Annotated in this window: 77 protein-coding genes (1 of these 77 running past the window's edge); 62 read left to right on the top strand and 15 right to left on the bottom strand. The window is 61.7% G+C overall.

The features are described from left to right. The first annotated feature begins 178 nt into the window (after positions 1-178). Both DDD64_RS09160 and DDD64_RS01285 read left to right on the top strand, forming a co-directional pair. Positions 179-373 carry a DprA-like winged helix domain-containing protein gene (locus DDD64_RS09160; RefSeq protein ID WP_407706505.1) on the top strand — a complete coding sequence of 65 codons (195 nt, stop codon included), beginning with the start codon at positions 179-181 and terminating at the stop codon, positions 371-373. Positions 374-393: 20 nt separating this feature from the next. Continuing rightward, complete coding sequence (locus DDD64_RS01285) at positions 394-1329, top strand: tyrosine recombinase XerC (RefSeq protein ID WP_126134671.1); 936 nt, start codon at positions 394-396, stop codon at positions 1327-1329. Between the two features lie 18 nt (positions 1330-1347). Here DDD64_RS01285 and DDD64_RS01280 read toward each other — a convergent pair whose 3' ends face one another. From DDD64_RS01280 to DDD64_RS01260, 5 genes are all read right to left on the bottom strand, one after another. Then, complete coding sequence (locus DDD64_RS01280; RefSeq protein ID WP_126134670.1) at positions 1348-1980, bottom strand: M23 family metallopeptidase; 633 nt, start codon at positions 1978-1980, stop codon at positions 1348-1350. Between the two features lie 237 nt (positions 1981-2217). After that, positions 2218-3312, bottom strand: coding sequence for a ribosome small subunit-dependent GTPase A (rsgA, locus tag DDD64_RS01275; protein ID WP_126134669.1), 1095 nt, complete (start codon positions 3310-3312; stop codon positions 2218-2220). After that, entirely contained in the window at positions 3309-4061 is a 753-nt protein-coding gene (locus tag DDD64_RS01270) for an ABC transporter permease (RefSeq protein WP_126134681.1), read from the bottom strand. Before DDD64_RS01270 ends, rsgA begins: the two co-directional genes overlap by 4 nt. Continuing rightward, positions 4061-4789: an ABC transporter permease gene (locus DDD64_RS01265; RefSeq protein WP_126134668.1), complete on the bottom strand. Its 729-nt coding sequence runs from the start codon at positions 4787-4789 to the stop codon at positions 4061-4063. The genes DDD64_RS01270 and DDD64_RS01265 overlap by 1 nt, the downstream gene beginning before the upstream one ends. A gap of 14 nt (positions 4790-4803) precedes the next feature. Continuing rightward, positions 4804-5766: an ABC transporter ATP-binding protein gene (locus DDD64_RS01260; protein WP_241227327.1), complete on the bottom strand. Its 963-nt coding sequence runs from the start codon at positions 5764-5766 to the stop codon at positions 4804-4806. A 630-nt stretch (positions 5767-6396) separates the two neighbouring features. Here DDD64_RS01260 and rpsB point away from each other — a divergent pair. The 3 genes from rpsB (at position 6397) to DDD64_RS01245 (ending at position 9251) form a co-directional block, all read left to right on the top strand. Continuing rightward, positions 6397-7266, top strand: coding sequence for a 30S ribosomal protein S2 (rpsB, locus tag DDD64_RS01255; protein ID WP_126134667.1), 870 nt, complete (start codon positions 6397-6399; stop codon positions 7264-7266). A 29-nt stretch (positions 7267-7295) separates the two neighbouring features. Next, positions 7296-8144: a translation elongation factor Ts gene (gene tsf, locus DDD64_RS01250; RefSeq protein ID WP_016442485.1), complete on the top strand. Its 849-nt coding sequence runs from the start codon at positions 7296-7298 to the stop codon at positions 8142-8144. A 225-nt stretch (positions 8145-8369) separates the two neighbouring features. Next, positions 8370-9251: a formate/nitrite transporter family protein gene (locus tag DDD64_RS01245; protein WP_016442488.1), complete on the top strand. Its 882-nt coding sequence runs from the start codon at positions 8370-8372 to the stop codon at positions 9249-9251. A 99-nt stretch (positions 9252-9350) separates the two neighbouring features. Here DDD64_RS01245 and DDD64_RS01240 read toward each other — a convergent pair whose 3' ends face one another. Then, positions 9351-10445, bottom strand: coding sequence for a YeiH family protein (locus DDD64_RS01240; protein ID WP_126134666.1), 1095 nt, complete (start codon positions 10443-10445; stop codon positions 9351-9353). 64 nt (positions 10446-10509) lie between these two features. On the opposite strand from DDD64_RS01240, the gene pyrH reads away from it, so the two are divergent. The 6 genes from pyrH to DDD64_RS01210 all read left to right on the top strand — a co-directional run bounded on the left by pyrH (position 10510) and on the right by DDD64_RS01210 (position 16331). After that, positions 10510-11259 (top strand): UMP kinase, encoded by a 750-nt coding sequence (gene pyrH / locus DDD64_RS01235; RefSeq protein ID WP_126134665.1) that lies wholly within the window; start codon positions 10510-10512, stop codon positions 11257-11259. 102 nt (positions 11260-11361) lie between these two features. After that, complete coding sequence (gene frr, locus DDD64_RS01230; RefSeq protein WP_026428541.1) at positions 11362-11919, top strand: ribosome recycling factor; 558 nt, start codon at positions 11362-11364, stop codon at positions 11917-11919. Next, a complete protein-coding gene (locus DDD64_RS01225) occupies positions 11919-12797 on the top strand; it encodes a phosphatidate cytidylyltransferase (RefSeq protein WP_126134664.1) in 879 nt (292 codons plus the stop codon). The genes frr and DDD64_RS01225 overlap by 1 nt, the downstream gene beginning before the upstream one ends. A gap of 142 nt (positions 12798-12939) precedes the next feature. Continuing rightward, positions 12940-13479: a DivIVA domain-containing protein gene (locus tag DDD64_RS01220; RefSeq protein WP_126134663.1), complete on the top strand. Its 540-nt coding sequence runs from the start codon at positions 12940-12942 to the stop codon at positions 13477-13479. Positions 13480-13497: 18 nt separating this feature from the next. Then, a complete protein-coding gene (locus DDD64_RS01215; RefSeq protein ID WP_126134662.1) occupies positions 13498-14361 on the top strand; it encodes a GNAT family N-acetyltransferase in 864 nt (287 codons plus the stop codon). Between the two features lie 143 nt (positions 14362-14504). Next, complete coding sequence (locus DDD64_RS01210) at positions 14505-16331, top strand: proline--tRNA ligase (protein ID WP_164545868.1); 1827 nt, start codon at positions 14505-14507, stop codon at positions 16329-16331. 123 nt (positions 16332-16454) lie between these two features. On the opposite strand, the gene DDD64_RS01205 is transcribed toward DDD64_RS01210, so the two are convergent. Beyond that, positions 16455-17615: a hypothetical protein gene (locus DDD64_RS01205; RefSeq protein WP_126134660.1), complete on the bottom strand. Its 1161-nt coding sequence runs from the start codon at positions 17613-17615 to the stop codon at positions 16455-16457. 120 nt (positions 17616-17735) lie between these two features. Here DDD64_RS01205 and DDD64_RS01200 point away from each other — a divergent pair, with 120 nt between their 5' ends. From DDD64_RS01200 to truB, 6 genes are all read left to right on the top strand, one after another. Next, positions 17736-18287: a ribosome maturation factor RimP gene (locus DDD64_RS01200; RefSeq protein WP_126134659.1), complete on the top strand. Its 552-nt coding sequence runs from the start codon at positions 17736-17738 to the stop codon at positions 18285-18287. Positions 18288-18301: 14 nt separating this feature from the next. Beyond that, complete coding sequence (nusA, locus tag DDD64_RS01195) at positions 18302-19378, top strand: transcription termination factor NusA (protein ID WP_241227329.1); 1077 nt, start codon at positions 18302-18304, stop codon at positions 19376-19378. 49 nt (positions 19379-19427) lie between these two features. Beyond that, a complete protein-coding gene (locus DDD64_RS09155; protein ID WP_126134657.1) occupies positions 19428-19685 on the top strand; it encodes a YlxR family protein in 258 nt (85 codons plus the stop codon). 127 nt (positions 19686-19812) lie between these two features. After that, positions 19813-22884: a translation initiation factor IF-2 gene (gene infB, locus DDD64_RS01185; protein WP_126134656.1), complete on the top strand. Its 3072-nt coding sequence runs from the start codon at positions 19813-19815 to the stop codon at positions 22882-22884. A 98-nt stretch (positions 22885-22982) separates the two neighbouring features. Then, positions 22983-23516 carry a 30S ribosome-binding factor RbfA gene (rbfA, locus tag DDD64_RS01180; RefSeq protein ID WP_126134655.1) on the top strand — a complete coding sequence of 178 codons (534 nt, stop codon included), beginning with the start codon at positions 22983-22985 and terminating at the stop codon, positions 23514-23516. Further along, positions 23494-24594, top strand: coding sequence for a tRNA pseudouridine(55) synthase TruB (gene truB, locus DDD64_RS01175; RefSeq protein WP_241227328.1), 1101 nt, complete (start codon positions 23494-23496; stop codon positions 24592-24594). The genes rbfA and truB overlap by 23 nt, the downstream gene beginning before the upstream one ends. 76 nt (positions 24595-24670) lie before the next feature. Here truB and DDD64_RS01170 read toward each other — a convergent pair whose 3' ends face one another. Both DDD64_RS01170 and DDD64_RS01165 read right to left on the bottom strand, forming a co-directional pair. Then, positions 24671-25570 (bottom strand): DUF4862 family protein, encoded by a 900-nt coding sequence (locus DDD64_RS01170; RefSeq protein WP_126134653.1) that lies wholly within the window; start codon positions 25568-25570, stop codon positions 24671-24673. A gap of 23 nt (positions 25571-25593) precedes the next feature. Beyond that, on the bottom strand, positions 25594-26547 hold the full coding sequence (locus DDD64_RS01165; RefSeq protein WP_126134652.1) for a carbohydrate kinase family protein: 954 nt from the start codon (positions 26545-26547) through the stop codon (positions 25594-25596). 241 nt (positions 26548-26788) lie between these two features. Here DDD64_RS01165 and DDD64_RS01160 point away from each other — a divergent pair, with 241 nt between their 5' ends. The 5 genes from DDD64_RS01160 to DDD64_RS01140 all read left to right on the top strand — a co-directional run bounded on the left by DDD64_RS01160 (position 26789) and on the right by DDD64_RS01140 (position 32801). Next, positions 26789-27778 carry a bifunctional riboflavin kinase/FAD synthetase gene (locus DDD64_RS01160; protein WP_126134651.1) on the top strand — a complete coding sequence of 330 codons (990 nt, stop codon included), beginning with the start codon at positions 26789-26791 and terminating at the stop codon, positions 27776-27778. 62 nt (positions 27779-27840) lie between these two features. Then, positions 27841-28221 (top strand): phage holin family protein, encoded by a 381-nt coding sequence (locus DDD64_RS01155; protein WP_126134650.1) that lies wholly within the window; start codon positions 27841-27843, stop codon positions 28219-28221. Positions 28222-28420: 199 nt separating this feature from the next. Next, complete coding sequence (rpsO, locus tag DDD64_RS01150; protein ID WP_016442511.1) at positions 28421-28690, top strand: 30S ribosomal protein S15; 270 nt, start codon at positions 28421-28423, stop codon at positions 28688-28690. A 275-nt stretch (positions 28691-28965) separates the two neighbouring features. Then, entirely contained in the window at positions 28966-31395 is a 2430-nt protein-coding gene (locus tag DDD64_RS01145; RefSeq protein WP_126134649.1) for a polyribonucleotide nucleotidyltransferase, read from the top strand. A gap of 92 nt (positions 31396-31487) precedes the next feature. Continuing rightward, positions 31488-32801 (top strand): M16 family metallopeptidase, encoded by a 1314-nt coding sequence (locus DDD64_RS01140; RefSeq protein WP_126134648.1) that lies wholly within the window; start codon positions 31488-31490, stop codon positions 32799-32801. Here DDD64_RS01140 and DDD64_RS01135 read toward each other — a convergent pair. Further along, the gene (locus tag DDD64_RS01135) at positions 32798-34780 is read right to left on the bottom strand and encodes an ABC-ATPase domain-containing protein (RefSeq protein WP_126134647.1); all 1983 of its coding nucleotides are present in this window, start codon (positions 34778-34780) and stop codon (positions 32798-32800) included. The genes DDD64_RS01140 and DDD64_RS01135 overlap by 4 nt on opposite strands. 37 nt (positions 34781-34817) lie before the next feature. Between DDD64_RS01135 and dapB the strand changes: the two genes are divergently transcribed. The 11 genes from dapB (at position 34818) to miaA (ending at position 46367) form a co-directional block, all read left to right on the top strand. After that, positions 34818-35564: a 4-hydroxy-tetrahydrodipicolinate reductase gene (dapB, locus tag DDD64_RS01130; RefSeq protein WP_126134646.1), complete on the top strand. Its 747-nt coding sequence runs from the start codon at positions 34818-34820 to the stop codon at positions 35562-35564. A 9-nt stretch (positions 35565-35573) separates the two neighbouring features. Continuing rightward, the gene (gene dapA, locus DDD64_RS01125; protein WP_126134645.1) at positions 35574-36482 is read left to right on the top strand and encodes a 4-hydroxy-tetrahydrodipicolinate synthase; all 909 of its coding nucleotides are present in this window, start codon (positions 35574-35576) and stop codon (positions 36480-36482) included. Between the two features lie 137 nt (positions 36483-36619). After that, positions 36620-38296 carry a ribonuclease J gene (locus DDD64_RS01120; protein ID WP_126134644.1) on the top strand — a complete coding sequence of 559 codons (1677 nt, stop codon included), beginning with the start codon at positions 36620-36622 and terminating at the stop codon, positions 38294-38296. 61 nt (positions 38297-38357) lie between these two features. Continuing rightward, entirely contained in the window at positions 38358-41207 is a 2850-nt protein-coding gene (locus DDD64_RS01115; protein WP_126134643.1) for an FtsK/SpoIIIE family DNA translocase, read from the top strand. 9 nt (positions 41208-41216) lie between these two features. Beyond that, positions 41217-41828, top strand: a complete 612-nt coding sequence (gene pgsA, locus DDD64_RS01110) for a CDP-diacylglycerol--glycerol-3-phosphate 3-phosphatidyltransferase (protein WP_126134642.1) — start codon at positions 41217-41219, stop codon at positions 41826-41828. After that, entirely contained in the window at positions 41825-42367 is a 543-nt protein-coding gene (locus tag DDD64_RS01105; protein ID WP_241227326.1) for a CinA family protein, read from the top strand. The genes pgsA and DDD64_RS01105 overlap by 4 nt, the downstream gene beginning before the upstream one ends. A gap of 156 nt (positions 42368-42523) precedes the next feature. Continuing rightward, positions 42524-42904 (top strand): helix-turn-helix domain-containing protein, encoded by a 381-nt coding sequence (locus tag DDD64_RS01100; RefSeq protein WP_026428564.1) that lies wholly within the window; start codon positions 42524-42526, stop codon positions 42902-42904. A gap of 185 nt (positions 42905-43089) precedes the next feature. Next, a complete protein-coding gene (locus tag DDD64_RS01095; protein ID WP_164545864.1) occupies positions 43090-43326 on the top strand; it encodes a DUF3046 domain-containing protein in 237 nt (78 codons plus the stop codon). A 290-nt stretch (positions 43327-43616) separates the two neighbouring features. Further along, on the top strand, positions 43617-44789 hold the full coding sequence (gene recA / locus DDD64_RS01090) for a recombinase RecA (RefSeq protein WP_164545863.1): 1173 nt from the start codon (positions 43617-43619) through the stop codon (positions 44787-44789). Between the two features lie 127 nt (positions 44790-44916). Next, positions 44917-45459, top strand: a complete 543-nt coding sequence (locus tag DDD64_RS01085) for a regulatory protein RecX (protein WP_126134640.1) — start codon at positions 44917-44919, stop codon at positions 45457-45459. Further along, positions 45456-46367, top strand: a complete 912-nt coding sequence (gene miaA, locus DDD64_RS01080) for a tRNA (adenosine(37)-N6)-dimethylallyltransferase MiaA (protein WP_126134639.1) — start codon at positions 45456-45458, stop codon at positions 46365-46367. Before DDD64_RS01085 ends, miaA begins: the two co-directional genes overlap by 4 nt. Before the next feature lie 63 nt (positions 46368-46430). Here the strand turns inward: miaA and DDD64_RS01075 are convergent, their stop codons facing one another. Then, positions 46431-47033 (bottom strand): class I SAM-dependent methyltransferase, encoded by a 603-nt coding sequence (locus DDD64_RS01075; protein ID WP_126134638.1) that lies wholly within the window; start codon positions 47031-47033, stop codon positions 46431-46433. A gap of 107 nt (positions 47034-47140) precedes the next feature. Between DDD64_RS01075 and hflX the strand changes: the two genes are divergently transcribed. Together hflX and DDD64_RS01065 are read left to right on the top strand one after the other, a co-directional pair. Further along, positions 47141-48670 carry a GTPase HflX gene (gene hflX / locus DDD64_RS01070; protein WP_126134637.1) on the top strand — a complete coding sequence of 510 codons (1530 nt, stop codon included), beginning with the start codon at positions 47141-47143 and terminating at the stop codon, positions 48668-48670. After that, positions 48667-50607, top strand: a complete 1941-nt coding sequence (locus tag DDD64_RS01065) for an ATP-dependent DNA helicase (RefSeq protein WP_126134636.1) — start codon at positions 48667-48669, stop codon at positions 50605-50607. The genes hflX and DDD64_RS01065 overlap by 4 nt, the downstream gene beginning before the upstream one ends. A gap of 120 nt (positions 50608-50727) precedes the next feature. On the opposite strand, the gene lexA is transcribed toward DDD64_RS01065, so the two are convergent. Beyond that, a complete protein-coding gene (gene lexA / locus DDD64_RS01060; RefSeq protein ID WP_126134635.1) occupies positions 50728-51435 on the bottom strand; it encodes a transcriptional repressor LexA in 708 nt (235 codons plus the stop codon). Positions 51436-51618: 183 nt separating this feature from the next. On the opposite strand from lexA, the gene DDD64_RS01055 reads away from it, so the two are divergent. After that, positions 51619-52302 (top strand): LysM peptidoglycan-binding domain-containing protein, encoded by a 684-nt coding sequence (locus DDD64_RS01055; protein WP_164545862.1) that lies wholly within the window; start codon positions 51619-51621, stop codon positions 52300-52302. Between the two features lie 92 nt (positions 52303-52394). Continuing rightward, complete coding sequence (nrdR, locus tag DDD64_RS01050) at positions 52395-52898, top strand: transcriptional regulator NrdR (protein WP_206435359.1); 504 nt, start codon at positions 52395-52397, stop codon at positions 52896-52898. Positions 52899-53018: 120 nt separating this feature from the next. Here the strand turns inward: nrdR and DDD64_RS01045 are convergent, their stop codons facing one another. Then, positions 53019-55178, bottom strand: a complete 2160-nt coding sequence (locus DDD64_RS01045; protein ID WP_126134633.1) for an AMP-binding protein — start codon at positions 55176-55178, stop codon at positions 53019-53021. A gap of 237 nt (positions 55179-55415) precedes the next feature. Next, positions 55416-57689, bottom strand: a complete 2274-nt coding sequence (locus DDD64_RS01040) for a HelD family protein (protein ID WP_126134632.1) — start codon at positions 57687-57689, stop codon at positions 55416-55418. Positions 57690-57956: 267 nt separating this feature from the next. On the opposite strand from DDD64_RS01040, the gene DDD64_RS01035 reads away from it, so the two are divergent. Further along, on the top strand, positions 57957-59090 hold the full coding sequence (locus DDD64_RS01035) for a PAC2 family protein (protein WP_164545861.1): 1134 nt from the start codon (positions 57957-57959) through the stop codon (positions 59088-59090). On the opposite strand, the gene DDD64_RS01030 is transcribed toward DDD64_RS01035, so the two are convergent. After that, positions 59087-59920 (bottom strand): spermidine synthase, encoded by an 834-nt coding sequence (locus DDD64_RS01030; RefSeq protein ID WP_320755697.1) that lies wholly within the window; start codon positions 59918-59920, stop codon positions 59087-59089. The genes DDD64_RS01035 and DDD64_RS01030 overlap by 4 nt on opposite strands. 83 nt (positions 59921-60003) lie before the next feature. On the opposite strand from DDD64_RS01030, the gene DDD64_RS01025 reads away from it, so the two are divergent. The 24 genes from DDD64_RS01025 to DDD64_RS00910 all read left to right on the top strand — a co-directional run. Further along, positions 60004-61356, top strand: a complete 1353-nt coding sequence (locus DDD64_RS01025) for a DNA polymerase IV (protein ID WP_126134630.1) — start codon at positions 60004-60006, stop codon at positions 61354-61356. 69 nt (positions 61357-61425) lie between these two features. After that, complete coding sequence (locus DDD64_RS01020) at positions 61426-61833, top strand: DUF3040 domain-containing protein (RefSeq protein WP_126134629.1); 408 nt, start codon at positions 61426-61428, stop codon at positions 61831-61833. Positions 61834-62177: 344 nt separating this feature from the next. After that, positions 62178-62609 (top strand): division/cell wall cluster transcriptional repressor MraZ, encoded by a 432-nt coding sequence (gene mraZ / locus DDD64_RS01015; RefSeq protein ID WP_126134628.1) that lies wholly within the window; start codon positions 62178-62180, stop codon positions 62607-62609. A 112-nt stretch (positions 62610-62721) separates the two neighbouring features. After that, positions 62722-63708, top strand: a complete 987-nt coding sequence (rsmH, locus tag DDD64_RS01010) for a 16S rRNA (cytosine(1402)-N(4))-methyltransferase RsmH (protein WP_126134627.1) — start codon at positions 62722-62724, stop codon at positions 63706-63708. Beyond that, a complete protein-coding gene (ftsL, locus tag DDD64_RS09240; RefSeq protein WP_016442540.1) occupies positions 63705-64094 on the top strand; it encodes a cell division protein FtsL in 390 nt (129 codons plus the stop codon). The genes rsmH and ftsL overlap by 4 nt, the downstream gene beginning before the upstream one ends. A gap of 16 nt (positions 64095-64110) precedes the next feature. Then, complete coding sequence (locus DDD64_RS01000; protein WP_126134626.1) at positions 64111-65964, top strand: peptidoglycan D,D-transpeptidase FtsI family protein; 1854 nt, start codon at positions 64111-64113, stop codon at positions 65962-65964. Then, positions 65964-67568 (top strand): UDP-N-acetylmuramoyl-L-alanyl-D-glutamate--2,6-diaminopimelate ligase, encoded by a 1605-nt coding sequence (locus DDD64_RS00995; protein ID WP_126134625.1) that lies wholly within the window; start codon positions 65964-65966, stop codon positions 67566-67568. The genes DDD64_RS01000 and DDD64_RS00995 overlap by 1 nt, the downstream gene beginning before the upstream one ends. Before the next feature lie 5 nt (positions 67569-67573). Next, positions 67574-69061 (top strand): UDP-N-acetylmuramoyl-tripeptide--D-alanyl-D-alanine ligase, encoded by a 1488-nt coding sequence (locus DDD64_RS00990; protein ID WP_241227324.1) that lies wholly within the window; start codon positions 67574-67576, stop codon positions 69059-69061. Next, complete coding sequence (mraY, locus tag DDD64_RS00985) at positions 69061-70146, top strand: phospho-N-acetylmuramoyl-pentapeptide-transferase (RefSeq protein ID WP_126134623.1); 1086 nt, start codon at positions 69061-69063, stop codon at positions 70144-70146. Before DDD64_RS00990 ends, mraY begins: the two co-directional genes overlap by 1 nt. Continuing rightward, the gene (gene murD, locus DDD64_RS00980; RefSeq protein WP_126134622.1) at positions 70143-71735 is read left to right on the top strand and encodes a UDP-N-acetylmuramoyl-L-alanine--D-glutamate ligase; all 1593 of its coding nucleotides are present in this window, start codon (positions 70143-70145) and stop codon (positions 71733-71735) included. Before mraY ends, murD begins: the two co-directional genes overlap by 4 nt. Next, positions 71728-72966: an FtsW/RodA/SpoVE family cell cycle protein gene (locus tag DDD64_RS00975; protein ID WP_126134621.1), complete on the top strand. Its 1239-nt coding sequence runs from the start codon at positions 71728-71730 to the stop codon at positions 72964-72966. Before murD ends, DDD64_RS00975 begins: the two co-directional genes overlap by 8 nt. Continuing rightward, entirely contained in the window at positions 72963-74054 is a 1092-nt protein-coding gene (gene murG / locus DDD64_RS00970; RefSeq protein ID WP_126134620.1) for an undecaprenyldiphospho-muramoylpentapeptide beta-N-acetylglucosaminyltransferase, read from the top strand. Before DDD64_RS00975 ends, murG begins: the two co-directional genes overlap by 4 nt. After that, on the top strand, positions 74051-75406 hold the full coding sequence (murC, locus tag DDD64_RS00965) for a UDP-N-acetylmuramate--L-alanine ligase (protein WP_126134619.1): 1356 nt from the start codon (positions 74051-74053) through the stop codon (positions 75404-75406). The genes murG and murC overlap by 4 nt, the downstream gene beginning before the upstream one ends. Beyond that, entirely contained in the window at positions 75403-76293 is an 891-nt protein-coding gene (locus DDD64_RS00960; RefSeq protein WP_126134618.1) for a cell division protein FtsQ/DivIB, read from the top strand. Before murC ends, DDD64_RS00960 begins: the two co-directional genes overlap by 4 nt. Before the next feature lie 229 nt (positions 76294-76522). Continuing rightward, positions 76523-77734 carry a cell division protein FtsZ gene (gene ftsZ / locus DDD64_RS00955; RefSeq protein WP_126134617.1) on the top strand — a complete coding sequence of 404 codons (1212 nt, stop codon included), beginning with the start codon at positions 76523-76525 and terminating at the stop codon, positions 77732-77734. 105 nt (positions 77735-77839) lie between these two features. Continuing rightward, entirely contained in the window at positions 77840-78661 is an 822-nt protein-coding gene (locus DDD64_RS00950) for a purine nucleoside phosphorylase YfiH/LACC1 family protein (RefSeq protein WP_126134616.1), read from the top strand. Between the two features lie 40 nt (positions 78662-78701). Beyond that, on the top strand, positions 78702-79109 hold the full coding sequence (locus tag DDD64_RS00945) for a cell division protein SepF (protein ID WP_241227323.1): 408 nt from the start codon (positions 78702-78704) through the stop codon (positions 79107-79109). Beyond that, positions 79109-79402 carry a YggT family protein gene (locus tag DDD64_RS00940; RefSeq protein ID WP_126134614.1) on the top strand — a complete coding sequence of 98 codons (294 nt, stop codon included), beginning with the start codon at positions 79109-79111 and terminating at the stop codon, positions 79400-79402. Before DDD64_RS00945 ends, DDD64_RS00940 begins: the two co-directional genes overlap by 1 nt. A gap of 96 nt (positions 79403-79498) precedes the next feature. After that, positions 79499-80080, top strand: a complete 582-nt coding sequence (locus tag DDD64_RS00935; RefSeq protein ID WP_016442554.1) for a DivIVA domain-containing protein — start codon at positions 79499-79501, stop codon at positions 80078-80080. Positions 80081-80085: 5 nt separating this feature from the next. Then, complete coding sequence (locus tag DDD64_RS00930; RefSeq protein WP_126134613.1) at positions 80086-80688, top strand: signal peptidase II; 603 nt, start codon at positions 80086-80088, stop codon at positions 80686-80688. Position 80689: 1 nt separating this feature from the next. Then, positions 80690-81610: an RluA family pseudouridine synthase gene (locus DDD64_RS00925; protein ID WP_126134612.1), complete on the top strand. Its 921-nt coding sequence runs from the start codon at positions 80690-80692 to the stop codon at positions 81608-81610. Then, positions 81607-82062 carry a GNAT family N-acetyltransferase gene (locus DDD64_RS00920; protein ID WP_126134611.1) on the top strand — a complete coding sequence of 152 codons (456 nt, stop codon included), beginning with the start codon at positions 81607-81609 and terminating at the stop codon, positions 82060-82062. The genes DDD64_RS00925 and DDD64_RS00920 overlap by 4 nt, the downstream gene beginning before the upstream one ends. 10 nt (positions 82063-82072) lie before the next feature. Further along, positions 82073-85603, top strand: a complete 3531-nt coding sequence (dnaE, locus tag DDD64_RS00915; protein WP_126134610.1) for a DNA polymerase III subunit alpha — start codon at positions 82073-82075, stop codon at positions 85601-85603. 23 nt (positions 85604-85626) lie between these two features. Continuing rightward, positions 85627-86170, top strand: the 5' portion of a protein-coding gene (locus DDD64_RS00910) for a metal ABC transporter substrate-binding protein (RefSeq protein WP_241227322.1). It continues 431 nt past the right edge of the window; 544 of the gene's 975 nt are visible here — the first part of the coding sequence; it begins with the start codon at positions 85627-85629; its stop codon lies off the right edge, out of view.

Below are 86170 nucleotides of genomic sequence, written 5' to 3'. Positions count from 1 at the left end.
CCTTACCGCCACACCATTCACGTGGGTAGCTGACGTGGATAGCCTCCTGGAGAAAATAGCACGCGCGAGAACAGTCTTAGAACAAACCCCCACCCCATAACCGGAAACCTAAATCGCGGACGGTGCACTAGGGTTCGGGCTCGCCATCACCGATCCGCTTGCCGGGGATCCGCGCGCGGTGCGGGTGCGTGATGCGCTACCGGCTCGCAATTATCAGCCGCTAGATAAAATAGCGCAGACCGCGGGAATGGGATTTGCTGAGGTGATGGCGGCCCTCGGAAAACTTGAGGTAGCCGGAATCGCGGAGAGCCGGGGCGGGAAATGGCGCCTAACGCCCCAGGCTCGGGAGGCAAGCCGGCAACGGGCGACCTGAGGCTCGCATAAACTGGAAGTATGCGAGTAGCAGATATTGTGGACCGTTATGAGCGAGAATTGCGGCTGCGCCGCGGATACTCCGAGCATACGATTCGCGCTTATGTGCATGAAGTGGTCTCACTTCTCGCTTTCCTTCACGAGCTATCCACCAGGGACGAGACTTCGGATAAAGATTTATCCCAGCAAGATATTGACCTCGAACACTTGGACTTAGCTGATTTACGGGCATGGCTGGCCCATTCGCGCGAACACGGTAGTGCCTTGGCCTCGATGGCACGACAATCCGCGGCAATACGTACTTTTAGTTCCTGGGCATACCGGTGTGGCTATACCGCCTCAGATCCGGCAGCCAGGCTGAAATCACCCCGGGTCACCAATGAGCTACCGCATGTCCTCAATGAACACCAAGCCCAGCAGTTGCTCAACAACGCCAAAAGCCATGCGGTTGAGAGTGGGAATGCTCTCGCCTACCGGGACTGGGCGGCCCTTGAGCTCATGTATGCGGCAGGTTTGCGCGTGAGCGAAGTGTGTTCCCTGGATATTGACCAGGTTCGCCCTGATTTAACGGTGCGCGTTATCGGAAAAGGAAATAAGGAACGCGTGGTCCCGTACGGAGTGCCGGCTATGCGGGCCGTGCAGGAATATCTGCCCGCGCGCGCCTCTCTTATGAAAGAACCGACCCGGGCTCTCTTTTTAGGGGCTCAAGGTAGGCGCCTCAATCCGCGTTCATTGCGCGACGTTGTGCATCGGGCCGCCAGCCGAGCGGGAGTACCCGATATTACCCCGCACGATTTACGCCATTCCGCAGCTACGCATCTTCTCAACGGTGGCTCGGATTTGCGCAGCGTCCAAGAGATCCTGGGCCACTCATCCCTGCAAACCACGCAGCGCTACACCCACGTCAGCGCCGACAGGCTCCGGGCTGCATTCCTCCAAGCCCATCCGCGGGCCTAAAGAAGCGTTGCAGGAGCGTCACGGATAAAGGCGGATCTCACGCCGGTAGAGGAGCGAGAGCGGGTCAATATAGGTTTTCCCGCGCCGCGCACCCCAGTGCAAAACATCCCCGGGGAAGCGTCCGCCATCCTCATGCCCGGCCAGCAATGTCCCAATAACCGTCCCGGCGCTCACGGTTTCTCCTCGCTGCACCTGTGGCTCCACGGGTTCGTACGTGGTGCGCAGACCATTGGCGTGTTCGATAGAAATTACTGGCCGATCCGCAAGCATCCCGGCATACACCACGGTGCCCGTGCCGGCAGCAAGAACAGGGCTGCCCGCTGGAAGCTCCACATCGACACCGCGATGCCCGGGCAACCAATTGTGCTTCGGTGGGTCAAAGGGGCGAGTGACTACAGGCTTGCTACCGGTAGGGGAGCGGAAGCCGGTGTTGCGGGGCTGTGCGGCCGTTGTATGCGTTGCATTCCGGGCATCTACCATAAGTGCGGACGCCGACGGTGCCTCTGGCTTGCTTTCTGTTGTCGAGGCCGCGGCCTGCGCGGGGGTGTTTTCCGACGACGGCGCCACCGGGCCAGATGCCGATTCTGAAATGACGCTCGCCACCAGGGTGAGAGCCGCGCCGGCAGCGGCCAGGCAACGTGCCACGATCATGCGCCCCGCATGGGAGCGGGAGCGCGCTGTGGCCCGGGCACCAGGAGCCGTGCCCGGGCCACAGCGCGCACCGGGGAATCGTGTCGCAAAAATCCTGAGAGTCTTCATAGGGCTGAGCATGCCGTGGAGAAGGCTCGCACTCCAGTGGGCACCCGCCGGCTGTGGATAGTCCATGCGTCTCCGCAACCTGTGGAAGACTCTAGCTCTATTCTGGAACTAGCCTGGGTTTTTGCGCTGTTATCCGCGGTTTTTACCCTTGAGACGCATCGTTTCGCGCCGCCCGCGGGTATTCTCTTTCGAGGCGTGCCGATCCTGGCTCCGTGCCGTTCGTGCGTCGCTGCGGGAACGTAGCCGCTCTGCCTCCGCCATCATGCGTAGATAGCGATTTAAACGGTCCGCGTTCAAAGCCCCGTGCGCGCAGGCCTCACGCACCGCACACCCCGGCTCACGCCCGTGGCTACAATTCGCGAAATGGCACGAGGCAGCCAAGACGCTAATATCCGCGAAGGTATCCTCAATGGCCTCCGTGTCCATCGTGGCTCCCAAAGCGCGCACCCCGGGAGTATCGATGACCGCGAAGTGTTCTCCACAGACCAACTGGCGTCCGGTGGTCGTGTGCCGACCCTTATGGTCACCCTCGCGCACCGCTCCCACCGCCCGGGTAGCTCCGAGCAAAGTATTGGTGAGGGTGGATTTCCCCGCGCCGGAGCGCCCCACCACCACGACCGTACCGGAGAGGAGCTCGACCAGCCGAGCTACGTCCGCAGCGGAGCGTGCATCAAGCGCGAGGACTTCTTCGCATCCCTCACCCAGCTCCTGGAGATCTGCCGGGTTCGCCAGATCCGCCTTCGTGAGCACCAGCCAGGGGCATGCCCCGCTCGCGTGGGCCAGGGCCACGAAACGTTCGATACGCCCGCGACTAGCTGCTGGCACCACGGGTTCCACAATGAGAACCACATCAATATTCGCGCAGATAGGTTGCTCGAGAGCGGCACGGCCCACCGACGGGCGGGTGAGATACGTACGGCGCGGCAAAATGTCGAGAATATGCCCGGCATCATCCACGCCCACCCAGTCACCCACCACCGGCGGCCAAGATTCACTATCCCGGCAGTGTCCCGGAACATCAAGGTCAATGCGCACCAATGCCCCGTTCGAGGGACCATTCGCGGGGGAGCCCAGCACATCAGTTTTATCAACGAAGAGCACTTCGACGGCGCCGCGATGTACCGCGGCGATCCGCCCGCCGTGCACGCAGGTGCCGCCACCAAGGTTCATTTCCGCGACTTTTAGGTAGGCCGCCCAACGTTCATCAAAGCCCAGAAAACTCATACAACATCCCTTCGCATACCCGAACGCAGCCGAGCCACCGCATGGCGGGTCGCGATCACACCGACTCCGGCCCAGAGCAGGGCAACGGCAATATCACGGGTTACCAACCAGCCGGCCGGCGCCGCGATACTCGCGATGATTCCTGAGAGGGGCACAGCATTCGCCAACGAGGCCAGCACGGGCGGATAGTAATCAAGGGGCACAATAACTCCGGTGAAAACAGGCAAGAACGTGGCGAGTAACGTCGCACCTAGATACGGGTCAGGAAGATCCACTCCGATCCCGGCCGCTGCCACTCCGAGCAGCACCCCGCATACCAAGGCAGCCACCGCTAAGAGCGCTACTCGTCCCAGGAGTGCCGCATCTTTGTCCGGGGAGAGGAGGAAGACGGCGCCGATGGCCGCACTACCGGTGGATACTACCAGGACGCATGGGACGGTAGCCACCGCCACCCAGTACACCACATCGAAACGCCGGCGCAGGTGAACCTCCTGGAATATCCCTAGCGCCCGGTCGGTTGCCACCGCGCTGACCACCCCGGAGGCCACCGACGTGGCCAAAGCAACCAGCGCCGCGGCATAGCCGGTGCGCACCAGATCCGGGGTCCCCACGTCATTGCCGAGCACCACATCAAAAAGCACGTCGAGGAGCGGAAGAACCAGGAGAGTGGTCGCCGCCGTCCCCACCGTTGCAAAGGTCACCGAGGAAGCCCAGGAGACCCGAATAATCGAGCGATAGCGCGTCAGCATCACATCATCTCCAAGGTCCCGGAGCGGGTAGCACGGCGCAGCGCCGCGCGCCCCGCCACTCCCGCCACCGTCAGCCACACGCCCAATACGACCACCCAGACAGCTACGTCACTCCCGGTAATATCCTCTCCGAAGAGCAGGGAGGTGGGCATTGAGAGGGGTACGAAGAGGGAAAGATAGGCCAGCCACGCAGGTGGCGCCGTCGTCGTAAAAAGAATTCCGGAAGCTAAAAACATCGGAACCAGGAGCAGACCTTCGTAACTAATCGCGTTCGGGGTGAGCACGAAAAGCGCGGCGATCACGAATGAAACGCTCAGGCACCCCATCCACAACAGTAGAATCCCGCATGCAAAGCCCCAGGACGGTGCGGTGAAGGTGACCGAGATGGAGCACAGGGCCCACGTCACCCAGGCCACCGGGAATGCTGCCAGTCCGAAGGAACCGGCCGAAGCTACTACCGCAGCAATGCTCCGTAGTGCCCCAATCGGCGCGCTCACCAAGTAGACGAGGGTACCTTTATACCTCTCAAAACCAATAATTCCAGCCGCGCAGGTTGCCGTGGTCCACATGCCGATAATCGCGGCACGCACCCACCCTTGCGTCGCGCTCATATTTCCGAAAGCTCGGAAACCGAGGAATTGCACCAGTGCGGTGGCGAGCGTCGCCGTCACCATAAGCTGGATGAAATAGGGAACGGATACAAATTGGCGCACGTGAAAAGCGCTCATACGTAGTTGCCGCATCACCGTGCCAACCCATCTGCCAGCGCGAGATACGTTTCCTCCAGCGAGGCCGGACGCGTAACCAGATCCTCCGGCTCGTACCCGAGAAGCGCCACCAGGCGTTCGGCTTGCGCACCGGAGCGCACATCCCAGTAGATCGTGACCGCCCAATTGCCCGCGCGCGGACGGCGAATAATCACCGCTCCGGGGAATTCCGCTTCGAGGCCCGCGAAAATATCCGCTTTGCGTGCACCCAGCGTGAACGTCGTGGTTGCGCCCACCCCGGCATATTCCGCGATATCTCGGACGGTGCCCCGCACCGCGATTTTGCCCGCGCCAATGACGGTGATGGTATCCGCCAGTTCTTCGACCTCCGGTATGGAATGCGAGGTGAGGAGCACCGCAGTGCCGTTACTGGCAACGTCGCGGATAATATCGCGCACCGTGAGCGCGACGTCGGGGTCCAGCCCCGTGGTCGGTTCATCAAGAAGGAGCAGCGGCGGCGCACCCAATAAGGCGCGCGCCAGGTGGAGGCGCTGGCGCATCCCGCGCGAAAACTGCCCCACCTTAACCCCGGCGGAGTCAGTGAGCTTAACGCGTTCAAGAACATCAGCGACGACGCCGCGCCGCTGCCCGCTCCCTACCCCCTGCAGGTCAGCAAAATACAGGAGATTATCGCGTGCCGTAGCCCGGGGATAAAACCCGAGGTCCCCGCCTAGCACCAGGCCCAGGCGCGAGCGCGCCTTTTCAGGATGGCGCACCGCGTCGATCCCCGCGATCCGTACCTGCCCCGACGTGGGAGCCAGCAGAGTCGCGCACATCCGCACCGTTGTGGTTTTCCCGGCCCCGTTCGGACCGAGCAAGGCATGCACCTGGCCCGCTTCGATCACCAGGGACACATCATCAACTGCAACAAATTTTTCTTTCCCGAACACGCGCCGCACATGGGTGACGTCGAGGACGGGAATATGAGGATCTATCAAAATCCTTATCCTTATCAATCCAATTGCCGTATTCAGGGCAGCATGAACCCTTATCGCACGCACCATTTAGGAAAGTACACAGGTGTACTCACCCGGGGCCTGAGAAAATAGGTATACGCTCCGGGCGCGCATCATCGCTAAGTGCGTGCGAGAATACGGCTTTCTCGCATTTTTATATAAAGAAGGTTTCCTTGATGCGATAGGTATTGAATTCAAGGACGCGCATAGGGCAGGTTGCTCCTAGGATCTAGTGTTAGTAACTATGTGGATTATCCTATAGTCATGCGGAAAAGCTGCACAGCCGCAACCATATGTTGAGATGGAGCGTGCGCGCTAGCCTCAGCCTCGGGTGCACATTCGCCTAGCCGCAAGATTCCCGCGAAAATCACACCCGCTCGCCGTTCGCAGTTTTTCTTGGTGGGGTAATATGTACAGGCGGCCGGTTATCCCCGGTCGTAATACGCGTGCCCGCATAAGAGGGTCGCGGATCGGTCCCGATGCGGGCTACCCGGTGGGTGGCGCATATTGGGAACCGCGGTTCGTGGGCACCAGGGTGCGGCGGCAATTCCGCCGTCGTGCAAGAACCGATACCGCGCCATTGTCATAATGGCGCCTGAGAAAGGACGCCGCATGGCTGTCGTCACCATGAGCCAGCTGCTGGAAGCTGGTGTGCACTTCGGGCATCAGACCCGCCGTTGGAACCCGAAGATGAAGCGTTACATCCTCACGGATCGTAACTCGATTTACATTATTGACCTGCGCAAGACGGTCGCCGATATCGACCGCACGTACGATTTCGTGAAGGAAACCGTGGCGCACGGCGGAAATATCCTCTTTGTGGGCACCAAGAAGCAGGCGCAGGAAGCCGTGAAGGAACAGGCCGAACGCACCGGGATGCCCTACGTGAACGAACGTTGGCTGGGCGGCATGCTCACCAACTTCCAGACCGTTGCCAAGCGTATTGAGCGCCTCAAGGAACTCGAGCAGATGGACTTTGAGGACGTGGCCGGCTCGGGCCTGACCAAGAAGGAACTCCTCATGCTCTCCCGTGAAAAGGACAAGCTGGAGAAGACCCTCGGCGGCCTGCGCGATATGCACCGCCTGCCCTCCGCCGTGTGGGTTGTGGATACCAACAAGGAACACCTCGCGGTGTCCGAAGCCAACAAGCTCAACATTCCGGTGGTTGCCATCCTGGACACCAATTGCGATCCGGATGAAGTTGCCTACCCGATTCCGGGTAACGACGACGCCATCGGTGCCGTTGGGCTGCTTACCCGCGTCATCGGTGATGCGGTAGCCGAAGGCCTCCTGGCTCGCGGCGCTGGCAAGAACGCTACCGAAGATGCGATGCCCGAGTGGGAGCGTGAAGTTCTCGCGGCTGGGGAAGCTACCGAAGAAGCCGCTCCCGCCGCGGAAGCTGCAGCCGCTCCGGCTGAAGCCGAGGCCGAAGCGACCGAATCCGAAGAAAACAAGTCCGAAGAAGCTGACGCCCAGGCCTAAGCCTGAGCGCTACAAGTGAGGAGTGAAGCATGGCTAATTACACAGCCGCCGATGTGAAGGCGCTGCGTGACAAGACCGGCGCCGGCATGATGGACGCCAAGAAGGCTCTCGACGAAGCCCAGGGGGATTCCGCCAAGGCTGAGGAGATCCTGCGCGTCAAGGGCATGAAGTCCGCCGCTAAGCGTTCGGACCGCACCGCTGCGAACGGCCTGGTGGCTTCGCACGTGTCCGATACCGCGGCCGGCCAGCGTGGCATTCTCGTGGAGATCAACGCGGAAACCGATTTCGTGGCCAAGAATGAGAAGTTCATTGGCATGGCCGATGAGATCCTCACGGCTGCCGTGGATTCCGGCGCCGATAGCGTGGAAGCGCTGCTCGCCGCCAAGCTAGGCGATGGCACCGTTGCGGATCGCATCACCGCCATGACCGCCGTCATCGGTGAAAAGATGGAAGTTTCCCACGTTGAAGTCCTCGAGGGCGAGCACGTGGAAGCTTATATGCACCGCACCAACCCTGACCTGCCCCCGCAGGTGGGTGTGCTGGTTGCCACCGATGCCAAGGCTGCCGAAGTTGCGCATGACATCGCGGTGCATATCGCCGCGCTGGATCCGAAGTACCTCTCCATCGAGGATGTTCCGGCTGACGTGGTGGAAACCGAGAAGCGCATCGCCACCGAAACCACCATCGCTGAAGGCAAGCCGGAAAAGGCCGTGCCGAAGATCGTGGAAGGCCGCATGCACGGCTTCTACAAGCAGGTCGTTCTCGAAGAGCAGGGCTACGCCCGCGAGCCGAAGACCCCGGTCAAGACCATCGTGTCCCAGACCGGCGGTAAGGTGACCGGTTTCAAGCGTCTGCGCGTCGGTTCGCACGCTGAGTAAGTTTTTGCACGCGCCGGGACGTAGTTTCCGGCTGCCGGGAGCCTAGCTTTCGGTTGTGAGAACACTAAACGCCGGAGGGCGGGATGTACGTGAGTGCGTCCCGCCCTCTGGCGTATTGAGCGGTGCTGTTTCGGGCACCGGACCTATCTGCTTCTAAATATCTATAGCTCCCACCGGGCACTTTCACATAAGATGAGGGGCGCTGAACTGACAAAGGAGTAAGAGGTGAGCATAACCATTCCCGATCCGCACACCCTCGCGGTTGAGAACGCCCGCGCGGCATACAAGAAAACTAAGAAACCGCTGACGCGATCCTTCGTGATGGCACTCTCGGGCGGCGCCTTTATAGGCATGGGCTACATTTTCTACATCACGTCGCAACAGGGCCTGGCCGACGGGCCGCTCGGCCCGGCGAAAGTCCTGGGGGGCCTGTGCTTCTCGGTCGGTCTCATCCTGGTGGTACTGACCGGCTCGGACCTCTTCACCTCAACCACGATGACGGTCATGCCGCTCTACCACAAGAGGGTGCGGCCGCGGCGGTTCTTCGCGCACTGGGGCACCTCCCTAGCTGGCAATTTAGTTGGTGCGCTGTTTTTGGCGTTGCTCGTCTTCGGCGCGGGTCAGGCACTCTCTAACGGGGGAGCCTGGGGCGAGGTTGCCCTCCATACCGCGGCGGGCAAGGCCGCGCATTCTATCCCAGAGGCATTCCTCCTGGGCGTGCTCGCGAATATCGCGGTGTGCGCCGGTGTGTGGATTGCGCAATCGGGGCGTTCCACGGCGGATAAGATCCTCGCCTGTCTATGCCCCATCCCACTCTTCGTTGCCGCTGGATTCGAGCACTCGGTGGCCAATATGTTCCTACTTCCGCTCGGCCTTATGTGCAAGTACTGGGGTGGGGATGCGTTCTGGAACTCCGAAGCGGTGCTCGCCTCTGGTCACGGTCTCGCCGACTACGCCGCCTTCACGCCGGGCGCCGTCGCCCTCAATATCGGTGTGGTGATTCTCGGCAATATTGTGGGGGGCGGTTTCATCCTCGCCACGTACTTCTGGGTTGCGTATCTGCGTGACGACGACGCAGCTGACGTTTACGACGCGCCGCTGAAGTAATCCACGCCGATATCGGCTAGCTTGCCCGCATACGGGGCATACACGAAGCGGGGGCTCCCACGTCAGGAAAGCCCCCGCTTCATGTATGTTAGGCCGTTGCTACACCACAAAAACGGCCACGCACGCCAATCCGATCCCCACAATCACGAGGGTGAGAAGGAACCCAAAGAGGACGGTGCGTGCCCCCGTATGCATAATCGTTTTGAGATGAACGCCGGCACCCATGGCGCCCATTGCGGCGATAAGGAGCCAGTTGGCGACGTCGTTACCAAGAATCTGCAAGACACTGGCTGCCCATGCCTGGTTCTCCAGGACGGAGGCGATACCTACCGCGATAAGGAAGCCAAGCACGAACAGTGGGATAAGCGGTGCGGAGCTACGCGTATGGCCGTGCGTATCGAGCGCCGCACCGTCCAGCCCCGCGGCGCGGGCCTCACGTTGCTTAGCGGCGCGCTCCAGCAGCCCCACCACGGCAATCACCGCGGCCAGGCATACCACGCGCCCAAGCTTGGCGGCAGTAGCGGTATCGGCCACGCCACCGTAAATATTTGCGGCGGCCACCACCTGGCCAACTTCGTGAATAGTGGCGCCCATCCATACAGCCGCCTGATTGGCGCTCAAGTCCAGCAGGTGGGCGAGCCAGGGGAGTGCCACGAGGGTGAGAGTGCCGAAAAGCGTCACGCAGGCAATAGCGGTCGCCGCGGCGGTATCGCGTTCGTCTTCGTTACGCACTCGCACCACGGCGGAAGTTCCCGCCACCGCGGAGGCCCCGCAAATGGAGGTGCCCACGGCGGTGAGAATAGCCGAGGCGTGCGGGACTCGCAGGACTTTACTCAAGGGTACAGAAATGAGCATCGTTGCGGTCACACAGGTGATGATGGTGATGAGGGTACCCCAGCCCAGCCCCAGGATTGCGGGAATGGATAGGCGCAGCCCCAGGAGCACCACCCCGGTGCGTAGCACCCGTTTGGAGGTGAAGGTGAGACCGCGGTTAGCCGAACGCGGGATAAGTCCCAGGTTGCGCACCAGCATGCCCAATACGATGGCGAAGAGCATGGCGGAAAGCAGGGGCATCAGCTTACTCAGGCCCCAGGATGCTACCGCGATAACAGCGGCAAGCAGCACGCCCGGCGTGAGGGCGCGCAGTGACGCCACCCATGTGGCAGCGTCAGAAGAAATATTTTCATTAGACACCCGGATATTATGCCTGAGTCCGCGCTGGTATGGTTAAGCCCGATGAACTGAGCGACGGGAGGCAATGGTGACACTACTGGAACATGACGCGAGCTCGGATGGAGTCCGCCGAGTTCTTCTTAAATTATCAGGAGAAACTTTTGGGGCGGGTAGTGTCGGGGTTGATGCCGCGGTGCTCCAGCGTGTCGCCGGTGAAATTGCCGAAGCGGCGGCTTCGGGAATCGAAGTAGCCATCGTTGTAGGGGGAGGAAACTTCTTCCGCGGAGCTGAATTGCAGCAATCTGGAATGGATCGAGCCAGGGCGGACTATATGGGGATGCTCGGCACCGTTATGAACGCGATCGCGCTCCAGGATTTCATCGAGCAGGCCGGCACTCAGTGTCGCGTGCAAACTGCAATCCAGATGACGCAGATTGCTGAACCGTATATTCCCTTGCGCGCCATCCGCCACCTTCAGAAGGGGCGGGTGGTTATTTTCGGTGCCGGGGCCGGCATGCCCTACTTCTCTACCGATACTGTTTCCGCGCAGCGTGCCCTCGAGCTGCGCTGCGATGAGCTCCTCATGGGAAAGAACGGGGTGGATGGAGTCTATACCGCCGATCCGCGCACCCATCCGGAAGCGGAAAAGCTCACCGCCATCAGCTACGATACGGTGCTTTCCCATAATCTCCAGGTGGCCGACGGTGCGGCCTTTGCTCTGGCGCGGAATAACTCCCTGCCGATGCGGGTTTTCGGTATGACCGAGCCGGGGAATGTCACCGCCGCGCTGCGCGGTGAGAATATTGGAACGGTGGTCTCCGCCCAGGGCGCATAGCCCCGCTAAGCCGGTAAGATATGTCACATCGGGCGTGTGGCGGCGGTGGCGTCGTCGTACCACGTAGCTACGCGCCGTGAACGAAACTGCGAAGGAAAAAACATGATTGAAGAAGCTTTGCGCGAAGCCCGCGAAAAGATGGGCAAAACTATTGAAGCAACCAGCGAAGAATTTTCGCATATCCGCTCCGGGCGGGCCAGCGCCGGGATGTTTAACCCGATTCTGGTGGATTACTACGGAACGCTTACGCCGCTCCAGCAGCTGGCTACCATCACCATTCCCGAACCGCGCACCGTTATGATCACGCCTTTCGATCCGGGTGCCAAGCAAGGGATCGACAAGGCGCTGCGCGAATCGGACCTGGGTGTCAATCCCTCCGATGACGGCAATGTGCTGCGCGTGAACCTCCCGGCTCTAACCGAGGAACGCCGCAAGGATTACGTCAAGTTGGCTCGCACGCGCGCTGAAGATGGGCGCGTGTCCATCCGGGCCGTGCGTCGGAAGGCGAAGGATACCCTCGAAGCTATCCAAAAAGATGGCGAGGCCGGGGAAGACGAAGTCAAGCGCGCTGAAGACGAGCTGGAAAAGCTGACCAAGAGCTTCGTGGAGCAGATCGATAAGCTCCTCGAAGGCAAGGAAAAGGACCTGCTCGAAATCTAATGTCGCGCACCTCGTTGCGGAGCCTGCTCGCTCCGCGTCCCCCGCAACCGCCGCGCCCCACCTCCTCGCGGGCCGGCCGTAACCTCAAAGCCGCCGTCCCCACCGCGCTCATCCTGCTGGCGCTGGTGGCTCTCAGTGTCCTCTGGCGTATTGAGCTCTTTGTGGTGCTCGTGGTGGTGGCGCTTAGCTTTGCCGTATGGGAGGCCGCGGGCGCGTTCCTCGCGCGTCAGATCCGACTGCCGCTCACGATGCTGCTGGCCGGAAATATCGCGATCCTGGCGCTGGCCTGGTGGCGCGGACTCGGCGCCGCCATGCTGGCTTTCGGGGCGACGGTGGTCGCCTGCGCCCTGTGGTTGGGGTTGCGCGACCGGGGGCGTGCGCAGGTGAGCGACGCCGCCTGCGCGGTTTTCGTCTCCCTGTGGATTAGCGTGCTGGGGAGTTTTGCGGTGGCACTGTGCCAGCTGGATTCCCCGGCGTGGATGGTCGCAGCGCTCATCCTCCTGCCCGTTGCCAATGACACCGGGGGCTGGGCTGCCGGGGTGCTTTTTGGGCGTCATCCGCTCGCCCCGCGAATCTCCCCGAAGAAAACCTGGGAAGGGCTGGCCGGATCAATCCTCGCCTGCCTGGTGGTGGCATTGCTGCTCGCCACGGGGGTCCTCGGGCACGGCGTATGGTGGGCCTTCGGTATCGGGATGGCAGCGGTGGTGTGCTGCACCGCCGGTGACCTGCTTGAGTCACGCCTCAAACGCTGGCTCGGCGTTAAAGATATGGGCGCAATTTTCCCCGGGCACGGCGGCATGCTTGATCGCATTGATTCCATCTTGTTGTGGGCGCCGTTCTGCTACCTCTTCTTCGCGGCGGCGCAAGGGGTGTTCTGATACTAGCTCGGTGCGGTGCACGGCTGCGCTGTGAGCGAGAGCGGCGTGTGGCGGGCGCATATGGCAAAATGAGTGCGGCACATTAAGAGGGAAGGTCGGCAGGTCGGCACCGTGGTGCTGGCATAGACAAGTGAGGTGAGTTGTGAGCACGTTTAAACGAGTGGGTCCGCTCACGCGCGGATACAATACCGAGCAGGTCGATGATTTCCTCGCCCGTGCAAAAGACGCATATTCGCGAGGAACTGGCGATATGGACGAAACGGACGTGCGGCGCGCCGGTTTTTCCCGCCAGCGTGGCGGATATGATCCGGCTCGGGTAGATGCCGCGCTCGACCGCCTCGAAGCTGCCTTTATTCACCTCAAGCGTGCGAATACTATCGGGGCGCGCGGGGAACAGGCATGGCTCAACCTCGCTTACCAGGACGCTAAAAGCCTTTATCCGCGCCTGCTACGCCCGGCTGGGCAGCGTTTTGCTGACGCTGAAGGTTGGGGATACCGCAAATCGGATGTTGATGAACTTCTCGACCGTCTTGCCCGGTATTTCGATGGTGAAGAAACCGTCACCTCAGAAGTGGTGCGTGATGCCATTTTCCCGGAATCGCGCGGAAAAAACGCTTATGACGAAGCCGTCGTTGACGTGTTCCTCGAGCGGGCTGTCAGCGTCTTGCTTGCGGTGGAGTAGCGGAGTAAATACACCGCGATGAAACGCTCCATTTGGCCGCATCGAGCTGCATCCTCGCTGCGCCGTCTCACGGGTGCGGATAAATCCCGCGCCCTGGAATTTTTAGCTCGCGACCCGGTCAATTCCGTGCTCGCCCGCGTCAATGTGGAACGCATGGGCGTGGGGACATCCTCGGCGCTGGCGGCGATGCACCGTCGCGATATTGAAGCTCTAGCCTGGGACGGCGGCAATATTATCCCCTTGGGATTTTCCCCGGCGGGCCTGCGCGAACTAGGCGACGATATTCTTTCCCGGCATCGGGTGGCCTGTTCCATCCTTGGGCCAGCCGATCAGGTTCTCGGACTGTGGGAGCACCTGGAGCGCTCCTGGAGTCCCGCTCGTGAGGTTCGAGCACGCCAATATTCCCTCGCCCTTACCCACGCTTCCCCGGTGGCGCCCGATCCGCAGGTACGGCCGGCCGAGCCCTGGGAATTCGGTGCTGTTTTTCCCGCGGCGGTAGCTATGTTCACCGAGGAAGTCGGATACGACCCGACTGTTTATGGGCCGAGCTACGGGCGGCGAGTCCGTGATCTTATCCGCTCCGGTCACACTTTCGTGCGTATGGGAATAGATCCCGCCAACGGAGCCCCACGAGTGGAATTCAAGGCTGATATCGGTGCCTTGGCCGGGGGAGTGGCGCAGATCCAAGGTGTATGGACCGCCCCTGATCTACGGGGTCGCGGGATAGCAACCCGGGCGATGGCCAGCGTCGTTGACCAGGTGCGCGCCCGCTATGCGCCCACCGTCTCCCTCTACGTCAATGACTACAATACCGCCGCGGTTAGGCTCTACCAGCATGTTGGTTTCAGCCGCGCGGGGGAGTGGGCGACGGTTCTCCTCTAACTCCGGGGCATCGTCTGGCACCGGTGCTCTCGCTCCGTGCGGCGCCGTCCTCCGTTCGGGCCCCGTTCCCCCGTCCGCCCCAGTACTGCGCCCCGGTGCCGCGCCGTTCCCGGCAAGCGGGTAGAATGGCGGGCGTGCTGAGAATGTCTAGTCTTTTTGTGCGCACCTTGCGCGAAGACCCGGCCGACGCCGAGGTCGCCAGTCATAAACTCCTAGTCCGCGGCGGGTATGTGCGGCGCGTGGCCCCAGGTATTTACACCTGGTTGCCGCTCGGCTTGCGGGTGCTGCGGAAAGTGGAGCGGGTTGTCCGGGAAGAAATGGATGCGTCCGGGGCTCAGGAAGTACTTTTCCCGGCCCTTCTCCCGCGCGAACCTTACGAGGCAACGAACCGCTGGAGCGAATACGGCCCCACCCTCTTCAAGCTGGCGGATCGCAAGGGTAACGACATGTTGCTTGCCCCCACGCACGAGGAAATGTTCACGCTTCTCGTGAAGGATCTTTATTCTTCCTACAAGGATCTGCCCCTCACGCTCTACCAGATCCAAACGAAGTACCGCGATGAGGCCCGCCCGCGTGCCGGCGTGATTCGCGGGCGTGAATTCGTCATGAAAGATGCCTATTCCTTCGATATGGACGAGGCGGGTCTGGACGCTTCCTACAATACGATGCGCGCGGCCTACCAGCGTATTTTCGAGCGCTTGGGTCTGCCTTATGCCATTGTCTCCGCGATGTCCGGGGCAATGGGCGGCTCGCGTTCGGAAGAGTTCCTGTTCCCCACCGCGATTGGGGAGGATACTTTTGTCCGGTCCGTGGGTGGTTACGCTGCGAATACCGAAGCGGTTACGACGCCGCTGCTTCCCGAGCAGGACTTCTCTGACGTTCCGGCACCCGAGCTGGTGGATACCCCCGGGGCGAAAACCATCGCTGACCTGGTTGAGATGGCAAATCAGGTGCATCCGCGTTCGGACCGCCCCTGGAACGCCGCAGATACGCTCAAGTCGGTAATCGTGACCCTCACCCATCCCGATGGGGAGAAAGAAGTGGTGGTCATCGCCCTTCCCGGGGACCGCGAAGTTGATATGAAGCGCGTGGAAGCCAGCTTGGCGCCGGCCGAGGTGGAGCTTGCTGCTCCTGAGGATATGGAGAAGTACCCGGGAATCGTGCCGGGTTATACCGGCCCCGGTGCGGTTGGCCCGCAGGCCCGCGGTGGCGCCGTTGCTGACAATTCCGGCGACGGAGCTGACGGTGCTGGCGACGGCGCAACGGTGCCGGTGGCGCGCCTCCTCCTTGACCCCCATGTGGCGCGCGGCTCGCGCTGGATCGCCGGCGGCAACGCGGTGGATAAGCATATTTTCAACCTGGTCTACGGACGTGATTTCGAGGCCGATGGCACCATCGAGGCCGCGGAAGTACGTGCCGGCGACGAAGCCCCGGACGGTTCGGGCCCGCTCGATATCGCGCGCGGTATCGAAATTGGCCATATTTTCCAGCTGGGGCGCAAATACGCCGAGGCTCTCGGTCTAACGGTGCTCGACGAAAACGGTAAAACTCGCGTGGTCACCATGGGCTCTTACGGGGTGGGTGTGTCCCGTGTCCTTGCTGCTATTGCCGAGCAGTACCACGATGAGAAGGGCCTGGTCTGGCCGGTGGGTGTCGCGCCCGCGCAGGTGCATATCCTTGCCACTGGTAAGGACGACGCCGTCTTCTCTGCCGCGGAGGACTTAGCCACGCAGTTGACCGCCGCGGGTATCGAAGTCCTCTTCGATGACCGCCGTAAGGTGAGCGCCGGAGTGAAATTCGCTGATTACGAGCTCCTGGGCATGCCCTACGCGGTGGTGGTTGGCCGGGGTCTGGCCAATGGAACGGTGGAAGTACGCACCCGCGGCACCGGGGAATCCGAAGACGTGGCGGTGGCGGATGCTGCCTCGCGTGTACAGGAGATCCTAGCTGCTGCCCAAGCGGGCGAGTAACGGTTTTCGACCCTGGGCACATCGTGCTCGGATCTGAAAATTTATAACCACAAAATGCGCTTCCAGCTACATAAATATGTATGTTCTGGAAGCGCATTTTGGGGTTAATAGACAAAAGTGGGTCTAATACCGGCGTGATGAAAGCCCGGGGAGTGCGTTGCTGCCCAGGCCCTGGCTAGTGGTGCCGCTGGCACCTATAGCACCGCCCGCACCGGTGCCGCCGTCAGCGTCATTCACTGCAATCGCAAAGTTGAGAGCCGCTGTGGCCGGTGCTCCGCTATGCCACAGCGCACCGATCAAAGTTGCGTACGCGGCGGATGTAAGTTCCTCATCGGCAACAGTCGGGAGGGGAACGCTGGCAGCGCGAGTATCCGGGGTACCGGCGCGCAGTAGGGCTTCCTCTAGATCAGCAATGCGCGCGATGCGTTCCATACGTTCGGCATGCCCCTCCATGCCACGCCGTGCCGCATCAACTTCATACCATTGGCGGGCTGTATTCGCGGCCGTGAGAAGTTTCTCGTCGCCGCCAGCCGGTGCCAGCTGGGCGACATCGTAGCCGGCGCCACCTTGCGCCGAAGTACCAAGGGGAGCCGGGGCCGGTAAGCCAGCAGCCTCTGCCACCAGCTGAGCATCCCAGGTTGCCCGCAACGCAATTGCTAAATAGAGCGCACGCTCCCCGGCTGTTTCCTCGGACATCTCCTCGCGAGCATCGGCGCCTTTTGTTGCGCCGCCTACCGCACCGTCTGCCACGTCAGTTACTGCACCATTTGCCGCACCGACGGCCGCGCCTTTTACGGGAGTTTCCGCTTCGGGCAGTAGTGTATCCGCCGCTGTCACCGCCGCGGAGCTGATCGTGGATAACTCAGCGAGTACCTCAACGGCATCTGGAGCGAGGGGAGAAGGCTCGGGGGAATTTGTATGCCCGGCCGGGGCTCCGCTCGGCCAGGCCTGCCATACCCCGCCCAGCTGGTTTTCCCACACGTTCGCGTGCTCGGCAACATCCTGGTATACCTGCGCGGCGTAGCCCCCCGTTTCGCCGGCTAAGTCAGCGGCAGCCGCGGAGCACCGCTGGGATGCCACGGCAAGACTTTGGCGCAGTTCTTGCGTCGTCGTCATAGGTGCGGGGGAGGGATCTCCGTGTTCCCACCGCGCTCCCATCGCAATAAGAATGGCGCCAATGATGAGGATCGTAAGCACGGCGGTGCCCACCAGCTGCACCGTGGTTCGAACCGACTGAGAGGTGCGCCTATGAGCGAGCGCTCCGCTCCGGGGTGCAGCTGCCATGCTTCTCCGCTTTCGTGACGAGAATAAAACCGCTTACATTGTGCCACCTCGGCGGCACCGTAGGCGCCGTCTGGCACGCCCGTGTACCACGGCCCGGCGCGGAAACTGTAGGATTAGCCCATGAGTCATTCCAAGAGTTCGCGTCCTCCCGCGCGGCGGGACCACCGCTCTACCGGGCCCCGTAAATCCAGTCAGGCACAGCGGACCGGTGAAATCATCGCCGCGATTGAACCTCTTGTCTCCCGATGCGGGCTCTATCTGGAAGGCGTAACGGTGGGGCGTGCCGGCGGGCGCGCCGTCGTCCAAGTTACGGTCGATCTCCCCAGCGGTCCCGGCGGTGTTGGCTCGGATCAACTGACCGACGTTTCGCGTCTTATTTCCGCGCGTTTGGACGACGTCGACCTCGTTCAGGGTGCCTATAACCTTGAAGTGTCCACCCCCGGTGCCACCCGTCCACTCGTGGAACCGCGCCACTTTTCCCGCGTCGTGGGGCGCCTGCTGCGTTTGACGCCCTCCGGTGAGGATGAGATCGTGACCAGGTTGCGCGCCGTTGAGGGGGATACTCTCGTCCTCGCACCGGATAATGGGGGAGCGGAACGGCGCTTACCCATTGGCCGGGTGGAACGGGCCCGTGTTGATATTGAATTCCATCGCGACGGCGAGGAAGAGTAGGAGAAATCGTGGATATTCAAATTCACATGAACGAGCTGCGGGCCCTGGAAAGTGAACTTGGTCTGAGCTCCGATGTACTCGTCGAAGCAATTGAAGATGCCTTGCTGCATGCCTATGCGCGGGTGCCCGGTGCGATTCGCGGGGCTCGGGTCGATATGGATCGGCGCACCGGTAAAATCGTGGTGTGGGCTCCGGAAATTGATGACGAGGGTAACGTCGTCGGTGAATTCGATGACACCCCGCACGATTTTGGGCGCATTGCAACGGCGACGGCGAAATCCGTTATCGCCCAGCGACTCAAGGAAGCCGAAGCGAATCGCGTTCTCGGCTCCTTCAAAAATAAGCAAGGTGACATTATTTCCGGCGTGGTGCAGGGCCGGGCTGGGCGCGATAGCTTCTCCCGTGATCTCCTCGTGGAGGTAGGGGATCACGAAGCTATTTTGCGAGCTGAAGAACAGGTTCCGACCGAACATCTCAATCGGGGAGATCGTATCCGCGCCCTTGTCTTGGACGTAGTGGTGACCAGCCGCGGCGCTTCTATTCGGCTCTCGCGTACCCACCCGGATTTTGTGCGCCGTCTCTTCGAACTGGAAGTGCCTGAAATTGCTAGCGGGACCGTGGAACTTGTGGCGCTCGCGCGCGAAGCGGGGCATCGCTCCAAGCTCGCCGTGTACGCTGAGGATCCGGAGGTCAATGCCAAGGGTGCATGTATTGGTCACAACGGGCAGCGCGTGCGTGCGGTTACCACGGAGCTGGGCGGAGAAAAAATTGACATCGTTGACTACAACGACGACCCGGCGGTCTTTATCGCCGCGTCACTGTCCCCCGCGAAGGTAACCCGGGTGGATATCATCTCCGCGGAGAAGCGTCAGGCACGGGCCATCGTTCCCGATGGGCAGGCATCCCTCGCTATCGGTAAAGAAGCGCAGAATGTGCGCCTGGCAGCTAAGCTCACCGGATGGTCCATCGATATTCGTAAAGAATCCGATGTGCAAGAAACTCCCGCTGTGGAAATTTCCGATGGTGAACCAACCAGCGGAGCTGAACACGGGGAAGATCACGCGGCACAGTCGCATGATGACGTGCGCTAGTAGCATCTTGCCGCTAAAATAGATAGGGTGTGAATTTCGAGGCGGTGGGATGATGGCTAAAAATCCGCGCATGTGCGTGGGGTGCCGTCAGCGTGCCGCCCGGGAGGATCTGGTGCGCTTAGCGCTAACCGAAGCGGGAGTTGTTGTGGATAAAGAACAACGGCTGCCCGGTCGGGGAGCGTGGGTGCACGCCCGCCCTGACTGTCTAGCCAGGGGAATGCGGACAGGACAACTTGCGCATGCTTTTCGCTGCGCCGTCGTTCTTCCTCCGCATGCCGTAACAAAATTAATCAGTTCGCTCGCGTGAGCGGAGCGAAAACCCGAGACCAAGAAAGCGGGTTGGAAGCTGATGGGCACCCGATGAGTACCCAACGATGAACAACCGGATTTAACGGGTCCGCGCGCACTTTTGCCGGGCCCAACGAAGGAGAACTGTGGCAAAAGTCCGCGTCCATGAACTCGCCAAAGAACTGGGGGTGACCAGCAAGAAGCTGCTGGCCACACTCAAAGAGAATGGCGAATTCGTCAAATCTGCCTCGTCCACCATTGAGGCACCTGTCGTGCGTAAAGCACGTGAATACTTTGAAGCGCATCCCGAATTGGTTGAATCCAAGGGGAGCGGTAAGCCGGCGCCGCGCAAGCCGGTCCGTAAGCACCCCGTGGCACCCGATGCGGTGGATATGCCCGCCGGTTCAGCCTCGATTGTCGATGTGACGGCGCAGGCGAAGGCTGCCGCGAACTCCGGGGATGCCGGAACTGCTGCTGGTACTGGTACCGGTGCGCCCAAGCCCGGCCCGAAGCCGGCTCCGGCCAAACCGCATTCGAATAGCGCCGCGGCGCCCACTCCGACCGCGGTGGCAGGCGCTGCCGGAACCGCTAGCGGCACTGGCGCTGCTGGCGCGCCCAAGCCCGGCTCCGCAGCTGGCACTCACAGCGCTCACGGTGGTGCGGCTCCGAAGCCCGGCAAGCCCGGCCCGCAGCAGGCCGCACCGAAACCGGCTCCTAAGCCCGGCGCGCCTGCACCGTCCGGAAAGTCTGGGGACACGGGATCCGCGCACGGCTCCGATGCCGCGCACGGCGGCGGAAAGTCCCACGAAACTGGGCACGCCGGCCGTTCCAATATTCCTACCCCGCGCGGTGCGGTGAAATCCGCCAAGGCCGCGCGTGCCGAAGCCGATCAGCGCACCCCGCGGCCCGGGAACAACCCCTACGCCACCTCGCAGGGTATGCCCCGTCCCGGTGGCGGGCGCGGTCCGCGGCCCGGCAATAATCCTTATGCCACCTCGCAGGGTATGCCCCGTCCCGGTGGCGGGCGCAAGAGTGCGGGTACTCCGCGCCCTGGTGCACATCAAAACAACCACGGTGGCGGGCAGCGTTCCGGTGGTGGGCGCGGGCACGGTGGTTCGCGTCCCTCGCCGGCGATGATGCCCAACCAGATGGCCGGTGCTCCTTCCTCAGGGCGGGGCGGTCGCGGCGGTGGCCGCGGGCGCGGCCCGGCTGGTGGCGGTCAGAACCGCGGCGGTCAGGGTCGGCCTACGGGCGGTTTCACCCGCAGTGGCGGGCGTTCGCGCGGCGGTTCCACCGCAGGTGCTTTCGGGCGCCGCGGCGGTGGCGGCGGCCGCAAGTCCAAGCGGACCCGGCGCGAAGAATACGAAGCACAGTCCTCGCCGATGCTTTCCGGCGTCCAGGTTCCGCGCGGGGATGGCTCCACGGTGGTGCGCCTGCGCCAAGGGGCTTCGTTGGCGGACTTCGCCGAGCGTATCGGTGCCTCCTCTGCGGCCCTCATTACCGTGCTCTTCCGCATGGGTGAAATGGCCACGATGAACCAGTCGCTGGATGAAGATACCTTCAAGCTGCTGGGCGCCGAACTCGGCTACGAGGTGGAAGTTTTGTCCGCCGAAGATGAGGATCGCGAAATCCTGGAGAGCTTCGATATCAACCTCGAAGAAGAAGAGCTCCTGGAAGACGAAGAGAACCTCAAGCCGCGTCCCCCGGTTGTTACCGTTATGGGCCACGTGGATCACGGTAAAACGAAGCTCCTCGACGCTTTCCGCCATTCACGGGTGGAAGGTACCGAATCAGGCGGTATTACCCAGGCCATCGGTGCTTTCCAGACCGATATCGAATACGAAGGCGAAACCCGGGCAATTACGTTCATCGATACCCCCGGTCACGAAGCCTTCACCCAGATGCGTGCCCGCGGTGCGGATATTACCGATATCGCGATCCTCGTGGTCGCCGCTGACGACGGCGTGATGCCCCAGACTGTGGAAGCTATCAACCACGCGCAATCCGCGGGTGTGAAGATCATTGTCGCGGTCAATAAGATCGACGTGGAGGGTGCTAATCCGCAGAAGGTGCGCAGTCAGCTCACCGAATACGGACTCATTGCCGAAGAATACGGCGGGGACACCATGTTCCTTGACGTGTCGGCTAAGCAGCGTATCGGTATCGACGATCTCCTCGAAGCCATCCTCTACGTTGCGGATGCCGAATTGGAGCTCAAGGCTAACCCGGATCGTACCGCGCGCGGTGTTGCTATTGAAGCCAAGCTCGATCAGGGCCGCGGCTCGGTTATTACTGCTTTGGTGCAGACCGGTACGCTGCGGATCTCCGATCCGATTGTGGTGGGTATTGCCCACGGGCGCGTGCGTGCGATGTTTGATGCCAGTGGCAACCCGGTCAAGGAAGCTGGTCCTTCTATGCCGGTGCAGGTCCTCGGCCTGGATGCGGTGCCTTCCGCGGGTGATGCTTTCCTGGTGGCGGACGACGAACGCACCGCACGCCAAATCGCAGAACAGCGCGAGTCGGCCCAACGGGCGGCTTCCCTCGCCAGGCGGCGCAAGCGTGTCTCGCTGGAGAACCTCGGCGACGTCCTCAAGGAAGGCAGCGTCGAAACGCTCAACCTTATTATCAAGGGTGATTCCTCCGGTGCCGTGGAAGCACTGGAATCCTCGCTCCTCGATATTGAGGTCGACGACGAAGTGGCGCTGCAGATTATCCACCGTGGCGTGGGTGCCATCACCCAGAACGACGTCAATCTCGCGACCGTTGATAACGCCGTCATTATCGGCTTCAATGTGCGCCCGGCGGAACGCGTGGCGGATCTGGCCGAACGCGAAGGCGTGGAGATGAAGTTCTACTCGGTCATCTACCAAGCCATCGAGGAAGTGGAAGCGGCCCTCAAGGGCATGCTCAAGCCCGTCCTCGAAGAAGTCCAGCTGGGCAGCGCCGAAGTGCGCCAGCTCTTCCGTTCGGGCAAGGCCGGCACCATTGCCGGTTCGATTGTCCGCACCGGCGCGATCAAGCGCGGGGCGAAGGCACGGTTGGTGCGCGACGGTGTCGTGGTTCAACCCGAACTCGAAATTGTTTCGCTGCGCCGCGAAAAGGACGATGTCACCGAAGTGCGCGAAGGCTACGAATGCGGTATTACGCTCGGCTATCGCGATATTCACGAAGGCGACATTATTGAAACCTTCGAGATGCAGGAGAAGGCCCGTAGCTAGGGGTCTGTCCTGACTGTCCTGAGGAATGGTGCGGCCCGCCGGCTCGCCACTGGCGCTGGCGGGCCGCACCGTATCCACCAGCAATAAAGGAGACGAAGATGGCTAATCCCCGTGCGGAACGGGTGGCGAAACGTATCCAGCAGATCGTGGCGCAAACCATTAATACCCGTATGAAAGATCCGCGCCTGACCATGGTGACTATCACCGATACCCGGGTAACCGGCGACCTCCAGCACGCCACCGTATTCTTCACGGCGATCGGGCACGAACACCAGGTGAAAGACGCTGCTCGCGGACTGGAGGCGGCCAAGGGTGCGCTGCGTTCGGAAGTGGGCCGCCAGCTCGGTTTGCGGCTCACCCCGACCCTGGAATTTGTGGCAGACGAACTGCCCGAAGGTGCTCGCACCTTCGAGGATGTTCTGGCCGCGGCGCTGCACCGTGATGCCGAACTGGCGCGCAACGCGGAGGGCAAGGAATACGCGGGGGAGGCTGATCCCTACCGCAAACCCCGTGAGGTAACGGAGGACGACGGCGCCGCCGCACCGTCAGACTCTGAGGCTCCGTCGCTTCCTCATGCGACATCTGCTCCGGAGGCATCTCGTGAAACCGATGCGCCCGAATCCTTGGCCTGAGCTGCCGCGCGCGCAGCACCCGGCGCCGAGCGGCGTCCTGGTCATTGATAAACCCGCCGGAGTGACCTCCCACGACGTTGTTGCGGCGCTGCGTCGTCTATGCGCCACCCGTAAAGTTGGGCACGCCGGTACTCTTGACCCGATGGCCACCGGGGTGCTCGTGGTGGGCGTCGGCGCAGGTACCCGTCTCCTCACCTACCTGAGCGGGGCTAATAAAGACTACCGGTCCACGTTTACGCTCGGCATCGGCTCCGATACCGAGGACTGCACGGGTACCGTCACGTCCGCTCCAGGTTTTTCCGGTACGACGGCGCAGCTTGACGCTGCTCTCTCCTCCCTCCAGGGTGATATCTCCCAGGTGCCTTCGGCGTATTCGGCCAAGAAGATCGCTGGCAAGCGGGCCTATGACCTGGCTCGAGCTGGCCAGGAGGTGGCGCTCGAGGCGGTGCCGGTCCATATTGCTCGGCTGGAGCGTAGCGGGGAGCTTCGGTGGCGCCACGTGGAGATCAGTAGCATAGCGGCGCTGGATGGTGCGGCTCTGGGGGATGGGATGCATGAGGTAGAAGCTCACGCACCATCTGTGTCGGTTGCCGATGTTGATGTGGAAGTGAGCTGCTCTTCGGGCACCTACGTCCGTGCCCTTGCCCGGGATACCGGGATAGCACTGGGAAGTGCGGCCCTCATGAGCGCGCTGCGACGCACCCGCGTGGGTGGCTTCAGCCAAGCCGAAGCGGTGAGCATAGCGGAACTAGCACAACTGGTAGAGAGCGGGGCACAGCCCCCTGTTATCCCGCTGGCGCAGGTGGCGGTTCGTGCGCTGCCGACGGTGCAGATTGACCTAGCCGAAGCTGAATCCGTGCGCCACGGCCAATTCCTTCAGGCACGGGGGAGAGAAGTGGCGCCTGCTGGAGGAACCGTGCCAGAGGATGAGCTCGCCCCAGAGGTACAGGCAGACGATTCCAGGGCAGGAAGTGAAGCTGGCACCGTAGCCCTGCTGCGCGGCGATGACCTTGTTGCGGTTGCGCGCCGGCACGGGGATACCTTCCGGCCGGCCACAGTATTCCCCCTCGGCGTGTAGGTGCATAAAAATCCCCGCGCCGGTGCCGTGAAGGTAACCGGCGCGGGGTGATGCACGCGCTAGCGATAATGTGCGGTTAGTTCGCTACCGCGGCACGGTGGATATGCTCAAGCATGGCAACGCGCTCAGGCAAAGAAGCATTGGCTGGCACGCAGATCTTGGCCCCCAGGTACTGCGCCCCGCCCTCGCGAGCAGCATTGGCGCAGCGGGTGATTTCTTCCGCCGTCATAATCGACGTCGGCTCATCAGTCTGCGAGGGCAGATGTCCGTCAATCCAGGCGTAGCCGTACTGGGTTTCTGCCGGGCCCGCTCCGGAGAACATGAGACCGGCAAGCACACCCGCCTCGCCGCATGCCTTGATATGCGCGAAAGCCGTGTCCGCGCTGCGTTCTTCGAGTGCGGAGCGCCCCCAGTTGATGTGGATACCCAGGCTTAGCTCCTGGCAGAGAGCAATTTCTTCCTCGAGGGCAAGGAAGCCCTTTTCCGGAGCCTGACCTTCGATATAGCGGTCACAATGCTCGATCACGGGAACCGCCCCGGACCAATCCCACTTCGCTAGCTCGGTAAGGGAGGCGCGGAAAGCTGCGCCGTCGGCCTGCTTTGTGGGTGCTGAATGGAGCTGCACCTTCGTGATGACGGGGCGGCCACTGAGCTGGGCGAGGGAAGCAACGGCGTCCCGAATCTTGCCCGTGAAAGCGAGGGCGGCCGCGCGGCCCTCCTCGTCGGGGGAAGCCAGTCCGAAAGCCGGGTTTTTCCCGATGTTCTGCATGGTTCCGGGAATCGCGGTAATTGTGTTAAACGTCCAGTGCGGGGCGATGACATCCGCGATGGACTTGGCATCGCTGGCCAGGACTCCGGGGAAAGGAATCTCGATTCCGGAGACCCATTCCTGCTCCGCCAGCAGGTGATAGTAATCGGGCTGCGAGGCGGGTTCGGGGAGCGAAGCATACGCCCCAACAACGAAGGGGAGTGTCATTTATTTTCCTTCCAAAATAATACTTAACGTAGCGCCGGGTCGCCGGTGCGAACAGTGTCTACCTCCGCGGGAGTGGGGGAGTAAGCACCGTCGTGGCTGACGGTTAGCCCCGCCGTAATAACCGCCTGGTGCAGGGCGGGGCGCACGTCGGAGAAATGGGCTGCACGCAGGCGCTGCTTGGCTTCCACCGATCCGAGAAGCCCGGCCTCCATGAGTCCGGCCAGCATTCCGGCCATAAACGAATCGCCGGCGCCCACGGTGTCGCCCAGCTCCACATTAAGCGGATCGACGACGAGCATATCGCGCTCCCCGGCCAGCTTGACATAAGCGCCCCACGGCCCGCGGGTTACCACCACCATGCCCGGCCCGGAGGTGACCCAACGCCGCATGATTCGCTCCACCGGCTCACCGGGGTAGAGCCATTCGAGATCCTCGTCGGAAGCCTTGACCACATCGCACAGTGCCACCAGTTCCTCAATGCTCTCCCGCACCTTTTCGGGAGAACCCATAAGATCCGGGCGGGCATTCGGATCATAGGAAACGGTGCCGGTGAGAGCCTGGCGCTTGACGGCACGCAAAATCTTCTTGCTCGAGGCACCCACCACCGCAGAGTACGAGCCGCAGTGCAGGTGACCCACCGTTTCCGGGTCCGGTATCTCGGGGAAGTCCGATTCGACGTCGAACTCATAACGTGCCCGGCCCTCCGCGTCGAGGAAGGCGCTCGCGGTGGTGGTGCGGCTGGCGCCGTCGGACCCGGGGACGATATCCACACCCATGGCGGCGGCCTGCGCGGCGATACGTTCCCCTCGCTCATCACGCCCGAACCAGGTAGCGAGTTCCACGTGCTGGCCGAGCCGGGCAACACCGGATGCCACATTGAGAAGTGAACCGCCCACGACCTCGGTGCCGGGTCCGGTTTCCCCTTCACGGATAATAATGTCTACAAGTGCTTCACCGGCGCTCACAAATCGTGCCATTGGTGTGCCTCCCATCGCCACAGCTATCCTGCGCGCAGGCCCGGGGCGCCGTAACCTGGCTGCCCGACGCTGCGCACGCTTTCTTCGCGTACCAGTTTATCTGGAAAATCACCGGGATTTTGGGGCATACGGGGCGCGGGAGGCCCCGCGCCATAACAGAAAAATGTCAAGCCCGAGCGCGCAAAAAATTCTGATTTTTGCGCTGGTGGGATAACGGTGGGAATAAGCTACCCTGGAGAACGTGCAGATTTGGACATCTCCCTTAGATATTTCGCCGGATTTTGACCGGAGTGTGGTGACCTTCGGGGTGTACGACGGCGTCCATCGTGGACACCGCGCCGTTCTCACCCGCGCGGTTGATATTGGCCGGGAACTCGGCTGGCCCGTTATTGTTCTCACGTTTGATCCCCATCCCGCCACCGTCCACCGCCCCGAGGCAAATATTCGTCTCGTCATGAGCTTGCAAGATCGCATTAATCGCATTGAGACGCTGGGTGCGGATGCGCTCTACCTCCAGCGTTACGACGCCGCCTACGCCCGTGCCACCGCCGCGGAATTTGTGCGGAACCAACTTGTGGGCCAACTCCGGGCCGGTTTCGTTGTGGTTGGGCACGATGCTCGTTTCGGGGCGGGGAATACCGGAGATGAAGCGGTGCTGCGTCGCCTCGGCACCGAGCTGGGTTTCGGTGTGGAAATCGTAGGTGACCGCTGTGACGCGGCGGGTGAACGGTGGTCCTCCACCCGGGTGCGCGCCGCGCTTGCTACCGGCGATGTCGCTAGCGCCGCGCAGATCCTAGGGCGCCCGCACCGTATCCACGGCACCGTGGTGCACGGGGCACGGCGCGGGCGTGAATTGGGATTCCCCACCGCCAACCTGAGTGGCGATGAGCTTGGTGAAGTGCCTGCTGATGGCGTGTACGCCGGATGGCTAGTGCGCCGCGTTTCGGGAGGCAGCGCCGAAGAATACCTCCCGGCAGCCATATCCGTGGGGACCAATCCGCAATTCGATGGCCAGGAACGTACCGTGGAAGCCCACGTGCTCGGGCGTAGCGACCTCAACCTCTACGGGGAACCCATCAGTATCGATTTCGTCTCCCGCATCCGCCCCATGCTTACCTTCGGCTCGGTTGATGAGCTGCTGAATCGTATCGACCTGGACGTTTTAGAAACTGCGGACCGCTTGGGCGTTCCACCCGCCGGGCGTGTCCCACCCGGGGCGGTGCGGGCCTAACAAGCCGTCGGCGCCGTTAGCACCGCCGAGAAACCACAGGGCGCATTCGCTAGGGTAGGTGCATGAGTACATTCGCTCTTCGCGTCGCTATCAATGCTGTTGCACTGTGGGTAGCCACGTTGGTTATTCCCGGTCTGGCAATGGTGGGGGAGGCCCCCGATACGCTCCGCCTCATTGGATGGTTCGTGGTGGCCGGCCTCATTCTTGCCATTCTCAACGCGGTGATCCGCCCAATCTTGAAATTCCTCTCATTCCCGCTCTATATCCTCACTCTCGGACTCTTCTCCCTGGTGATCAACGCGGCGATGATCTCGCTCACCGCCTGGGCTTCTCAGGACTTGGCGGTGCACCTGGTGGTAGGTAGCTTCTGGGCGGCACTCTTCGGCGGGATCGTGGTCTCCCTCGTCAATATGGTGCTCAGCGGTTTCGTGGAACGCTCCTAGCTCGCGCCATCGACTAGCTACCCGCCATCGACTAGTAAACGGAAAGCGGGGAAGGCCACACCCGCACTGGCGGGGACGCCAGTGCGCGGCGTCGTCGCCGTGTGCTAGAATTTTCAGGCCGTTTACATCGGCCACGGTAGCGTCATGCCTGGGAGAACATGCCCCGGAGCTCCGTGCAACGGAAACTAAGGAGAATCGCATGGCCCTCAAGCCTGAAGAAAAGCAGAAGATCATTGCCGAATACGCCACGCACGAGGGCGATACCGGTTCCCCCGAAGTGCAGGTGGCCCTGCTCTCGGCTCGTATTTCGCAGCTGACGGAGCACTTCCGCTCGCACATCCACGACCATCATTCGCGCCGTGGCCTCATGCTTCTTATCGGCCAGCGCCGCCGCCTTCTCAGCTACCTCGCTGAGGAAGATATCGAGCGGTACCGGTCGCTGATCGCACGCCTCGGCTTGCGTCGATAAGTACTTAAAGCGGCTCGGGTTTCATCCCGGGCCGCTTTCCGTATGTCCGCAGGCGTGAGAAGCTGCTCAGCATCGCCGCAAGTGAACTGCGTGCGGCGCTCAGCTGCTTGCTCGGACACTACGATAGAAAGGGTGTGGCGCGCCTGCGCACCCCAATATGTGGAGTACCGCGAACGTGGTCTTCGGTGATGGTTGACGAAGGCGGGAATAACTCTGGCCCGTTTTCGTGAATTACCACTGATGGCCGCCTCGCGGCCGAAATAAAAGGAGGTCCCGTGGAGGGTCCCAATATTCATAGTGTGGAAGCCGTTGTTGATAACGGCTCCTTTGGAACACGTACCATCCGTTTTGAAACCGGGCTGCTTGCTCAACAGGCCAACGGTGCCGCCCTGGCTTACCTAGACGGAGAAACCACCGTTTTCTCCGCCACCACCGCCTCGAAAAGCCCGAAGGAACATTTCGATTTCTTCCCGCTGACGGTGGACGTGGAAGAACGATCCTACGCGGCCGGTAAAATTCCCGGCTCGTTCTTCCGTCGCGAAGGTCGCCCCGGTACGGATGCGATTCTGGCCGCCCGCCTCATCGACCGCCCGCTGCGCCCGCTCTTCACCAAGGGCATGCGTAACGAAGTGCAGATCGTGGAGACGGTCCTCTCCATCCACCCGGATGATGCTTACGACGTCCTCGCGATTAACGCCGCGTCCCTGTCCACCTCGCTGACGGATCTGCCTTTTGCTGGCCCGGTCGGCGGCACCCGCGTGTCCCTCGTGGACGGGCAGTGGATCGCCTTCCCGCGCTGGTCGGAAATGGCGCGCGCCACCTTCTCCATGGATATTGCCGGGCGCATTGTTGGGGACGACGTCGCCATCACCATGGTGGAGGCCCAAGCTCCCGAACAAACGGAAGCGAATGTGGCCGCCGGTGGTATTGCCCCCACCGAAGAAGTTATTACCCAGGGCCTGGAAGCCGCCAAGGGCGTTATCCGCACCCTCTGCGAGGCGCAGCGCGCGCTCATCGAAGAATGCGGTAAGCCCACCGCGGACTACCCCTTCTTCCCGAATTACACCGAAGCTCAATTTGAGGCCGTCGGAAATGTTCTGGGTGATCGCTTCAATACCATCCTCGGAATTGTGGACAAGGTGGAGCGCGATACCGCCCTCAATGACCTTACCGATCAGATCGTTTCCGAACTGACGGTGCCCGCCGATGCCCAGTTCAATCTGGAAGAAGACGGCCCGGGCCTCGCTGCCGCGGTCAATGACCACTTCAAGGAAGTTATGCGCCGCCACGTCCTCACTGAAAACGTGCGGATGGACGGGCGCCGCCCCACCGATATTCGTTCGATTTCCGCGCAGGCTGGCGTGTTGCCGCGCGTGCACGGCTCGGCGATCTTCCAGCGTGGTGAAACGCAGATCCTCGGGGTGACCACCCTCAATATGCTCAAGATGGAGCAGCCGCTGGATAATCTTTCCCCGATTACCCACAAGCGCTACATCCACCACTACAACTTCCCGCCCTATTGCACCGGCGAAACCGGGCGTGTGGGCAGCCCCAAGCGCCGCGAAATCGGGCACGGGCACCTGGCCGAAATGGCGCTGGAATCCCAGCTGCCCAGCCGCGAGGAATTCCCCTACGCGATCCGCCAGGTCTCCGAGACGATGGGCTCGAACGGCTCCTCCTCCATGGGTTCCGTATGCGCCTCGACCATGTCCCTACTCAACGCCGGGGTGCCGCTCAAGGCCCCGGTTGCCGGCATCGCCATGGGTCTTATCTCCGCCCAGATCGACGGGGAAACCAAGTACGTGACCCTCACCGATATCCTCGGTGCGGAAGACGCCCTGGGCGATATGGACTTCAAGGTGGCCGGTACCCGCGAGTACGTGACCGCGCTCCAGCTGGACACCAAGCTGGACGGTATCCCCGCGGAGGTTCTTTCCGCGGCGCTGTCCCAGGCCCGTGATGCTCGCCTGGCCATCCTCGATCTCATGAACCAGGCCATTGACGGCCCCGATGAGATGGCCCCCACCGCCCCGCGTATCCTCACCGTGAAGATCCCGGTGGACAAGATCGGTGAGGTCATCGGCCCCAAGGGCAAGATGATCAACCAGATCCAGGAAGATACCGGCGCGGAAATCACCATCGAAGACGACGGCACCGTCTTCATTGGCGCCGCCGACGGCGTTTCCGCGGAAGCCGCCCGTGACACCGTCAATTCCATTGCCAACCCGCAGCTTCCCGAAGTGGGCGAACGCTACGTAGGTACCGTGGTCAAGACCACCACCTTCGGCGCGTTCATCTCCCTCACCCCGGGGCGCGACGGTCTCCTCCACATTTCCCAGATTCGCCGCCTCGTGGGTGGCAAGCGCGTGGAAAACGTAGAAGATGTCCTCAACGTAGGCGATAAGGTCGAGGTCGAAATCGGTGAAATCGATGACCGCGGCAAGATCTCCCTGGAAGCGGTGGTTCCGGAAGGCGAAGCAAGCGCCGAAACGGAAACGTCCGAGCAGGGCGAGCACGGTGAAGCGGAGGAGAGCGCCCCGCGCCAGAACCGTTCGCGTTCCCGTTCGCGCCGGCGCACCGAGTCCTCGGCGCCCAGCGCACCCTCGGCCGACGACTCCGATGCTGACTCCAGCTCGAGCCGCGGTTCGCGTGGAAGTCGCGGTTCGCGGCGGCGTCGTCGCACCGTTCACACGGACGAAGACTAAAACCCGCGCCCACGGGCGCTAAGGTACAGTGAGCTCCCCGAATGTTTCCGGACGTTCGGGGAGTTTGCGTAACTATCCAGGAAAGTATTCCCATGTTGTATAGCGAACTGCCCCTTCCGCTTAACGCGGGCGCCAGTCTCAGTATCGACGACGACGGCGCACTTCTGCGCCGCACCGTCCTCCCCGGCGGGCTCCGTGTCCTCAGCTACCGCCTGCCCCATATTCACTCCACTTACGTCAGCATGTGGGTGGGTGCCGGATCTCGCGACGAAGTAGCGGATACCCAAGGATCCACCCATTTCCTGGAGCACCTGCTCTTCAAGGGAACGAAGCGGCGCAGTTCCCTTGATATTTCGCGGGAAACAGACTATCTGGGCGGTGGCTTTAACGCGGCCACCTCGAAGCAATACACCCACTACCACGGTCATATTTTTGACGAAGACCTGGCCCAGGCCGTTGATATCCTCGCGGATATGCTCACCAGCGCCACGCTGAGTGCCGAAGATTTCGCCGTGGAACGCGGCGTTATTCTCGAAGAACTCGCCATGTATGCCGACGACGCTACCGATACCGCCATGGAGAAAATCCCACAGCTCGTCTTCGGGGATCACCCCTTGGCGCGCCCCGTCGGGGGAACGGCGCAAACGGTGCGGGCTTTGCAACACGAGGCGCTCCTCGAGCACTACCACGGGGTCTATCATCCCGATGAGGTGGTGGTGGTTGCCGCGGGCGCCGTCGACCATGAAGAACTGTGCGAGCTGGCGGTGGGGGCGCTGAGCACCGGGGGCTGGGATCTGAGCACGGAGCGCGATGCCCACCCGCGCCGTATCGCCCCGTCCATTACCTACCAGGAGGCACGCGAGCTGCACATTCCTAAGGAAGTGGAGCAGGCTGCGGTTATCGTGGGGATGCCGGGGCTGAGCTTGACCAGCGCGGAGCTTCCTACCTTGCTCGCCCTCAACGCGATTCTGGGTGGAGGAACGTCCTCGCGGCTCTTCCAAGAAATTCGCGAGCGGCGCGCCTTGGCCTACTCGACCTACTCCTTCCCGGTTAGTTACCGTGAAGGCGGGATGTTCTGCCTGGCGGCCGGGTGCGCCCCGCACAATGTGGGCACCGTGCGGGAGCTCATGATGACCGAGTTGGATCGCCTCGCCCGTGACGGCGTGAGCGAAGAAGAAACGGAATCTGCTTTCCGGCGTCTGCGTGCCGATATTGTTTTCGACGCCGAACGGGTGGGCACCGCTATGACGCGGCTCGGTACCTCCGAGTTGGTGCGCGGCAGCATTATTTCGCATGAGGAACACCTGCGCCGGGCCCGCGCCGTGCGAGCCGCCGATATAAACGAGCTGGCCCGCCGCATTGCGGCAGGCCAGCGTTCGTGTGTAACGGTCGGACCGGAGAACTAGCAGGCGCTTCCGGCCGACGGCGCGGACGGTGCGCTGGTGGTGCTCTCTACCGACGGTGCGGACGGCGTGGCAACGAGATCGTGAGCCTTCTCTGCATCCTCTGCCTCGTCCGCGGTGGGTTCCTCTACGGGTGCGTGCACCACCTTGAGGGTGCGGTAACGGTTAAGCGCCGCGGCGATATCCACCGCGCGCGGCCGTGCCAGGAAAGCTGGTTTCTCGCCGGCGCCCAGCGCATCCAGACCGTGCGTAGCGATTGTCTCCTCGAGGCGCCCAATACCTTCCGGAACGGTGTATTTGCCCCGTAGGCACAGGGCGCGGGTGGGGTCGGTCAGGGAGCGGATCGCCCAGGCAATTGCGGCGGTTTGGCCCGGATCCACAATCTGGGGCACATCGCTCACATCAATATCAGCGCGATCCAGAGAAATAAGATCCACCCCGCGCGATTTCGTTTTCGCCTTCACCCCGTGGGCCTTGAGGGGGAGAGGATAGCGCGGTGCCGGGTGCGTAAACTCAGCGATATCATTGCGCTCTCGCGGGTGAGCTGCGGCTACCGCACGGGCCTGCTCCGTAACATCGTGGCACACGTAGTGATCCATGAGGAGTACCCGATCCGCGGCATCCAAGTAATCACCCGAGCCGCCCATGACCATGATGGTGGAAATACCGGCGCGCGCCATACCGGCCACCCGATCCACAAAAGGTGTAATAGGTTCCTGGGTAGCCGGAACCAGCGCGCGCATCCGCTCATCACGAATCATGAGATTGGTGGCCGAGGTGTCCTCATCAATAAGCAAAACCCGCGAGCCGGCTTCGATGGACTCGGAAATCGCGGCGGCCTGCGAAGTGGAACCCGAAGCATTTTCGGTGGAAAAATCGGTGGTGTCCGTGCCATCGGGCAGGGAATTAATGAAAGCTGAGACATCCACACCGGTCACCCAGCGTCCATCGGCAGCGCGCACCTTCATCGCGCTGGGATCCAGGGCCACCAGTTCGCGGCCATCCCCGGGGATATGCGGATAGACGCTGCGCTCGAGAGCGGAGAGTAACGTGGATTTACCGTGGTAGCCCCCGCCGACGATCACCGTAATACCCGGGATAATCGGCATACCGGTCACCTCACCGGCATGGGGAAGATGCACGCTGTCGCGCAAGTTCTCGGGGCTGGAGAATGCGATGGCGTCTGTCAAAGGCAGATCGGAAATTCCTGAGCGGCGCACCAGCACTGCGCCGTCGTTAATAAAACCAATCCAGCCGCGCTCCCGAATCAGTTCCTGGAGGGCGAGATAATCTTCATACGTTTCCACGTGTTTGCGTAACGCGGCCCGGTGAGCAGCGAATTCTTCTCCTTCGGAGGAGAAATTGAGCGTGGCTTCGATAATCTCGGGAAGGTACTCATCTGCGGTTTGCGCCATGGCGTGCCCGAGGATGGTGCGTCCCTGAGCCGGGAAATGGCATTGGAAACGTAATTCCACGCGATTGGCGAAAACGGTTGCGCTCGAACGCTCCAAAATCTCTTGCCCCACTTTCGCGATAGAAATATCGCGGGAATGACGGGAGCGCTCCGCAAAAGTGCGGGCCAGGAAATCAGCAACAGCCAGGCGCTGTTCCGGGGTGGTGAGCAAGTCGGCGGGAATCCCCACCTTCGCCGGATCGGCCGTTACCCGCAGCGAGGAGGGTGGGGCGTAGGGATCGGATTGCACCCGATCAATATGGACGGTATACATGCCGTAGTCATAATCACCGATAACGGACTTGTAGGCCGGGTAGTTGCGTCCGTCCAGTTCGTGGAGGCGATCAATAAGATCGACGTCGTCTCCCTCGACCCGCACAAATTCGCGCCGTTCGCGCGGCGCCCCGCCTCGCCTATCCCGACGGTCAAAGTGGCGATCTCGGCCCCCGCGCGGGCCCCGGCCTCCCCGGTAGTCGCGCCCACCGCGGGCATCGTAACGTTCCGAGCTGTGCTCATATCCAAAACTCATAGCACCTAGTCTATCCAGGCCACGTAGCATGGACGGTATGACTATCAACGTAGCTGTGGTGGGCGCGGCGGGACGGATGGGTAGCACCGTGTGTGCCGCCGTCACCGACGCCCCCGATATGAACCTGACCGCCCGGATCACCAAGGATGATCCCATCACCCCCCAGACCCTGGCGGGCGCCACTGTGGGAGTCGATTTCACCGTTCCCGACGCCACGGAAGATACCGTGCGTGCGTTGCTCACCAACGGCTGCCACGCCGTCGTCGGAGCCACGGGATGGACCCCGGAAAAGATTGCGCGCATCGAGGCGGTGGCCAAGGAAACGGGGCGCCATGTGCTCATCGCCCCGAATTTTGGTTTGAGTGCCGTACTCACCATGATGTTCGCGGAAATGGCCGCCCCGTATTTTGAATCCGTCGAAGTGGTGGAAATGCACCATCCCGATAAAGTGGATGCACCTTCGGGAACGGCGCGCGCCACCGCGGAGAAAATCGCGGCAGCTCGGGAGGCAGCCGGATGCGCACCGGCTCCCGATGCCACCACCGGACCCGCGCCCGCCCGCGGGGAGAAAATTGCCGGCATCCCGGTGCATGCGGTGCGCCTTCGGGGCTTGAATGCTCACGAAACGGTGCTGTTGGGGAATCCCGGGGAACAGCTCACCTTGCGCCAAGATTCTTTCACCCGTGAGTCTTTTATGCCCGGGGTGCTTCTGGCGATCCGCGGCATTGACCAGCATCCGGGCGTGCAGGTCGGATTAGAGCAGTACATGAGCTGGGAACGATAGGCTGAGCCCATGGACGAGCACACTTTGCCTTCACGCAGTTTTGGATCCGTTAGCGTTGCCATGGTGACCCCTTTCCACGCCGACGGGGCCTTGGATGTTGACGCCGCGGTGGCGCTGGCCACCACCCTTGTGGACCAGGGATGTGATTCCCTGCTCCTTTCCGGCACCACCGGAGAATCTCCTACCACGCACCAGCCGGAAAAAGACGTCCTGGTGCGGGAAGTATGCGCGGCGGTTGGTAACCGCGCCATGGTTATCGCCGGCGCCGGCTCCAATGACACCGCCCACGCGGTGCGCATTGCCCGCGGGGCCGAGAAAAGTGGGGCGCAGGGGCTGCTCGTCGTCGCCCCGTATTACAACCGGCCCTCCCAGGAAGGCGTCTACCAGCATATTGTGAACGTGACGGAAGCCACGGACCTGCCCGTTATGGTTTACGATATTCCGGGGCGCACCGGGGTGCGGCTCGAACTGGATACGTTGCTGCGCCTGGCTGAGCACCCGCGCATCCTCGCCGTGAAAGATGCTACCGGTGACGTGGCGGCCGGTTTCGTCAAAATGGCACGCACCGGCTTGGAATATTACTCGGGAGACGATGCCCTCAATTTCGCCTGGCTCGCGCACGGGGCTTCCGGGGTGATTTCGGTGGCCGGGCACGTTATTGCGGCCCGCTTGCGGGCCCTGGTGGAGCAGGTCGACGCCGGAGATCTGCCGGCTGCCCGCCGGGAAGCCGCCGCGCAGCGCCATATTATTTCCGCGATTATGGGAAGCGGGCAAGGTGCCGTTATGGCGAAAGAAGCGCTCAAACTCCTCGGGATCATCCCCTCGGCTACCCTGCGCCTACCCCTGGTAGGGGCATCTACGGCGCAGATCGCGGAATTGGCGGAAGCACTGCGCGCCGAAGGTCTCCTCGCGAGCTAGCTCCCCCTGCTGGTGCGCGCTCGGTGTTCCCCGGCGGCGCGCACGGTGCCCGTGCCCGCGCGGGTATCGAGCCGCCAGGGCGAGGTCCGGGCAGGAAGCACCTATGGAAGCGCCGCGCTTCGTGAGAGAATACAGGGGTGAGTGATGAAGTGAAGAAATCTGTACCACCGCTGCGGAACGCCGTTCGTATCGTTCCCCTGGGCGGACTCGGTGAAGTTGGTCGCAATTGCAACGTTCTTGAATACCAGGGCAAATTGGTAGTTGCCGATTGCGGAGTGCTGTTCCCCGAAGAAGCCCAACCCGGTGTTGATCTTATTCTCCCCAATCTTGACTACCTGGAAGACCGCCTCGACGATATTGCCGCCATCGTCCTCACCCACGGGCATGAGGATCATATCGGGGCAGTGCCGTATCTGCTGAAAATGCGCCCGGATATCCCGGTGATCGGCTCCCAATTGACCATTGCTTTCGTGGAGGCGAAGCTCCAGGAGCACCACATCGCCCCGAATGTCACCGTGGTGGCCGAGGGGGATTCCATGAGCATCGCGGGCATGGAATTTGAGTTCATTGCCGTCAACCACTCCATTCCGGATGCACTGGCCCTCTTCATCCGCACCCCGGAGGGCAATATTCTCATCACGGGTGATTTCAAGATGGACCAGCTTCCGCTGGACGGACGTCTCACCGACCTGCGTGCTTTCGCGGCGGCCGGAGACGAAGGCGTGGATCTCTTCATGTGTGATTCCACCAACGCCGAAATCCCCGGTTTTGTGCATTCCGAGTCGGAAATTCAGCCGGTGATTGATTCGGTGATCGGCGGGGCTACCGGGCAGATCGTTGTTGCTTCCTTTGCTTCGCACGTGCACCGGGTCCAGCAGGTTCTCAATGCCGCGGCACATAACGGCCGTAAGGTCGCATTCGTGGGTCGCTCTATGGTGCGCAATATGAAGATCGCGGAGGACCTCGGGTATTTGGATGTGCCAGAAGGCACCGTCGTCGACCTCAAAAATATGAAGGACCTGCCCGAAAACCGCCGCATCTACATGTCCACCGGCTCCCAGGGTGAACCCATGGCCGTGCTCTCTCGTATCGCGAATCGTTCCCACCCTAAGGTGGCGATTAATCCGGGAGATACGGTGCTGCTGGCCTCCTCGCTCATTCCCGGAAACGAAAATTCGGTATTTCGGGTGATCAACGGGCTTATCAAGCTCGGCGCGAATGTGATTCACCAGGGCAATGCGCGGGTGCACGTCTCCGGGCATGCCGCACAGGGCGAATTGCTCTACTGCTACAACATTTTGCAGCCAGCCTACGCCATGCCTATTCACGGGGAGGTACGCCACCAGGTCGCGAACGCCGGCGTTGCGGTGAAAACCGGGGTGCCCGCCGATAATGTGATTCTGGCGGAAAACGGTTCGGTTATCGATATGATCGACGGCGAAGTTCGTCTCGTTGGTTCGGTGCCTTTCCAGAATATTTATGTGGATGGCTCCTCCGTTGGGGATATTACCGAATCCGAACTCAAGGACCGCCAAATTCTTTCCAATGAAGGATTTATTGCTATTTTCGCGGTGGTGGATACCAATGCGCGGCGGATCGTCACCGGTCCGCACCTCCAGGCACGCGCCATGGCTGAAGATGAGACTGTCTTTGACAGCATCACTCCGGAAGTCACGCGAGCCCTGGAAGAAGCCGTGGCGAAGGGCTCGGATAGCTACGGGATGCAGCAGGCCATGCGGCGCGTGGTGGGGCGTTGGGTTTCCCGCAAACTGCGCCGTTCGCCCATGATTATTCCGACTGTCGTGGAGGTGTAGTCCCCCTCGCATGCGGCGCGCCGGGAGGGGCAACTTTTTGCACAAAGGCTAGGCTTTTGATGTGAAGTTTCAGCGACGTGTCAAAAAAACCGAGAAAGAGACGACGGCGCCCGCGCGCCGCCCGTCCCGACGCTCCGCCACGCCCGCAAACGGGGCGGGCACGGAGCGGGCGGAGGGGCGCCAGCTGACGGGGAATGTTCGTAACGCACTCGTGGCGACTTTCCTCGGTCTCGCGGTTATTGTGGCACTGCGCGAATGGTTCAATATTTCCGGGGTACTTGGCGGGGTTATTCACCACGCCACCGCCGGTATTTTTGGGTTACTCTCCGTTCTCCTTCCCGCCGTCTTCCTGGCCCTCGCCATCAGACTGGTGGTTCCGGCACGCGGGAATGAACACCGGCGGGTACTGCTCGGTGTGTTGATTATCGTGGTGTGTCTGGCTGGCATTATTCACGTGGTGAAACAGCCGCGAAGCCCGGCCGACCACTTCGCGGACGTAGAAAACGCCGGCGGCCTACTTGGGTGGCTCAGCGGGGGCGTTCTCGAGATGCTTTTCTCCCCGTGGGGTGCCGTTCCTATCCTCGTGATTATTATCCTGTGGGCCGGGCTCTACATCGCCGACGTCTCGATGGCGGATATTGCCGCCACTATTCGGGATCGGCGCGCGCAGCGCGATGCCGAAGCGGGGGATGAGATCGCTAACCGCGGGCACTCCGCATCGGTGCCTTACGATTCGCCTCACGATATTGATGCGGCGGAAAACACCACCCGGCTCCCGAGCGCCGGACGCACGTCCCGGCGCGGTAAGAAGCCCGCGCGCAGCTATCTGGATGCGGCACTTTCCGGGGCTCCTTCTGAGAACGACGGCGCAGCTACCGCTCCCGCTACCAGCAACGGTGCGAATGGCGCGGACGGGGCGGCGGAGGCTGACTGGGCAGACGGTGCTAACGGCGGGCAGACCCAGAGCGCCACCACGGTGCTGCCTCAGCCGACGGTGGGCGGTGGAGCGGCGGGCCGCGCGGCGGCGTCGCCGAAAAAAACGGTGCGCACCAAGAAAGCCGGTAGTGCGGCAGACACCCAGGACGGTGCCGCGACGGCGCCTGATCTTCCCGCCCCCGATACCGGTGTGCCCTTCACGCGCACTCAGCAACTCGCCCTCGACCCGAGTATTTTGTATGAGCTTCCCTCTCCGGATCTACTCAAACGCGGAGCGGTGCATCCTGAACGCACCGAAGCTAATGATCGCGTGGTTGCTGCACTGACCCAGGTGTTCACCGATTTCGGGGTGGACGCGCAGGTGGTTGGCTTTTCGCGCGGACCGACGGTCACCCAGTACGAAGTTGAATTGGGGCCGGGCGTCAAGGTCGAGCGCATCACCCAGCTCTCGAAGAATATTGCCTACGCGGTGGCGAGTGCCGATGTGCGTATTCTTTCCCCCATCCCAGGTAAATCCGCGATCGGTATCGAAATTCCCAACGCGGACCGCGAAGTGGTGCAGTTGGGCGATGTGCTGGCATCCGACGTGGCACGCCGTGACCACCATCCCCTCACCGTGGCGGTGGGGAAGAATGTGCGCGGACAGTTCGTGGTGACCAACCTGGCGAAAATGCCACATCTGCTGGTGGCGGGGGCCACCGGCGCCGGCAAATCCTCTTTCATTAACTCGATGATCACTTCGGTGCTCATGCGCTGCACCCCGGACGAAGTGCGGATGATCCTCGTGGATCCCAAGCGCGTGGAACTCACCATTTATGCCGGTATTCCGCACCTCATCACCCCGATCATCACCAACCCGAAGAAAGCTGCCGAGGCGCTGGAATGGGTGGTCAAGGAGATGGATGCGCGCTATGACGATATGCAGTCCTACCGCTTCAAGAACATCACTGATTTCAATGAGGCGATTCGGGCGGGCACCGTTAAGGCGCATGACCCGCACCGTACCCTCCAGCCCTATCCCTACCTGCTGGTCGTGGTAGACGAACTTGCCGATATGATGATGGTGGCACCGCGCGACGTGGAATCCTCCATCCAGCGCATCACCCAGCTGGCGCGCGCCGCCGGTATCCACCTGGTGCTCGCCACCCAGCGGCCCTCCGTGGATGTGGTTACCGGCCTCATCAAGGCTAATATTCCTTCCCGCCTGGCTTTTATGACATCCTCGCTCGCTGATTCGCGCACCATCCTCGACCAGGGCGGGGCGGAGAAGCTCATCGGGCAGGGCGATGCTCTCTTTATGCCAGGCGGTGCCCAGCCGATTCGTCTCCAGGGTGCCTGGGTGGACGAAGCGGAAATTGAGCGTGTCGTCGAGCATGTGAAAACGCAGTTGCGCCCCCAGTACCGCGAAGATTTCCAGGAAACGGTGGAGGCTGCCGGGCGTGAAAAGAAGCAACGCGAAGAAATTGGTGAGGACCTCGACATTCTGCTCCAGGCCGCGGAAATTGTTATCACCACCCAATTCGGATCCACCTCTATGTTGCAGCGTAAGCTGCGCATTGGCTTCGCCAAGGCGGGGCGGATGATGGATTTGCTCGAACAATATGAAATTGTGGGGCCTTCCGAAGGCTCGAAGGCTCGCGACGTGCTGGTGGCACCGGAACTGGTGGAAGATGCCCTCGCCATGCTGCGCGGGGAACGCGATTCTATTTACGAGGACGAAACTGGCGATAGCACGGCTGGAGTCGGAGGTGCCGATCACCCCGAGGCCGGCGCACCTGTGGTACCTGGCGCACCTGTGGCACCTGGTGCAGCTGGCGGGCCGCACGGTGCCGGAGATACCGGTACGGTGGGCACGAACCGCTACGCTGAAGACCCACTGGCACACGACCCGGAGGACACCGCTCCCACCTGGTACGACGATGATGATCCCGCCGGGGAATCCGGGGAGGACGCCTGGCAGCTCACGGGGCGGTAAAGTAGGGACATGTCTCACACGAACGCTACGGAGGCGAGCGAGCCGCCCCTCCTCAATATCGCCAATGCTTTGACGGTCGCGCGGATTATCCTCATTCCTGTTTTTGTCTGGGTATTCTGGGAACCCACCGCTACTCGCAGCTTCTGGGCGTGGGTAGTTTTCGCCGTCGCGGCTTTCACTGACCGCCTCGACGGGCAGCTAGCACGTTCGCGTGGGCTTATTACCAACTTTGGGAAACTTGCCGACTCCATTGCCGATAAAGGTCTTATAGCTGCGGCTCTCATTATGCTGTCGGTCCATGATCGGCTGTGGTGGTGGGTCACCGTCCTCATGATCGCCCGCGAAATCTTCATTACCCTGGTGCGGATGCTCGTGGTGACGAAACAGGTTATGGCAGCCGGGTGGATCGGTAAACTCAAGATGTTTGCCCAGTCCATCGGCGCCGGTATCCTCATGCTGCCGTGGATTACGTGGCTCGGGCACCCGGGCGGAGATATTTTCCAATGGCTCGGGTGGATTACCCTCGGGGTGGCCCTCGTCCTGTCGGTGTGGTCCGCGATCGGGTACGTCGGTGATGCGGTGCGTATCGCCCGCGGCGGTGGCCAGGGGGCGCGCTCATGACAACGCCGCAGTCAGGTGAGGCCTCGTACCTGGCCACGCTCACCGAATCCTGCGTGGCAGATTTACGCGAGCATGGCCTCAGCCTCGCCTGCGCGGAATCTTTAACCGGCGGTCTCCTTACCGCGCAATTCGTTACTGTTCCCGGGGTTTCCGCGGTGCTGCGCGGGGGAGTGGTCAGCTACGCGACGGACCTGAAAGCCAGCATCCTTGGAGTATCTAGTGAACGGCTGCGTACTCACGGGCCGGTGGATCGGGACGTAGCGCTCCAGATGGCGCGGGGCGTATGCGACGTCACCGGAGCTGATATCGGCATGGCCACCACCGGGGTGGCCGGGCCCGGTCCGCATGATGGACACCCGGCGGGAACTGTGTGGATCGCGGTGAGTGCACGTGGTGGTGCGCAGATGGCGCGCGAGCTCCACCTCGCCGGTGGCCGCAGCGACGTACGGAGCGGGGCCGTGCGCGGCGCCGTCGAACTTCTTGCTGCTTTTTTGAACGACGGCGCGCCCGGGCCGCGCGCAAACTTGGCTGTGTCCTGACTAACTCCTGTTCGCTCCCAGTAAATCTCCAGATTCGCCTGGCTTAATATTTGTGGAACCTTTTGATGGCCTCGTGCCACGAGTCTGGCACCGAAGGCGATGAAGATGTTTCGCTCTGTGGGGAATAAAAACAGGAAGTAGGCGTTGAGATTAGTGATGACAATTGATACCCGTACCGGCGTAACCCGGAAGAATGATTTCGTAGTGCGTCCTGAACAGCGCCAACCCGCTCTCCTTCGCGAAGAGATTGGCGAGGTTTTGCGGGCTTACCGGCAGCGGCAAGGGCGTACCCTGCGGGAAGTTTCCTCCGATGCACGTGTTTCTCTCGGATATCTCTCCGAAGTTGAACGTGGCCAGAAGGAAGCTTCTTCGGAACTCCTCGCTTCGATTTGCCGGGCGCTCAACGTGCCCATGAGCCACGTACTGCGCTTGGTCGCTGATCGGATTGACCTGGTTGAAGGTCGCATCCCGGCCCACCTGCGCGTGCCGGAGAGCCCGGCCGAACTCATGCGCGGGGAACTTTCCACTACGAAGTAATCCCTGTACACCACGTCGCAAACGGCGCGGTCAAGGCGGTGCCCCGCTGCGGAAGCGGGAGCGCTTAGCGTTAGCTCTATGGCTTCAGCTTTCCTTGATGCGCGCCGTTATGCTGTGTCGGAACGCTTCTCACCAGGCGCGTCCTACTCCAGACCCCACAACCAATAAAGGAATATAATCCACCGGTGCGTGAATCAGAATTCTGGCTCAATATTGATCGGGCGTTCCCGCATGGGCGCGGGAGGAGCGCCGCCCAAGATCTTGTTCTTTCGGCCCTGGGGGATCGCAGCCCGGTTCAAGCCCTCGAAGCCGGGGAAGACCCGCAACGTATCTGGGATGCCGTGTGCGACACGATGGGATTCCCGGATTACTACCATTACCTCCACCGGCTCAGCCCGGAAGATTTCGCGGCCCGTGAATAGTGGCGGGGAGTAGCACTCGTGAAGTGGCGCGCGCCTTCCTCTTGCTCAGTATTTGCGGGAAGCATTCGCGACTTACGCGCGAATGCAGCGGGTGACACACCCTTTCAATGCGGTACCGAACAACCGTTCGTACTAGAATAATCCACAGATCCTCAGGCGTCAGCGTTATCCACAAGAGTTTCGCGGCGTCTAAGTATGTCGTAGGCCGGATATACAGTGATCTCGAGCCTCTCGGAGAGGGAGTGTCTCGCCTAGGCCTGATCTGTAGGAAACGTGAGTAAGGATGGGATATGGCCGCAGCTAAAGCTAGTGCCCGCACCAAAACGGTCGGGCGCCCTATGGCAGATGATCGCAAGCAGGCAATTGATACCGCTCTGGCGCAAATTGATAAGCAATTCGGTAAGGGCTCCGTTATGCGGCTGGGTGACCATGTCCGTCCCCGGGTGGAAGTCATTCCTACCGGATCGATCGCCCTGGATATTGCCCTCGGTATCGGCGGATTGCCGCGCGGGCGCGTGGTAGAAATTTACGGCCCGGAATCTTCGGGTAAAACCACGGTTGCTCTCCATGCTGTTGCCAGCGCGCAGCGCAATGGTGGTATCGCTGCGTTTATCGACGCGGAACACGCACTTGATCCAATCTATGCGCGGGCTCTGGGCGTTGATACTGATTCGCTCATTGTCTCCCAGCCGGATACCGGGGAACAGGGCTTGGAAATTGCCGATATGCTTATCCGCTCTGGCGCGATTGACATCATCGTCATCGATTCCGTGGCGGCCCTCGTTCCCAAGGCAGAAATTGAAGGCGATATGGGTGATTCCCACGTCGGTTTACAAGCACGCCTCATGAGCCAGGCCTTGCGGAAAATGACCGGTGCGCTCTCCGCCTCGGGCACCACCGCCATCTTTATTAACCAGCTGCGTGAAAAAATCGGCGTGATGTTCGGTAACCCGGAAACTACCACCGGAGGGAAAGCGCTCAAGTTCTATGCCTCCGTTCGCATGGACGTGCGGCGCATCGAAACTCTCAAAAACGGTAGTGAACCGGTGGGGAATCGTTGCCGCGTCAAGATCGTCAAGAACAAGATGGCTCCGCCTTTCAAACAAGCAGAATTTGACCTCATCTACGGTGAGGGAATTTCCCGAGAAGGAAGTCTCCTTGACGTCGGTGTGGAGTTGAATATTGTCCGTAAGGCCGGGGCGTGGTTCACGTATGAGAGTGACCAATTGGGCCAAGGTAAAGAAAAGGCTCGGCAGTTCCTTATGGATAATCCGGATTTGCGTGATGAAATCGAGGATAAGATCCTCCGTAAGGCCGGACTGCGTGAAGATCCGGAAGTAACCGAAGGCGGAGAAACCGAAGCTAAGGCAGGTGCCGGTAGTGCTACGGCTGGTTCTACGGGAACTAAGCAGGGCACATCCGCGAAAAGCAGTGGGAATACTACCGAAACTGTTGACTTCTAAGTAGGTGACCGCGGTGACACACTACTCGGATACCGAAACGCGCGGTGGGCGATCACCGGGCCGTAGCCGATCACAGCGAGGTACCCGGAATGGGCAAGGTCGTCGGCGTACGCCCGACCTCGAATCTTTGAGCGAAGAAGAACAATTACGCCGGGCTCGGGATATTGTCTACCGCCAGCTCGGTATGATGGATCGTTCCCGCTATCAGCTCAGTCAGGCGCTTCACACCCGTCAGGTGCCGGAAGTAATAGCTGAACGGGTACTCCACGAATTTGACGTTGCTGGCTATATTGACGATGCCAAGTTTGCGCGTGCTCTCACCGCGGTTCGCCGGCGCGATAAACATGCTTCCCGGCGTGCTATCGCAGCTGAGCTGCACCGCAAAGGCGTAGCTGCGGAGCTCATCGAAGAAACGCTCGCGGATATTGATCCCGATGCGGAGCTTGATTCTGCGGTGCAGCTAGCGGTGAAGAAGCTGCGCAGCGCTTCCGGGAAACCGGAAACGCTAGCCCAGCGCACGTACGCCATGCTGGTCCGGCGCGGTTTCACAGCCGAGCAATGCGCACAGGCACTGCGCCAAGCCCGGGCGATGCTCATGAATGAACACACCGCGGAAGAAGCGGGGGATGCCGGGTATGGTTATGCGACCGAAGGCACGGTGGCAGAGTGATTATCGCAGTCGTGGGGCCCACCGCAAGCGGAAAAACATCCGTCTCGTTGGAACTCGCAGAGCTTTTGGGCGGGCCGGAGAAGATAGAGATCATCTCCGCCGATGCTATGCAGCTGTACCGCGGCTTAGATATCGGTACCGCTAAACTTCCGTTCGCGCAGCGGCGTGGAATTCACCATCATCAAATTGACGAGTTGGATATCGCGGAAGAAGCCTCGGTTGCTGCCTACCAAAAGCATGCGCGGCAGGATCTCAGGGCTATCACCGCGGCGGGAAAAATCCCCGTGGTGGTGGGGGGCTCTGGGCTCTATGTGTCTGCGCTTCTTGATGAATTGCAGTTTCCCGGGACCGATCCCGGACTGCGCGCTGCGATTACGGAAGAAGCCCGTAGTGATTTCCCGCGGCTCCTGCGGGAGTTGGAGGAACGTGATCCGGAGGCATATGCCACCATCGATACTCGTAATGAACGCCGGGTCATTCGAGCCCTGGAAGTGATCCGGCTTACGGGTAAGCCCTACACCCCACGTTTCCCGCGCCACACCTCGCACTATGAGGATGTACATATCTTCGCGATCCACCGCGACGTAACTGATCTTCACGCCGCGATCAACGCACGCGTGGATGACATGATGAGGGAAGGACTCCTCGAAGAAACCGCAGGCTTGTTGCGCCGCGGCTTGCGGGAAGCTCCTACCGCATCGCGGGCCACCGGATACCCTCAGGCCATGGCAATCCTGGATGGTAGCCTCAGCCTCGCTGCAGGCACGGAAGAAATCCGGATCGCCACCCGGAAACTTGCGCGCCGGCAACGCTCGTGGTTCCGGGCCGATCCGCGCATAACGTGGCTGGAAGCCAATGCGGCTACCCCAGCCCAGCTTGCTTCCCGAATCCTTGAGGAGCTCACGTGACGAGGGCGAGGAGCGCGCTTGTCACTCCGAGTGTATCGCCTGGTAACCAGTGGCCAACGTGTGTCATGACCGGCGTACCCGCAAGACCCGGAATCCCTTGGAGGATCCGATCTTCTCGCACAGGTACCCCTCGCCCGCTAGCCAAGCAGCAAGGGAATCCGCACCCAAATTCTTCTGCACAACCAGGTAGGCTTCGCCATCTGCTGCCAGGCGATCCAGCCAGGTAGCAAGCAACTCATGCAGGGCAGCTTTCCCAATCCGGATAGGAGGATTCGACCACAGCAACCGAATTGATTTCTCTCCCAAACGCTCCAGGGCCTCGCCGGGGGTAAGCACGTCGCCATGTAAGCCGTTGGCTTCAAGGTTGATACGTGTCAATTCGCGAGCCCGCTCATTCACATCCACCCCGATAACGCGAGGAGTTTCGGCGGCCAAAGCCAAGGTGATCGGCCCCCAGCCGCACCCGAGATCCACCGCGATATCACCCGGCTCCAATTCCGGTTCGGGCACTTTTCGTAAGAGGACCGCGGTTCCTTTATCTAGGCCGTTGCCGGAAAAGACGCCGTCGTCGACCGTAACGGAATAGGCCCGCCCGCGGATCGTTACCTCCATGGCACGGGCGTTGCTCGCGGTATCCGGATGCTCTGAAAAGTAGTGCGAAGTCATAACACCAGCTTAAACGAGGCGCGGAGAGGAAGAAACTCGCAGGAAGCGCCGCCGACCACGCATATGCGCCAGGTTGCCGGTAGGAAACTTCGGCGCAACGTGAGAAAATGAGAGTCCATACGAAGGAGAACGTGGCCATTAGTAACGAAGTACATGAACATGAGCACCACGTCGGTGATGTTGATATCTCCACCCGCCGCGGCACAGTGCTCCAAGCCGATACCGTATGGCAAGAGAGTACGGGCAATACCCACCGCGACCACGTCGGCCTCCAGGAAGTGGAAGGTCTGGCCCGCGGTATCGAACGCGAACAAGGGATTGACGTTGAATACCGCCAGGTCCGCCTGGAACGAGTCATCCTTGTGGGAGTCTTCGCTGATGATCGTCCACGGGCCGAAGAATCCCTCCGTGAACTCGCAGCGCTAGCTGATACGGCCGGCTCAACGGTACTTGCCGGTGTTATCCAGCGCCGCGCGCTTCCTGACCGTGCCACCTACCTCGGGGCGGGAAAAGCTCGAGAACTTGCCGCGATGGTGGAAGCTCACGAAGCTGATACCGTCATTGTTGATACCGAGCTGGCACCTTCTCAACGGCGCGCCCTCGAAGATATCGTCAACGTCAAGGTTATTGACCGTACCGCTCTCATTCTTGATATTTTTGCGCGGCATGCCCAATCGAAGGAAGGCAAAGCTCAGGTAGAACTCGCGCAGCTCGAATATCTGCTCCCGCGCCTGCGCGGTTGGGGTGAATCGATGTCACGCCAGGCTGGTGGGCAGGTGGCCGGCGGTGCCGGAATCGGATCGCGCGGCCCCGGTGAAACTCAGCTGGAATTAGATCGACGCCGCATTCGCCAACGCATGGCAAAACTCAGGCGTGATATCAAAAAGATGGCACCGGCCCGCTCCACTCGGCGTGCAGAACGGCGGCGTACCGGTATCCCCTCCGTGGTGGTGGTTGGCTACACGAACGCCGGGAAATCCTCGCTGCTCAACCGGCTTACCGGGGCGAATGTTCTGGTTGAAAATGCCCTCTTCGCCACTCTCGACCCGACAGTACGCAAAGCCATCACCCCGGAAGGCCGCGAATTCACGCTTTCGGATACGGTGGGATTTGTGCGTAATCTTCCCACTCAGCTGGTCGAAGCTTTCCGCTCCACCCTTGAAGAAGTGGATGGGGCGGATGTTCTCCTCCACGTGGTCGATGCCTCCAATGCGGATCCGGTTGCCCAGGTCACGGCCGTGCACGACGTGCTCGCGGATGTGCCCGGTGCCCGCGATATCCCGGAGATTATTGTGCTCTCCAAGGCTGATATTGCCGATCCGGTAGATCTGACCGCTCTGCGTTCACGCTACCCTTCCGCTATCGCGGTTTCCTCGCATAGCGGGGTGGGAATCGATGAGCTGCTTGCGCGCATCGAGGAAGAACTGCCCCACCCCGATATTGAAATTGACGCCATTATTCCCTTCGAGCGTGGTGATCTCGTCTCGCGGATTCTGGAAGAGGGCGAATTATTGGACGAGCTCGACTATCTTCCGACCGGTACGCGTATCCACGCCCGGGTGCGAGCAAATATCGCTGGGCAGATCGACTCCCGCTGGGATGCCCAAACAGACGCGTCCACCAGGATGCGGGCATGAGAAAAGAACTGGCCGAGATCCTCGAACTGGTGGTTGCGGATCTCGGGGGAGCGGTCCGCGAGGGCCAGAATCGTATGGTTGAGGAGACCGCCACCGCGTTGGAGGACTCTTCCCACCTGCTGATCCAAGCTGGGACGGGCACGGGGAAATCCATTGGCTACCTGGTTCCGCTCATGGAATGGTCGGTGCGGACCGGTCAGCGTGCGGTGGTGTCTACCGCCACCCTTGCCTTGCAGCGCCAAATCGTGGGGCAGGACGCGCCGCGAGTGGCGCGAGCCGTCAGTGCGGTAACCGGGCATGAGCCGCATATCGCTCTGCTCAAAGGCTGGAATAATTACGTGTGTTTGCGTAAGGTCCACGGTGGTTATCCCGAGGATGATGCGCTTGTCAGCCGCGCCGAAGGGGAATACGGCGCGAGTGCAACCGGTGAAGAAGTCGTGCGTTTGCGCGAATGGGCCGCGGAAACTGAGACCGGGGATCGTGACGACCTTGTCCCCGGGGTATCCGAGCGGGCCTGGCGCCAGGTGTCCTTGAGTAAACCCGAATGCGTGGGGGTGAAGTGCCCGCTACGTGACGTGTGTTTTCCGGTGCGGGCCCGCACCGCGGCGGCCGAAGCAGATATCGTCATCACGAACCACGCCATGCTGGGCGTGCATAGTTCCGGCACCCCCGTGCTCCCGGACGTGGATGCTTTTGTTGTAGACGAAGCTCATGATCTCGCCGACCGCGTGACGAGCCAACTCACCTTCGCGCTTTCCCACGGGGAAATCACGGGATTGGCGCGCCTGCTGCGCCGCGAAAAAATTTTGGCTGAGGGGATCGAACGGGCCCGTGACGGCGTCGTCGCCATTATGGATGAGCTGGAGGAAGGGCGCCTTGCCTGCCTGCCCGCGCCTTTGCAGGACGCTCTTATGCTGTTGTTGCGCGAATTGCAGCTGGTGGAGAACGACGTCGCAGCTCTGCCCGGTAGTACCGAATCAGATGCCGCAACGAAAGCGGTGGTGCGCCACCGGCTTTCAACCTGCGTCGATATGGTGAGCGCTATGGTGAGTGAAGCAGTGGCAACTGGCACATTGGTCGTGTGGCTTGCCCGCGATCTGGAGGGGCGTTCGAGTCTGTGTGCGGCACCCCTCGATGTGTCTGCACCGTTGGCGGATACGCTTTTCGAGGCCCGCCCCGCGATCCTTACCTCCGCCACGCTCGCCATTGGCGGGCGTTTTGACCTGGCTGCTCGTCAGATCGGTTTCTCTTATCCGAGCCAGGGTCCGTGGCGGGGAATCGACGTCGGCTCGCCATTCACCTACCACCAGCAGGGCATTCTTTATGTCGCGCGCCACCTGCCCGTCCCGGGGAAGGAAGGATACGGGGAGGAAACTCTGCGTGAACTCGTGGAATTGATCGAGGCGGCGGAGGGTGGGGCGCTGTGTCTTTTCACCTCCCGTAAGGCCGCGAACGAGGCCGCGGCCTTCGCCCGCGATCACCTTGATCTGCCCATTTTGGCGCAGGGTGAGGACCAGCTGCCCACCCTCGTCAAAGATTTTGCCGCGGATCCCCACGCCTCGCTTTTCGGTACCCTTTCGCTGTGGCAGGGGGTGGATGTTCCCGGTCTGACGTGCCGCCTGGTGACCATTGATCGGATTCCGTTCCCGCGCCCCAATGACGCGCTGGTCCAAGCACGTTCACGCCGGGCTAACGAGCGCGGATATAACGGCTTCATGGATGTGTCCGCAGCGCATGCTGCCCTGTTGTTGGCGCAGGGGGCCGGGCGCCTCATCCGTAGTGAAAGTGACCGGGGCGTGGTCGCGATTCTGGATCCGCGGCTTGTCACCGCGCGTTACGGTGGGTTCTTGCGTGCTTCCCTTCCGCATATGTGGGGAACGGACAACGGCGCCGTGGTCCGGGCGGCCCTGGGGCGGCTCGCGGCTCAAGTTAAATAGCGGTCTAGCCCGAATAGTAACCCGGCTTGGGCAGTGGATAGTAGTACGACGCCGCAGCCCTGCTCGACATGCGGGTTTGCCAATCGCGGTGTTCCAGAGGCTACCTGAAACCGAGGTTGGCTAGAGGGTGCGCAGTACCATGACGACGCGCCCGAGCACTTCGCTATCATCGGCGGGAATGGGGGAGTAAGCGGGGTTGCAAGGAAGCAGTGTGACGTGGCCATCGCGGCGTTGGAGAACTTTCACCGTGGCCTCCCCATCGATCATGGCAGCAACGATTTCCCCGTTTTCGGCGGTAGGCTGGCGGCGCACCACCACCCAGTCCCCATCGCAAATCGCCGCATCAATCATCGATTCGCCCTGGACTTTCAGGGTGAAAAGCTCGCCGGTTCCGGTCAATTGGCGCGGTAGCGGGAACACATCTTCAATGAGCTCTTCAGCCAGAATCGGAGCGCCGGCCGCGATTTTCCCGACGACTGGCACATTGATTGCCTCACTAATATCCACTGGGACATCAGATTCCAAGCTGGCCTGACCCGGTTCACTCACCGGAAGTAGCCGGCTTTCCCACTCGGAATCACCGCGGGAACGGCGTGCGTGGGCACGGCCGGCTTCTGTGAGCTCAATCATGCGAGGCCGGCGAGGGTTGCGGGAGATGTAGCCCTTTTCCTCCAGTGCATCGAGTTGGTATTTCACTGAGGAAGGGGAGGACATACCCACTTCTTCACCGATTTCCCGCACCGTTGGCGGGACGTGATGGGTGGCGATCCCGTCAATAACAACGTCCAGTATCTCTGCCTGGCGAGCCGTGAGTTGAGGATGATCCATATGCACTCCCGAGCGTTCGTGCCGAATTTTTTGTCGTAAGGGCGGGTTTGAATAGTTCTACGACGGTAGGGCCCGGAGTAGGACCGAACCTCACGGAGTCGAACGAACGTTCTAGACAAACCCTCACTGTCGTACTAGTCTAACATACAGATGTTCGGCGAACGAATGTTCGAGGAGTGGAAAATGAGTGTCGCATACCAGGAGATAACGCGGGAAACCAGCCGTGCTCACACTAGCCGGCGGCACCCGAAGCTGCGGGTGGTGGGTGAGCAATCCGCGGCCGTGCATAGTAAGTCACGCGGGGAAGAAGTTTGCCACGGGGATGCTCGCGGGGCAGCTTCGGTCACGGCACTACGGGTAGCGGGGGCGCGCCGGCGCTGGAACACTCCGGCTCTGGGCGCGGTACGCCGTCCGGTTGCTTTTGCGCCTGAGGTTGGTACTCACAAGGTTGCTCGGGCGGTACCGCTATCGGCACCATCGGTCTCGCGTTCACGCACCGTCTCAGCATCGCTGGCTTCGAATACGGCATCCGCCACTTTGGTGAAGCCGGTTCGCGGTGCGGCGGTACCCGGGGTGCGATCCAGTACGGCATCTCTGGATAGTGTCGTACGGATGGGTGTGCGGGTAGCGCTGACCATCGCTGTTACTCTTCTGTTAGCCAGTTTTGCCATGATCGTGGGAACTACTTTCCTGGAAACGGGAATGGCAACCGTAACGGTGCAAGGTGGGGATAGCTTAGCGAGTATTGCTGCCAGCATCCCGGGAGTTCCTGATATTTCCACCGGAGTGGCAGATATCGTCAATCTCAACGGACTCTCCTCGCATAACTTGGTTCCCGGCCAGGTTCTTGAGATTCCGGGCTATTAGTCCTGAACTTTCGGTTGAGCACAGGCGGTACGGAGGGCTGGGCAATCTCGTCATAGGTATACGGTTGGCGCATTATAGCTGAGGCATTTAGAATGATTAATGTGCATTGCCCATTTTGTCGCAACCCTGATTCACGGGTGATTGATTCTCGTACCGCCGATGATGGACTTTCCATTCGTCGCCGTCGCGAATGCCCGAACTGCCATCGGCGTTTCTCTACGCTGGAAACCGCCAGTCTTGTGGTCGTCAAGCGCTCGGGCGCTACCGAACCTTTCTCACGTCAGAAAATTATCAACGGGGTAGGGAAAGCCTGCCAGGGGCGCCCGGTTACCGAAGATCAACTCGCGCTGCTCGGAGCACAAGTGGAAGAAAAAGTCCGCTCCTCGGGCAGCTCGCAGATTGACGCGCATGATATCGGCCTAGCTATTCTCGAACCGCTCAAGGCTCTTGATCTCGTCGCATATCTTCGTTTCGCCTCGGTCTACTCAAATTACGATTCGATTGATGATTTTGAGCGCGCCATCGCAGACCTGCGCCGTGATCCGGATGTTCCGGTTGCATCAGAATCGCCGGATTTCTCGAAACCTCAATCCTGAAGCTCCTGCGCTGAGCGAAGCTCCTGCGCTGAGCGGTGTTTGTGGGCTGCGCGTTGCTTGTGGTCGGTTGTGAGGCATAGCTATACGGAGCGCTCCCACCCGTGGGACCACACCAACGGTCTAGTTTTCCGGGCTAGTTGAATTCTCCTCATTTTGGGAGGTTGCGGAGCTACCCGAGGCGGGGGTAGTGGCACCGTCGCTGCTGTCATCGCTTTGGGGGTAACGGTTCTGGGCGCTCGCATGTTCTTGTGCAGTAGGCGTGATTGACCGCGTAGCGCCAGCAACTAAGTCGTGGCCAGATCGTACCACCCAGGTGGCGAAAGATTCCAAAGTAGCTCCCGCAGAACGCACGAAAGCAGCAATAGTTTCCTGGCTGGGGGCAGTCTTATCGACCCATTGGCGTACCGCACCACCACTTTCCGTGGCGGACTTCGTGATGCTGGAGGCCCAACTTTGAATCTGATCGACAGTCAGGTTATAGGTGGTCTCCAAGCCGGCCAATACGCGCTCGAAAGTCTCACGGGTCATGTCACCCACCGCGGTAGTAGCACTTCCAGCAACCGCACCGGCTTTTTTCACCCACACCCCGGCAGTTAGCTCGAAATTATCCAGCTGTTCGCGCACCGAGCGGCGCATCACCTTCCCTAACTGGGACGTGGGAAGAGAATCAAAAAGAGCAATAGAGGATGGCATCGCGTAATGAGCGAGCTTGCCTTCGGCCCAGCGGCGCACCGCCGCCAGATCAACCGTGGATCCCGGTTCTAATACAAGAGCGGCCACCACTGATTCGCCACGTTCCGCAGCGGGAATCCCCACAACTGCCACGTCGCGGACCTCTGGCATTTCCCGCAGGACTTCCTCCACCTCGGAAGGATAAATATTAAAACCGGAGGAATTAATCATCTCCTTCGCGCGATCAGCCATAACAACGAAAGGACCATCCCAGCGCCCCAAGTCACCGGTACGCAGCCAGTCTCCGAACAACGCCTCCTCGGTTTCCTCCGGTTCACCCAGGTACCCAGTAAAAACTTGCGGGCCGCGCACCAAAATCTCGCCCACATCCGCGGCATCCTCCGCCAAATTATCGGGATTGGCGATACGTACCTCGGTACCGGGGAACGGAACACCTAGGGTGGAAGGGCGCCGATCCTGGCTCATCGGAGATCCAGAAACCACCGGAGATGATTCCGTCATTCCATAGCCCTCGATGAGGAAACCGCCGGTGCGTTCCTCCCAGCGGCGCGCCACCTCGCTCGGCAGTGCCATCGCGCCGGACACCCCGAAACGAATCGAGGACAGATCAATAGTTTCCCCGGCTGCTTCCCGCTTTTCCACCTCGGCAAGAATACGGGAGAACATGGGTGTTACCCCGGGCAACACGGTGATGGGGCGTCGCTTCTGAGCAGCCAGTAAAGACTTAATATCGAAATTCGGCAAGAAAATAGCGGTCGCAGCTAGATCAAGGCCGCACATCATCATGAGCGTAAAACCGAACGCATGGAAGAGGGGCAGCACCCCAGCAATCACCTCGTGATGATCAGCCTCAAAAGGCACCCAGGCAATGATCTGCTTGCGGTTGGACACCAAATTCCGGTGCGTGAGCATTACCGCTTTCGGCTTGCCGGTGGTACCCCCGGTAAACATATAGAGCGCTACGTCATCCGCCTGCGGTTTACGGAACGTATCGAGATCCATAGGAGCCGCTTTCCGCCACTCCCGATCAAAAGAAGCCACGTGAGCGGGAACATCCCCGCGCAAGCGAGCACGCTGGGTCCGTGCCTGCGCCACCGGAAGCTTGAGAAGAATCCGAGAGGTCAGGGGTAAGTCGCGGGAGAGGTCAACCGCGAAATAGTGGCGCGCGTCGTAGGCGGCTGGTGCCAGCGTGGCAATGGTCTTCTCCCACGCAATAACAACCCGCGCATCAACCATCGTGATCTGACGATGTAATTCAGGTCGCGGAGCTAGTGGATTCATCTCCGCCACGGTCGCACCCGTCAGGATCGCACCCCACAGGGCGTACATATGTTGGGGACAATTCGGTAAGGCCACGGCGACGGTATCCCCACGCTGCACCCCTAAACTGCGCAGGAGAGTAGCAACCCGGCGAGCCCGCTCAACCAGCTCCCGATAACTCGTCGTCGCCCCGAGGAAATCCAAGGCAACCCGATTGGGATAGCGTTCGGCCGCGCGCAGGAGCGACTCTTCTAAAGTCTCCTCGTCCACCGTGATATCGGAGGGTACCCACTCCGGGTAAATATCCAGCCAAGGTTTCACGGTCATTCCTACTCCTTCACCCACTCGAACAGCGGTTTCGTGGCGTTGACTAATCAATCATAGTGGTAATAACTCAGAACGGCGGTACGCGTGGCGGTACATGTAACGGCAGTACGCGTAATCGCCCTACGGCGTAAGCGCGGTATGTGTACGGGCAGTACGCCTAACCACGGCACACGGAGTGACTGCATAACGGTCCCCAGTCCACGGCCGTCCCAGCCACAGTGCAAGGAGTGTTCGATTTTAGGAACCAACACCCGCCGCGCTCGCGGTGAGCCCGTCCGGAAGATCGCCCTCGGAAACCACGGAGAGAAGCTGGGTGGGGCGCGTCATCGCCACGTAAATATTTCCCGGGCCTTCGGCCAAAATCTCGCATGGCTCCAGTAACACAACAGCGTCAAATTCCAAGCCCTTGGACTGCACCGCCGTGAGAACCTGGATCCGGGCCGTGACATCACGACCGGTGACATCTACAGTCCACTCGGCCAGTTCCGGAGCCGTTGCGATTGCTTGCGCCACCGGGGCTACTCGGGCCTCCGGCACGATCACGCCGAGGGTCCCGGCATGGCCATAGCGCCTGTCCAAACGTTCGCACACGTGCGCCGTCGCCTCAATAGCGCCCGTGGTAAGAGTTCCGGGCGCGCAGCGCGGGGCGATCTCCACGGCGCCGCCCTCGGTACGAGCTGCACGCACGGGGCGCACCATAACCCCGGCGGCGCGCTGCACCGCCCCGGCCGTATCCAAAATAACGGCGGGAGTTCGGTAGGACACCGTGAGTTCTTCCACGCGTACCCGATCAACCAAGCGCCCCACCAGCCCTTCCCAGCCGGCCCGCGGCGAACCATCCGGGCGCTGGTCAAGGTCACCGACCACCGTCATGGAGCGGGAGGGATTACGCCGAATAAGCATTTCCCACTGCATAGGGGAGAGCTCCTGGGCCTCATCGACCACGACGTGCCCATAGGTCCAGGTCCGATCCGCGGCAGCACGTTCGGCTAGTGAGCTGCCGTCCCCGCGCCCACCCATGCGCTCAGCCAGCAGTTCCGCGCTCACAATTCCGCCGCCCACGCCCAGCGCCTCCATTGTTTCTCCGGCATAGCTCAGGCGATTGCGTTCGGCCGCGTCGCGCGCCGCCCGGGCGTGGCGCTCCGCATCGGTGGCAAAAGGCCCGAGAACTTCAGCGAATTCATCAATGAGGGCAATATCGGCGATAGTCATACCGTGCCCGGCCGGGCGCTGCAGCGCGGCTCGTTCCGCAGCGCTGAGTTCGGGCGCCACCTCGGCAAGAAGATGCGGTTTGGTGAGTAGGCGCTCCAGCAGCGCCACCGCGGAGGACGGCATCCAGCGCAGATTGATTTCCCGGCGCGCATCAATGCTCTCTGCCACATCGGCAATAATCCACGGATTTTCCGAGAGCTCCACGTCCTGGCCCTCGGCCACCTGGCGCGCTAAAACATCCACGAGGTACTTCGCGTAGGTATCACGGGCCTCATTATGGCGTTTACCGGTCCGGCGGGCCCGCCGCTGCGCGTTGTCTACATCCTGCGGAGTCAGGCGCACATCAACCCCGCTGATGCGCATCCGCACGGTCTTACGTAGCGGGCGCTCGAGGAGGGTACGCACCGCCCGCGGGGCGATGGTGCGCCAAACAAGGCGCCCCTTAATCTCCGCAGCCGAGGCAGTATCGACGGCGCTTACCGTCACCCCGGGCACCAGCCCGGCAATCGTCGTCGACACAACATCCGATTCTCCCAGCGAAGGCAACACCTGATCGATATAGCGCAAAAAGACCGGCGAGGGACCCACAATAAGAACCCCGGAGCGCGCCAGCCGCTCGCGGTGGGTATAGAGCAGATAGGCCGCGCGGTGGAGAGCCACCGCTGTTTTCCCGGTGCCGGGCCCGCCCTGAACAACCAGCACATTATTGGAATCGGCGCGAATAATACTGTCCTGTTCGGCCTGAATCGTCGCGACGATATCGTTCATTTTCCCGTCGCGCGCGGCATTCATCGCCGCCATGAGGGCGCCCTCACCCGTCAGATTGAGATCCGAGGAGGCACGGGAGGAATCAAGAAGCTCATCTTCCACCCCGGTAACCGTGCGTAGGCGGGTCTGAATATGGCGGCGGCGCCGTACTTTCCCCGGATGGGCAGCGGTGGCGCGATAAAAGGGTTCCGATTGCGGGGCACGCCAGTCCAGGAGCAAGATCTCTCCGGCTTCGTCTTTCAAACCGATTCGTCCGATATGATCGGTTTCACCGTCGCGAGTATCGAGCCGCCCGAGAACCAGCCGGTTTTCAACCCGCCGCAAACGGGTGAGATTATCTTCGTAATGGGTGGCGAAAGAATCCCGCTCGGTCATCTCACCGGCGCTTTCCTGACCGCTCTGGCTGCGCACGGCAGCCAGGCGCTGGGCGTAGGCCTCGCGTTGGCGATCAAGCGCGTGATACGCAGTATCCACGAAAAGCTGTTCTTCCCGTATCGCGTCCTCGCGCGCGCTGTGAGGATCGTTGACCACGAGCGGCTCCTCCTGATGACCGAAAATAATCGGGTGGTGTCCTGGAAAAAAGTAACAATCAATTATGACGGAAAACGCCCGGGCGCGCTATAGTGCGGTGACAGGAACGACAGTGATCAGCCGGTGGCGAATACCGGAACCGTGTTCGGTTACGTCTCGTTGTCACGATTGCTGTTGGAGCGGTACGACGGCGCCTGGCACACCCGGCCAGGCCGGTAGTCTAGGCTGGAAGGGAAGCTAGCGAGCTGGAGAGGGAGGAGGAGCGCGGTGAACTATTTCGTCTACCCCTGTGAGGGTGAACATGAGGATGCCTGGGCGAACGGGGAGCGTTTCGATAGCGTCGTCGTTCATCTCACCGATCCCATCAATGACATTGGTTCGGTATCCGAACTCATTGCCTCCCAGCTCTATACTCTGGACCTCAGCCCGGTGGCCGATATACATGTGGACGGGCTGGTCGATTACCGAGCGCAGCGTCCGCGGGTGCACTACCTCAATGGTGCTTTGGAAGATATCGCTATCCCGGCGCTCGGGTTGTTCCACGCGAAAGATATTGAAGGCACCTCTTTTTTGCTCCTGCTCGGTACCGAACCTGATTTTTGCTGGCAGGGGCTGAACTCCGAGTTCATGGCAGTTTTCGCGCAGCTCGGGGTCAAGCACCTCTACCGAGCCGGGTCGGTGGCCGGGGCGCTACCCCACACCCGCCAGCCCGATATGCTCATCCGCACCCGCAATTCAGAACCGGTGGCTCCCGCGCTCGAAGCCGATGTGTGGTACCCGGCTTCTTTCTCGGATTTTTTGGAATACAGTCTCGGTCAAATGGGCGTGGCGACCTTCTCCGTAACGGTGCGCGTCCCTATGTATATAGCGGGGCATCATTACGCGGCCGGGGCCGCTAGCGCGCTGTCCATGCTCGCAAAAACGGCCGGGTTGAGCCTGCCGCTCGGAGATTTGGAAGCCAGCGCCGCCGAAGAATCTGAGCAGCTCGCCCAGCTCACCGAACACAATGAGCAGCTCGCGGAAATCGTTGCGGCCCTGGAAACCGAATATGATCGGGCGGAGGGCCATCCGGGTCTTATCCAAGCCCCGCAGCATACTCTCACTGTCCCCAGCACCGATGAAATCGGGCGTGCGGCGGAAAGTTTCCTTGCGCGAGTGGATGCTTCGATGGTCAAGCGCAAGGAGCACGCTGATAACGAGCAGGCGCAGATGACGGAACGTCTGGAAAATATGCGAGCTGCTTGGCAACATGCCAGTAACGGGCAACATTCCGGCACCGAGGCGCACGCCGGCGGTTCGGAGCCTCGTACCGGCACCGAGCGTGATCGGGGCGACCAGCGTCCCGAGCCGGAGGGCAACCCGAGCACCGAACGGCCGCGCGGCCGGCACGCCGCGGACTAATCGTCGGGTAGGGGAGTGCTAGCGGGCAAGTAGCCGATATCGGTATCCCGCTCGAGAACGGCGCCGCGAGCCCGCCGGCGTAAATCCGCCCGCCCCACCATGCGCGCGGGGAGTGGGAGGCGCCGTACCAGCCGCTCGATCTGCGCGAAAGCGAATTCCCGCTGCGAGGCAGCCAATACAATATTTCCGAAGCGGCGCCCGCGCAGCACCGCCGGATCCATAATCGCTAGCACATGCTCGAAATGCTCGAGGAGGGCCCGTGATTCATTCGCGAAGCGGGTCAAGCCGGTCGAAGCCACTGAGTTGAGGAGATACACGCCGTCTGGTTGCAAAACCTGGGCGACCCGCGCAGCGGCGTCGCCGGTACGTAAATGGGGCGGAACATCACGGTCAGCAAAAGCATCGCGCACGACCACGTCCCAGCGCGCCGCTGTGGTGTCCAGGGTGACGCGCGCATCCTGCACCCGGATACGCAAGCGCGGGGAAGGTGGCAGATCGAACCACTCGCGTGCGTAGGTGGCGAGTTTGCCGTCGATTTCCGCCGCTAGCTGGCGTGAGCCGGGCCGCGCGGCATCCAGGGCGCGCGGAAAAGCGCATCCGGCCGCCCCCAGGTGGAGTACCCGCAGCGGCTGGCGCTTGGGGTACATGGCTTCGAGAATGCACCTAAACTGTTGCATATACTCGAATTCAAGATAGGTGGGATCGTCGAGGTCCAGGGCGGATGATTCCACTCCGTCCAAGTAGAGCGTCACGAGGGACGGGCGATCCGAGCGTCGATCTAGTTCGGCGAGGGCGTAATCAGTTCGCACGGGTTCGGTAGGCACACTCACAGCTCCAGCCTAACGGAGAGCAGGCTCGAGCGAGGGGAAACTGAGGACACGAAGCAGAGGGCAACCTAGGAAACGGAGGGCTTATGTCACGCGCACCGCGCTCACGTGCTGCCCGCCATTCCTGGGGTGATGACGATTCGCGTACTCCCATCCTCCACATCGATATGGATGCTTTTTTCGTATCCGTGGAGCTTCTCGACCATCCGGAGCTGCGCGGGTGTCCCGTCGCGGTGGGCGGCCAGGAACGTGGTGTCGTAGCCGCTGCCTCCTACGAGGCACGCGCTTTCGGGGTGAATTCCGCGATGCCGGTGGGGCAGGCACGGCGGCGCTGTCCGAATCTCATTATGCTGGCCCCGCGCCTGGAGCTTTACCGCGCGGTATCGGAAAAAATCATGGCGATTTTGCGGGAGGTTACCCCGCTGGTTGAGCAGCTCTCCGTGGACGAAGCTTTTCTGGATGTCGGGGGAGCGCGCCGGCTTTTCGGCTCTCCCGTTCATATCGGCCAACAGCTGCGCGCCCGGATCCGCGCTGAGGTTGGGGTGCCGGCTTCCGTGGGGATCGCCGCTACTAAACACGTGGCCAAAATTGCCTCCGCGCACGCCAAACCAGACGGGCTTCTCCTTATCCCCGCCGCGGCCACCCTCGAGTTTTTGCACGACTTACCGGCCGGGGCGCTGTGGGGTGTGGGCGGGCGTACCGAGGAGCGTTTGCGTTTGCACGGGATCGAAACGGTGGGCGACGTCGCCGCAGCCGGCCCTGATCAGCTCCGCCGCCTGGTTGGAACCGCGGCAGGGGAGCACCTCTTCCAGCTGGCCAGCGGCGTCGATCCGCGCCCCGTCACCCCGAGCCGCGAGGAAAAATCCATCGGACGCGAAGAAACTTTTTTCGACCCCCTGGCTGACCGGGGCGAACTCCACCGGATTCTGCTTTCTCAGGCTCATGACACCGCCACCCGACTACGCGCAAAAGACCTGGTCGGGCGCACCGTGGCGATTAAGGTACGGTTCCCGGACTTCACCACCATCACCCGGTCGGCAACGCTGCCGCAAGCCACCCAGGTTGCTGCAGAGATTTACGAACGCGCCCGCGAGCTGTTGGACGGGGTGGAGATCCCCGCCGCCGGCTTGCGGCTCCTGGGCCTGCGGGTGGAAAACCTGAGCGAGCAGGGCGGTTTCCAGCAGCTCGCTTTCGACGATGATCCGCGCCGCGGCGAAGCCGAAAGCGCTATGGATGCGGTGCGTTCGCGTTTCGGGGCGGGGGCACTCGGGCCGGCAAGTCTTTTGCGGGTGCCGGGTACGGGCCACGGCGATGGGGCGGGCGATGGTGATGGGGCGGGAGGCGCCGGAACGGGGCATGGTGGAACGGGGCATGGTGGAACGGGGCGCGGCGACGTCGCACCCGGTGGGCGCGCAGGGCGCAGAAACGGTGTATCGTGACACAACATATCGTGACGCTGGCCCACGGGGCACGGTAGACTGGCAGCAGTACAGTAACAAGGAGGCACAGTGGCCCTATCGGACTACGAGAAGAAGATGCTCGCTGAGCTGGAAGCGCAGCTCACCAACGAGGATCCCAGCTTCGCGCGTAATATGAAGCCCGCTGCTCCGGAAGTAGAAGCCATCAGTCGGCAGCTGTCCGTGCGCAATCTCGTACTGGGGATTCTCGGGCTGGTCGCGGGCATCGCCATTCTGATCGGTGGGATTTCTGCACCGAAGATGTGGTGGCTCGGTTTGCTCGGTGTCATCATTATGTTTGCCTCGGTGTGGTACGCGCTCGCGGGCGTACATACGGAGAAAGTCGCGGTACCTGCCGGCGGCGCGGCATCCCCGAGTTCGGCGGGGCCGCGCGGAGTATCGTCCTTTATGCAGCGCCAGCAAGAAATTTGGGAAAAGCGCCGCCGCGGCGATCACTAGATTCGCGTGCCGCACCGGTTCGGCCGGTAACTCAAACTCAGCACCCGTAACGGTGAGAGGATATCGATCCTCTCACCGTTTTCTTTTTCTGAGGTACGACGGCGCAACTGGGTGAGAGTGCCCTCGCTCCACTGACCATTCTGCTCCACGGAGTGCCTCGCATATGGATCTGGCATTCCTCACCCCTGAATACCCCACCACACTCCACGTGCACTCCACTCAGTTTTCCCCTGTGATCGCGGGCTTTTCTGAGAATCACTAGCGCGACATACCCCCGTCATGGCAAACTGGTGGAGGAAAGTGGAGTAAAGTGGAGGCAAGCGCCACGGGAGGGGGTGCGGTAGATGTTCCTCGGCACGTATGAGCCCAAATTGGACGACAAAGGTCGAATTATTCTGCCCGCCAAATTTCGTGATCAGCTCCAGGGCGGGCTGGTGATGACGCGCGGTCAGGAACACTGCATCTACGTTTTTCCGCTCGCGGATTTTGTGGAATTGCAGCAGACCCTGGCTAAAGCCCCCTTGACGTCTAAAGAGGCGCGGTCATATACCCGCGTGCTGCTCTCCGGCGCCGTGGATGACATCCCTGATAAACAGGGGCGAATCACCATTCCGGCAATGTTGCGCACGTACGCGGGTCTGGATCGCGACCTCGCGGTTATCGGCACGGGCAACCGAGTCGAAATCTGGGATAGCGCCGCGTGGGCGGCCTATCTGGAGGATCAAGAATCGGCTTTCGCCGATAGGGAGGAAGAGGTCATCCCCGGCCTCTTCTAGGAATCGCGTGATCGCGGTGGCGGTCTTTCGCGAGAGCTCTGAGGCACTTCCCCAGCTTCAGATCACTCGCGGGGGATCACTATCGCGGGCGCCGCAATGAGAAGGGCACAGAATGGAGACAGCACGCACCTCGGGCGCGCCGCGCGCCGCTGGGAACGCGCTGCATGCCCCGGTGCTCGTGGACACCTGCATCGAACTCCTCGCCCCCGCCTTCCAGGTTCCCGCTCCTGTCCTCATTGACTGCACGCTCGGGATGGGCGGACACACCGAAGCTTTCCTTGAGCGTTTTGAAAACCTCACTGTTATCGGAATCGACCGCGACCCTGCCGCCATTGCCTTGGCGGGGGAGCGCTTGGCCCGTTTCGGCAAACGGTTCCGCCCCGTCCAAACCACGTACGACGACGTGGCCGCGGCAGCGGGCAATCGCCTCGTAGATGGAATCCTCATGGATTTGGGAGTGTCCTCCCTGCAATTGGATGAAACTGAGCGCGGGTTCTCCTACTCGCATGACGCCCCGCTTGATATGCGTATGAATGCCCAGGTCGGGCGCACCGCCGCGGATATCCTCGCGGAAGAATCGGTACGCGAGCTCACCCGGATTTTGCGCGAGTACGGGGAGGAAAAATTCGCCCACCGTATCGCCACCGCCGTTGTGCAACGGCGCGCCAGTGCCCCGTTGCTCCGTACCGGCGAATTGGTGGATATCGTACGTTCTTCCATCCCAGCCCCGGCGCGGCGCACCGGGGGGAACCCCGCCAAGCGCACCTTCCAGGCACTGCGCATTGCGGTGAATGACGAACTCGGAACACTCGAGCGGGCGTTGCCGGCAGCGCTCGCCAGTTTGCGGGTGGGAGGGCGCATCGTCGTCGAAGCTTATCAATCCCTGGAAGATCGGCTGGTGAAACGGGCTTTTGCCGCCGGGGCCACCTCCCGGGCACCCAGGGGACTGCCCGTTGAACTTGAAGAACATAAACCTTGGTTGGAGCTCCTCACCCGAGGAGCTATCCGAGCTAACGAAGAAGAAATCACCCGCAACTCCCGGTCCGCGTCCGTTCGTTTACGCGCTGCCGAGAAAATCCGTCCCGGAGGTCAGCTATGAGCGCACAGCCCCACGCTGTTGCAGCGCCGCGTACCCGTCCCGTGATCTCGGGGCGTCCCGAACTCACGCTTATCCCCACTCCGGCGGCGCACCGTGGCTTTCTCGGGACCGTAATCATATGCCTGGCACTCTTCTTCGGCGCGTTTGCCACAGTTTTTGCACTTAATACGCGTATGGTAGGCACGGCGTACGAAATCCGCTCCGTCAAGCAGGAGCTGGCGGTCGCGCAATCGGTGGAGTCCACCCTCACGGATGAAGTCGTGGGGGCCTCCACTCCGCAAGGTCTCAAGGAACGCGCGCAGGCCCTCGGCCTCGTCCCCGCCACGGACGTTCAGCATATGGACCTGGGGTCCGCTACGATTCTTGCTCCGATTCCGGGGGAGTGACACGAAGGAAGAGCGCATGAAGGAACTAGCCCGCCGCTGGAAGGCCGCGCAGCCGCACGTACGGCGCGTGCGCACCATGGCGATTATCTTCTTCTTCGCGCTGGGGATCCTCGGGGTACGGCTCATCGATTTGCAGTTTATTCGTGCCGATGCCTTGGCTGCTTCAGCGGACGCGTTCCGTACCCGTACCTACACTTTGCAGGCCAAACGTGGCGATATCGTGGACACCAACGGGGCGGTTTTGGCGACCTCTGTGGAACGCTACAACGTGGGCGTCAACCAGAATCTCATCGGTTCCTACCAGCACTACAAAACTGATGACAACGGGGACTACGTCCTGGATGCCAATGACCAGCTCATCGTGGAAGGCACTGGGGCAGCAGAAGCTGCGAAAGTGCTCGCGCCCCTGCTCGGCGTGGATCGAGCGGAATTAGGAGGCACTCTCCTGGGCGGTGAGAAAAAATCAACCTTTGTGTATATTGCCCGCGATATTTCCCCCGAAAAATGGCGGGAAATCAACGCCTTAGGAATTCCGGGTATCGAACCCGAACAGTTTATGAAACGCGAATACCCCAATGGATCGGTGGCTGGAAACGTCCTCGGCTACGTGGGGGAAACAGCGGAAAACCCGGTTCCCACCGGGCAAGCCGGAATTGAGCGCACGTTTAACGATGCCCTTTCTGGCACGGATGGGCGCTTGACGGTGCAAACCGCCGGAGGCGGCGCCGTCGTACCGAACGGAAAAACCGAGCGCGTGGATCCGGTTAACGGTGCGAACGTGAAATTGACAATCGACCGCGACTTGCAAAACGCACTCATGGAGTCCCTCGACGCCTCGGTGGATGCCAATGCCGCGGATTGGGGCGCAGCCGTTGTTATTGAAGTGGGGACGGGGCGCGTGCTCGCCCTTGCCGATTCCCACGCTCCCGATCCTTCGCGCCTCCAGGAAGCGAGTCCGGATTCTTGGGGTTCGCGTGCCGTGCAGGCACCGGTCGAGCCGGGATCTTCAGGCAAGCTCCCCACCTTCACCGCAGCTATTGATACCGGCACCGTCACTCCGCTCACCCAGTTCACGGTGCCGGACACCATCACCATGCCCAATGGCGAAAGTATTTCCGATAATGACCCGCATCCCACCCAGGGGATGACGGTGGCAGGGATTCTCGCGCAGTCCTATAACACCGGACTCGTTCAGATCGGTGACACGGTGGACGATAACGTGCGCTATGACTATATGCGAAGCTACGGGTTGGGAAGCCCCACCGGGATAGAACTGCCGGCTGAATCGGGTGGCATTTTGCGTCCGCCGGAGCAGTGGGGTCAGCGTGATCGCTACACCACCATGTTCGGGCAGGGGTGGGCAGCTACCACGGTGCAACTCGGGCAGATCGGGGCCACCATCGCCAACGGGGGAGTGTATATACCCCTCCATGTTGTGGACTCCACCACCGATGCCAGCGGGCGCACCACCCCCACCGTTCCGGGGGAAAGCCACCGTGTTATGAGCGAGGAATCCGCGGGCACCATGATGAATATGATGCAAGCGGTCACCAATAACCAATCCACCGGGTGGCGCGGGAAAGTTCCTGGTTACAACGTGGCCGGCAAAACAGGTACCGCCCAGGTTCCGGACGCCAACGGAAACCTCACCCGGCGTGTAGGTACCTTTATTGCGACCATCCCGGCCGAAGACCCGCAAATTGCGGTGGCAATCGCGGTCTACGGCGGGGCCGGGGCCGGATACGGTGGTGACACCGCGGTGCCTGTTTTCGCGAACTTCGCGCCCTTTGCGATGCGGCACCTAGGCGTGCCGCCCAGCACCGTTCCGCTTTTTAAATATCCGTGGTTCTCATCTGAGGTAGGCAACTAGTGAGTGACGAATTCCCTCTTCCACAGGTGCGCCCGGTCGCGCTCAATGAGATTCCGGGCGTGGACGTGCACGTTTTCGCGGGAGACGTGCACGCTGACGATACGGATCCGAGCAGCGCCCCCGGTACCACCGTCACCTCCGTAACCGCAGATTCGCGCGCGGTGCACGACGGCGCACTCTTCGCCGCGCTACCTGGTGCCCACGCTCACGGGGCGCGCTTTGCTAGCCAGGCGGTGCAGCGGGGCGCCCGCGCCATCCTCACCGATGCGACCGGCGCCGTTCTTATCAGGCAGGCTGGCCTGGATCTTCCGCTAGTGGTTATGGAGGATCCGGCCGCGCACCTGGGTGCCATTGCGGCACGCATCTACGGAAACCCGGCCGAGCGCTTGCGTAGCTTCGCGGTGACCGGCACCAACGGTAAAACAACGACCACGTACCTCCTGGACGGCTTGCTCACCGCGCTGGACCGCACCACCGGGCTGGTAGGAACCGTGGAAACAAAAATTGCGGACTTGTGCACCCCAGCGCGTTTGACCACGCCCATGCCCGCGGATCTCCAGGCGCTGCTAGCACTCCTCGTCGAACGGGGCGGGACGGATGTTTCCATGGAAGTTTCCTCCCACGCGCTGGCCCAGCACCGTACCAGCCCCGTGGTTTTCAGCGTGGCAGGATTTACCAATCTCACTCGGGATCATCTCGACTACCACCACACCATGGAAAACTACTATCAAGCTAAACGCAGCCTCTTCACGCCGGCCTGTTCGCGGAAGGCGGTTATCACCGTTGATGATGACTGGGGCCGGCGCCTGGCTGGGGAAACCGAGGTTCCCACCGTGGCCCTCGCGGTGTTCTCCGGGCTTGGTGGCCGCTGCGGGTACCAGGTACGCGATATCGAACGTGGCCCCGTTACCTCCTTTACCCTGGCCCATAGCAACGGGTGGGAAATGACGGTGCGCACCGGCCTACCCGGAGATTTCAATATCGCCAATACCGCGCTCGCGGTCGCCATGGTGCTGGAAAGCGGGGCAGACAGGGGCGCCGTCGGTGCTGTGGTAGGGGCCGGGCTCACCCCACAAGTTCCCGGCCGCATGGAAATAGTGGGCAGCGCGCCGCGCGTCGTCGTCGATTTTGCACATAATACCGCGGCGTTGCGTCTGGCCATGAACGCGCTGCGTCCCACCACCTCCGGTGAGCTCATCGTCGTAACCGGAAGCGCCGGGGAACGCGATGTGGACAAACGTCCCGAGATGGGGCGGGCAGTAGCCGAACTGGCCGATGTTGTTTACATTACGGACGATGATCCGCACGACGAAGATCCTGCTCCCATTCGAGCCGCACTCCTGGAAGGAGCCCGCAGCGCGCACAGCTCGGCCCGTATCGTGGACATCGCTGATCGGACCACCGCCATGCGCACCGCTATTCTTGAGGCGACACCGGAGGACACCGTGCTGCTGGCCGGGCGCGGGCACGAAACTTATCAACCGGTGGCCGGGGGGCGTAACATTCCGCTGGACGACCGAGAAGTAGCACGGGCGGCGCTAGCTGACCGAGCTCGCCGTGGCGCCCTCAACAAAAACACGCAAGAACAGAAAGACACGCAATGATTCCCATGTCCTCCGCGGAGGTTATCGCCGCTGTCGCCGGGACCGCGCTCGCACCGCTGAGCGATAGTGAGGTCACCGGGGCGGTTATCGATACCCGCGCCATCACTCCCGGTGCGCTATTTGCCGCCGTGAAAGGCGCGCGCGTGGACGCGAATACCCTGAGCGGCCAGGCGCGCGCGGCAGGAGCCAGCCTCATTCTCACCGAAGACGGCCCGGCAGCCCTGGCCGGCGGCGCTGAAGCTGAGCGTATTATCGTGGTCGATAATATCCCCGCGGCGCTCGGACGCCTGGCCCGGCATAATCTTGAGCTGGCTCGCCAACTCAATCCCGACTTGCGGGTTATCGCGGTGACCGGGAGCGTAGGGAAAACGACCACTAAGGATCTTCTTGCCGCGATATGCCGGGAACGCGGCGACGTGGTTGCCCCACCAGGATCACTCAATAACGAAATCGGCTTGCCGCTCACGGTGCTTCGTGTTGACGCAAGCACTTCCACTCTCGTGGCGGAAATGGGTGCCGACCATATCGGCAACCTCGCCTACCTCACCTCCATCGCACCCCCGGATATCGCCGTGGTGCTCGTGGTGGCCCGCGCGCACCTGGGTGAATTTGGTGGAATTGAGAATGTGGCGCGCGCTAAAGCAGAACTTGTGGAAGGGCTGCGTGAGGACGGGATCGCCATCCTCAACGCCGATGATCCGCGGGTCGCGGCTATGGCCGGGCGAGTTGCGAGTGGACGGGTTCGCACCTTCGGGCGTGTGAATCCGGCGGACGTGACCGCAACGGATATCGCTCTCGGGAGTGACGGTCGGGCCAGTTTCACTCTGCATATGAACGACGGCGCAGCTAGCTCCGCGTCCGCCGTGCTTTCAGCCCCGTCCGCGCCATCAGCGCCATTCGCCCCGTCAGCGCCATCAGCACCGTCAGCCTCCACTGCACCGTCCGCTCCAACGGTCAGCCTCGGGCTCGTGGGGGAGCACCAAGTCATGAACGCGCTCGCGGCCGCAGCTGCAGCCTCCGCCGCTGGGGTGAGCCTGCCCGCCATCGTGGCGGGACTGGCGAGCGGGCCGGCCAGCGCTCACCGTATGGATGTGTTCCGCCGTGGCTCCACGCTGATCATCGACGACTCCTACAATGCCAACCCGGATTCCATGCGCGCCGGCATCGCCGTGCTCGGACAGCTCGGAAACGGGCGCAAGGCTGCGATTCTCGGAGATATGCTTGAACTCGGCGCGGCCTCCCGGGAAGAACACCTCGCTCTCCTCCCGGCTCTGCAAGCGGCCGGCGTGAGCCTTCTTATTGCAGTGGGGCCTCATATGGCAGCCCTCGCGGCGGCAGCCCGTGATGCCGGCATCACCGCCCGCTCCGTCGGCGCGTGGGAAGAAGCGGAGGCGGCGCTCTCCGATATGCTCAATGAGGATGGGGCACTCCTCATCAAAGGTTCGCACGGTTCGGGCGTGTGGCACATCGCCACCCGTCTCAAGGGGGAATAGTGCTCGCGCTTATTATCGCTTTTGCGGTCTCGCTTCTCGTCACCCTATTCGGGACCCCGCTTCTCATCCGTTTTCTCGTGCGTAAACAATTTGGTCAATTCATACGCCAGGATGGCCCCACCTCGCACCTGGTTAAACGCGGCACCCCCACCATGGGCGGCCTCGCCATTGTTGCGGCGGTTGTTATCGGCTACCTGGTGGGCAATATTGGGGCCGGACGCAGCCCGGGTATGTCCGGGATCCTCCTCCTCGGCCTCATGATCGGTATGGCGGGCGTGGGTTTCGCTGATGATTTCACCAAGATTTCCCGCAAGCAAAGCCTGGGCCTCACCCCCTGGGCAAAAATCGCTGGCCTGGGGATTGTCGGCGTGGCCTTCGCGGTGCTCTCCCTCATGTTCTCGGATGAAAATAACCGCACTCCGGCATCCATGCGTATTTCCCACGTGCGCGATACCGGCCTGAGTCTCGCCTTCGCCGGCACCGCCGTCGGCATTATTCTCTTTATTATTTGGGCGAATTTCCTCATCACCGCCTGGTCCAATGCCGTCAATCTCACCGACGGCCTCGACGGCCTTTCCACCGGTGCCTCCATCATCGCCTTTGGTGTTTACACCCTTATTACCATGTGGCAAAGCAACCACCCCTGCTATGGCCTCGTGGACGCCGCCCCCGGGTGCTACCCCATCCGCGACCCGCGCGATCTCAACATCATCGCGGTCGCCCTTGTCGGGGCACTCATCGGATTCCTCTGGTGGAACACTTCGCCGGCGCAAATCTTCATGGGGGATACCGGTTCCCTCGCCCTGGGTGGTGTTTTCGCAGGAATGTCTATCTACACCCACACCGAATTCCTCGCCGTGCTCATCGGCGGGCTCTACCTCCTGGAAGTTATCTCCGATGTTGTCCAAGTGGGTGTTTTCAAAATGACACGAAAACGGGTATTCCGTATGGCACCCATCCACCACCATTTCGAACTCAAAGGGTGGAACGAAGTCACGGTTGTGGTGCGCTTCTGGGTGATTCAAGCCCTGTGCGGCTTTATCGCCCTGGGTATTTTTTACGCTGAGTGGTTGATGCAAAGATGAGTGAGTGGCAACATCCGGGCGCGGCGGAGCTGGCAGGGCGTCGTATCGCCGTCGTCGGTTTAGGAAAATCAGGGCGGGCCTGCGCGCGGGCACTGACCGAGCTCACCGAGGCGCGTGTGAGCGTGTGGGACGCCGATATCACCAAACTTGGGGCGGTTACCACCCTCCCCGTGGACACCGGCGGGAGCGACCCAACTCCGGCCGAGCTGGCGCGCAAAGTGCTGGCCTGGCGGCCCGACATCATCATCCCCGCTCCCGCCATTCCCGAAATCGGCCCGCTTTTTGCCGCAGCTGCTGACCACGGTACTGAGCTGTGGTCGGAAATCGAACTTGCCTGGCGCCTGCGCGCGCACGACGGTGCGGGGAATGCCGCCCCGTGGCTTGCCGTGACCGGCACCAATGGGAAGACAACCACGGTGACCATGGCGTCTCATATTTTGCGTGCCGCGCACCTGGGCGGCGAACCCATCGGGAACGTCGGTAATCCCGCCGTCACCGCCGTGAGCGCCACCGGCCCGGACGCCCCGCAAGCCTTTGCTCTGGAACTATCTTCCTTCCAGCTGCGCACCACCCACACCATGGAGTCGGCCGCCAGCATCTGCCTCAATATTGCCGACGACCACCTCGAATGGCACGGTAGCCGCGCTGCCTACGCCGCCGCGAAAGCCCGAATTTACGAGCATGTGCGCACCGCTGCGATTTACCCGGTGGGCGATAGCACCGTTCAAAGCATGGTCGATAACGCGGATGTGCGTGAAGGTGCCCGCGCCATTGGCATTACGACCGGCATTCCCGCCGTCGGCCAGATCGGCATCGTTGACGGCCTCATCGTGGACCGTGCGTACGGGAAGCATCGGTGGAGTAGCGCCGTGGAAATCGCTTCTTTGAACGACGTCGCCCAGCTGGCTCCCACCACCGCGGCGCTCCCGCGCCACCTCATCTGGGACGCACTGGCGGCCGTGGCCCTCACTCGGGCCATCGATATTCCCGCGGAGGTGGTACGCGCCGGACTCCGACATATGCGCCCGGGCCACCACCGCATCGAGACGGTGAGCGAACGGGCCGGGGTGCGCTACGTGGATGACTCCAAGGCCACCAATGCCCACGCCGCTCTCGCTTCTGTGTCCGCACTGGCTGAAGGTAGCTGTGTATGGATCGTGGGCGGGCAACCCAAGGGGGCCCGCTTTGAATCCCTCGTGGCGCAGGTGCGGGATAAATTGCGCGCCGTCGTTGTTATTGGTGTCAACCAAGAACCCTGGCACGCTGCTTTGGACGGAGCAAATCTTCCCGTCACCTATATTGACCCGGCGGCCTCCGAACCGATGGCGCGCGCGGTGCTGGCTGCTTCGCGCTACGCGCAAGCGGGGGATACGGTCATGCTGGCCCCCGCCAGTGCGTCCATGGACCAATTCACGTCGTACGCGGATCGCGGTGATCGTTTCGCCGCGGCCGTGCGCGCCCTGCCCGCACCACCAGCGGGCGGCACCTCGTCGGAGGGCGACGCCTTGCCGGGAGACGGTGCCCTGGCGGAGGAAACGGCGCGGGAAAACGGCGCACAGGATAGCTCCACGGGGATACCTCATGCGTGATCGGATCGAGAAGCTGCAGGCCCCGAGCGTCCCGGAGGAACGTGTACGCAACGTTATGCACCGTTCCATCCTCCTTCTCGTGGTGGCTACCGCGATCCTTGCCCTCCTCGGGCTCCTCATGGTGTTTTCCGCCATTACCCCCGGGGCGGTACGAGCCGAATACGAAGACGGCCCCAACCTGTTCCGCTCGGCCTACTTGCAGATGGCCTACGCCGCTATTGGCACTATCTTGGCGGTGATCTGCGCACGTATTCCCCTCGCTGTTTTCCAGCGCCTATGGGGCCTAGCCCTCGGCTTCGGGATAGGTTTGCAGCTCCTCGTGCTCACCCCGCTGGGTGCCTCCGTTGCCGGCAACCGTAACTGGATTGCCTTCGGCCCTATCCGGCTCCAGCCCTCCGAATTCCTCAAACTCGCCATGGTGGTGGCCCTAGCCGCGGTGCTCGGGCGCATGGTGCACGGCGCCCACTTCCAGCTTTCCGACTGGAGCATCCCCATTGTCATCACCGGCGCGGCCATCGGCGTGGTGCTCGTAGGTGGCGATATGGGAACCGCCCTCATCTTCCTCCTTATCGGAGTGGGAATGTTCTGGATGGCCGGCTTCCCGGGACGCTATTTCCTTATCAGCGGAGCGCTGGGCTTCTTCCTCGTCGTCGTTCTTATTTTCTCGAGCCGCTCGCGCATCACCCGCATCCAGGACTTCTTCCAAAACCTCTTCACCCTTCCGACTGGGCAAACCCCCTCCCAGGCCGATTACGCGCTCTGGGCTTTCGGTTCCGGAGGGCCGGGCGGATCCGGCCTGGGCACCGGAATTGAAAAATGGCCCGGGAACCTCGCCGAAGCACATACCGACTTCATCTTCGCGGTGGTGGGAGAAGAACTCGGGTTCTTCGGATGCGCCGTCGTCATCGTGCTTCTCGGCACAATTGGCTACGCCCTCCTCACCATCTGCATGTACCACCCGCACCGTTTCGGCCGTTTCATTGCCGGAGGTGCCACCCTGTGGCTATGCGGACAGGCCGTAGCAAATATGTTCGTCGTCACCGGCCTGCTGCCCGTTTTCGGGGTGCCGCTACCCTTCATGAGCCAGGGTGGCTCCTCCGTTATCTCCTGCCTCATGGCAGTGGGAGTCTGCGTGGCGGCAGCCCTGGCGGTCCCGGGCGTGAAAGAATCGTTCCGGCGCTCCAGCTCGCTCGCGGGCCGGGTGCGCGCAGTTATCAGGAGGACCTCGTGACACTAGTGCTCGCCGGCGGGGGAACCGCCGGGCACGTCAATCCGCTACTGGCCACCGCCCACGAACTCGCCGGGCGCGGGCACCGTATCCTCGTGGTCGGCACCGCCACGGGCATGGAAAAAGACCTCGTTCCGGCCAGCGGCTTCGACTTCGCCACCGTGGAACGCGCACCGTTCCCGCGCCGTCCCGACAGGGACGCGCTACGTTTCCCCGTTGCTTTCCCACGGGCGGTGCGCCAAGCCCGCCGTATTCTCACCGGTGTCGATGCCACGCTTGCGGTCGGCTTCGGTGGTTTCGCCTCCACCCCCGTCTACGCTGCGGCGCGCCGTGCCGGCATCCCAGTAGTGGTGCATGAACAGAACGCACTGCCGGGTTTGGCCAATAAACTCGGGGCGCGGGGCGCGGCTGCCGTTGGCCTCACGTTCCCCTCCACGCCGCTCCGTGCTGCGCGCGGCATCACCCGCACCGTCGGATTGCCGCTGCGTCCCGCCGTTGCTGCCCTCGCCAGCGCCGATAGAGCGGAGGCACGCACCGTAGCCGCAGCGCGCCTGGGATTAGATCCGCAGTTACCCACCCTCGTGGTCACCGGGGGCTCCCTGGGCGCTGCCCACCTCAATGACGTAATGACTGCCGCTGCCCCCCGCTGCGCCGCCGCCGGCGTCCAGCTTCTCCACCTCACCGGGCGGGGGAAAGCCGCCGAGGCCCAGCGCGCCGCCGCCTCTATCCCCAGCTACCACGTGCTCGAATACCTGGAAGAAATGGAACTTGCCTACGCGGTGGCGGATACTGTGGTGTGCCGTGCCGGCGCCGGTACCGTGGCAGAAGTTTCCGCCTTGGGGATCCCCGCGGTCTTCGTTCCGCTCCCCATTGGCAACGGGGAACAGGCGCGTAATGCGGCCGATGTGGTAGCCGCTGGAGGGGCGCTGCTCATCCCTAATGCCCAGTTCACTGCGGACTCGGTGGGCACCGTACTGGACATTGTTACCGATACGTCCGCTCGCACCCGTATGGCCCAGGCTTCGCGCGCCATCTGTCCGGCCGACGGTGCGGCCCGGCTCGCCGATCTTATCGAGGAGGTTCTCAGGTGACACATATCCATCTCATCGGCATCGGCGGGGCGGGCATGAGCGTTATCGCCGATCTGCTCCACGCTGAGGGCTGGACCGTGACCGGCTCCGATGCCCGTGCCTCGGCCACCACGGAGCGCTTGGCGGATTCCGGAATCACCCTGTGGATCGGAACGGATCCCGCACGCATCAGCGCCGACACCCTCGTGGCGGTATCCTCGGCCATTAGGGAAGATAACCCGGAACTCGCGCGGGCTCGCCAGCTCGGCGCCCGCGTCATCCATCGTTCCCAAGCCCTTGCCCTCGCGAGCGGGAACCGCGATTTTGTGGCGGTGGCCGGCGCCCACGGAAAAACTACCACCTCGGCGATGCTGGCGGTGGCACTGGATGAAGCGGGCCAAGAACCGTCCTGGGCGATTGGGGGGAGCGTGCGCGGGCACGGCTCCGGAGGCCACTTGGGCAGCGGGCAGGTCCTCGTTGCCGAGGCCGATGAATCGGATGCTTCCTTCCTTAACTATCGCCCTCGTATTGCCGTGGTGACCAATGTCGAACCCGATCACCTCGACCATTACGGCAGCCGGGAAGCTTTTGAAGAAGCCTTTGCGGAATTCGCGCGCTGCATCATTCCCGGCGGACTCCTCATCGTGTGCGTCGACGACGCCGGCGCGGCCCGTCTGGGTGCTCAAGCGGTGCGCGAAGGTATCCGGGTGGTCAGCTACGGACGGGGCACTCCGCTCCCCGGTGCGGAGTCCCATGTAGCCCTCGAGGATGGAGCCCTACGGTGCGGGGAAGCGCGCGCACCGCTCTCGCTCCAGGTTCCCGGATCCCATAACGAACTCAATGCGGCGGGGGCAGCCGCCGCCGGCCTGGAACTGGGCGTGAGCCTGGCCGACATCGCCCGCGGCCTGGAGGCTTTTACCGGGACGGGGCGGCGTTTCGAGCTGCGCGGTGAGGTCGGGGGAGTGCGCCTCTTCGATGATTATGCTCACCATCCCACCGAAGTGGAGGCTACTTTGCGCGCCGCCCGCACCGAGGCCGGTGCGGGGAGCGTGCGCGTCCTTTTCCAGCCGCACTTGTATTCGCGTACTCGCAATTTTGCGGGCCGTTTCGCCACCGCCCTCAAGCTTGCCGATACCGCCATTGTCACCGCCGTCTACGGGGCCCGCGAAACACCCTTCGACGGTATCGAGGGCGATATGATCACGTCCCGCATGGGAGGCGCTGGGTGTTTTATTGCGGATAAACACGAAGCTGCCCGGGTGCTCGCAGCCAGCGCGAAGCCGGGGGACCTGCTGCTCACCATGGGTGCCGGCGACGTGACCGCGCTGGGGCCCGAAATCCTAGCGTTGCTGGGAGAGGGGACGGCGCGGTGAAAGAACCATCCCGGCGTCGCTCCGCGCGCGATATTAATCCGCGTGCGGAGATCACCTATGTTCCCACCGCCACCACCGCTCCGGTGATATACGACGACGGCGACGCCCCGCTAGCCGACCTCGCGAGCACCACCACGGTATCCCTGGACGAGCGCCTCGAAGAGAAAGCCTCCGAGAAACGCCGAGTACGCTGGCGCCGCGTCGGGGTAGCCGGTGCGGGATTCGCTGCGCTTGCCGCCCTGGCCTGGATAATCTTCTTTAGCCCGCTGCTGGCCTTGCGAGCCAGCGATATTACCGTCTCGGGTATCCCCGCGAACGCGGCGGTGACGGCGGAAGACGTCACCGCCGCCCTCGCGGAACGCTCCGGGATTCCGCTCCCACGCCTGGATACCGAAGCTCTCGCCACCGAACTAAGCGAGCAATTTCCGCCCATCAAGGAAGCGCAACTACGCCGCAGCTACCTCCACGGACTGGAGGTCACCCTCACCGTACGCGAGCCGGTAGCCTGCCTGATGGACAAAGGATCGTGCTCGGCTATGGATCGGGACGGCGTGAGTTTCCCGGTTCTCCCCGAGGTGGAAGCAAGCCTCCCGCGAGTAAGTCTCACGCCAGGGCCGGCCACCCGCTCCGAGGACGGGAACGATGGTCCGGGAATCCGTATCGCCCTCGATGTCCTCTCCAGTCTCAAAGACGATGTTCGTGCCCAGGTAGCCGGGGTATCGGTGAGCGATAGCGGGCGGGTAGGGCTCGATCTCACCTCCGGGCAGAAGGTGATCTGGGGTGATGCTCAGCGTTCCGACCTCAAAGCAGCAGCACTGGCCACCGTGATCACCGTTCCCGGCCAGGTGTACGACGTGTCAGAGCCCACCGCCGTCGTCGTTCATTAATCCTGAACCAACCGGCTATCGCACCGTTCCACGCCGCCGCCCCGTCCGCGCCATTCGCACCGTTCCGTGCGATTTCTGCACCGTTTGACCAGATTTCGGCACAGTAGCGCAGATCACTTCGCAACACACCAGCGCGGGGAATTGCACCGTTGTCATTCGCCTACTATCTTGTCCGCGAAGTCAGGAACGAAAAACCTCAAGTTTTACTTGAGGTTCGGGAGGAAAGCTCATGGCCGTAGTTAATAACGCCGCCAATATCAAAGTCATCGGGGTCGGCGGGGGCGGTGTCAATGCCGTTGATCGCATGATTCAAGACGGACTTGCCGGTGTGGAATTTATTGCCGTTAATACCGACGGACAGTCCCTGGTGAAATCCGAAGCGGAAACCAAACTTGATATTGGTCGCGAGGTTTCCAAGGGCCTGGGCGCGGGTGCGGATCCCTCGGTGGGTAAGCGCGCCGCGGAAGAAAACGTGGAAGTTATCCAAAGTGCCCTTGAAGGTGCGGATATGGTGTTCGTCACCGCTGGTGAAGGTGGGGGAACCGGCACCGGTGCCGCCCCCGTGGTTGCCAAGGTGGCTCGGGATCTGGGAGCGCTGACTGTCGGCGTCGTTACTCGTCCCTTTGAATTTGAAGGCGCTCAGCGCGCCAATAACGCCTCCATGGGTATCGCAGAACTGCGCCAAGCGGTGGATACCCTCATTGTTATCCCAAATGATCGCCTCCTGGAGATCGCCGAAGAAGACCTCACCATTATTGAGGCCTACCATCTCGCTGATGAGGTGCTGCGCTCAGGCGTCAAGGGAATTTCTGACCTCATTACCATTCCGGGCCTGGTCAACCTCGACTTCGCGGATGTCAAGGCCATTATGAAGGACGCGGGTACCGCACTCATGGGTATCGGCTCGGCCTCCGGGGAAGATCGTGCGGTGCGCGCCACCGAAAGCGCCATCTCCTCCCCGCTGCTGGAAGCCTCTATTGACGGGGCGCACGGCGTGCTTATTTCCTTCCTGGCCGGCGCGGACTTCGGTATGAAGGAGCTTGCCTCCGCCTCCAAGATGGTCAAGGAAGCGGTGGATCCGAACGCGAATATTATCGTCGGCCAGATTATCGACGAATCGCTCGGTGATGAGGTGCGCGTGACCGTTATCGCCGCGGGCTTCGATGAAGCGCGTGATCACCTGCTGCAGATGGACGGCGTTCCGGCTGGCCACGATACCGTCGAGCCGATCGAGGACCTGGCCCCGGTCGAAGCTGAACCGGAAGTCGAAGCGGTGGCCAGCCCGGCGCACCCGGTGGCCAGCCCGGCCTATCAGGCGGCCCAGTCTGAAGCGCAGGCAGTACCGCAGCGCCCGGGAACTCACCGCGCCATCCCGCCGCGGGTGGAAGAACCGCAACGTTCCGATCTGGATATTCCCTCCTTCCTTTTCGAGGAAAACTAAAGGGATTTCGAGGGAACTACGCGGGCGGGGAACTAAGAGAGCCAAAAAGCTAAGAGATCTAAGAGATCTACGGGAAACGCAGCGCATAGGAAAACTCAGGCAGTAATGACTCGTAACGCTCTGGTGGAGTGGGTAGCGGATATCTCCGTGCCCGGTGGTCGCATCCGGGCGGGATTCACATCCCGCGCGGGCGGGGTATCCCGCGCTCCTTTTGCGGGCCTCAATGTGGCCCACCACGTGGGGGATGACCCCGCGGACGTGGAGCGTAACCGGGCTCTTCTGGCAGAGCACATCGGGCAGCGCCCCGTCTATATGGACCAGGTGCACGGGGACCACCTTGAAGATGCCGGCGTTCTGACTTCCGCCGGTACCTTCGTGGCCCCCGGCACCGACGGCCTCCTCATTGACATTCCGCGTAGCTCGGGCACCGCACCGGTGCCGAGAGGTGCTGCTGCTGCTGCGGTAGTCATGGTGGCCGATTGCCTCCCCTTGCTCCTAGTGGCGCGTGATCGCCTTGCCGGGGCTGCCGTGCACGTGGGGCGGCGCGGACTGGAGGCCGGTATCGGGCCGGCCGCCGCGCGCGCCCTCGGGCCGGAGCACCTCATCGCCTACCTCGGCCCGTCCATTTGTGGGCGCTGCTATGAAGTGCCCGAGGAACTTCAGGCCAGCGTTGCCGCGAGCGTTCCCGAAGCTGCCGGGCGCACCGCCTGGGGCACTCCCTCCCTTGATATCGCGGCCGGGCTCAGCGCTCAGCTGCGCGCCGTCGGGGTACGTGAGATCCACGTCAGTTCTCAGTGCACCCGTGAAGATACCGATTTTTATTCCTACCGCCGTGCATCGCGCACCGGCCGTTTTGCTGGAGTGCTCGCGGTGGACCGTAACGCGCCCGCGGCGCGCCGTGCTGACAAGGCCGGGCGTGTCGCCTAACGTAAAACGAGAACAGTGAGAAGGGTTGGCTGCTATGGGAATGTTCCAGCGTTTTGTCTCTAAGGCAACGCTTAACGACGACGAGTACCTGGATTACCAGGACGACGCCGATTACTACGAAGATGATTACGAGGCGGAACCGGAAAGCCCCGTCAGCGAAATTCACGCTGTGGAGCAGCCCGTGGATATCGCCCGGATCATCACCGCGAAACCGCGTTCCTTCACGGAGGTACGGGGCTTCGCGGAACAGTTCCGTGACGGCCTGCCCGTCATTATCAACCTGGCCGAAGCTGACGATATTGCGCGTAATCGCATTGTTGACTTCGCCACCGGGATCTGCTTCGGGCTGCACGGGGATCTCAATAAGATTTCCGCAGATGTCCTGCTCATGACCCCGCGTACCGTTCGTATGGAAAACCAGCGCCCGGAGTCGCGCGATTCGTTCTAATGGCAGTAGTTGGAATTATCCTTTCCACCCTCATCAGCATCTACCTTTTGGTGCTGCTCGCGCGGGTGATTATTGATCTAGTAACCATTGCGGCGCGTGATTGGCGCCCCAGTGGCGCCCTTCTCGTTATCGTTAATATTGTCTACGCGCTGACGGACCCGATTCTTAATCTGGTGCGCAAAATTATCCCGCCCTTGCGGCTCGGAGGTATCGCGATTGACATCGGTTTCATCGTTGTTTTTATCGTGCTTCAAATCCTCAACGGGATAATTTTACGTATCTTTGTCTCGTAGTTCGCCCAGATGAGGTAGGCTTTATCCGAGAGCCGTGTGCTCATAACACAGTCACGTGCTCTTAACACAGTTTCGTTACACTACTTGAGGTGAGAAATGGCAATGCTCACGGCACAGGATGTCATGGATGTCCGCTTTAAGCGCCCGGAAACCGCGGAGACCGGTTACGACGAGGTACAGGTCGACGAATTCCTTGACGCGATCTACGAAACCATCGTCGATCTGTCGAAGCAGCTTCAGGAAGCGGAGAATCGCGCCACCGTCGCCGAAGCGCGCGTGACCGAACTCCAGAACGGTTCGGGTGAAGAACCCGCAGCGCCGGACCAGGCCACAACCACCGCGTCCTTCGCTCAGCCCACCGGTACCGTTGGGGAACAGGCGGCTGCCGTGCTCCAGATGGCACAGCAGACCTACGAAGAACTCGTGGCCCGCGGTGAAACTGAGAAAGCTCAGAAGATCCAGGATGCGGAAACCCGCAGCGCCAAGATCATCGAGGATGCCGAAGCTCAGTCCAACCGCACGCTGGCCCAGCTGGAGCAGGAACGCGGTTTGGTGGAGCGCAAGATCTCCGAGCTGCGTGACTTCGAGCGTGATTACCGCACGCGGCTGCACAGCTACCTCGAGACGCTGCTCGCCAACGTCGATTCTGGCGCGCAGGAACCCGAAGCTCGTAACTAGTGCGTATGGTGAGGCGAAGCACCTCGTGGTTCCTCATCCTCGTGGGGGCGCTGGCCGTTGTGGCCATCGACCAACTCACGAAGCAGTGGGCCATCGCTAACCTCAGCCAAACGGAGCGTATCGCCATTGTGGGGGATGCCCTCGGGCTGCACCTGGTCTTTAACCCGGGTGCAGCATTCTCTCTGGGGGCAAATTCCACCCGCGTTATCACCGTCATCGCGCTGGTTGTGGTGCTCGCGGTCTTCCCCGCCCTCGCGGCGCGGGTACGTCACCGGTGGATTGGTGTCGGTCTTGCCCTCATGTGGGGTGGCGCGGCCGGTAACCTCATCGACCGTATCTTCTTCGAACCGGGCGGTTTCGCCGGGCACGTGGTCGATTTCATCGCCTACTTCGACTGGTTCGTAGGGAACGTGGCCGATATTGCGCTGGTGGCCGGGGCCGTGATCATGATCGCGGTAGCGTTCTTGATGAACGACGGCGCAGCTTCGGAATCAGCGGATTCTGGCGCGACTGCGGATACCGGAGCGCTTCCAGTTTCCCGGTCGGCAGATGCGGTGCGTCCATCAGATTCTGTGCCCGCACCGGGTAGCCCCGAGCGAGGCGACTAGCATGTGGCGGACCTATCCGGTCACGGAAGAATTCACCGACGCACGCATTGATGCCGCTATCGCGCGTCTCACCGGCCTTTCGCGCGCCGAAGTACAGCGCCTGATCGATACCGGGGACGTGCTCCTGGACGGTAACCCGGTGGCGAAATCAGTTCGGCTGCGCGCGCAGAGCATTCTAGAAATCAATATCCCAACCCCGCGCACCGTTGCCCCGCGCGGGGGCGACGTCACCATCCCCATCCTCTACGAGGATGGGGATCTCGTGGTGGTGGATAAACCGGCAGGTCTGGCCGCCCACCCTTCCCTCAACTTCACCGGCCCGGACGTCCTGGGCGCTCTTATGAACGCCGGGGTGCAACTCTCCGCCTACGGCCCGGCCGAACGCAAGGGGATTGTGCATCGCTTAGATGTGGGAACCTCCGGGTGTATGGTGGTGGCCAAATCCGAACGCGCCTACGTGCTGCTCAAGGATGAGTTCCGTCAGCGCGTTCCGGAAAAAATCTATCATGCCCTCGTCCAAGGGCATCCCGACCCGCTTTCCGGTACCGTAGATGCCCCTATCGGGCGCGATCCGCGCCACCAGTGGAAAATGGGGGTGCGCGCGGATGGGCGCCATTCCGTCACGCACTATGACACCCTCGAAGCGATGGCCGGAGGTAGCCTCCTCCAGGTTCACCTGGAAACGGGACGCACCCACCAGATTCGGGTGCATATGTCGGCCCTCGGCCACCCCTGCGTGGGCGATGCCACCTACGGGGCCGATCCGGGGCTGAGCGAAACGCTCGGTCTGACCCGCCAGTGGCTGCACGCCACCCATCTCGGCTTCGAACACCCGGACGGCAGCTGGCGCGAATTCGAGGCCCCCTACCCGGCGGATCTCGCCACCGCGCTCGAACGTATGCGAGCGGGAGTTTTTTCATGACGACGGCGCAGCTACGTTGCCGCGAGGGAGACCTGGAGCGGGCGCGCGCCCTCCGCATCGAAGTCTTTTGCGGGGAGCAGGGCGTGCTGCTGGAAGAAGAACTTGACGATATAGACGAACGCGCCCACCACGTCGTCGTCGAAAACACAGCGGGTGAAGCACTCGGAACCGCGCGGGTATACGCAACCGATGAGGGCGTTGTACACCTGGGGCGGGTGTGCGTACGCCACTGCGCCCGCGGGCTGGGCGTGGGCCGTGTCGCCTGTGAGGCCGCGGCCCAGATCGCGCTGCGCGAATTCGGACACGCCGGGCAGGTGCGCATTGTCCTCGATGCTCAAGAGGACAAAATCGGCTTCTACCGGGCCCTCGGCTACGAACTCACCGCCCGCGAGCCCTTCCTGGACGCGCGCATCTGGCACCGGGAAATGGCGCGGATAGTGAGCGCTGGATAGACTAGGCCCCATGGCCGCTCCCTCAGATTTCGTTCACCTCCACACCCATACCGAATACTCCCTGCTGGACGGGGCCGCGAAAATCAAGCCGTTGGTAGCGCAGGCCGTTGCCCAACATCAAAGTGCGCTGGCCATTACCGATCACGGCTACTGCTTCGGCGCCTATGAGTTTTACCGGGCCTGTAAGGACGCGGGTATCAAGCCGATTATCGGGGTGGAAGCATATATGACCCCGGGTACCTCGCGCTACTCCAGCAACCGGGTGCTGTGGGGGGACGAATCGCAGCGCAGCGACGATGTGTCCGCGCGCGGGGCCTATACCCATATGACGCTGCTGGCCACCAATAACACCGGGATGCATAACCTTTTCCGGCTTGATTCGCGCGCCTCGCTGGAAGGCCAGATGGGCAAATGGCCCCGCATGGATATCGAGCTTCTCGAGGAGCTGCACGAAGGTCTCATCGGCACCGCCGGTTGCCCCTCCGGGGAGGTGCAAACCCGACTGCGGCTGGGGCAGCACGCCGAAGCTCTGGAAGCCGCCGGGCGGATGCAGGAGATCTTCGGTAAAGAAAACTATTTCGTGGAAATCATGGACCACGATAATGAAATCGAGCGGCGCACCCGCAATGATTTGCTGGATCTCGCTAAGAAAATCAATGCGCCGCTACTGGCCACCAATGATTCGCATTATGTGCGCGCGGAGGATCATTCCGTCCAAGATGCCATGCTCTGCATTAACTCCGGTTCCACCCTCCAGGATCCCAACCGTTTCAAATTCGACGGCCACGGCTACCACCTGCGTTCCACCGAAGAAATGTACCGTCTCTTCGGGGACCTACCCGGAGCCATGGAAAACACCCTGCTGGTGGCCGAACGCTGCAATATCTCCTTCACCACCGCCGCCGAAGGCGCTAATTACATGCCGGTATTCCCGGTTCCCGCCGGGGAGGACATCACCTCTTGGTTCATTAAAGAAGTGGAACGCGGCTTGCATTCGCGCTACGGGGAACATATTCCCGATCACGTGCGCCAGCGTGCCAACTACGAGGTGGAGGTCATCGTCCAGATGGGCTTCCCCGGCTACTTCCTCGTGGTGTCCGATTACATTCTGTGGGCCAAACGCAATGGCATCCGGGTGGGCCCGGGGCGTGGCTCCGGGGCCGGTTCCATGGTGGCCTACGCGCTGCATATCACCGAATTGGATCCCATCGAACACGGCCTCCTCTTCGAACGTTTCCTCAACCCGGAACGCGTATCTATGCCTGATATTGACGTGGATTTCGATGAACGGCGCCGCGGGGAAGTCATCGCGTACGTCGAAGATAAATACGGGCATGACAAAGTCTCCCAGGTGGTCACCTTCGGCACCATTAAAACGAAGCAGGCCCTCAAGGACGCCTCCCGGGTGCTCGGTTACCCCTTCGAGATGGGTGAACGCCTCACCAAAGCCCTCCCGCCCTCGGTCATGGGCAAAGACATCCCGCTCTCCGGCGTTTTTGATGAAAAGAATTCCCGCTATATGGAAGCCGGGGAATTCCGCGATATGGTCTCCACCGATGTGGATGCCAAACGTGTTTTCGACCTGGCCCAAGGCATCGAAGGGCTCACCCGCCAGTGGGGCGTGCACGCCTGCGCCATCCTTATGTCCTCGGTCCCGCTCACCGATGTTATCCCGGTGATGAAACGTCCGGCTGACGGTGCGGTCATCACCCAATTTGAATACCCCGAATGCGAGGATCTCGGCATCCTCAAAATGGACTTCCTAGGGCTGTCCAATCTCACCACGATTGAGGACGCCCTGGAAAATATCGTGGCGAATAATAAAGAGCCGCTCGATATCGATAATGTTCCCCTTGACGATGAGCGCACCTTCGAGCTGCTCCAGCATGCCGATACCCTCGGTATTTTCCAGCTGGATGGCTCGGGGATGCGCACGCTGCTCAAGCAGATGAAACCCACCAACTTCGAGGACATTTCCGCGGTGTCCGCGCTCTACCGCCCCGGCCCCATGGGGATGAACTCCCATACCAATTACGCGTTGCGCAAGAACGGCCTGCAGAAAATCGAGGCGATCCATCCCGAACTGGAGGAGATCCTCGAGCCGATTCTGGCCCCCACCTACGGCCTGATCGTTTACCAGGAACAGATCATGCAGATCGCCCGGACGGTGGCCGGTTTCACCATGGGCCAGGCAGATTCGCTGCGTAAGGCCATGGGCAAGAAGAAAAAAGACGTCATGGATAAGATGTACGTCGATTTCGAAGCCGGGATGGTGGCCCAGGGCTTTAGCAAGGACGCGGTGAAAACCCTGTGGGGCACCATGGAGCCTTTCGCGTCCTACGCGTTCAATAAGTCCCATTCGGCCTGCTACGGCGTTATCTCCTACTGGACGGCCTACCTGAAAGCCCACTACCCGGTGGAATACATGGCGGCCCTCCTCACCTCCCGCAAAGACAATAAAGACAAAATGGCGGTCTACCTCGGGGAAGCCCGCCGCATGGGCATCCGGGTGCTCGTCCCCGATGTGAACGAATCCCTGGCGAATTTCTCCGCCGTGGGGGAGGAGATCCGCTTTGGGCTGTCCGCGGTGCGCAATGTGGGCGCGAAAGTCGTGGACGGCATTATTAGCGCCCGCGAAGAAAAGGGTGCTTTCACTTCCTTCCAGGACTTCCTCGATAAGGTCCCCCTCGAGGTCCTCAATAAGCGCAGCGTGGAATGCCTCGTGCGCGCCGGGGCTTTCGATTCCATGGGCTATACCCGCCGCGCCTTGCTCTCCAAAGTCGCGGAAGCGGTGGATGCCGTCGTCGCCCTGAAGAAGAATGAAGCGGTGGGGCAGTTCGATTTGTTCGGCGGTTCGGAAATCGCCGGCGGGGTGGAGGTCGATATCCCCGAGCTGCCCGAATGGGATAAACGCGAAAAGCTCAACCTCGAGCGCGATATGCTCGGCCTGTATGTTTCCGACCACCCGCTCTCCGGCATGGAACATATTTTGGATCGCGCGGCCGATACCACGGTGGTGCGGCTTTTGGACGACGACGCCGCAACGGACGGGCGGACTGTGACCTTGGCCGGACTCGTGACAGCTGTCCAGCCGCGCATCTCCAAGAAAAACGGGAAGATGTGGGCGACGATTGTTCTGGAGGATATGACGGGCAGTACGGAGATTAACTTCTTCCCGGCCACCTACCAGACCGTGGCCGGGCTGCTCGCCCCGGATCAGGTAGCCATTATTACCGCGCGCGTCTCGGATCGTGATGGCAATATTCAGCTCTCCGCACAGGATATGAAAATTCCCAGCGGTGACCTGCTCCCGGATTCGCCCGTGGACGTTCAGCTGGCGGAGCGCATGTGCACCCGCGATCTGCTCGGGCAGCTCAGCGAGTTGCTGCAGCTCTACCCGGGGAGTGCCCCGGTGCGGCTCCATATCCAGCGCCCCGGCCGCACCTCGGTGGTGCAGGTGGGCCAAGAGTTTTATGTTAAACCCGAAGCGCGTTTCTTCTCCGATCTCAAGGTGCTCCTCGGGCGTAACTGCTTGGTCTAGTTCGCGTTGGGTAGACTGGCCGGGTGAAGAAAACTTTGACTCGTATGGTGGCGCTGCTCGGATGCACAGCGCTGCTGGGATCCACCGCGCTGCTGGCCGGCTGCCAGCCATCCTCCACCTCGCCCGCGGATAGCGCCGCAAGCTCCGCAGCTGCACCGAGCGCGGATACCGCGCGCATTGGTGTGACGGCATCGTTCACCCCGATCCGGTGGCTCGCTGAACAGATCGGCGGGGATTACGTGGAGGTCACCTCCGCCACCCCCACCAATGTGGAACCCCATGACTACGAGTTCTCCCCGAAGCAGGTCGCGGAACTGGAAGCCACGGACGTCATCTTCTACGTCGCCGGATTCCAGCCCTCCCTCGATGCGGCGATTTCTACCATCGGGGGTGGTAACGCTGTCAATCTGGCCGATGCCGCCAAGCTGGTTCACCACCGCGGTCTAGCCGATAATCACGGGGATGAAGCCACCGAAGCCGGGCGCGTTCTGGATCCGCATTTTTGGCTTGATCCGGTGCGGATGCGGGACGTAGGCGAAGCCATCACGGCGTCGCTTTCCTCCATGG

It is taken from the genome of Actinotignum sanguinis (genome assembly GCF_003957255.1).
Classification (GTDB): Bacteria; Actinomycetota; Actinomycetes; order Actinomycetales; family Actinomycetaceae; genus Actinotignum; species Actinotignum sanguinis.
This window is presented reverse-complemented; position numbering and strand designations above follow the sequence as displayed.

Excerpts from the sequence above, each read along its gene's own strand:
- DDD64_RS01285 (WP_126134671.1), top strand. The coding sequence starts at position 394 with ATGCGAGTAGCAGATATTGTGGACCGTTATGAGCGAGAATTGCGGCTG.
- DDD64_RS01280 (WP_126134670.1), bottom strand. The coding sequence starts at position 1,980 with ATGATCGTGGCACGTTGCCTGGCCGCTGCCGGCGCGGCTCTCACCCTG.
- rsgA (WP_126134669.1), bottom strand. The coding sequence starts at position 3,312 with ATGAGTTTTCTGGGCTTTGATGAACGTTGGGCGGCCTACCTAAAAGTC.
- DDD64_RS01270 (WP_126134681.1), bottom strand. The coding sequence starts at position 4,061 with ATGCTGACGCGCTATCGCTCGATTATTCGGGTCTCCTGGGCTTCCTCG.
- DDD64_RS01265 (WP_126134668.1), bottom strand. The coding sequence starts at position 4,789 with ATGAGCGCTTTTCACGTGCGCCAATTTGTATCCGTTCCCTATTTCATC.
- rpsB (WP_126134667.1), top strand. The coding sequence starts at position 6,397 with ATGGCTGTCGTCACCATGAGCCAGCTGCTGGAAGCTGGTGTGCACTTC.
- tsf (WP_016442485.1), top strand. The coding sequence starts at position 7,296 with ATGGCTAATTACACAGCCGCCGATGTGAAGGCGCTGCGTGACAAGACC.
- pyrH (WP_126134665.1), top strand. The coding sequence starts at position 10,510 with ATGGTGACACTACTGGAACATGACGCGAGCTCGGATGGAGTCCGCCGA.
- frr (WP_026428541.1), top strand. The coding sequence starts at position 11,362 with ATGATTGAAGAAGCTTTGCGCGAAGCCCGCGAAAAGATGGGCAAAACT.
- DDD64_RS01225 (WP_126134664.1), top strand. The coding sequence starts at position 11,919 with ATGTCGCGCACCTCGTTGCGGAGCCTGCTCGCTCCGCGTCCCCCGCAA.
- DDD64_RS01215 (WP_126134662.1), top strand. The coding sequence starts at position 13,498 with ATGAAACGCTCCATTTGGCCGCATCGAGCTGCATCCTCGCTGCGCCGT.
- DDD64_RS01210 (WP_164545868.1), top strand. The coding sequence starts at position 14,505 with ATGTCTAGTCTTTTTGTGCGCACCTTGCGCGAAGACCCGGCCGACGCC.
- DDD64_RS01205 (WP_126134660.1), bottom strand. The coding sequence starts at position 17,615 with ATGGCAGCTGCACCCCGGAGCGGAGCGCTCGCTCATAGGCGCACCTCT.
- DDD64_RS01200 (WP_126134659.1), top strand. The coding sequence starts at position 17,736 with ATGAGTCATTCCAAGAGTTCGCGTCCTCCCGCGCGGCGGGACCACCGC.
- DDD64_RS09155 (WP_126134657.1), top strand. The coding sequence starts at position 19,428 with ATGATGGCTAAAAATCCGCGCATGTGCGTGGGGTGCCGTCAGCGTGCC.
- rbfA (WP_126134655.1), top strand. The coding sequence starts at position 22,983 with ATGGCTAATCCCCGTGCGGAACGGGTGGCGAAACGTATCCAGCAGATC.
- truB (WP_241227328.1), top strand. The coding sequence starts at position 23,494 with ATGCGCCCGAATCCTTGGCCTGAGCTGCCGCGCGCGCAGCACCCGGCG.
- DDD64_RS01170 (WP_126134653.1), bottom strand. The coding sequence starts at position 25,570 with ATGACACTCCCCTTCGTTGTTGGGGCGTATGCTTCGCTCCCCGAACCC.
- DDD64_RS01165 (WP_126134652.1), bottom strand. The coding sequence starts at position 26,547 with ATGGCACGATTTGTGAGCGCCGGTGAAGCACTTGTAGACATTATTATC.
- DDD64_RS01155 (WP_126134650.1), top strand. The coding sequence starts at position 27,841 with ATGAGTACATTCGCTCTTCGCGTCGCTATCAATGCTGTTGCACTGTGG.
- rpsO (WP_016442511.1), top strand. The coding sequence starts at position 28,421 with ATGGCCCTCAAGCCTGAAGAAAAGCAGAAGATCATTGCCGAATACGCC.
- DDD64_RS01140 (WP_126134648.1), top strand. The coding sequence starts at position 31,488 with ATGTTGTATAGCGAACTGCCCCTTCCGCTTAACGCGGGCGCCAGTCTC.
- DDD64_RS01135 (WP_126134647.1), bottom strand. The coding sequence starts at position 34,780 with ATGAGTTTTGGATATGAGCACAGCTCGGAACGTTACGATGCCCGCGGT.
- dapB (WP_126134646.1), top strand. The coding sequence starts at position 34,818 with ATGACTATCAACGTAGCTGTGGTGGGCGCGGCGGGACGGATGGGTAGC.
- dapA (WP_126134645.1), top strand. The coding sequence starts at position 35,574 with ATGGACGAGCACACTTTGCCTTCACGCAGTTTTGGATCCGTTAGCGTT.
- pgsA (WP_126134642.1), top strand. The coding sequence starts at position 41,217 with ATGTCTCACACGAACGCTACGGAGGCGAGCGAGCCGCCCCTCCTCAAT.
- DDD64_RS01105 (WP_241227326.1), top strand. The coding sequence starts at position 41,825 with ATGACAACGCCGCAGTCAGGTGAGGCCTCGTACCTGGCCACGCTCACC.
- DDD64_RS01100 (WP_026428564.1), top strand. The coding sequence starts at position 42,524 with ATGACAATTGATACCCGTACCGGCGTAACCCGGAAGAATGATTTCGTA.
- recA (WP_164545863.1), top strand. The coding sequence starts at position 43,617 with ATGGCCGCAGCTAAAGCTAGTGCCCGCACCAAAACGGTCGGGCGCCCT.
- DDD64_RS01075 (WP_126134638.1), bottom strand. The coding sequence starts at position 47,033 with ATGACTTCGCACTACTTTTCAGAGCATCCGGATACCGCGAGCAACGCC.
- hflX (WP_126134637.1), top strand. The coding sequence starts at position 47,141 with ATGAGAGTCCATACGAAGGAGAACGTGGCCATTAGTAACGAAGTACAT.
- DDD64_RS01065 (WP_126134636.1), top strand. The coding sequence starts at position 48,667 with ATGAGAAAAGAACTGGCCGAGATCCTCGAACTGGTGGTTGCGGATCTC.
- lexA (WP_126134635.1), bottom strand. The coding sequence starts at position 51,435 with ATGGATCATCCTCAACTCACGGCTCGCCAGGCAGAGATACTGGACGTT.
- DDD64_RS01055 (WP_164545862.1), top strand. The coding sequence starts at position 51,619 with ATGAGTGTCGCATACCAGGAGATAACGCGGGAAACCAGCCGTGCTCAC.
- nrdR (WP_206435359.1), top strand. The coding sequence starts at position 52,395 with ATGATTAATGTGCATTGCCCATTTTGTCGCAACCCTGATTCACGGGTG.
- DDD64_RS01045 (WP_126134633.1), bottom strand. The coding sequence starts at position 55,178 with ATGACCGTGAAACCTTGGCTGGATATTTACCCGGAGTGGGTACCCTCC.
- DDD64_RS01025 (WP_126134630.1), top strand. The coding sequence starts at position 60,004 with ATGTCACGCGCACCGCGCTCACGTGCTGCCCGCCATTCCTGGGGTGAT.
- mraZ (WP_126134628.1), top strand. The coding sequence starts at position 62,178 with ATGTTCCTCGGCACGTATGAGCCCAAATTGGACGACAAAGGTCGAATT.
- rsmH (WP_126134627.1), top strand. The coding sequence starts at position 62,722 with ATGGAGACAGCACGCACCTCGGGCGCGCCGCGCGCCGCTGGGAACGCG.
- ftsL (WP_016442540.1), top strand. The coding sequence starts at position 63,705 with ATGAGCGCACAGCCCCACGCTGTTGCAGCGCCGCGTACCCGTCCCGTG.
- DDD64_RS01000 (WP_126134626.1), top strand. The coding sequence starts at position 64,111 with ATGAAGGAACTAGCCCGCCGCTGGAAGGCCGCGCAGCCGCACGTACGG.
- DDD64_RS00990 (WP_241227324.1), top strand. The coding sequence starts at position 67,574 with ATGTCCTCCGCGGAGGTTATCGCCGCTGTCGCCGGGACCGCGCTCGCA.
- murD (WP_126134622.1), top strand. The coding sequence starts at position 70,143 with ATGAGTGAGTGGCAACATCCGGGCGCGGCGGAGCTGGCAGGGCGTCGT.
- DDD64_RS00975 (WP_126134621.1), top strand. The coding sequence starts at position 71,728 with ATGCGTGATCGGATCGAGAAGCTGCAGGCCCCGAGCGTCCCGGAGGAA.
- ftsZ (WP_126134617.1), top strand. The coding sequence starts at position 76,523 with ATGGCCGTAGTTAATAACGCCGCCAATATCAAAGTCATCGGGGTCGGC.
- DDD64_RS00950 (WP_126134616.1), top strand. The coding sequence starts at position 77,840 with ATGACTCGTAACGCTCTGGTGGAGTGGGTAGCGGATATCTCCGTGCCC.
- DDD64_RS00945 (WP_241227323.1), top strand. The coding sequence starts at position 78,702 with ATGTTCCAGCGTTTTGTCTCTAAGGCAACGCTTAACGACGACGAGTAC.
- DDD64_RS00940 (WP_126134614.1), top strand. The coding sequence starts at position 79,109 with ATGGCAGTAGTTGGAATTATCCTTTCCACCCTCATCAGCATCTACCTT.
- DDD64_RS00935 (WP_016442554.1), top strand. The coding sequence starts at position 79,499 with ATGGCAATGCTCACGGCACAGGATGTCATGGATGTCCGCTTTAAGCGC.
- DDD64_RS00930 (WP_126134613.1), top strand. The coding sequence starts at position 80,086 with ATGGTGAGGCGAAGCACCTCGTGGTTCCTCATCCTCGTGGGGGCGCTG.
- DDD64_RS00925 (WP_126134612.1), top strand. The coding sequence starts at position 80,690 with ATGTGGCGGACCTATCCGGTCACGGAAGAATTCACCGACGCACGCATT.
- DDD64_RS00920 (WP_126134611.1), top strand. The coding sequence starts at position 81,607 with ATGACGACGGCGCAGCTACGTTGCCGCGAGGGAGACCTGGAGCGGGCG.
- dnaE (WP_126134610.1), top strand. The coding sequence starts at position 82,073 with ATGGCCGCTCCCTCAGATTTCGTTCACCTCCACACCCATACCGAATAC.